The sequence below is a fragment of the Sphingobacterium sp. SYP-B4668 genome (assembly GCF_027627455.1).
Classification (GTDB): Bacteria; Bacteroidota; Bacteroidia; order Sphingobacteriales; family Sphingobacteriaceae; genus Sphingobacterium.
In genome coordinates, this window is sequence record NZ_CP115483.1 from 2,191,516 (window position 1) to 2,306,858 (window position 115,343).

The 115,343-nt window shown below is 41.1% G+C and carries 94 protein-coding genes and 3 tRNA genes (2 of these 97 only partly in view); 63 read left to right on the forward strand and 34 right to left on the reverse strand.

Annotated elements, in window-relative coordinates; genetic code table 11:
• The 17 genes from OQ289_RS09270 to OQ289_RS09350 form a co-directional block, all read left to right on the forward strand.
• On the forward strand, positions 1–676 hold the 3' portion of the coding sequence (locus OQ289_RS09270) for a succinylglutamate desuccinylase/aspartoacylase family protein (protein ID WP_270090445.1). The gene continues 245 nt to the left of window position 1, outside the view; only the last 676 of its 921 coding nucleotides appear in the window; the start codon falls outside the window, past its left edge; its stop codon occupies positions 674–676.
• The gene (locus OQ289_RS09275) at positions 666–1,487 is read left to right on the forward strand and encodes an SDR family NAD(P)-dependent oxidoreductase (protein ID WP_270090447.1); all 822 of its coding nucleotides are present in this window, start codon (positions 666–668) and stop codon (positions 1,485–1,487) included. Before OQ289_RS09270 ends, OQ289_RS09275 begins: the two co-directional genes overlap by 11 nt.
• 23 nt (positions 1,488–1,510) lie before the next feature.
• Positions 1,511–2,587, forward strand: coding sequence for a pyridoxal-phosphate dependent enzyme (locus tag OQ289_RS09280; protein ID WP_270090449.1), 1,077 nt, complete (start codon positions 1,511–1,513; stop codon positions 2,585–2,587).
• Positions 2,588–2,597: 10 nt separating this feature from the next.
• Entirely contained in the window at positions 2,598–2,975 is a 378-nt protein-coding gene (locus OQ289_RS09285; RefSeq protein WP_270090450.1) for a RidA family protein, read from the forward strand.
• A 4-nt stretch (positions 2,976–2,979) separates the two neighbouring features.
• Positions 2,980–4,458: a M81 family metallopeptidase gene (locus OQ289_RS09290; protein WP_270090451.1), complete on the forward strand. Its 1,479-nt coding sequence runs from the start codon at positions 2,980–2,982 to the stop codon at positions 4,456–4,458.
• Complete coding sequence (locus OQ289_RS09295; RefSeq protein ID WP_270090452.1) at positions 4,451–5,272, forward strand: SMP-30/gluconolactonase/LRE family protein; 822 nt, start codon at positions 4,451–4,453, stop codon at positions 5,270–5,272. The genes OQ289_RS09290 and OQ289_RS09295 overlap by 8 nt, the downstream gene beginning before the upstream one ends.
• 107 nt (positions 5,273–5,379) lie before the next feature.
• The gene (locus OQ289_RS09300) at positions 5,380–6,315 is read left to right on the forward strand and encodes an aldo/keto reductase (RefSeq protein ID WP_270090453.1); all 936 of its coding nucleotides are present in this window, start codon (positions 5,380–5,382) and stop codon (positions 6,313–6,315) included.
• Entirely contained in the window at positions 6,303–7,106 is an 804-nt protein-coding gene (locus OQ289_RS09305) for an SDR family NAD(P)-dependent oxidoreductase (RefSeq protein WP_270090454.1), read from the forward strand. The genes OQ289_RS09300 and OQ289_RS09305 overlap by 13 nt, the downstream gene beginning before the upstream one ends.
• A 21-nt stretch (positions 7,107–7,127) precedes the next feature.
• Positions 7,128–8,216, forward strand: a complete 1,089-nt coding sequence (locus tag OQ289_RS09310) for a hypothetical protein (RefSeq protein ID WP_270090455.1) — start codon at positions 7,128–7,130, stop codon at positions 8,214–8,216.
• 20 nt (positions 8,217–8,236) lie between these two features.
• Positions 8,237–9,538 (forward strand): aspartate aminotransferase family protein, encoded by a 1,302-nt coding sequence (locus OQ289_RS09315; RefSeq protein ID WP_270090456.1) that lies wholly within the window; start codon positions 8,237–8,239, stop codon positions 9,536–9,538.
• A 24-nt stretch (positions 9,539–9,562) separates the two neighbouring features.
• Positions 9,563–10,798, forward strand: a complete 1,236-nt coding sequence (locus OQ289_RS09320) for an MFS transporter (RefSeq protein WP_270090457.1) — start codon at positions 9,563–9,565, stop codon at positions 10,796–10,798.
• A gap of 486 nt (positions 10,799–11,284) precedes the next feature.
• On the forward strand, positions 11,285–14,461 hold the full coding sequence (locus tag OQ289_RS09325) for a SusC/RagA family TonB-linked outer membrane protein (protein WP_270090458.1): 3,177 nt from the start codon (positions 11,285–11,287) through the stop codon (positions 14,459–14,461).
• Positions 14,462–14,473: 12 nt separating this feature from the next.
• Positions 14,474–16,363, forward strand: a complete 1,890-nt coding sequence (locus OQ289_RS09330) for a RagB/SusD family nutrient uptake outer membrane protein (protein ID WP_270090459.1) — start codon at positions 14,474–14,476, stop codon at positions 16,361–16,363.
• Between the two features lie 32 nt (positions 16,364–16,395).
• Complete coding sequence (locus OQ289_RS09335) at positions 16,396–17,571, forward strand: DUF5000 domain-containing lipoprotein (protein ID WP_270090460.1); 1,176 nt, start codon at positions 16,396–16,398, stop codon at positions 17,569–17,571.
• 16 nt (positions 17,572–17,587) lie between these two features.
• Complete coding sequence (locus OQ289_RS09340) at positions 17,588–18,799, forward strand: DUF4998 domain-containing protein (protein ID WP_270090462.1); 1,212 nt, start codon at positions 17,588–17,590, stop codon at positions 18,797–18,799.
• A gap of 11 nt (positions 18,800–18,810) precedes the next feature.
• Positions 18,811–20,286, forward strand: a complete 1,476-nt coding sequence (locus tag OQ289_RS09345) for an exo-alpha-sialidase (RefSeq protein WP_270090463.1) — start codon at positions 18,811–18,813, stop codon at positions 20,284–20,286.
• Positions 20,287–20,320: 34 nt separating this feature from the next.
• The gene (locus OQ289_RS09350; RefSeq protein ID WP_270090464.1) at positions 20,321–21,412 is read left to right on the forward strand and encodes a sialidase family protein; all 1,092 of its coding nucleotides are present in this window, start codon (positions 20,321–20,323) and stop codon (positions 21,410–21,412) included.
• 1,118 nt (positions 21,413–22,530) lie between these two features.
• Here the strand turns inward: OQ289_RS09350 and nhaA are convergent.
• Both nhaA and OQ289_RS09360 read right to left on the reverse strand, forming a co-directional pair.
• Positions 22,531–23,709 carry a Na+/H+ antiporter NhaA gene (gene nhaA / locus OQ289_RS09355; protein ID WP_270090465.1) on the reverse strand — a complete coding sequence of 393 codons (1,179 nt, stop codon included), beginning with the start codon at positions 23,707–23,709 and terminating at the stop codon, positions 22,531–22,533.
• Between the two features lie 113 nt (positions 23,710–23,822).
• The gene (locus OQ289_RS09360) at positions 23,823–25,169 is read right to left on the reverse strand and encodes a sulfatase-like hydrolase/transferase (protein ID WP_270090466.1); all 1,347 of its coding nucleotides are present in this window, start codon (positions 25,167–25,169) and stop codon (positions 23,823–23,825) included.
• A gap of 182 nt (positions 25,170–25,351) precedes the next feature.
• Between OQ289_RS09360 and OQ289_RS09365 the strand changes: the two genes are divergently transcribed.
• Together OQ289_RS09365 and OQ289_RS09370 are read left to right on the forward strand one after the other, a co-directional pair.
• Positions 25,352–25,510 (forward strand): hypothetical protein, encoded by a 159-nt coding sequence (locus OQ289_RS09365; protein ID WP_270090467.1) that lies wholly within the window; start codon positions 25,352–25,354, stop codon positions 25,508–25,510.
• A gap of 147 nt (positions 25,511–25,657) precedes the next feature.
• Positions 25,658–27,247, forward strand: coding sequence for a M60 family metallopeptidase (locus OQ289_RS09370; protein WP_270090468.1), 1,590 nt, complete (start codon positions 25,658–25,660; stop codon positions 27,245–27,247).
• A 516-nt stretch (positions 27,248–27,763) separates the two neighbouring features.
• Here the strand turns inward: OQ289_RS09370 and OQ289_RS09375 are convergent.
• Positions 27,764–27,837 (reverse strand) — tRNA-Arg (locus OQ289_RS09375).
• 214 nt (positions 27,838–28,051) lie between these two features.
• Here OQ289_RS09375 and OQ289_RS09380 point away from each other — a divergent pair.
• The 3 genes from OQ289_RS09380 (at position 28,052) to OQ289_RS09390 (ending at position 29,644) form a co-directional block, all read left to right on the forward strand.
• Entirely contained in the window at positions 28,052–28,579 is a 528-nt protein-coding gene (locus tag OQ289_RS09380; protein WP_033564573.1) for a YceI family protein, read from the forward strand.
• 91 nt (positions 28,580–28,670) lie between these two features.
• A tRNA-Ser gene (locus OQ289_RS09385) sits at positions 28,671–28,755 on the forward strand.
• Positions 28,756–29,056: 301 nt separating this feature from the next.
• Entirely contained in the window at positions 29,057–29,644 is a 588-nt protein-coding gene (locus tag OQ289_RS09390) for a relaxase/mobilization nuclease domain-containing protein (protein WP_270090469.1), read from the forward strand.
• On the opposite strand, the gene OQ289_RS09395 is transcribed toward OQ289_RS09390, so the two are convergent.
• Entirely contained in the window at positions 29,601–31,859 is a 2,259-nt protein-coding gene (locus tag OQ289_RS09395) for an excinuclease ABC subunit UvrA (RefSeq protein ID WP_270090470.1), read from the reverse strand. The genes OQ289_RS09390 and OQ289_RS09395 overlap by 44 nt on opposite strands.
• Before the next feature lie 47 nt (positions 31,860–31,906).
• On the opposite strand from OQ289_RS09395, the gene OQ289_RS09400 reads away from it, so the two are divergent.
• The 4 genes from OQ289_RS09400 to OQ289_RS09415 all read left to right on the forward strand — a co-directional run bounded on the left by OQ289_RS09400 (position 31,907) and on the right by OQ289_RS09415 (position 35,274).
• Positions 31,907–32,329 carry a MarR family winged helix-turn-helix transcriptional regulator gene (locus tag OQ289_RS09400; RefSeq protein ID WP_270090472.1) on the forward strand — a complete coding sequence of 141 codons (423 nt, stop codon included), beginning with the start codon at positions 31,907–31,909 and terminating at the stop codon, positions 32,327–32,329.
• Between the two features lie 270 nt (positions 32,330–32,599).
• Complete coding sequence (locus OQ289_RS09405; RefSeq protein WP_270090473.1) at positions 32,600–33,244, forward strand: DNA alkylation repair protein; 645 nt, start codon at positions 32,600–32,602, stop codon at positions 33,242–33,244.
• A 389-nt stretch (positions 33,245–33,633) separates the two neighbouring features.
• Positions 33,634–34,128, forward strand: a complete 495-nt coding sequence (locus OQ289_RS09410; RefSeq protein WP_270090474.1) for a hypothetical protein — start codon at positions 33,634–33,636, stop codon at positions 34,126–34,128.
• 204 nt (positions 34,129–34,332) lie between these two features.
• A complete protein-coding gene (locus tag OQ289_RS09415) occupies positions 34,333–35,274 on the forward strand; it encodes a polysaccharide deacetylase family protein (RefSeq protein WP_270090475.1) in 942 nt (313 codons plus the stop codon).
• A gap of 70 nt (positions 35,275–35,344) precedes the next feature.
• On the opposite strand, the gene OQ289_RS09420 is transcribed toward OQ289_RS09415, so the two are convergent.
• On the reverse strand, positions 35,345–35,923 hold the full coding sequence (locus OQ289_RS09420) for a PhnA domain-containing protein (protein WP_270090476.1): 579 nt from the start codon (positions 35,921–35,923) through the stop codon (positions 35,345–35,347).
• 231 nt (positions 35,924–36,154) lie between these two features.
• On the opposite strand from OQ289_RS09420, the gene ypfJ reads away from it, so the two are divergent.
• On the forward strand, positions 36,155–37,024 hold the full coding sequence (gene ypfJ / locus OQ289_RS09425; RefSeq protein ID WP_270090478.1) for a KPN_02809 family neutral zinc metallopeptidase: 870 nt from the start codon (positions 36,155–36,157) through the stop codon (positions 37,022–37,024).
• A gap of 13 nt (positions 37,025–37,037) precedes the next feature.
• On the opposite strand, the gene OQ289_RS09430 is transcribed toward ypfJ, so the two are convergent.
• A complete protein-coding gene (locus OQ289_RS09430; protein ID WP_270090479.1) occupies positions 37,038–38,015 on the reverse strand; it encodes an acyl transferase in 978 nt (325 codons plus the stop codon).
• A 233-nt stretch (positions 38,016–38,248) separates the two neighbouring features.
• Between OQ289_RS09430 and OQ289_RS09435 the strand changes: the two genes are divergently transcribed.
• The 4 genes from OQ289_RS09435 to OQ289_RS09450 all read left to right on the forward strand — a co-directional run bounded on the left by OQ289_RS09435 (position 38,249) and on the right by OQ289_RS09450 (position 42,269).
• Positions 38,249–39,583 carry a cytochrome ubiquinol oxidase subunit I gene (locus OQ289_RS09435; RefSeq protein ID WP_270090480.1) on the forward strand — a complete coding sequence of 445 codons (1,335 nt, stop codon included), beginning with the start codon at positions 38,249–38,251 and terminating at the stop codon, positions 39,581–39,583.
• 4 nt (positions 39,584–39,587) lie between these two features.
• The gene (locus tag OQ289_RS09440) at positions 39,588–40,610 is read left to right on the forward strand and encodes a cytochrome d ubiquinol oxidase subunit II (RefSeq protein ID WP_270090481.1); all 1,023 of its coding nucleotides are present in this window, start codon (positions 39,588–39,590) and stop codon (positions 40,608–40,610) included.
• Positions 40,611–40,636: 26 nt separating this feature from the next.
• Positions 40,637–41,803, forward strand: a complete 1,167-nt coding sequence (locus OQ289_RS09445; RefSeq protein ID WP_270090482.1) for a serine hydrolase domain-containing protein — start codon at positions 40,637–40,639, stop codon at positions 41,801–41,803.
• Positions 41,804–42,002: 199 nt separating this feature from the next.
• A complete protein-coding gene (locus OQ289_RS09450) occupies positions 42,003–42,269 on the forward strand; it encodes a hypothetical protein (protein WP_270090483.1) in 267 nt (88 codons plus the stop codon).
• A gap of 125 nt (positions 42,270–42,394) precedes the next feature.
• Here the strand turns inward: OQ289_RS09450 and OQ289_RS09455 are convergent.
• A tRNA-Pro gene (locus OQ289_RS09455) sits at positions 42,395–42,471 on the reverse strand.
• A gap of 248 nt (positions 42,472–42,719) precedes the next feature.
• Positions 42,720–43,463, reverse strand: coding sequence for a 3-oxoacyl-[acyl-carrier-protein] reductase (gene fabG, locus OQ289_RS09460; protein WP_270090484.1), 744 nt, complete (start codon positions 43,461–43,463; stop codon positions 42,720–42,722).
• Positions 43,464–43,868: 405 nt separating this feature from the next.
• Here fabG and OQ289_RS09465 point away from each other — a divergent pair, with 405 nt between their 5' ends.
• From OQ289_RS09465 to OQ289_RS09475, 3 genes are all read left to right on the forward strand, one after another.
• Positions 43,869–45,374, forward strand: a complete 1,506-nt coding sequence (locus OQ289_RS09465; RefSeq protein ID WP_270090485.1) for a malate:quinone oxidoreductase — start codon at positions 43,869–43,871, stop codon at positions 45,372–45,374.
• Between the two features lie 212 nt (positions 45,375–45,586).
• Positions 45,587–46,216 (forward strand): nicotinamide riboside transporter PnuC, encoded by a 630-nt coding sequence (gene pnuC / locus OQ289_RS09470; protein ID WP_270090486.1) that lies wholly within the window; start codon positions 45,587–45,589, stop codon positions 46,214–46,216.
• Positions 46,209–47,291, forward strand: a complete 1,083-nt coding sequence (locus OQ289_RS09475) for an acyl-CoA dehydrogenase (RefSeq protein WP_270090487.1) — start codon at positions 46,209–46,211, stop codon at positions 47,289–47,291. The genes pnuC and OQ289_RS09475 overlap by 8 nt, the downstream gene beginning before the upstream one ends.
• A gap of 2 nt (positions 47,292–47,293) precedes the next feature.
• Here the strand turns inward: OQ289_RS09475 and OQ289_RS09480 are convergent, their stop codons facing one another.
• From OQ289_RS09480 to OQ289_RS09515, 8 genes are all read right to left on the reverse strand, one after another.
• Positions 47,294–48,196, reverse strand: coding sequence for a TIGR01777 family oxidoreductase (locus tag OQ289_RS09480; protein ID WP_270090488.1), 903 nt, complete (start codon positions 48,194–48,196; stop codon positions 47,294–47,296).
• Between the two features lie 42 nt (positions 48,197–48,238).
• Positions 48,239–49,021 (reverse strand): hypothetical protein, encoded by a 783-nt coding sequence (locus OQ289_RS09485; RefSeq protein WP_270090489.1) that lies wholly within the window; start codon positions 49,019–49,021, stop codon positions 48,239–48,241.
• Positions 49,022–49,075: 54 nt separating this feature from the next.
• Positions 49,076–50,074, reverse strand: coding sequence for an LLM class flavin-dependent oxidoreductase (locus OQ289_RS09490; protein WP_270090490.1), 999 nt, complete (start codon positions 50,072–50,074; stop codon positions 49,076–49,078).
• Between the two features lie 212 nt (positions 50,075–50,286).
• Complete coding sequence (locus OQ289_RS09495; protein ID WP_270090491.1) at positions 50,287–51,471, reverse strand: class I SAM-dependent methyltransferase; 1,185 nt, start codon at positions 51,469–51,471, stop codon at positions 50,287–50,289.
• The gene (locus OQ289_RS09500; protein WP_270090493.1) at positions 51,472–52,734 is read right to left on the reverse strand and encodes an aspartate kinase; all 1,263 of its coding nucleotides are present in this window, start codon (positions 52,732–52,734) and stop codon (positions 51,472–51,474) included.
• A gap of 9 nt (positions 52,735–52,743) precedes the next feature.
• Entirely contained in the window at positions 52,744–53,577 is an 834-nt protein-coding gene (locus OQ289_RS09505) for a DUF3298 and DUF4163 domain-containing protein (protein WP_270090494.1), read from the reverse strand.
• 11 nt (positions 53,578–53,588) lie between these two features.
• Positions 53,589–54,041, reverse strand: coding sequence for a GNAT family N-acetyltransferase (locus OQ289_RS09510; protein ID WP_270090495.1), 453 nt, complete (start codon positions 54,039–54,041; stop codon positions 53,589–53,591).
• A complete protein-coding gene (locus OQ289_RS09515; RefSeq protein ID WP_270090496.1) occupies positions 54,038–54,736 on the reverse strand; it encodes a YggS family pyridoxal phosphate-dependent enzyme in 699 nt (232 codons plus the stop codon). Before OQ289_RS09515 ends, OQ289_RS09510 begins: the two co-directional genes overlap by 4 nt.
• Positions 54,737–54,815: 79 nt before the next feature.
• On the opposite strand from OQ289_RS09515, the gene OQ289_RS09520 reads away from it, so the two are divergent.
• The 4 genes from OQ289_RS09520 (at position 54,816) to OQ289_RS09535 (ending at position 59,199) form a co-directional block, all read left to right on the forward strand.
• Positions 54,816–55,487, forward strand: a complete 672-nt coding sequence (locus tag OQ289_RS09520) for a DUF4296 domain-containing protein (RefSeq protein ID WP_270090497.1) — start codon at positions 54,816–54,818, stop codon at positions 55,485–55,487.
• Between the two features lie 49 nt (positions 55,488–55,536).
• Positions 55,537–57,912: an endonuclease MutS2 gene (locus OQ289_RS09525; protein WP_270090498.1), complete on the forward strand. Its 2,376-nt coding sequence runs from the start codon at positions 55,537–55,539 to the stop codon at positions 57,910–57,912.
• Between the two features lie 22 nt (positions 57,913–57,934).
• The gene (locus tag OQ289_RS09530) at positions 57,935–58,579 is read left to right on the forward strand and encodes an MgtC/SapB family protein (protein WP_270090500.1); all 645 of its coding nucleotides are present in this window, start codon (positions 57,935–57,937) and stop codon (positions 58,577–58,579) included.
• Positions 58,580–58,656: 77 nt separating this feature from the next.
• Positions 58,657–59,199 (forward strand): phosphatase PAP2 family protein, encoded by a 543-nt coding sequence (locus OQ289_RS09535; protein WP_270090501.1) that lies wholly within the window; start codon positions 58,657–58,659, stop codon positions 59,197–59,199.
• A 60-nt stretch (positions 59,200–59,259) separates the two neighbouring features.
• Here the strand turns inward: OQ289_RS09535 and OQ289_RS09540 are convergent, their stop codons facing one another.
• On the reverse strand, positions 59,260–60,252 hold the full coding sequence (locus OQ289_RS09540) for a WD40/YVTN/BNR-like repeat-containing protein (protein ID WP_270090502.1): 993 nt from the start codon (positions 60,250–60,252) through the stop codon (positions 59,260–59,262).
• 89 nt (positions 60,253–60,341) lie between these two features.
• The gene (locus OQ289_RS09545; protein WP_270090503.1) at positions 60,342–60,995 is read right to left on the reverse strand and encodes a YceH family protein; all 654 of its coding nucleotides are present in this window, start codon (positions 60,993–60,995) and stop codon (positions 60,342–60,344) included.
• Positions 60,996–61,196: 201 nt separating this feature from the next.
• Here OQ289_RS09545 and OQ289_RS09550 point away from each other — a divergent pair, with 201 nt between their 5' ends.
• The 3 genes from OQ289_RS09550 to OQ289_RS09560 are packed head-to-tail and all read left to right on the forward strand — an operon-like array spanning position 61,197 to position 64,275.
• Complete coding sequence (locus OQ289_RS09550; protein WP_270090504.1) at positions 61,197–62,102, forward strand: histone deacetylase family protein; 906 nt, start codon at positions 61,197–61,199, stop codon at positions 62,100–62,102.
• Between the two features lie 29 nt (positions 62,103–62,131).
• Entirely contained in the window at positions 62,132–63,190 is a 1,059-nt protein-coding gene (locus OQ289_RS09555; protein ID WP_270090505.1) for a nucleoid-associated protein, read from the forward strand.
• The gene (locus OQ289_RS09560) at positions 63,190–64,275 is read left to right on the forward strand and encodes a DUF3810 domain-containing protein (protein ID WP_270090506.1); all 1,086 of its coding nucleotides are present in this window, start codon (positions 63,190–63,192) and stop codon (positions 64,273–64,275) included. The genes OQ289_RS09555 and OQ289_RS09560 overlap by 1 nt, the downstream gene beginning before the upstream one ends.
• Before the next feature lie 56 nt (positions 64,276–64,331).
• Here OQ289_RS09560 and OQ289_RS09565 read toward each other — a convergent pair whose 3' ends face one another.
• Both OQ289_RS09565 and OQ289_RS09570 read right to left on the reverse strand, forming a co-directional pair.
• A complete protein-coding gene (locus OQ289_RS09565; RefSeq protein WP_033564600.1) occupies positions 64,332–64,781 on the reverse strand; it encodes a KTSC domain-containing protein in 450 nt (149 codons plus the stop codon).
• 162 nt (positions 64,782–64,943) lie between these two features.
• Positions 64,944–65,174 (reverse strand): VF530 family protein, encoded by a 231-nt coding sequence (locus tag OQ289_RS09570; RefSeq protein WP_270090507.1) that lies wholly within the window; start codon positions 65,172–65,174, stop codon positions 64,944–64,946.
• Between the two features lie 242 nt (positions 65,175–65,416).
• Here OQ289_RS09570 and OQ289_RS09575 point away from each other — a divergent pair, with 242 nt between their 5' ends.
• Positions 65,417–65,905: a hypothetical protein gene (locus tag OQ289_RS09575; protein ID WP_270090508.1), complete on the forward strand. Its 489-nt coding sequence runs from the start codon at positions 65,417–65,419 to the stop codon at positions 65,903–65,905.
• A gap of 276 nt (positions 65,906–66,181) precedes the next feature.
• On the opposite strand, the gene OQ289_RS09580 is transcribed toward OQ289_RS09575, so the two are convergent.
• Together OQ289_RS09580 and OQ289_RS09585 are read right to left on the reverse strand one after the other, a co-directional pair.
• Complete coding sequence (locus tag OQ289_RS09580; protein WP_270090509.1) at positions 66,182–66,673, reverse strand: SRPBCC family protein; 492 nt, start codon at positions 66,671–66,673, stop codon at positions 66,182–66,184.
• A 15-nt stretch (positions 66,674–66,688) separates the two neighbouring features.
• A complete protein-coding gene (locus tag OQ289_RS09585; RefSeq protein ID WP_270090510.1) occupies positions 66,689–66,967 on the reverse strand; it encodes a hypothetical protein in 279 nt (92 codons plus the stop codon).
• A 562-nt stretch (positions 66,968–67,529) separates the two neighbouring features.
• Here OQ289_RS09585 and OQ289_RS09590 point away from each other — a divergent pair.
• Positions 67,530–68,000 carry a hypothetical protein gene (locus OQ289_RS09590; protein ID WP_270090511.1) on the forward strand — a complete coding sequence of 157 codons (471 nt, stop codon included), beginning with the start codon at positions 67,530–67,532 and terminating at the stop codon, positions 67,998–68,000.
• Between the two features lie 3 nt (positions 68,001–68,003).
• Here the strand turns inward: OQ289_RS09590 and OQ289_RS09595 are convergent, their stop codons facing one another.
• Both OQ289_RS09595 and OQ289_RS09600 read right to left on the reverse strand, forming a co-directional pair.
• Complete coding sequence (locus OQ289_RS09595) at positions 68,004–68,429, reverse strand: hypothetical protein (RefSeq protein WP_270090512.1); 426 nt, start codon at positions 68,427–68,429, stop codon at positions 68,004–68,006.
• A gap of 13 nt (positions 68,430–68,442) precedes the next feature.
• Positions 68,443–69,288 (reverse strand): methyltransferase domain-containing protein, encoded by an 846-nt coding sequence (locus OQ289_RS09600; RefSeq protein ID WP_270090513.1) that lies wholly within the window; start codon positions 69,286–69,288, stop codon positions 68,443–68,445.
• Positions 69,289–69,462: 174 nt separating this feature from the next.
• On the opposite strand from OQ289_RS09600, the gene punC reads away from it, so the two are divergent.
• On the forward strand, positions 69,463–70,644 hold the full coding sequence (gene punC, locus OQ289_RS09605; protein WP_270090514.1) for a purine nucleoside transporter PunC: 1,182 nt from the start codon (positions 69,463–69,465) through the stop codon (positions 70,642–70,644).
• A 52-nt stretch (positions 70,645–70,696) separates the two neighbouring features.
• Here punC and OQ289_RS09610 read toward each other — a convergent pair whose 3' ends face one another.
• The 4 genes from OQ289_RS09610 to OQ289_RS09625 all read right to left on the reverse strand — a co-directional run bounded on the left by OQ289_RS09610 (position 70,697) and on the right by OQ289_RS09625 (position 76,656).
• On the reverse strand, positions 70,697–71,683 hold the full coding sequence (locus OQ289_RS09610) for a YeiH family protein (protein ID WP_270090515.1): 987 nt from the start codon (positions 71,681–71,683) through the stop codon (positions 70,697–70,699).
• A gap of 74 nt (positions 71,684–71,757) precedes the next feature.
• Positions 71,758–72,651 carry a LysR substrate-binding domain-containing protein gene (locus OQ289_RS09615; RefSeq protein WP_270090516.1) on the reverse strand — a complete coding sequence of 298 codons (894 nt, stop codon included), beginning with the start codon at positions 72,649–72,651 and terminating at the stop codon, positions 71,758–71,760.
• A 64-nt stretch (positions 72,652–72,715) separates the two neighbouring features.
• Positions 72,716–73,498, reverse strand: a complete 783-nt coding sequence (locus tag OQ289_RS09620; RefSeq protein ID WP_270090517.1) for a response regulator transcription factor — start codon at positions 73,496–73,498, stop codon at positions 72,716–72,718.
• On the reverse strand, positions 73,495–76,656 hold the full coding sequence (locus OQ289_RS09625; RefSeq protein ID WP_270090518.1) for a ligand-binding sensor domain-containing protein: 3,162 nt from the start codon (positions 76,654–76,656) through the stop codon (positions 73,495–73,497). Before OQ289_RS09625 ends, OQ289_RS09620 begins: the two co-directional genes overlap by 4 nt.
• 312 nt (positions 76,657–76,968) lie before the next feature.
• Here OQ289_RS09625 and OQ289_RS09630 point away from each other — a divergent pair, with 312 nt between their 5' ends.
• The 9 genes from OQ289_RS09630 (at position 76,969) to OQ289_RS09670 (ending at position 94,982) form a co-directional block, all read left to right on the forward strand.
• Positions 76,969–78,129: an aldose epimerase family protein gene (locus OQ289_RS09630; protein ID WP_270090519.1), complete on the forward strand. Its 1,161-nt coding sequence runs from the start codon at positions 76,969–76,971 to the stop codon at positions 78,127–78,129.
• A 398-nt stretch (positions 78,130–78,527) separates the two neighbouring features.
• Positions 78,528–80,576, forward strand: a complete 2,049-nt coding sequence (locus tag OQ289_RS09635) for a beta-L-arabinofuranosidase domain-containing protein (protein ID WP_270090520.1) — start codon at positions 78,528–78,530, stop codon at positions 80,574–80,576.
• A gap of 32 nt (positions 80,577–80,608) precedes the next feature.
• On the forward strand, positions 80,609–82,456 hold the full coding sequence (locus OQ289_RS09640; protein WP_270090521.1) for a glycoside hydrolase family 2 protein: 1,848 nt from the start codon (positions 80,609–80,611) through the stop codon (positions 82,454–82,456).
• A 108-nt stretch (positions 82,457–82,564) separates the two neighbouring features.
• Positions 82,565–85,036 carry a glutaminase family protein gene (locus OQ289_RS09645; protein WP_270090522.1) on the forward strand — a complete coding sequence of 824 codons (2,472 nt, stop codon included), beginning with the start codon at positions 82,565–82,567 and terminating at the stop codon, positions 85,034–85,036.
• Between the two features lie 122 nt (positions 85,037–85,158).
• Positions 85,159–86,211, forward strand: a complete 1,053-nt coding sequence (locus OQ289_RS09650; RefSeq protein WP_270090523.1) for an acyltransferase family protein — start codon at positions 85,159–85,161, stop codon at positions 86,209–86,211.
• Positions 86,212–87,218: 1,007 nt separating this feature from the next.
• On the forward strand, positions 87,219–88,676 hold the full coding sequence (locus OQ289_RS09655) for an IPT/TIG domain-containing protein (RefSeq protein WP_270090524.1): 1,458 nt from the start codon (positions 87,219–87,221) through the stop codon (positions 88,674–88,676).
• Positions 88,677–88,695: 19 nt separating this feature from the next.
• Positions 88,696–91,785: a SusC/RagA family TonB-linked outer membrane protein gene (locus tag OQ289_RS09660; RefSeq protein ID WP_270090525.1), complete on the forward strand. Its 3,090-nt coding sequence runs from the start codon at positions 88,696–88,698 to the stop codon at positions 91,783–91,785.
• An 11-nt stretch (positions 91,786–91,796) separates the two neighbouring features.
• Positions 91,797–93,851: a RagB/SusD family nutrient uptake outer membrane protein gene (locus OQ289_RS09665; protein WP_033564618.1), complete on the forward strand. Its 2,055-nt coding sequence runs from the start codon at positions 91,797–91,799 to the stop codon at positions 93,849–93,851.
• Positions 93,852–93,998: 147 nt separating this feature from the next.
• Positions 93,999–94,982: a DUF4973 domain-containing protein gene (locus OQ289_RS09670; protein WP_270090526.1), complete on the forward strand. Its 984-nt coding sequence runs from the start codon at positions 93,999–94,001 to the stop codon at positions 94,980–94,982.
• A gap of 229 nt (positions 94,983–95,211) precedes the next feature.
• Here OQ289_RS09670 and msrB read toward each other — a convergent pair whose 3' ends face one another.
• Positions 95,212–96,303, reverse strand: a complete 1,092-nt coding sequence (msrB, locus tag OQ289_RS09675; RefSeq protein ID WP_156142799.1) for a peptide-methionine (R)-S-oxide reductase MsrB — start codon at positions 96,301–96,303, stop codon at positions 95,212–95,214.
• Positions 96,304–96,772: 469 nt separating this feature from the next.
• Between msrB and OQ289_RS09680 the strand changes: the two genes are divergently transcribed.
• The 4 genes from OQ289_RS09680 to OQ289_RS09695 are packed head-to-tail and all read left to right on the forward strand — an operon-like array spanning position 96,773 to position 98,561.
• Complete coding sequence (locus tag OQ289_RS09680) at positions 96,773–97,093, forward strand: ArsR/SmtB family transcription factor (protein ID WP_033564620.1); 321 nt, start codon at positions 96,773–96,775, stop codon at positions 97,091–97,093.
• 9 nt (positions 97,094–97,102) lie between these two features.
• Positions 97,103–97,573, forward strand: coding sequence for an SRPBCC family protein (locus OQ289_RS09685; RefSeq protein ID WP_270090527.1), 471 nt, complete (start codon positions 97,103–97,105; stop codon positions 97,571–97,573).
• Entirely contained in the window at positions 97,570–97,980 is a 411-nt protein-coding gene (locus tag OQ289_RS09690; RefSeq protein ID WP_270090529.1) for a DoxX family protein, read from the forward strand. The genes OQ289_RS09685 and OQ289_RS09690 overlap by 4 nt, the downstream gene beginning before the upstream one ends.
• A gap of 20 nt (positions 97,981–98,000) precedes the next feature.
• Positions 98,001–98,561, forward strand: coding sequence for a DUF4256 domain-containing protein (locus OQ289_RS09695; protein WP_270090530.1), 561 nt, complete (start codon positions 98,001–98,003; stop codon positions 98,559–98,561).
• 134 nt (positions 98,562–98,695) lie between these two features.
• On the opposite strand, the gene OQ289_RS09700 is transcribed toward OQ289_RS09695, so the two are convergent.
• Together OQ289_RS09700 and OQ289_RS09705 are read right to left on the reverse strand one after the other, a co-directional pair.
• Positions 98,696–99,592, reverse strand: a complete 897-nt coding sequence (locus OQ289_RS09700) for a DUF6528 family protein (protein WP_270090531.1) — start codon at positions 99,590–99,592, stop codon at positions 98,696–98,698.
• Positions 99,593–99,721: 129 nt separating this feature from the next.
• Entirely contained in the window at positions 99,722–100,204 is a 483-nt protein-coding gene (locus tag OQ289_RS09705) for a very short patch repair endonuclease (RefSeq protein ID WP_270090532.1), read from the reverse strand.
• A 255-nt stretch (positions 100,205–100,459) separates the two neighbouring features.
• Between OQ289_RS09705 and dcm the strand changes: the two genes are divergently transcribed.
• Together dcm and OQ289_RS09715 are read left to right on the forward strand one after the other, a co-directional pair.
• Positions 100,460–101,710 carry a DNA (cytosine-5-)-methyltransferase gene (gene dcm / locus OQ289_RS09710; protein ID WP_270090533.1) on the forward strand — a complete coding sequence of 417 codons (1,251 nt, stop codon included), beginning with the start codon at positions 100,460–100,462 and terminating at the stop codon, positions 101,708–101,710.
• 29 nt (positions 101,711–101,739) lie between these two features.
• Complete coding sequence (locus tag OQ289_RS09715; protein ID WP_270090534.1) at positions 101,740–103,212, forward strand: MutH/Sau3AI family endonuclease; 1,473 nt, start codon at positions 101,740–101,742, stop codon at positions 103,210–103,212.
• Here the strand turns inward: OQ289_RS09715 and OQ289_RS09720 are convergent.
• The 3 genes from OQ289_RS09720 to OQ289_RS09730 all read right to left on the reverse strand — a co-directional run bounded on the left by OQ289_RS09720 (position 103,188) and on the right by OQ289_RS09730 (position 108,200).
• Positions 103,188–103,748, reverse strand: a complete 561-nt coding sequence (locus OQ289_RS09720; RefSeq protein ID WP_270090535.1) for a hypothetical protein — start codon at positions 103,746–103,748, stop codon at positions 103,188–103,190. The two genes, OQ289_RS09715 and OQ289_RS09720, sit on opposite strands and share 25 nt — an antisense overlap.
• 150 nt (positions 103,749–103,898) lie before the next feature.
• Positions 103,899–105,233 (reverse strand): GH1 family beta-glucosidase, encoded by a 1,335-nt coding sequence (locus OQ289_RS09725; protein WP_270090536.1) that lies wholly within the window; start codon positions 105,231–105,233, stop codon positions 103,899–103,901.
• Positions 105,234–105,542: 309 nt separating this feature from the next.
• A complete protein-coding gene (locus OQ289_RS09730; protein ID WP_270090538.1) occupies positions 105,543–108,200 on the reverse strand; it encodes an alpha-L-rhamnosidase in 2,658 nt (885 codons plus the stop codon).
• Positions 108,201–108,552: 352 nt separating this feature from the next.
• Here OQ289_RS09730 and OQ289_RS09735 point away from each other — a divergent pair, with 352 nt between their 5' ends.
• The 4 genes from OQ289_RS09735 to OQ289_RS09750 form a co-directional block, all read left to right on the forward strand.
• Positions 108,553–110,160: a DUF6377 domain-containing protein gene (locus OQ289_RS09735; RefSeq protein ID WP_270090539.1), complete on the forward strand. Its 1,608-nt coding sequence runs from the start codon at positions 108,553–108,555 to the stop codon at positions 110,158–110,160.
• A gap of 343 nt (positions 110,161–110,503) precedes the next feature.
• Positions 110,504–111,910, forward strand: a complete 1,407-nt coding sequence (locus OQ289_RS09740; protein ID WP_270090540.1) for an SGNH/GDSL hydrolase family protein — start codon at positions 110,504–110,506, stop codon at positions 111,908–111,910.
• Between the two features lie 10 nt (positions 111,911–111,920).
• On the forward strand, positions 111,921–114,461 hold the full coding sequence (locus OQ289_RS09745) for a glycoside hydrolase family 38 C-terminal domain-containing protein (RefSeq protein ID WP_270090541.1): 2,541 nt from the start codon (positions 111,921–111,923) through the stop codon (positions 114,459–114,461).
• Between the two features lie 17 nt (positions 114,462–114,478).
• Positions 114,479–115,343, forward strand: partial view of a GH92 family glycosyl hydrolase gene (locus OQ289_RS09750; RefSeq protein WP_270090542.1) — the start only. 1,487 nt of this gene lie beyond the right edge of the window; only the first 865 of its 2,352 coding nucleotides appear in the window; its start codon is at positions 114,479–114,481; its stop codon lies beyond the right edge, outside the window.

The following is a 115,343-nucleotide window of genomic DNA, read 5'->3' on the forward strand; positions in this document are numbered from 1 at the left end:
TCCCGGAAATAACGAAGGGTCGACAACGCTGCAGCAAGCAGCAGCAGTCTCTCTCCGTATTAGAGATTGCGACTACCTCATTGATTTGCATACCGGAGGACAGTTGTTCGATATTTTTCCTCTAGTAGGCTATATGCTTCATCCAGATAGTCAAATACTACAAGAGCAACGCGATATGGCTGCAGCATTCGGCCTACCTTTGGTTTGGGGGACAGACCCTCTACCCGACGGACGTACACTTTCAATTGCGAGAGATGCCCATGTTCCAGCGATATATGTAGAGTATGGAGGGCCTGGGCCCGTTCGAGAGAAAATCATTCAATCATATTACGAAGGGTGTGTCCGGGTATTGCATCATTTAGGAATGTTACTCGGTCATCTATCGTATGCTGCTGCCCCTCGCTATTTTGTAGAAGACGCTGCCCCACATAGTGGACATCTCCAAGGGAAAATGTTGTCTCCGCGAGCTGGGATTTTTACGCCAAAAGTGAAATCGGGAGATTGTGTAACCGTTGGTCAGGTATGGGGTACAGTATATGACCCCATTCAACATTTCGAAATGCAAATCTTGGCTGATCGGAACGGATTGGTGCTATTTGTTCGATGCGTACCAAAGGTAGGCTTAGGCGAGTCGTTAGGTGGAATATTGACAATTGAAACTAAAAATGGAAAATAAGGATAATCAGCGAGTAGCCCTTGTTACTGGGGCAGCGAACGGTATAGGAATGGCCATCGCTCAAAAATATACTGCCGAAGGCTATGCAGTAGCTTGGGTAGATAGGAACGTAGCGCCCATCCACAACTATCTGACCTTTCAAAGTGAAGCCAAAGCACGGTATTTGGTACTTGAGGGGGACCTAGCAGACATGGCTTTCTTGCAGTACGTCGTACAGGCGTGTATGGATAGGTGGGGACGTATAGACGTATTAGTGAATAATGCTGCCTGGCGAACTTCTGATACACTTACACATACTAGTTTAGAGGACTGGAATAGAACATTGGCAGTCAATGTTACGGCTCCGGCTTTCCTGTCCAAATTTACCGCACTAGCGCTCATATCACTTCAACAACATTGTGTGTTTATCAATATGTCCAGTATCATGGCTGATAACGTGGCCGGTTATGCCTCCGCATATGCTGTTTGTAAAGGAGCTATTGAAAGCTTGACATATGAGTTGGCGACCTTATATGGCCCTCATGGTTTCCGTGCACTCGCTATTAGACCTGGAAGCGTAGATACAACGCTAAGCAATGACTATGTAGATCCTCAAGGAGCCAATATAAGTACGGACATACGGGCTGAGATAGAAGGACGAACGCCGTTAGGACGATCGGCATCATCGGAGGAAATAGCCAATGCAGTTTTTTGGTTGACAACACCAGATGCTGGATTTATTACAGGTACTACGCTGACGATAGATGGCGGATTGGTTCACAATTTTAACTCATATGCGTTGAAAAAACGTCTTAAAGCGAATGAATTTTGAAAGGGATTTGGACTTATAAACATATGCTCCCAACCATATCGGAAGGGAGTCAGATCTCATTAGGAGAAGGAAATACTCCTTTGTTACGAGCTCGAAATATCGGTCGTCTGTTGGGATTAGAAAATCTGTATTTCAAACTGGAAAATCTAAATCCGACGGGTTCGTACAAGGATCGGTTTGCGGCAGTTGCAATATCAAATGTGCTGCAAATGTGCAAAGATACTGTCTTGGCGACGTCCAGTGGAAATACTGGAGCAGCGCTGGCTGCCTATGCTGCTGCTGCTGGGTTGTCCTGCAAAATAGCATTGGTAGATGGTGCGCCTTTTGGCAAACTGCAGCAGATGGGGGTATACGGTGCACAGCTGTACATGATAAAGGATTTTGGCCTGACCGACACGCGTACCTATGAAGTAATGGACTATCTAAAAAAGCTAGCGGTAAACACAAACAGTAGCCTAGAGATTAGTGCTTACCGATTTTCTCCAGTCGGTATGGAGGGAGTGCAGACTATTGCTTTCGAACTTGCTGAAGAGCTTCCCGGCATCAAACATGTATTCGTACCAGCGGGCGGCGGCGGTTTGTTTTTGTCGATGCAGCTTGGATTTTCCAAGTGGAGATTATATAATGATGAAAACATTCAACCTAAGCTCTATTGTGTTCAGCCCCAGGGTAATGATACCATTGCTTCGGTTCTGTCGCAGGAGCGGGTAGGTCTTGAGGCGCTATCGAAGAGCACAACAGAGATTAGTGGATTGCAGGTACCCTCGCTATTAGATGCACCGGCTATTGTCGCGGAATCTTTTTTTGGAAGTTGTTCAGGAGCACTAGTGCAAGATACAGATGTCTACGATTGTCAACGTTTACTTGCCGAAAAAGAAGGTATTTTTTGTGAACCTGCAGGTGCTGTGGCATTATCCGGTTTGAAGAGGGCGCTGACCCGAGGTGAGATAAAGACTCAAGATCCAGTGGTCTGTTTGGTAACTGGTAATGGTGCCAAGGATGTGAAAGCCTTAGATAGATTGTATAGCCCGTCAGATTGCCTATATCTGGAAAATATAGACGATACTAGTTTACATTTTGGAAAAATAAACGCTCAATAAATAGTATATTATGGAAAGAGAAATTATACACGGGGTTGGTATCCCCGATAGTCATTTACCGTTCTCGCCTGGAGTTAGGTGTGGACAGTTTATTTTTATTTCGGGACAGGCATCTGTAGACCTATCCGGTAATATCATCGTGGATACTTTCGAAGGCGAATGTCGCCGTTCCTTCGATAACCTAAAAAGCATAGTAGAGGCTGCCGGTGCACAAATGAAAGACGTAGTGCAGGTGCGCAATTATGTTGGAAATCAGGCCAATTTGGCAGTTTTCAATGATATTTACCGCGAATATTTCTCGACGCCTTATCCCGCTCGTACTACATTGATAGGATGTTTGGGAACATTGCTGAAGTTTGAAGTCGACGCAGTTGTATTGCTTCCTTAATCTCATGGCCAAACGCATAGCTATTGTTGGGATATACCACGAATCCAATACGTTCAGCAAACGTTCAACAAGTTGGGAAGATTTTGCAAACGGACATCTTTTTTACAATGAACATATACGGGAAGAGTACGCAACAGCTTTTCATGAGATTGGCGGGTTTATGGAGGGGATGCAAGGTGCGGATATTGAGTTGATTCCTGTTTTCTTTGCCGAAGCTACTCCTGGAGGGACCATCGGACAGCAAACTTATGAACGGTTGCGAGGTTCGTTGATGAGTGCGCTTCAACGGGTTCCATCAGTAGACGCTATCTATGCTGTAGCTCACGGTGCAGCCGTGAGCGAGCAAATACGAGATGTGGATGGCGATTGGTTGAAAGCTATCAGAGCATGGGCCGGACCACAAATGCCTATTGTTGCGAGTTTGGACCCCCATGCAAATGTCAGTATGGATATGGTAGGGGCCACAGATGTACTAGTTGCCTATGCTACGAACCCGCATCTTGACCAACGAGATACAGGACTTCGAGTGGCTGATATCCTCAAACGGATGCTTTTTGATGGACTTCAGCTTAAACAAGAATTGTTACAAATACCAGCTTCATTGAGCATAGAACAACAAGAGACCGCCGTTGAACCATGTCTCTCGCTATACCGCGAGGTGAGTGACCTTCTGTGTGATTCAGAAGAAATCGTGAGCCATAGCGTTATCCTTGGGTTTCCATATGCTGATGTATATGAGATGGGAACATCCTTGATATTAATTACGCAACTACATACTGATACTTTTGGACTTAAGCTTCGCCTGCGTGCCCTATTCGAGCATTATTATGATAGATTTATAGGGGCTCGTCTGGATATCGCCGAAATCTTGACAAATCATGGTCAATATCCTAAACCTGTCCTTTTGTTGGATATGGGCGATAACGTTGGTGGAGGCGCTTTAGGTAATAGCAGTTATTTGCTGGACGCATTAGAGGCGAGAGGTTTAACGAAGGCCTGTATCTGTATCGCTGACCCGGAGTTAGTGGAATACACCAAGATGTTCAAGCAGGATGAGGAATTCGATTTAGATCTTGGAAAATTGAATGAACACAGCCGTTCTCAACCCTATAGGGTTCATTGCGTTGAACGTAAAGCAGGTTTTTTTATGGAAGAAGCGCCACGACACGGTGGTCAGGTACGATATGACATGGGGCCAGTGGTCTTACTGAAGACTGTTATCGGAAACTTTATTTTGCTCACTACCTTACGTGTTCCACCTTTCAGTAGTAAACAGTTACGGGTATGCGATCTTGCGCTTGATGAATTGAACTGGATTGTAGCTAAAGGTGTGAATGCTCCTATTGCTGCTTATCGGGATATCTGTCCTATTTATTTCAAGGTACATACACCGGGAGAGTGCAATGCTGATGCTACCCAGTTTGAATATGTATTTCGTCGTAGACCAATGATACCATTTGAAAAAATCAACAAGTATGAGTGATTGGCCTGATTTAAATATGTATAGCAGTGATATCATGTTGACTACTGATTTTTATACAGAAGGCCCAGTAATAGGCAAACAGGGAGAAATCTATGTGACCAATATTTTAGGTGGACAGATACTACGTATAGACGACAGGTATACCATGGATGAGTGGGCTGTTTGTAAGAGTCCGAATGGTCAATTTATGTCGACGGGGGGCGATCATTTCGTGTGCAATACACTTGATGGGACGATTGAGCACTATGATTCAAAGGGTAATTTCGTGAAAACTTGGTTTAAAGGTAAATTGGACGACCATCTGGTGAAAGCGACAAATGACCTTTGGGTTAAGTCAGATGGTAGTATTTTTTTTACAGATTCGGTGCGTATTAATGGAGCGATAGGCTATATAACTCCTCAAGGGGAAGCCCAACTCATAAAAAACGGACTAGACTACCCAAATGGTATAGTCTACGATACCTTAAGGAATTTCTTGTACGTCGCCGAAAGCTATCAAAATAGAATATTAAAGGTTGATGTCAGCCGGACAGGAGCACCTGTTGAAGTGTTGGTGGATTTGCCAATCCACCCGTCTCGAAGAATGGTCGACAATCTACCCGATGGCCTAGCGATGGATGGCAACAGCCATCTGTTGATTGCCCATTACGGAATGGGGCTATTGCATAGATATGATTTAGCGTCTAGAACGTTGAGATCCTTCCATACGCAGATTCCCTTGACAAGCAACGTAGCCATTGGCGATGGTTGTATCGTCATCACTGGGGGAATGCAAGAACCCGGGCCGGGCAAAATAAGGATTTTAAAAAGATAAGATTGCGAGGTAAATAATATAGACATATGGGCAATCATTTGCCGGAGTTCTTATCGTGTGTAATGAGTTAATTTAAAAGTTTATGCAGCATAATAAAAAATAATAGAATGAAACAAACTACTATAGGATCTTATACTATTTCCCAGTTGACCTTGGGTACCGTGGCCTTAGGTATACCATATGGTGTTTTTGAACACCAGCTTCAGCCATCATTTAAGGATGCATTAGGTTTGTTGGACTGTGCTAAAGGGCTGGGTATCCATTGTTTCGACACTGCGCGTGAATATGGAGATGCCGAAATGGTATTGGGAAGATTTCAGCAAGAGGCGGCGTCTTTAAGCACTGTTGTCAGTAAATTTAAATTGTCGAAGGAAGCATTGTCAGATGTGCAAAAGGCTATGCAAGAAGCCCGCGCCAGTATCGCAGATAGTTTGCAAGCATTAGAAATGCAGAAGTTGCCGATATGTTTGTTTCACATGTCGTCTGAGTTTGACGTTAATCAGGTGAAGGCGATTATTCCACAAGTAATGAAAGGATTGATAGCGGAAGGAAAGATCGCCTATGCCGGTATTTCGGTAGACCACCCTCTAGAGATTGATTGTTTTCTGGAGGAGACTGTGTTTCAGGTTTTTCAGATTCCATTGAACGTTTTAGATCAGCGTCTACTACAGTCTCCAATTTGGAAAAAGGTTATTAAAACCAATAAAATAGTGTTTGCTAGGAGTGTATTTTTAAAGGGATTGCTGCTTCAGAATATCCAACAATTGACCGGCAACCTGAAAGAGGCGGAACCATACCTTATCCAGCTTGAAACCCTGGCTCGCGAAGCCGATATGTCGGTCAAGCAGTTTTGCATTTCCTATATACGCGATTTGAAAGGGGTATCCAGTCTAATCTTTGGTGCGGAGACAAAAAAACAAGTCGTTGAAAATGCAGAACTACTTAGCGGACCTTCTATTCCCGTAGGTCTCCGAAAAAAGGCCGAAGAATATTTTAACCAATTACCTGAATATATACTAACCCCAAGACTATGGAAAATTTAACCTTAGACCTATTTTCATTGAAGGGGCAAGTCGTGTTGATTACTGGAGGAACCGGTCTATTTGGTAAGCCCATGTCACGTGCACTGGCCGAATCTGGAGCTATTGTGGTTATAGCTTCGCGCGATTTTAAAGCTTGCCAACAGTATGCCGAGAGTCTGGTCGCCGAAGGGTGGCAGGCATGTGCCTATCCTTTGGATTTATTAGATGAGTCAAGTATAGCAAGTCTTGTGGATCAACTACTAGGTCAGTTTGGACGTATAGATGTCCTCATCAATAATGCCGTTTCTCGAGAAGGGTTTAAAACCTTGTCAGAGATTACCAAAGAAGAGTGGGAAGGAGCACAGCGAATAAATTCTACCGGCATGATGCTCTTGACACAGCGAGTATTGCGAGACATGGTGACCCGTCAGCGTGGGAATATTATCAACATAGGGTCTATACAATCGGTGGTAGGGCCTCATTTTCCTGTATATGGAGATACAGGCCTCACCAGCCCGATAAATTATACCTACGATAAATGGGGTATGGTAGGGTTTACCAAATGGATTGCCAACTATTATGGTCAATTTGGCATACGGTGCAATTGTCTAAGTCCAGGAGGCTACGGGCCAGGTATTGAAACCAATATTGGCGAAAATGCCTTTACTGCCAATTACAAAAAACTTACTCCTCTGCAGCGCTTTGCCAATGACGCCGATATCAAAGGACCTGTCGTATTCTTGGCATCTCCAGCATCGGCCTATATGACGGGACATAATTTAGTGGTAGATGGTGGATGGACCAGCTGGTAGATTGCAATAAGGAGGTTTATTATGAAAAAATACATTAAAATATGGATGCTGATGACTATGATTTTTCAAGAATCTGAGATTTTTGCTCAAAAAACAAATGAATGGAATGTAGAACAGATTCCCGTATTGCCAGATGTCCAAGGTTTTGCCGGCATGTATGCTGGGGTTATCGAAGGTATGTTGGTAGTAGCTGGCGGAGCCAACTTTCCAGATAAGATGCCTTGGGAAGGGGGTATCAAAACATGGTACAATACGATTTATACTTTAGATGAGGAAACAAAAAAGTGGCGCATGAGTGATGTTAGATTGCCTGATAGTCTGGCATACGGGGTATCTACATCTTATGACGGTAGTATTTTGATTGTTGGAGGAAGCAACAATTCCAACCAACCCGTTACTACCACTTGCCGTATCACTCTGGAGAAAGGCCAGTTGGCGATTAAGAAGTTGAGTCCTTTACCTATGGCATTGGTCAATATGTGTGGGACATTGGTCGGTGATTATCTTTTTGTTGCAGGAGGTAGTACCTCGTCTGATGGTTGGCCCACCACAGGCTTTTTTGTTTATGATATCCGATTGGATTACTGGAAGCAGTTGGCCGATATCCCGGGACCAGCACGTATCAATGCAGTAAGCGCAAGCGCAGCCGGTGTATTCTATTTGTTTTCAGGAATACAGCTAGATCGTATTGAATCCGGGATAAAGCGTACGATCCTTACCGACGCCTATAGCTATACCCCTCAAATTGTCAATGGTGTCATTAACGGGGGTAAATGGAAGCGATTGGCCGATATGCCCCGGGGAATGGCAGCTGGACCTAGCCCGGCAGCAACAAGTAGAAATGATAAGCACATCCTAATATTCGGAGGGCTAGACGACAAGACTGCTCAACATGCAGATCCTCGTACCCATCCAGGTTTTTTGCCTGATCTGCTACAATACGATGTTGCCAAAGACACTTGGCACTTTTGTGGAACATTACCTAAAAAAGAAATGCGCCTCACACTTCCGTCTGTAACAAAAAATGGAAAATACCTGCTTATAAATGGCGAGATAGGTCCTGGCGTACGTACCAATACTACAATAGTGATAGACATCAATGCGCAATAATATTTAACAATAGAATAGACATGAACCAATACAATGAATCAAAGAAGTGGTTGGATAGAGCATCGAATGTTCTAGCAGGAGGAGTATCTTCCGAATTTCGTAAATACAATCATCCCCATGCGCTTTTCTACAAAGAAGGGCGAGGCACTACAATCGTAGACATGGATGGTAACCAGTACCTAGATTTCACCCTAAGCCAAGGACCTTTGATTTTGGGTCATTCGCACCCTGAGGTATTAGAGGCCGTACATACATATTCCAAAGAAGGCCAACTCTATGCTGGTCAGCATACCCAAGAAGTTGAACTTGCCGAAAAGCTTTGTGAACTTATTCCATCCGCGGAGTTGGTAAGATTTTGCTTGGATGGTTCCGAGGCTGTACAGACTGCATTTAGAGTTGCACGGGCAAAGACTGGTAGACGTAAATTTTTACGTTTCGAGGGCCATTATCACGGTTGGTTAGACAATGTCGCTTGGGGAATTTCGACACCAAGCATGGCTGATTTGCAAAGTTATGAGAATCCAGTATGTTTTCCGTGGTCATCGGGTATAGCCGAGACAAGTAGATCCGAATTCATCATTATACCTTGGAATGATCTGGCTTTATTGGAAGCCACTGTCCAAGAACATCATGAGCAATTGGCGGCCATTATTACGGAGCCGGTGATGTGCAATAGCGGTTGTATTCCGCCGACCGAAGGATTCTTAGCTGGGCTACGGTCTATTTGCGATCGATATGGGATTGCCTTGGTTTTTGATGAAGTTATTACGGGATTCAGACTAGGTTTAGGTGGTGCACAGACTTATTATGGGATTACTCCCGATCTTTCTATTTTCGCCAAGGCCATGGGGAGCGGTTACCCTATCAGTGCAATAGTAGGCAAATCATCTTGGATGGATGCAGTGGCCAACTCGCGAGTGATACATGCCGGTACTATGAATTCTGGAAACCCGACAGTCGCGGCCTCCTTAGCCACGGTGAAGGTTTTACAAAGAGAACAACCCTATAAACGGATGTTCGCATTGGGCCAACGATTGATGAAGGGCTTAGAGAATGCAGCTATCCAAACAGGTCAAAATCTAGTTGTCAGCGGCTTGGGACCTATGTTCAATACTTCCTTCAGTGATGCAGGGAAGGCTACCCATTATCGTGATACCCTAAAAAGTGATAAAGCCAAGCTTAACGCATTTATAGTGGGTATGCAAGATAAGGGCATTCGAATAATTGGACGTGGCTTATGGTATATTAGCGCTGTCCATACAGAAGAAGAAATTGACAGAGCAATCGCTGTCGCAACACAAGTGCTACAGGAATTGAAATAAACCGTAACTTAATCCATTAATCTCATGACAATTCGTTCGATCAGTAAATTCAGACCTTGGCTTATCGTTGGCCTCTTATTTATAATAGCATTGCTCAATTACATCGATAGGACCATGATTACAACCATGAGAAGTTCTATTGTCGGCTCTATTCCTATGAGTGACGCGGAGTTTGGATTACTTACCGCTGTATTTTTGTGGGTGTATGGTATCTTTAGCCCTTTTGCTGGCTTCTTAGCCGATCGGTATAGCAAGAGTCGAGTCATTCTATTTAGTTTGTTTGTATGGTCTTTAGTCACCTGGATGACTTCATTTGCCACGAGTTTCCATGAGCTGTTGCTGACACGCGCTTTGATGGGGATTAGTGAAGCTTGTTATATCCCTGCTGCACTCTCCTTAATTATGGATTATCATAAGGGGCCTACTCGTTCTATGGCTACGGGTATTCATATGGCAGGTATAATGGCGGGACAAAGTTTAGGCTTTTTGGGCGGCTGGTTGGCCGAAGACCATTCTTGGAACTATGCTTTTACCGTGTTCGGTATCTTTGGAATTTGCTACTCCATCATCTTGATATTTTTGCTAAAGGATGCCCCTAAATCTCACGATAAAGTGACGGAAATAGTAGCAGAAAAAGTTAAATTTGGACTATCATTAAAGGTGCTTTTTAGTAACAGATCGTACCTTTTTATTGTCCTCTTTTTTGCATTGATTAGTGTTGTATCTTGGCTTATTGTTGGTTGGTTGCCGACTTATTTTCAGGAGAAATTCCATCTTTCCCAGACGCAGGCAGGAATTTATTCCACAGGATACGTATTTACGGCCGCTATTGTGGGCGTGTTGGTTGGAGGTGCGCTCACAGATATGTGGAGTCGACAAAATAAGAAGGCGCGGATATGGGTTCCCTTTATCGGACTATGTTTGGCTGCGCCCGCTATTTTTATCGCAAATTATTCTTCACTGTTAGCCGTATCATTGGTTTGTTTTATTCTTTATACTTTTGTGAAATCGTTTACCGATACCAACACAATGCCTATCTTGAGTTTAGTTGTTGATGGTCGCTATCGCGCAACAGGATACGGCGTGCTAAATTTTTGCGGAACTTTAGTTGGAGGTATAGGATTATACTTTGGCGGAGCACTGCGAGACGCAGATATTAATTTAGATGTCATCTTTCAATTTGCATCGCTTCTCATCATATTAGCTGCACTGTGTATGTTAATGGTCAAACCTAGTCCTAATCTTCTGGCTGAAAAATAATTGCCATGAGTCTATCGCGTTTTTTGAGAATGTGGAATAACTTTGAGCGCGCGAGTATCTCTTAAAAAGGAAGTCTTCGTTTTAGAAAATACGAAATTTAAAACCTTCATTTATGATTCTTCTTATCTCTCTATGCTTTTAAAGAGTTCTGTTTCTTTTGTTTAAGCATAGGGAGGTAGGAAGTTTTCGTCGTGTAAATATTTCTATAGTTTCTTCAATTTTAGCCTTTAATCTTATCCATTCTACGTTCTTCGAATATTTAAGAATGGAATACTGCTTTAGCGATAGCGCAAATGTATGGTTCCAGCAGTAATATTAAATATGTCATACATTTTTAATATTTATTTGTTTTTTCAAAACTTGAATACTATATTTGTTATTATAAATAAGTAGGACATATATAAGCAAATTCCTTATTTGTATTTTTAATGCAAAGAATTACCAATTAATCTTAACCAATACGAATACCAATTAATCTAAATTAATATGAATAAATCTACTAAAGCTTTTTGCTGTTGGATGGATTTATGGAAGTACACTGTGACAGTAGGTTTGATAACGCTATTTGTTGTATATTCCACAGCCATGCCAAGGGAACTTACTGTGTTGGAAGCGCCTGGTCTACAGGAGTTAACTATTGTAGGACGTGTGACAGACAGTTTGGGGGCTGCAGTCGCCGGAGTTTCTGTTGTTTTGAAGGAGGATAATAAAATCAGTACTTCAACTGATGAGCGGGGAATGTATGTTATTAAAGTCCCAAATCATCAATCGACTTTAATTTTTTCTTTTATTGGATTTCAATCACAGGAGCAGGTTGTTGCCACTCGGAAGGAGATTGACATTGTTTTAAACAAATCCGAATCGGAGATTGATGAGGTTGTTGTTGTTGCATTTGGGTCACAGCGAAAGAAAGAATTAGTTGGAGCAATGACCACAATCAATCCCTCTGAATTAAAAGTTCCCTCGAGTAATTTAACAACTGCATTGGCCGGACGTCTCGCCGGACTAGTTGCCTATCAACGTAGCGGCGAACCAGGACAAGATAACGCAGAGTTTTTCATTCGTGGCGTTACCACATTTGGTTATGCTTCTAGTCCATTGATATTAATTGATGGGGTTGAGATGAGGTCGGAGGATTTGGCTAGGCTGCAACCTGATGATATTGCGAGTTTTTCCATTATGAAGGACGCTTCGGCGACTGCACTATATGGCGCACGAGGAGCAAATGGAGTCATCTTGGTAAATACCAAGGAAGGTAAAGAAGGTAAGGCACAAGTGTCCGTTAGGCACGAGCAATCTGTTTCTACCGCCACAAAAAATGTGGAGTTATCCGATCCTATTGCTTACATGAAATTGCATAATGAGGCAGTTTTAACAAGGGACCCCTTAGGTATTTTGCCCTATAGTCAAGAGAGAATTGAAAGTACTGCGAAGGGATTATACCCGGTCGCTTATCCAGTGACCGACTGGCAATCTCTATTATTCAATGATTTTGCAAGAAATGATCGTACGAACTTTAATGTAAGCGGGGGTGGAAAAGTAGCTCGTTATTATATCGCCGCTACCTATAATAGGGATAAGGGGATTTTGAATGTTGATGAACGAAATAATTTCAATAGCAATATTGACCTTAAGAAATATCTCTTACGCTCGAACATCAATATCAATATCACAAATACCACCGAAGCCATCGTACGATTGCATGGCACTTTCGATGACTATACCGGACCTATAGAAGGCGCCACCTCCTTATTTGGTAAGGTGATGCGAACCAATCCAGTGTTGTTCCCAGCTTACTATGAGCCAGATTCAAAGCACAAAGATGTTACCCACATCCTGTTTGGAAATTATGGAACAGGTGGCTACCTCAATCCGTACGCTGATTTGATGCGTGGTTATAAAGATTATTCCAAATCGTTGATGATGGCTCAATTTGAACTAAAGCAAGACTTAGGTTTTATTATAGAAGGATTAAAAGCGAGAGGGTTGTTTAGTACCAATCGTTATTCTTACTTTGACGTGCAGCGTTATTATAAACCTTTTTACTATAGTTTGGGTGGTTATGATAAGCTTACCAATGAATACACCCTAACGGCGATTAACCCGGAAAGTGGACAGGAACACTTGGATTATGCAGAAGGAGGTAAGGAAATAAGTACCAACACTTACTCAGAAGCGGCATTGAATTACGACCGAAAATTTGCTGAGAACCATAACATCAGCAGTTTGTTGGTTTTCATCATGCGCAACTCTCTAGTTGGAAATGCGGGCTCGCTTCAAAAATCATTGGCCTATAGAAATATGGGTTTATCTGGTCGTATGAGCTATTCCTACAAAGATAGGTACTTTGTGGAAGGAAACTTTGGTTACAATGGTTCCGAACGCTTTGACAAAAGCCATCGGTATGGTTTCTTCCCTTCTATTGGTGGAGGATGGGTGGTTTCTTCTGAACCATTCTGGACCGAAGGAATGCAACGGTTGGTTTCTCTACTCAAGGTGAGAGGAACCTATGGACTAGTAGGTAATGATGCAATTGGTAGTGCTGATGATCGTTTCTATTACCTCTCACAGATGAACATGAACAATTCTAGTCGAGGGTATACATTTGGCTATGATTTTCAGCAAACGAAAAATGGAATTTCCGTTTCAAGATACGAAAATCCGAACATTACTTGGGAAACAGCGACCAAGTCCAACCTAGGTTTCGAGATGAAATTCCTAAATGGTTTCACATTGAACGCAGATTTTTATAAAGAACATCGAACCAACATTTTATTAAGTAGAAGCCATGTTCCCGCCACTTTGGGTTTGCAGGTAACACCTAAAGCAAATTTGGGAGAAATGAAGAATAGGGGTATAGATGCTTCATTGGATTTTAGCAAGACCTTAGCCAATGGCTGGTGGATGTCCGCCAGAGCGAATTTCACCTATGCCCAGAGTGAGTTGGTTGTGGTTTCTGAACCCGATTATCGCGATACTCCATGGAAATCAATGGTGGGACATTCTTATGGACAAAAATGGGGCTACGTGGCCGAACGATTATTTGTAGACGAATACGAAGTGAAGAATTCACCTTATCAAGGAGCTGAGGTGATGGCGGGAGATATAAAATACAAAGACATCAACAATGATGGAAAGATTAATGAGTTGGACCAAGTACCGATAGGCTTCCCAACCATTCCGCAAGTTATTTACGGTTTTGGTATTTCTACAGGATATAAATCCTTTGACTTCTCTTGTTTCTTTCAAGGTTTAGGAAGGGAATCCTTCTGGATTAATGCGGAAGCTACAGCACCATTTATAGGCTTGAATGGGAATAACTTATTGAAGCACTATGAGGAAAGTCATTGGTCCGAATCCAACCGGGATCTTTACGCCCTATGGCCGAGATTATCAAACAAGGAGAACGCGAATAACTTCGCTACAAGTACGTGGTTTATGCGTGATGGCTCCTTTTTACGATTGAAATCTGTGGAATTGGGATACACCCTTCCTCAAAAACTCACTAACCGGGTGGGGATAACCAAAGCTCGATTTTATTTAAGCGGAACTAATTTATTAACCTTTAGTTCCTTCAAGCTATGGGATCCAGAGATGGCGGGAAATGGATTGGGATATCCTGTACAGCGCGTGGGAAATGCAGGCATTCAAGTTTTATTTTAAAGCAAACTTACGATGAGAAAGAACATATTTACGACAGTACTTTTAATGGGATTTTTAGGGTTCCAATCGTGTGACAAATATTTGGATATTGTACCGGACAATGTGGCTACACTAGACTACGCATTTAAAGATAGGGTACGAGCTGAACAATACCTTTATACTTGCTATTCCTATATGCCTAGGCATGGGTTGCCGCAATACCCCGGTCAGTTTGATGATTTTACTTGGACACATGGTGGGGTAGATTGGCTGCCGCAATATGGCTATTTCATCCTGCGGGATGGAAATAATGTGACGTCACCAATGTTGGATTATTGGACTGGTCAAGGCGGAGCTACTCATTTGTGGCAGGCCATCAGAGACTGTAATATTTTTATAGAGAATGTCGATAAAGTAAGAGATTTGGAGGATTTTGAAAAGAAAAGATGGGCCGCAGAAGCTAAGTTCCTAAAGGCTTATTATCATTTTTTCCTAATGCAAATGTATGGACCTATACCAATTGTGGATGAGAATCTGTTTGTGGACGTTGGTCCTGATGAAGTCGCCGTCACTCGTAGGCCAATTGATGAAGCAGTGGACTACATCGTGAAAACTTTGGATGAGGCGGCTCTGGATTTACCAAACAAGATTGAAGTGGAAGTTTCGGAATTGGGCCGTATTACCGCCCCGATAGTCAAATCTATCAAAGCAAAGGTATTGGTTACAGCTGCAAGTGCTCTTTTTAATGGAAATACCGATTATCAAAGCCTCGCGAATAAAGATGGAGTGATTCTTTTCAATCAGGTTTATGATCCAAAGAAATGGCAAAGGGCAGCAGTTGCCTGTAAGGAAGCCATTGATCTTTGTCATGAAGCTGGTATTAAACTGTATACCTATAGCAATCCTTCACTAGGCTTATCTGAAACTTCTAGACTGGTGTTATCCACAAGTAGGGTAGTGAGTGATAAGTGGAATGTAGAGCGTATCTGGGGGAGTGGGCAATACGGAAACAGCAGGATTTTGGAAGAATACACCTTACCACCTTTGGATCCCAATCACACTTCCTTTGCTAGATCAGTGATGGTACCAACGTTAAAGGCTATCGAAGTATTTTACTCTGATAAGGGCGTGCCTATTTCTGAGGACAACACCTATGACTATGCCAATAGGTATGAAGTCGCCAACACCGGGGAAAATTATAAATACCTGATGCAATCGAATGTGCAAACGGCAAAGCTACACCTGAATAGGGAGCCTCGATTTTATGGGAGTGTTGCAGTAGATGGAGGCTGGTGGTTTGGTTTGGGCAGGTTTAACGAGAATCAGCAATGGCCTGTGAATGTTCGCTTCGGTCAGCAATCGGGTCGCGCGAGTATTGAACGCTTTTCAGTTACTTCCTTTTTTATTAAAAAGCTTTCCAACTTCGAATCGGCTTATAATGCGAAAGATTACTTAGACAAACGTTGGGATTTTCCGATTTTTCGCTTAGCAGACCTTTATCTTTTATATGCTGAAGCGCTGAATGAAATGCTTGATACACCTAATGAAGAAGTTTATGAATACCTGAACTTGATCCGTCACAGAGCTGGTCTGCAAGATCTTCAAACTTCTTGGACCAATTACTCCAAATTCCCGGATAAGTTCCAAAATAAGGCAGGTATGCGGGAGATTATTCGTACCGAGCGAAATATAGAATTGGCATTCGAAGGACACCGCTTCTGGGACCTCAGACGTTGGAAAACAGCGATAGAGAATTTCAACCAACCTGTTCGGGGTTGGAGCATAGAAGAGAAGGAAGTTCCTAATTTCTATATGGTTAGAACTGTGTTCAATGCCAACTATAACCTCAGAGATGTTTTCTGGCCAATTCGACAAAGTGAGTTGTCGACAAACCGAAGTTTGATCCAAAACCTGGGATGGTAACAGGCATTTACAATTATTTTAATTCTAGTAAGATGAAAAGTTATTTAATATTCATGTTGTTGATCTTAATGATTTTCCAAGCCTGTGGCGAATCGGAAATCGGACAATATCCGCTGGATGGAGATGCGCCAGGGCCAGTATCCAACATTTTCGTTGACAATCAGAAAGGGGCTGCGGTAATTTCCTACGATATTCCCAATGATGATGATCTATTGTATGTTAAGGCAGTCTATAAATTGGACAATGGCCAAGAAGTGCAACAAAAAACCTCTGCTTACGCCAATAGCATTCGAGTGGAAGGATTAGGTCAATCGAAAGAGCAGACTATCCAACTGTATACAGGGGATCGAAGCAAGAATGAGTCGAAGCCTATTTCTGTTGTAATTCATCCAGCCGATGCACCTATTTACGATGTGTTCAGTTCCTTGAAAATCAACAATGATTTTGGAGGAATCCGTTTGGAGTGGGACAACCCAACCAAATCCGATGTCGTGCTCACGATATTAAAGGCAGATGGAGGCAATGAATTAGTAGAGGTCGATCATTTTTATACCAATACTAAAGTAGGGAAAGGGAATGTTCGAGGGTATGCAGCAGAAGAGCAAATGTTTGCGGTATATGTTCGCGATAGATGGCAAAACCATAGTGATACACTCATTGCCAGTTATCTTCCGTTGCATGAAGTAAGGTTGGATAAGAGCAAGTTTACGAAGTGGAATCCACCTGGGATTCCTTATCAAGACTTAGCAAATCAAGGTTGGACAATACAGAAACTATGGGATAATAGTAAGGAAAATCCCGGCTTTAGTATGCCCACTTCTGCTAGGATACCCAATGATTTCACTTTTGATTTAGGTCAGTGGGCTACCTTAAGCCGATTTAAAATATATCATCGAGCCAGTAGTGCACAGCTATATACAGGCGCCAATATCAAACGATTCGAGGTTTGGGGTTCTGAGCACAACAATGTCAACGAGGACTTTAATACCTGGGTGAAATTGGGCGAGTATGAATCTAAGAAACCAAGCGGTTTGCCCTTGGGACAGGTGTCCGAAGAGGATATGGATTATGCCTTTATCAAAGGGGAGGATTTTCAAGTTGAGTCTAGTCCTCGGGTTAGGTATTTACGATTTATGGTCCACGAAACCTGGGGAGGGACCAGTTATGTACAAATTATGGAGGTGGATTTTTACGGGGATATTAAGTAATAAAAAAATAGAAATTATGAAGTCATTATATAAATTTTCCTACATATCAATCTTGATTTTAATGGGGGGAATAGGTTTAGGAGCGTGCTCTAAGATGAATGATCTACATGATGTTTATCTAAAAAAAGGCGAACAAATATACGTTGGACAACCAGATTCCGTAAAAGCTTATTCTGGCGATGGAAGAGTACTGATTAAATATTGGAACTCAGACCCGAAATCGAAAAAAATCACGATTTATTGGAATACTCGGCATGATTCCGTTTTGTTGGATATCCCAGCAAAGGACAGGAAGGATGCAGTAGAGGTGTGGATTGACAACCTGGAGGAAAAGAATTATTCGTTTGAACTAATCACCATGAATGCAAATTTTCAGCACCGTTCGATACCTTTGGAAATCAACACCAAGATTTTTGGAGTTAATTTTCAAGAGTCAATCCAGAATCGGAAGCTGAATTATTTGATTCGGGAAGCGATGGATGCACCTTTGCAAATCGGTTGGTTCGGTGCTGTTGAAAATAGTATCGGTCTGAACTTGGTTTATACCAATACCGCAAATCGTCTCGTGGATACTATCGTCGCTGCAGACCAATCTTTAACGGAATTAAAAGACTATAAAAATAATCTCAAATATAGAACCATTTTTATACCGAATGAAAATGTGGTGGACAGTTTTTATACCGAATTTAAAGATATTTCGCCTCAGGTCGAATCTCCGATATCAAAAAGCAGTTTTTCCAAATGGAATCCGAACGGGATTCCTTATGGGGATGCTGGGGCGACCTATGATATTACTAAACTATGGAATGGTCACCCAGATCAATTTTTTGTGTTCCCGATGCCGGCAGGTTTGCCGCATAGCTTTACCTTTGATATAGGCGTGGAGAAAAAACTCTCTCGAATTAGGCATTGGCAAAGGTTGACAACCTCCGTCGTTTATGCACAACAGAATTCTAGAAGATTTGAGATTTGGGGTAGTGCCTCTCCGGAGGTCACAGCAGATTTTAGCGGCTGGATTCGTCTGGGAACATTTGAGGTAATTAAACCTTCGGGATCGGGTTCAGTCTCCGCTGCAGATTTAGCCTATGCTAGCAAAGGAGAGGATTTTAAACTAGATCCGAATGCGCCTCCAGTTAGATACATCCGTTATGTGGTCTTATCAACCTGGAATGCGAACCCAACACACGGTGCGGTGGGAGAAGTGACTTTCTTTCAATTTGAACAATAAATCTAAAAATAATGAGATCTAATCTAATCAAAGCTGGTTTGTTGACCATTGGACTAGTATGTTCGATGACCAATCAAGCGTGCAGTAAAAAAATAAATCAGGTTATTACGGAAAATAATCAAGCAAAAGTGACAAGTCTATTACCCAACAGGGGGTACCCAGGACAAACCATGACAATTGTAGGGACATCTTTTGGAAGCGACGCTGAAAAAGTCAAGGTGGATTTTGGTGGAATAGTACTCAAACCTACTTCGGTGACAGATAAAGCAATTCAAGTGCTTATCCCAGAATTCAAAGGTCAATCTGACTTGGAGGTTTTGGTTTCAATCGATGGGAAACCATTGAACAAACAAAAATTTGAATACAAAGAGCGTGAAGGGGTTAGTCCATCGAGTGGAGGAACAAGGGTGACGAACTCCGGGCATCTAGTATCTAGTGAGATGTCAGAAATTCGGAAAGTCAGAGGTTATGGTCCCTTTGTTGCTCTAAAAGATGGTGGTATTTTCACGGTGCCTGAAGGGAGTGTTGATGCTTATATTAGTAGAGATGAGGGAGTTAATTGGGTCGGTGTGCCCGTGCTTTCAGCTGAGAGTTTTTCAATGTGGACCCCTACGGTCACCGTTGCCTTGGATGGAACCATCGTGGTTGCGTTCAGTAATGGAAAGGAATTGAAACCCTTGAAATGGAATAAAACGACCCATTCCTATGATCCGAACGCCGCCCTGCCGACTTATACCGTCAGGAGTACCGATGGAGGCAGAACATGGGAAAAGCCAGTTAAATTGCATTCGGAATGGACAGGAATGATTCGCGATATCGTTACCCTGAAAAATGGAGCAATTGTTGTCTCTACTATGAAAATGCTCAATAATCCAGGTCGACACACGGTTTTGACTTATACTTCCAAAGATCAAGGGAAAACCTGGGCTGCTAGTAATATCCTGGATCAATCAGGAGCCGCAGGGGATCATGCCGGATATATGGAGGCCACCCTTAAGGAATTGAAAGATGGACGCTTGTGGATGCTAATCCGTACCAATTTTGATTATTTGTATGAAACGTTTTCCTCGGATGATGGTAAAACATGGTCTGATCCTCAAAAAACATCTATTGAAGCGAGCTCATCACCTCCTGCGTTCAAAAGATTGGCCAGTGGTCGTTTAGTGCTGGTTTGGAATAGATTGTATCCTGAAGGTAAGACAGACTATTTTAGATTAGGTGGAGATTCCAACTTAGTGGAGAGGCCTACCATCTGGCATAGGGATGAATTATCGATTATGTTCTCAGATGATGAGGGAAAAACTTGGTCAAGGCCGAAAGTCATTGCAAAAAATCACTTACATGCTCCGTCAACTCTTGCAAATGCTTGGGACAGCACAAAATGGTTATCCTATCCACATTTATTTGAGTTAAAGCCAGGTGTTATTTGGTTAACAACAGGCCACGGTGGTCTAAAAATTGAGTTTAATGAAAATGATTACTTGTAAAATTTTAAATGTCAAAATATTGAAAGATTTAAATATGAAAACAAAAAAAATAAATTTATTGCTATTACTTTTTCTTTTTGGAGCCTTTCAAGCTCATGGACAGGAAATATCAAAAGAGACTTTGGTCTTAAAGTTAGCACCTTCTGCAGGAAATCCTCGAAACAGTGAAGGAGACTTCGTTCAACTGAAAAATGGAAATATTCTATTTGTTTACAGTCGATATTTTGGAACCTCAGATAGTGATCATGGAACAGCAGTTTTAGCCGCTAGATACTCGGACAATCAAGGAAAGACTTGGTCCAAGGAAGATCGGACAATTGTGAAGCAGGATGGAAAGATGAATGTGATGTCAGTTTCATTATTGAGATTAAGAGACAAGCGAATTGCCTTATTTTATTTAAGAAAGAATTCGGTGACAGATTGTATACCTATGGTTCGTTATTCTAGTGATGAGGGAGAGACTTGGTCAGAAGCTATACAAGTGGTTCAAGATAAGGCTGGTTATTTTGTCTTAAATAATAATCGGGTTATCCAGTTAAAGAATGGCCGCTTAATTATGGCGGTTGCTTTGCACCATACACCGAATGGCGTTTGGCAAGGCAAGGCAGATTTATATGCATATTATTCTGATGATAGTGGACAGACTTGGAAATCTAGCAAACAGGTTCCGAATGCTACCGATATTATCACCCAGGAACCTGGATTAGTAGAATTAAATGGGGATAGGTTAATGATGTTTATCCGAGCAAGCGGGGGGAAGCAACAGCTTTCTTATTCTGAAGATAAAGGGATGACATGGTCGGCTATTGAAGCGAGCAGTATAGTCTCACCTTTATCGCCTGCCAGTATTGCTAGAATTCCAAAAACTGGAGATTTACTATTGGTATGGAACAATAGTACAAAAGGGAGGACCCCGTTGACATCAGCCATTTCAAAAGATGAGGGAAAAACATGGGAGAACATCAAGGTGATAGAATCCGATCCGGATGGATGGTATTGTTATATCGCTATTCACTTTTTGAAGAAAAATGTTTTGCTAAGTTATTGTGCGGGTAGTCAGAAAGACAACAGTTACTTAAATATTACCGATGTAAGAAACATTGATTTGAAATGGTTTTACAAATAGTAAATGAGTAAAAGTATTCGACCAAACCTAATTATTTATTGAGTGGAAGCCTGGAGATGTGCGGTTAATTGTTCTTGGAATCTATACTGGTATTATTCATGTTTTTTCCTCCAAACCAATTGCCGACCATCTTCATCCTCGCAATTAAACTTTACACATTTCAAGATTAAACTATAGCATTCTTTTATGATAAGCCTAGATACTTAATTACCTATCTTGATTTTGGTTTCTTTTGATTAACACTTTGCTCTGTGTATACAAAAGTCATTGTGCGGAATACAAAATATTAGGTTAATAAATACTGTGTGCTAGGTGAATATTATTATTTCTTCAAAGCATCAGCAAATTCCCGTGAAGCCGGAGGCTGGAATAGCCTAAATGTTTTCATGCTCATAAATACGTCTTTGATTGCTGCCGGACTGATAATCCATTCTTGATCAAAAGTATTAGCATGTACTTAGCTTCAAATATATTGTATGTAAGCGTCCCATAATCTAGTTTACTATATCGATTTTGGTCATAGATAAGATTTTTCGAATATAGCTCTATCGTAAGACCTAATCCTGCAGAGGAAGTCCAAGCATTCAACAAGATTTATCCCATTTTTTAATGTGGAATACTTAATGGGATTACTACAAATAAGAAATATTTCATTAAGCTCTTCTTGTGATCAAGTCAAGTATTAAACCAGCCTTTACATAGCCTTACCTTAGCCAATTGCTATGTAAAGGCTGTACTAAGGCTAGTTTAAAAGTTGCTTAAGGTAGAAGTTGTGCCTAATTAAATGTTGATTTGTTTTAGATTAAAAATCTAATGATTTGAAGCTGTGATAATTCTAAATGATGGATTTAATGGCCCTCTTCGAGATAAATTCGACAGCGCATTTTTGAAGGCTTACAAGTGGTCAGGTGTTCGTTAGTGTAAAGTACTAAAGGCTTATGTGGTGGGGTCATCACATAATGGGCCATATGGAAACAATTTTGTGTGCTTGACGTTAAGCACACAAAAAGGGATGGAAGCTTAGAATCTGTGAACCTCACTCTAGATTTGATTAAGGTGAGGCTCACAACGTATGAAATTATCATGCAACCTCTCTGTATCCTATAGAATAAGGTATGCTAGTTGTTGATTTTTTGCTTTTTGCTTGCTGTAGATAGTAATATATATCCCATCAATCCGGAAAGTAAGGAGCCAATCAGTACGGCAAACTTTGCTTCTTCAATCATCAATTCGTTGTCAAAAGAGAGGATGGAAATAAAGATAGACATGGTAAATCCTATCCCAGCGAGGAGTCCCACACCTACTATGTGTGACCAATTTGCTCCTTCAGGGAGTGTGCTTATTTTCAATTTAGTAGAAATGAAGCAAGTGGTCAAAATACCTAGACTCTTGCCGACGATAAGCCCAGCAATAATACCAATTCCAAGGGTCGAGGTCAGTCCGGCAATCATATCTTGATGTATGGTGATATTGGTATTGGCCAATGCAAATAAGGGAATAATTAGAAAATTGACAGGTCTAGTTAAGGCATGTTCCAATTTTTCAAGTGGTGATTCCTTTGCATCGGGAGTGGTAGGAAGGGTCATCGCCACCAATACACCAGCGATAGTGGCATGTATGCCGGAGTGGTGAATGAAATACCAGATAAAAACACCAGGTATCAGATAGGCCCAGATGTTTTTGACCCCAAGTTTGTTAAGCGCCAATAAGGCTAAGAAAATACCTAAGGCGTACATCAAATAGGTGAAGTGTAAATCACCAGAATAGAAAATGGCAATTACTAAGATGGCCAATAGATCATCCACAATGGCTAGTGCCGCGAGGAAAATCTTTAAGCTCGCAGGGACTTTGTTGCCCAACATGGTGATTACCGCCAACGCAAATGCAATATCGGTGGCCATTGGGATACCCCAACCATGATGGCTATCGGTACCTTGGTTGATGACGGCATAAATCGCAGCAGGTAGAATTGCGCCACCTATAGCAGCGAGGATGGGTAATAAGGCTTTTTTTGGAGAGGAGAGTTCGCCTTCGACCAGTTCTCTTTTGATTTCAAGACCTACTAATAGAAAGAAAATCGCCATGAGACCATCGTTAATCCAAAGCAAAATCGGATAGCGAAGTTGTATCGCCTCACTTTCATAGCCTATCTGGTGGTTGAGAAAGCCAGATAGATAGCCCGCAAGCGGTGAGTTAGCTACTAGGAGTGAAATGATGACACAGCTGAATAAGATAATCCCGCCAGCGGTACTCGACTTTAAAAATTGCTTAAAAACAGTTAGATTAATAAGATTCATACCTCAAATCTACGGTTTTCAGTTCAAACTTCCCTTCTAAATCTGGGCGAATCGCTCAGATTTAGAAGGGAAGTAAAATGTTGGTCAGAGGTTTTGAAAGGAAAAACTATTTTTTAGTTTTCGTAATTATCGTGTCGGGCGTCGAAGGCATCAAATAGTTTTTTGAGTTCGGATGCTATCTCTGGATACTCCTCAATGACGTTGGTTCGTTCACTTGGATCGTAGGCTACATTGAAGAGTTCTCGAGCTGCTTCATAGGACTTTCCAGAATTGTTATTAATACCAGCAGGTAATTCGCGATACTTCCAACTGTCTTTTCTGACAGCCTCCACTTTTCCGTGATTCACTAAATAAATGGGCCTATGATGGTAGGTCTTGGGGTCTACTTGGCCAGTTAGCAAGGTAGCGATAGATTGTCCATCCAATGTTCTTTTTGCAGGGAGCGTGGCCCCTGTCCATTCTGCCAAAGTCGGGAGCACGTCTACGTTGCTGATGGGTGTACGGATTACAGACGGTGCAAGGTGGCCTTTCCAATACATAATAAAAGGTACACGAACGCCTCCTTCATAGGTTTGTGCTTTGGAACCCCGGAACATGCCCGCTGTGCCCACATGCCAGTTTTTGGTAATACCATCCTGGCTCATGCGTACGGGGTACTCGATCCAAGGGCCATTGTCACTTGAGAATACAAAAATGGTATTATCAGCTAATCCTCTCTTTTCGAGGGCCTGCCACATAATCTGGAGCTGATGGTCGAGGTCTTCGAGGACAGCCCCCAATGGCCCTGCAAAATGCAGCTCTTTCATGCGGTTGGACACAGCAGCGGTACCAACAGGGAGGTGTGGCATGTTATGGGCATAGTAAAGAAAGAATGGCTTCTCTTGTTTCTGATCGGCGATAAAATGGAGGACTTCATCGGTATAGATGCGGCTCAATGTCGAATCGGGAGGACGGCTGACAACGGGAGTCTGATTCCTGAATATTTTGATGGTGGTGTCGGTCTTGACATATGGGTCACGATAGTCATGGCTGTACATCATGCCATAGAAATAATCGAATCCTTGTGCATTTGGGTGATATTCACGACGATCACCGAGGTGCCACTTACCTATCAATGCCGTTCGATATCCACGGTCTTTTAATATTTCGGCGAGGGTTACCTCTTGGGGTGGAAGTCCATTGCTGGCTCCAGGGCCAATGGGGTCAGGGAGGTTGTAGCGGGAGGCGTATCTCCCTGTTAATAAGGAGGCTCTCGAAGGGGTGCACGAAGGACTAGTGACGACATAGTCGGTAGCGCGGATGCCTTGGGCTGCCATACGGTCCAAGAATGGTGTTGAGATGCTGGGATTGCCGTAGCAGCTCAAATCTGAATAGCCGAGATCGTCTGTTAGGACAAAAATGATGTTAGGTGAATGCTGCGCGTGTCCCAAAGTGGCCATGAAGCAGCCTAGTATTATCATAATAGGTTTAAAGCTCATAGGTTTAAAATTAGTAATTTATTGTGGAACGGTATAAAGATATATCAATATACTGGGGTGCTGGGTAGTGTCATAATCATTTAATGTAAACTTAATCCGGTGAGACTACTTTCAAGGGATAGGCCGTCTTACCTTTATCGATATATTATGATAAAGGGAGGTTTATGAAATTACTGGAACATACACTGCGACTATTAGGAAGTTTTACAGATAATCAATCGACATCGGGTGTTTTTTTTGGCTCTCTGCATATGACATTGATATTGACTTTCTTGATACTATGTGCACTGGCATACCGAATCTTGATTTATTTAGCAGGGTAATTGTTGAAAAATTAGTCAACCGATTGCAATACGGTGCTATCGCTGTTTATCCAGAATAATGGTATTTATATCGCTACAATATTACATATCATCCAAAGGGATAATGGTTTATTGCATTATTTTAGAAGCAAAAACTTACTCATAATTATGAAAAAATCAATTTGCTTATTTCTTCTTATTGCTGGTGGGCTTTCGTTTTCGGGGGCACAGTCAGCACGTGAACTAAGGGAAACCTACCAGGAGCTTGATGTGTTTGAGGATGCCTTGGCTACCACATTAAAAAAAGGCATAAAAAAGAGCGACCTCACGAAAATAAAGAATGACAAGATACGTACTGTAGCCGAGCAATTGCTGAGGAACGAGTACAGTACGGAGTACCGAGTTGCGGAATACCCGGCAATATTGTCTCCTACTGTACTAGGCGAGCAGCTTTCTATTGGTGACGGATACAGTAAGTATGAAAATATTACAGGGGTGTATTTGCCGCTAGGGAAGCAGTTAGTACTGGTAGATGGTGCCGATAAAGATAAGGTTGTGAAATTGATGGTCCCAAATTGGGAGCGAAGGGCGCCCGAGGGCTTAGATCCAACGAAAGACCCAAAAGGTTGGGGTATAGAAAAGCAAGAGTTTGATTTGCGCAACGGTGTGAATCTCGTTGACGTGAAAAATTTTTCCGGCCTAGCATATATTGCTTATTTCTCAGATAGACCCGAAAACGAGGCGCCTATCAAGGTGCATTTCATGGGGGCGGCCGTAAATGGTTATTTTGATATTAAAAAGAATACAGATCAGGACTGGAACAAACTGGTAGATGAAGCTGTGTATCCTGTAATCGACGCCATAGGGGAGCATATACAGATTGCATATCCAGTGGAGGCAATTAAAAAGTACGCATATGGTAAAGGTGTGGAGCTGATCAGTAATTACGATTCTTTGGTCTATAGACAACATCGTATCCTAGGATTAATAAGGCACAATCGAGTGCCGAAAAATAAAATCCTATCGCGGGTCAACTACAATTATTATATGTTCAGGGATGGTGATGGGGTGGCCTACATGGGAGCAAAGCCGGGGTATGCCATGGCTATGGTGGTGGATCCGGCCAGCGTTATAAAAGGTGATCCCTGTTGGGGATTTAGCCATGAGGTAGGGCATGTGCACCAAACTCGGCCTTACTTGAGCTGGGGCGGCCTAGGTGAGGTGAGCAATAATATATTTTCATTGTATGTCACGACTTCCTTTGGAAACAAGAGTCGGCTGTCGGAGCAGAAAAACTATGAAAAAGCTCGTCAAAGCATCTATGGTAAAGGAATAAGCTATTTGCAGGATCCGGATGTCTTTAATCGATTAGTCCCATTTTGGCAACTGCAGCTTTATTTTTCTGGAAAAGGGCACAATCCAAACTTCTATCCTGATCTTTTTGAAAAATTTCGTCAACAAGCTGCTCAGGAAGCGGGACAGAATAGAAGAGCGCGTCGTGGTAATTATATGGATAGAGGACAGAATCCTGCGGTATACCAATTGAATTTTGTTAAAACGGTATGTGAAATAGGAAAAGTTGATTTGACGGAGTTCTTCGACAAATATGGATTCTTTTACGTTGGCACGTTGGAATACGACGACTATGGTAAGTTCAAATATGAAATGACGGAGGAGATGGTACTTGAATGTAAAACAGCTATCCGTCAGATGAATCTACCTAAACCAGCAAACGATTTGTCTTTATTGGAGGATTAATGGGTAATTTTTGCTTGAACAGTATAAATAGGTGATTATTTCTTTTTTTTTGATATAAATCTCGAATGTATAAGTGCATTCGAGATTTTTTTATAGAAATTAAATGATTTTTAAGGGGTTTGTGTATTTTTTTTATAATAAAAAAGACTCTCAAGCGGGGAGAATGAGAGCCTTTTAATAACCAATTATAAATTATGATTTGAGGAGCTGTAAATATAGTGATGAATTTTTTAAATACAAGTGTTTTTTGATTTATTTTTTGTTTTTTTTCTTGTTTTTTTTGATTTTACGTCTATTTGTTTTTGTTTTTTTATTAAAAAAATGTGATTTATGTATTATTTTGTGTTTTTTGTCTTATTTGTGTTTTTTTTATGAGTTTATATATTGATTTTATGATTTTTTACTTAGTTTTTTGATTTTGTATATGAAATTTTCGATTTTGAGAAAAAATAATCGGTTATATGTGGCATATGAACAAAAAACCCTACTTATTTTTGAAATAAGTAGGGTTTTAAGTACGCCCATCAGGATTCGAACCTGAGACCGTCGGTTTAGAAAACCGATGCTCTATCCAGCTGAGCTATGAGCGCATGCCTTTCGGTGATGCAAAAGTACTTAAATCCATTATACTTCCAAAAAAAAAGTAGTTTTTTTTAGAACACTTTGAGTAATTCATTGTTTGTCAAGTGTATTGATTTTAAGTCCTACGGGGCATAATTGGCGAATTAGAGAAGATATGACATAGAATAAACAAATATATATGTTATAACATGTATATTTGTATTGAAAATTAAATTAAAAAGTATGGCAACAACATGGAATTTGGACAAAGCTCATAGCGAGCTTGAATTTAAAGTAAAACACATGATGATCTCGAATGTGAGAGGTCTTTTTGAAAATTTTGATGTATCGATTGATGGGGGAGATAACGGTTTTGAAAATGCAACCGTATTAGCCTCGATCGAGACTAGTTCGATCAATACCAAAAACGGACAGCGTGATGAGCATTTGAAGAGCGCTGACTTTTTTGATGCAGCGACTTATCCCGAAATTAAGTTTGTGTCTACGAGCATTACGAAAAAATCTGAAGGGGAATATGACGTTATCGGTGATTTGACGATTAAGGACACAACGAAGTCGATTGCCTTGAATGTGGAGTATGGAGGTGATGCCGTAGATCCTTGGGGCAATAAAAAAGCTGGATTTACCTTTTCAGGAAAAATAAATAGAAGTGATTTTGGTTTGACTTGGAACGCAGCTCTGGAGACTGGCGGGGTCATGGTGAGTGAGGAGGTGAAATTGAGTGGAGATATTCAGTTTTCAAAAAGCTAATAATCAGCTCAGTTGCGTCCTGAGCTTGATTTATTGCGATAAAATGTGAAATTTTATTTGTGAGCATAGATAAAATTTGTACTTTTGTCGCGGAGAGCTGGCAGAGTGGTCGAATGCGGCGGTCTTGAAAACCGTTAACTGTCACAGGTTCGGGGGTTCGAATCCCTCGCTCTCCGCATCCTAACAAGGAGAAAGTATCAAAACCCTACAAATTTAACGATTTGTAGGGTTTTCTGTTTATAGACCAATCCCGTTTTTTCAATACTTCTCGATTTCAGCGAGACCCTAGCGAGACCCTAAAATTTAGTCATCTAGAGTCTCGCTAAAATGAACTTCAAGAATCAGCATCAAATGGTCAACACAAGACCATAAACTGAACATCTTGTCGATTCCTCAGGGCGGATTTTTCTAAACCCCTGTTTAGAGCAAGTTGTCTTTTGAGCTGCTCGGAATAAATCCGCACTTGCCAATATCCGAATGGAAAAGATGGTATGGCACATTTCATTGGACCCTGACCCAGAAGAAAAGATTAGCGATGAACAGTTTGTCGAAATGGCACAGAAACATATAGAGGATATGTACAACGGCAATCAACCGTGTGTCGTATTCAAACATGCGGACATTGATCGGACACATATACACATTGTTTCGACCTGCGTAGGCATTGACGGCAAGAAAATGCCCGATGGTTACGACTACCCATGCTCAATGGTGGTCTGTCGGGATTTGGACAAAGCAAACACCCCTTTTAAAGCATCATTTTTCAGGAAAAAAGCAAGGATTGCCCGACTGCAAAAATCTAGGGAAATTCAAAGAGAAGATGAAAACCAACCCGAGTCCAAGATATCGGTCGGCCCTGTTTCTAGTAGGAGCACGATAGACAACCAAGCGACTAAAGATTTTTTTGAATTTATTTCAACGGAACATTTATCCAGTTCTGAGTTGGGAATGTTCAGCCTGTTGCCCCCAAGTATAAGGCGAGGATTACGAGGAAGAACAAAAATAGGAGGTTGTAAAATAGCTAATCTCCCTTACACAGATGTTGCCTTAGATATTCTGCGGTAATTGAAACATTATCTTCCAATAAGTCACAAACCGTTCCGGTAAACAATACATTTCCGCCGTATTTACCTGCACCAGGCCCAACATCTATTATCCAATCCGCTTGTGCAATCACATCAAGATTATGTTCTATGACAATTAAAGTATTATTATTTTCAACTAAATTATTTATAAAATCCAATAGTTTTTCAGTATCGCTTGGATGTAACCCCGTGCTTGGTTCGTCAAGGACAATTATTTTATTGGAGTGCTTCAATTCTCTTGTCAATTTAAGGCGTTGTCTTTCCCCTCCCGAAAAACTGTCTAACCGTTGTCCCAAGGTAAGATAGCCTAAACCCAATTTGAGCAACATATCAAAGGGTTTGTTATATAGGTTATCGGGAAAAAAACCAATAGCTTCTTCTACGGTCATATCCATTACATCTACAATATTTTTGCAGCCATAATGATACTTTAAGACCTTTGGCTGAAACCCACTGCCTCCGCAAACTTCGCAGGGTTGCTCTATATCATCCATAAATGCCAAATCAATTTTTTCAACGCCAATTCCTTTACAGTTTTTACAAGCCCCCTCACTATTTCTACTAAAAAGTTTATCGGACACGTTGTTTGCCATCGAAAACCGTTTTCTTATGTCATCCGACAAGTTTAGATACGTAATCAGATTGGAGCGTATGCTCACGGCCGATAAAGACTGGTCAATAATGGTTATATCCTTATAGAATTTAGGCAGCACCTTGTTAATCAATGTACTCTTGCCCGACCCAGCAACCCCTGTAACTATGGTCATTACGTTTTTGGGAATTTTCACATTGACATCTTTAAGATTATACAGATTAGCGTTTTCAATTTCTAAATATCCTTTTGCACTTCTTGGTTCTTTGCTTATAGTAGGTGTTTTTGCGAAGTATAAACCTGTTTTCCCTTTTGATTTTTTTAATCCATCAAATATACCTTGATAGACAATTTCCCCACCTTTCTTTCCTGATAGTGGCCCCATATCAATGACCCAATCGGCAATTTTAATCAAATCGGGGTCGTGTTCAACAATTAATACGGTATTTCCCTTATCCCTTATTTGTTGAATGATTGAAGAAATATTTTGTAAATCCTTTGGATGAAGTCCGATACTCGGCTCATCAAAAATATAGAGCAAATCTGTTAGGTTGTTCCCTAGGCTTCTTACCATTTTTATTCTTTGACTTTCTCCCCCCGACAGGGTGTCAGTTCTTCTGTCCAATGTCAGATATTGTAACCCTATGTTTACGATACTTTGAAGTTTTTTTTTGAGTTCAGCAAGGATTACATCAGAAGTTTTGGATTGTAGAGAACTAACAAAGTCTAAAAGTTCTTCTATTGAAAGTGCTGTGCAATCAGCAATACTTTTACCGCCTATTTTGCAGGACAAAATATTTTCACTCAATCTTTTTCCATTACATACTGGACAGGGGCTTGTTGCAATAATATTTTTTAAAGCCTCTTTACGGATAGTGTTCTCCTTTGATTGTTTCTTTAGAAATGCTTTCTCAATTCGAGGGATTATACCTTCATATTTTACAGTCTTCCCCCAGTCTTTATCGGGATTCTTCGGTTTGTGTTCTGAAGCATTCAAAAGCAAATCCCATTCATCGGCGGTATAATCTCCTAACTTTTTATCATTGTCAAAGTAGCCGGACATCGTATATCTCAATAAACGGTAACCACCGGATTGGAAAGTCGGAAATATAATTGCACCCTCATTCAAAGACCGTTGTTTGTCTATAAGGGTGTCAACTTTAACCGTCTGCACAAAACCAAGCCCCTCACATTTTTTGCACATTCCCAAAGGATTGTTGAAAGAAAATGTATTGGAATATCCCACAAATGGCTTACCCATTCGGGAAAAAAGCAATCTTAAAGAAGCGTACACATCGGTTACTGTTCCAACGGTTGACCTTGCATTTCCTCCCAATCTTTTTTGGTTTATAATGACTGGAACATTCAGATTATTGATTTTATCCACATCCGTCACGCCTATGTGTTGCAGACGGTTTCTGATAAAACTGCTTTGCGTTTCATTGAATTGCCTCTGAGCTTCAGCTCCTATCGTTTCAAAAACTAAAGACGATTTTCCTGAACCGGAAACACCAGTAAATACAGTAATTTGATTTTTTGGTATCTGTACAGAAATATTCTTTAGATTATTTTGTCTTGCATTCTCTATAATAATATTAGCCATATTCATTAACTTTGGTAATATTTAACAAAGTTAACTAATTTTGAAGCATGAACAAAAGCGAACAAAAATTCTATAATTTATTTACGGAGTTACAGTGCTTTATATTGACGAATATGAGCAAGGGAGAGGTTAACGGGGTTACCGCTACCCACTACAATATTATTGAATACATTTATCGACACGATAAATGTACCGGAAAACAGGTCGCAAAGGCTTTTAACATCAGTCCCCCTGCAATTTCAAGACAACTTAAATTCTTGATTGAAAATAATCTCATAGCACATGAGCAATCTTCAGTAGACCGTAGAATTTTCAATTTAAGTGCGACGGATAATGGAAAATTCATTGTTGATAATTCCGAAAATTTTAGAGAACGTGTTGCAAAAAGAGTTTCTAAAACCTTGACGAAAGATGATTTAAAAAATCTAACTGAATTGCTTCATAAGGTGTTGGCAGAGATAACGCGATAGAATGAAATCTTTATGCAAGAATTTTACAACGAAAGGCTGAACAAATTGGAAACGGTAATCTACGGTTTGGAGATTGAGACAAACTAGTAGAAATGGCATCTTCATTAAGTCATATTATCTTAGAACTAGTCAGGAGTAGGAAAAGCTATATTTGGATTTAGTGATACCTTTTATATATCTTCAAAAATCAGTTGAAATATTTGTCTAATTTTGTGTTGTTGTAAAAATAAGGTGAGCAAAAAATCCGTGAATTTTTAATCTAAGACAACTGTGGAATTATCATTGAGAGCAAAAGATATAATAGCACAAATAAACGAAGGGACGACCAAGCTGGGTGACTTACGGAAGGTTGCGAATGACATAAAAAAAGATCACGAATTAGCGCTGGAGCTTTGGTCAACGGGGCAATTTTTACCCAGGCAGTTGGCAATTTTGATTATGGACAGCAAACAACTTTCGCAACAACTCATCGATAAATTAGATTGCAATATTGAGCAACATGATGAAAATGAGCGACTTAAATTAGCGGATTGGTTAATGGCAAACCAACTTTCCAAAGACAAAAGGACTATTTCGTTAATGGAAACATGGGAGGATAGTCAATCGTCATTGCAGAGACGGATTTTTTGGTATTATCAAGCTCGTCTACGGTGGGTTGGACAAACGCCGCCACCCAACAGCGAAGAATTGCTTTTCAAAATCGAAACACGTATCGGAAAGGAAGTGCCGGAAGTACAATGGGCAATGAATTTTACAGCAGCTCAAATCGGAGTTTATGAGGAAAAATATCGTTCGAGGTGCATTGCTCTTGGTGAACGTACAGGGTTATATAAGGATGAAATAGTCGCTAAAAATTGTACTCCTAGCTATTTGCCGAAATTTATAGCTATACAAGTGAATAAGTTGAATAGATAAAAAAGAGTACAACGTGGTCGTACTCCGTTGTCTTGTGACATTGTAGACTTATTCTATCCACCTATTTGTAATTCGGTATTTTCCTTTTCTAACGTAATATTTCGTTTAACGGTCGCCATGGCACCAAGCATTTGAGGGTTTACATACGATCACGATGTTACGAAATCAGTATCGTGCAACTCAGGCTCTTTTTCTCCCATAATATCCCGCCATTCGCTTAGGTCGTAGGGATGCAGATTGTGGGTTAAATACTTATTGAATAGAGAAAAAAATAAAAGGCAGATTGTCAATGTATTATCATTTATCTTCCGTAGTCGGTTAAGCCTTTTGCTCCATAAGGAAGTCATACCACCAAGAACACTATTAAAAAAAGAAATTGGGAGGGTACTATGAAAAAATTACTTTACATCACGATGCTTCTTGGGGGAATGTTATACCTTAATCCGACGAGAGCGCAAGTAAGTGTTAACATCAATATTGGGAGTCAACCGTTATGGGGGCCAGTGGGGTATGATTATGCCCGGTTCTACTACATGCCGGAGATGGACGTGTACTACGATGTGGTCCATCGTCGCTATACATACTACCATGGTCGGAAATGGGTGACAAGAGCGAGTTTGCCTAGTCGATACAGGCACTATGATATGTACCGAACCTACAAAGTGGTCATCAATGATAGAGATCCTTGGCACAGGCATTCACATTATCATAAACAATATCACCGTCACCGGTCGAATTATTCTCAAGTGGTCTTGAGGGATGGCAGAGGTCGATATGATAGGGACGACAAGCATTATAAAAAGGGGCGCGACGGCTACCATAAGCATGATCGGCGAGATAAAGGTCATAAGCATCGTGGCAGACACGGAAGGGATGATGATTGATGCTTAGTTTTTTTTGTGTAGAGGAGGAGCTATAAAGCTCCTCTTTTTTTGAGCTAGACATAGCGTTATGTATGAGATGAATTGGTGGAATTTGTATGATTTTTGTTCTCTGAAATTTTTTTTCTTGTGAATGGTATAAGACGTGTTTAATATGTTACTTTTGCAAAAGTTTTAATAGAGCTCAATACAAAAAAATAATTCATCATGCGATTTTTTGGAAATGTAGGGTTGGGATTGGCATTGTCGGTGCTGATTTTCGGTACTCAATCCTGTGGTAATGATCAAACGTCTTCAAAGCGAACTACTGAAATACAAGATACCTCTATCAAGATCGATCGTGGTGTGAAGGTAAAAGAGAATGAAGAGCCTGCACGGAAGGATACGGCGGTGATGAAAGACACAGTGGTGCAGCACGTTGAAAAGCCAGCTCCAAAGGAGAGCAAAGCACAGCGAGATTCTATCAATACGCGCTTGGATAGCCTCCCTAAGCATATCTATTTAACATTTGACGATGGACCTTTGATTGGAAGTTCGGCAATAGACTCGATAGCCAAAGCGAAGAATATAAAAATAAACGTTTTCTTGATTGGCAAGCATGCCAATATGAGCAAGCGCCTAAAAAAGGATTACCTCCGGTATTACAACAACCCGTTGGTTGACGCTTACAATCACAGTTACACGCATGCGAACAACAAATTCAACGTGTTCTATAGTAATCCAGATCATGCCTTTTCTGATTTTGAAAAAAATGAACAGGATTTGGCACTTAAATACAAAATCGTGCGTCTTCCTGGGCGGAATATTTGGTACTTCAATGACAGAAGACGGGTGGATTTGCAGAGCGGTGCTAGTACGGCGGATTTGTTATTTGCCAATGGCTACAAAGTAATGGGATGGGATGTAGAGTGGAAAATACATGGCCTTACGGGACAACCTGTGCAGTCGGTCAACGAAATCTATCAACGGATGAAGAATAGGTTGCGGAAAAAGGATTCATTCACGGCAAACAATGTTGTACTGTTGATGCATGATGATATGTTCCAAAATAAAAAGGGGCAGAAGCTGCTGTCTGATCTCATTGATAGTCTACAGGCACATTCAAACTATCACTTTGAACACATGCGCGATTATCCCGTAAAATATTAAAGTGATATCCAACACAAAAAAGCCGTTCCCAAATAGGAACGGCTTTTTTGTGTTGGATAGATGGGTTTCGTTAGCCTTTACGAAGATATTTTGTGAGAATGACAATGGTCTGCCCTTCCACTTTACCTTCTATTTGATCGGTATTATCGTGTACTAATTTGATGTTCTTGACAACGGTTCCCAACTTGGCGCTCAAAGTTGAGCCTTTAACGTCCAATGTCTTGGTCAGCACGACTGTGTCGCCTTCATACAACCTGGTGCCGTTGGAGTCCTGATGGAACTGCACTAGGGCATCCATTTCATGGTCTCCGGTTTTCTTGGCCCACTCCAACGTGTCGTCATCCAAGTAGAGAATATCTAGATTGTCAGCAGCCCAACCTTCATTGCGGAGTCTGCTTAACATCCGCCATGCCATGACCTGTACGGGGATATGTTCCGACCACATGGTTTCGGATAAAATCTTCCAATGATCGGCATCGATTTGTTCGGTTTTCTCGATTTGAGCTAGGCAGGTATTGCATACCAAGATGCTGTTCTCCAAATTGGCGTTGGAGGTTGGCGGAACTTCATAAACATTTAGATTCTCCGTAAGATTGCATAATTCACACTTGTTACCCGATCTTTCGATAAGTTGTTGTTGTAAGCTCATTTTTATCTGTTTTTTCTCTTCGTTATTGTTGGCTACCAGGATTGCTGTAAGCAGAACTCCCCTTAAAAATAGGGAGTAGTGTTGTCCTCATGTAGTCCATTTCTAGTCTATAGGCCCTAAAATTAACCAATTTTAGGAGATTAGCGAATTTAATTCCTAGATAAGGGATTGGAGATGATATAAGTGGCAGAGATTTTGTAATATTGGTATAACTTTTAATCCTGACTAATTATGAAATGGCAAGGCGGTCGTCAAAGTGACAATTTCGAAGACAAAAGAGGTATGTCCGGCGGACAGAAATTTACTTTAGGTGGCATCGGTGGTGTCATTGTATTGATTATTGGTTTTATGCTAGGCGGTGACCCCGCACAATTGTTGCAGCAGGTACAGGATGCAAATATAGGGGGGACCCAAATGCAACAGGGAGAAATCGAACTTTCACCTGAAGAAGCGAAATTGACAGATTTTTCTAAGACGGTATTGGCTAGCACAGAGGATGTTTGGAACAAAGTGTTTGCGGACAATGGGCTGACCTATCAGGTGGCGGTACTAACGGTGTATCGCGGTGGGGTAGAAACACAAGGCTGTGGTATAGGTAAAGCTGCCTATGGTCCATTCTATTGCCCGGGCGACCAGAAAGTCTATTTGGATTTGAGTTTTAATGATGAATTGCAGCAAAAATTTGGGGCAAAGGGCGAATTTGCCTTGGCATATGTAATCGCCCATGAGGTGGGACATCATATCCAGAATCTATTAGGGACACTTGGTAAAACGAATCGTTTGCGTGAGCAAATGAGCGAAAAAGAGTATAATAAAATCAGCATCATGACTGAATTGCAAGCGGATTTTTATGCGGGAGTATGGGCACATCATGTAAATGCACTTTCGGATGTCAAGATTGACTATGACGATATTTTAGACGGTATGCGGGCGGCAGAAGCGGTGGGTGATGACAAGCTTCAAGAACAAGCGCAGGGATATGCAGTACCTGAATCTTTTACGCATGGCACCTCAGAGCAGCGTGCCAAATGGTTTAAAAAGGGATATGAAACAGGTGATATGAAAGCGGGTGATACCTTTTCCGACAGTAGTCTGCGCTAGATAGCTTCCGTATTTATTGTACCAATAGATTACATCCGCGAATGTCGCTTTGGTCGAATCGGCCTAGGACTTCAAATGATCCATCCGGGTATATTTTCCCTAAATCCTGTGTAGCAATGAAGGAACAGGAATAGATATTGGCCAGGTCGATAACGTTGATGGCCCCGGTCTTGGCATCTGTCAAAAGAGAAAGTGGATCATTGGTATCCCTGACAAGTATCTTTAACCAGTTGGGACATTTAAATATTCCATTGCCTGTGGAATATCCTTGTGAAAGTAATTCGGTCATACCATATTCGGAATGAATGCTAGGCACATGGAAGGCTTTACACAATATTTCATGCACTTCCTCTCTTATCATATCTTTACGTTTACCTTTCATACCTCCTGTTTCCATAATAATCAAGGAAGGAAAATCGACTTTATATTGTTCGGCAAAGTCCAGTAGCGCATAGGTAACGCCAAAGAGTACGGTTTTTGTTTTTTCGGCACTCAGTTTTGCTAAGGTATTTGCCAGGTCCTGATGGTTATATAAAAAATAGCCGGACGCTGGTTGGCGGCTCTGCTTAATCAAGTCATCGACCATATAGATGAGCGAAGAGCCAGATCGCTCTAAATAGGATGGGAGTAAGGCGAGTATTGCGATATCTGCTGGATTGCCGTAGAAAGCTTCAAAGGCCTTTCTGAATGATGTCTCGTAGATGGCAATGTTTGCAACTTCATGTTTGCTGGTGATCATCCCTGTAGTGCCCGAACTAGAGAATGTCACTTGAGGGACACGACCAGATGCAAAGATGCGCTGGGATTTGAAGAGTTCAATAGGAAGGAAGGGAATCTGGGTGTAGTGTTTCACATGTTGAGGATCCACACCTATATATTGAACATAATATCGATAGATTTCGCAATTCGTAATCTGGTAGTGAAAGGTCTGTAAACAGCAATCATTGAATTCAATATCGTCCTGTATGTTAAATATAGCGTGTGTATCCATGTGTATATCTGAATGACAAAATTAGACAAACTTTCGTTTTTCTGAAAGTGTATATGTTTAAATGCAATCGAGTACTTTAAACAAGCTCGATTGGTGGTGGAGCAAACATGGTGCAGGCAGACTGGAAGGGGGGGAGGAGAAGCCGTCTAGTTTTGTGAATTGTTTGAAATATATTCCTTTAATCGGAAATACCTTCGTACTTTTAGGGTGAAGTACTCATTAATCTCTCTACTATGGATGACTTTATTGCTGCTCGCTCGCAGATGGCCATGTCCCTAGGCTTTCACATTATCTTTGCTTGTGTTGGTATGGTGATGCCTTTTTTTATGTCTATTGCCCATTATATTTATTTGAAAACCGGAAATGAAATCTATAAAGGGCTTACAAAGGCCTGGAGTAGGGGCGTTGCTATCCTGTTTGCTACGGGGGCGGTATCGGGTACGATGTTGTCTTTTGAGCTTGGTTTGTTATGGCCGGGATTCATGAAGCATGCTGGTCCTATTTTTGGAATGCCATTCTCTTTGGAGGGAACGGCATTTTTCATAGAGGCTATTGCATTAGGGTTCTTCTTATATGGATGGGATCGATTCCATAAATGGTTTCACTGGGGGACTGGATTGGTGGTGGGAGTCAGTGGGATTGCTTCGGGGATACTGGTGGTCGCTGCCAATGCTTGGATGAACAGTCCGTCCGGATTTGACTATGTGAATGGCGAGTATCTGAATATCGACCCTATAGCGGCGATGTTCAACGACGCTTGGTTTTCCCAGGCGCTGCACATGACATTGGCGGCTTTTGTTTCAACGGGATTTGCGGTTGCAGGTGTGCATGCACTAATGATTATTAAAGGTAAGAACGTGGCTTTTCATAAGGCAGCCTTCAAGATAGCGGCAATAGCCGCGTGTATCTCGGCATTGTTGCAACCGATTAGTGGAGATATCTCTGCCAAAGACGTTGGCAAACGTCAGCCTGCTAAGCTTGCGGCTATGGAGGCGCACTTTGATACAGAGGCAAATGCTGCTTTTTTGATAGGTGGGATACCCGATGAAGAGACGGGAACGGTTAAGTACGGCCTGAAGGTTCCCGGTGTTCTTAATTTCTTGGTACATGGAGACTTGACGACTCCTGTGACTGGGCTTCATGATATTCCGAGGGATGAATGGCCTCCAGTGGCTATTACACACTATGCCTTTCAGATTATGATTGGATTGGGTATGCTGTTAATGGGCCTTTCTATCGTCTATTTTATAGCCCTGTTCAAAAAGAAATCCTGGTTGGAGAGTCGCTGGCTGATGCGTCTTTTTGTCATCGCCATACCGATGGGCTATATCGCCCTCGAGGCAGGATGGATAGTCACAGAAGTCGGTCGTCAGCCCTGGATTATCTACGGGATCATGCGTACCATTGATGCGGTGACTCCTATGCCCGGAATCGTGTACTCGTTTTATGTATTTACGGGGGTATTTATCTCGCTATCCCTAGCTGTGGTTTACTTATTGTATCGTCAAATTACGATGGTAGGCCATCTTTATGATCCAACGGACCCTCATTTCAAACTTAAAAAGTAAGACTATGTTATATGTTGTTATTGCGTATCTATGGGCTGCAATCTGCTTGTACCTCATTCTGGGAGGTGCAGATTTTGGTGCCGGTATTGTCGAGCTTGTGACCAAACGATCTGCACGTCCACGTGTTAGGAGCATCATGTATAAAGCGATAGGACCTGTGTGGGAGGCCAACCACATGTGGTTGATCATTGCTATCGTTATTCTTTTTGTTGGTTTTCCAGAAATATATACGACTATGTCAACGTATATGCACCTTCCTCTACTAATGATGTTGATGGGAATTATTGCTAGAGGTACGGCTTTTGCTTTTCGTAATTATGATGCCGTGGATGATGCGATGCAAGGTGTTTATTTTCGAATATTTACTGTATCGAGCTTGATTACACCGTTCTTTCTAGGTATTATCGCAGCAGCTACGGTATCGGGACGTATTGACGTCGAAGCTGCTGATTTCTATACCGCCTATGTGGGCAGTTGGTTTAACTGGTTTGGGGTGGCTGTCGGATTTTTTACGGTAGCGATATGTGGCTATTTGGCTTCCATATTTGCAATCGGGCAGATTGCGAATATGGAAGAGCAAATCCTGATGGTGCGCTTGGCCAAGTTGTTTGTATTCGTAGTGATGGCCTGTGGTCTAAGTGTTTTTGTAGCCGCCCACTACTCGCATATCCCGTTACTGGATTGGGTACTCGGAGATATTTGGGGGCAGTTGGCCATTGTATTGGCATCACTTTCGGTGATTTGGCTGTTTGTGGCGTTTAAAAAGAAATCGATTGCCGCCATGCGGATACTTGCTGGATTTCAGGTGGTCATGATCCTATTTGCGGCGACATATCAACATTACCCCGATTTGATATTGTTGAAGAATGGGGCCCATTTGTCGCTCATCGATCATTCTGGAGCCGAAGCTGCCATCAATTCGCTGGGCTGGGCACTGTTGATCGGTAGTGTTTTTATACTTCCAACACTTTTTTATTTGATTTACTCCTTCAGTAGAAACAGGACATCCCTTTCGGATGCTTCCTGATATACGGATTAATATTTACATAGAAGATGTCACAAATTCAACCGGTCAATAGGTATCTGTTTATACTAGTAAAAAGTATATGTGCAATGGTGGTGATGGGGATGATTTCGGGCCAGGCTTTTAGTCAGGAGGGAACGACGGCATTAAAATCCTTTGTCGCTGCTGAATATCCAGATAAAAATGGTCCTGGGGTGGCCGTGCTAGTAGCAACGGGACAGACTGTGGGCCACTATGCCAATAGTGGTCTGGCGGATCTCGAACGAAAGACTTCTATTTCATCGCAATCTCAATTTAGGATGGCGTCAGTTAGTAAACAATTCACTGCTCGTGCCATCTTTCAATTGATGGAGGAAGGGAAGCTATCGTCCATCACAGCGATTGGCGATCTCTTTGATGGTCTGCCAAAGGCAATCCAACGCATTACGGTGGGACAATTGCTACAGCATACTTCTGGAATATGGGACTATGAAACCCTAATGCCAAAAGGTCAATCCGAACAGCTGCTGGACAGTGATATCTTGGCTATCATCAGAGGAAAGGAGGAGACTTATTTTAGACCTGGACAGCAATTTCGATATAGCAATACGGGATATTGTTTATTAGCGCTGATTGTAGAGCGTATTGCAGGACAATCTTATCCGACCTATGTCGAACAATCTATGTTTAAGCGAGCGGGACTGGTCAACGCATGTGTCTTTGCCCCTAAGCGAGTTATCCCGAATCGAGTATTTGGATATCATCCTCGTGAGGGCAAATATGTATTTGCCGATCAAAGCCTCACCAGTGCGACTAAAGGGGATGGCGGGGTTTACATATCTACGGAAGAATTTGCGAAATGGTTGGATTCGTGTGTGATAGCATCCTCAAAGAATAAATCTTACCTAGATGCCATTTTGGCTAACAAAGTATGGGTGAGGGATGGAATATACTACAGTATGGGATGGTTTTTGAGTTGGGATAGTGTGGGAGGGATGTGCCTTTTTCATTCGGGAGAGACTACAGGCTTTCGCAATATCGTGTACGTGGTGCCTGAAGCTAAAATCAAATTGCTGGTATTCAGCAATAGAGATGACGAGCAGATAGGAGCATTTTTTGAAAAACTTATGGCCACTGAACAAATTACAGTAGGGAAATCATTGTCGCCATATAGCCATTTGTTCGAATGGTTGAGCCATGTATACTCGGGAGATTAAATAACCTCACATGGGGCTGTCAGGGAGACTTAGGTTATGCCTGGAAGCACACATTTGGTAGAAGAGAGGAGGGGAAAAGTCTGAAATGCATGCAGGTCAGCACATTGAAAAGGAGTTGGCTTGTGAGATTGATGAGGAAAATATGGATGCGAAATAGAGCGATGAAAAAAATAAATGAGGATTTGAATATATTAGCGACATGAAGACAAAAATAGAACGAATACATGTATTATTGACTGTTCCAAGATCAATCGTGGATGCGGCGGAATATCCATATTTTCATGAGCGTGGGCTTTCAATGGAGGATTCCGTGAAAGAACAGGAAGTGAAGAATGGTATCGATGCCAGCTTTGATGGGTTTGAAATATTGAGTGCCACCGAACAACTTGAACATGTTGCGCCAATACCGGATGAAGATACCGTTACTGCAAAACTGTATTATTATGTGACAACAGTACAAAAATAGAGCTGGACCGTCTGAATATGTAGGCTGGAGATGAGTTGAAAAAGAATTTTTATGGGGTTAATTGAATCCTTTTTGTTGCCGTTGTGAACATAAAATGGATACAATCAATACGGTGTGGGTTTAAATGGTCGGGATGGCCGGATTTGAACCGACGACCTCCAGCACCCCATGCTGGCGCGATACCGGGCTACGCTACATCCCGAAGAGGAAGTACAAATAAAGGAAAGCTTCTACAGAAAAGCAAATTTATATGAAAAATGTTGTAGTCCGCATATTTGTACAAGGTCGTGGTCGATTTTTTTGTGCAACTATCGCTTCTTAAAAAAATACGATAATGTGGTGTAAGCGATTGGAAATGGGGGGCAACTTGATAGCGATTTGGAAAAAAAGCAGGTCCTTATCTAGTAAAGAGGAGGACCTGCTTGTATACATAGTCGTCTGAGCGGCTGACTACAGCATTCCGCCGTCTACTGGTATTACTTGGCCAGTGATGTAAGCTGAAAGATCGGAAGCCAAGAAGAGACAAGCATTGGCAACGTCCTCTGCTTCTCCAGCACGCTTAAGAGGAATTCCAGCTTCCCAGCCTGCCACCACTTTAGGGTCTAAAACTTCTGTCATCTCGGTCCGAATGAAACCCGGAGCGACCACATTGGCTCTTATATTTCTGGAGCCTAATTCTTTTGCAACAGATTTTGAGAAGCCAATGATGCCCGATTTGGAAGCTGCATAATTGGCTTGGCCAGCATTACCTTGTACGCCCACTACAGATGACATATTGATAAAGGATCCCTTGCGGTTTTTCATCATTATTTTGGAGGCCGCTTTGGTAACGTTGAATACAGATTTAAGGTTGACGTTGATAACATCGTCCCAATTCTCCTCAGTCATACGCATCAAAAGTCCGTCTTTGGTAATTCCCGCATTGTTGACCACAATATCAATAGTGCCGAAGTCATTAACAATATCATTGATCAGTTGTTCAGCTTCTGCAAATTTAGAAGCGTCGGAACGATAACCTTTTACAGTTGTGCCGAAAGCTTGTAGCTCTTGTTCAAGTGCTTGACCTTTCTCCACGGAAGATAGGTAGGTGAAAGCAACATTTGCACCATTTTGCGCAAATACTTCTGCTATTTTTCGTCCTATACCTTTGGATGCTCCCGTGACTAGAGCTGTTTTTCCTTCCAATAATTTCATCTATATTCTTTTAAAAGGGTTGACGAGACGGACCTTGACTTATTTCGGTCGGGCTCATATGTGATTTATTTGTTGCTAAATGTGATTGTCAGAATCGATTCTTCTCTATGCTTAAGTAAAGTTAAGACTAGGATGATATCGCTCCTACATCCGTATCCTAAAGTTGTAAATTTACAGATTGACCACAAAAGTGTTAAAAATCCTTGTATATTACCAATTTTTGCCCTAAGAAAGTTTACAATATTATGGGAAGTGTCGTAGATATGCTCCTGAATATTTGTCGGTTGTCATTCTCAAAAAAGAAAAGGGCCGTTTTTGATAAAAATGTAGATTAATGAAAGAAATTTGACAAAAGCATTGGTAATAAATCAAATTGTATAGTAAATTTGCAACAATCACAAAGACATGGGTAAAAGCAAAAAGAATTACGAAGACGTTGACGTCGTATTAATAGGCGCAGGAATTATGAGCGCTACTTTGGGTACATTGATAAATGAATTAAACCCACATGTTAAGATTGAGATGTTCGAGCGGTTGGATTTGGTCGCGGCGGAGAGTTCGGATGCTTGGAATAATGCCGGTACAGGTCACTCTGCATTATGTGAACTTAACTATACACCTCAGAAGGCGGACGGAAGTGTCGATATTAAGAAAGCAATCAGCATTGCTGAATCATTTGAGATTTCGAAACAATTTTGGACTTATCTTGTCGAAAAGGAGATTGTAAGAGATCCGGCTAACTTTATCAAAAGCATCCCTCACATGAGCTGTGTCTTTGGAGAGGAAAATGTCAATTTTCTCAAAACACGCTTCACGACAATGACAGAAAATACACTATTCAAAGGGATGGAGTATTCTGAAGACAAAGAGGTGCTTCAAAATTGGGTTCCGTTGGTAATGGAGGGAAGGGATGAAAACGAGAAAATTGCCGCTACGAAGATGGATATCGGAACCGATGTGAATTTTGGGGCGTTGACACGTGATTTGATCGATCACTTGGTTAAAAAGGATAATTTTGCTTTATGCTTAGAGCATGAGGTGAAAGACATAGAACGTGAGGATGATGGTAGGTGGGAGATAGAAGTCAAAGACCTTAATACAGGTAAAAAGAGAGATTTAAAAGCCAAATTTGTATTTATTGGTGCTGGGGGGCATTCCCTACTCTTACTAGAAAAATCTGGAATCCCCGAGGCCAAAGGTTACGGTGGCTTCCCCGTAGGCGGGCAATGGTTGCGTTGTACAAATGAGGAAGTGATTGCGAGACATCATGCAAAGGTGTATGGTAAAGCTTCTGTAGGCGCTCCTCCAATGTCGGTGCCGCATTTGGATACTCGTTATATTGACGGAAAACAAGCACTTTTATTCGGACCATATGCAGGCTTCTCTACCAAATTCTTGAAAAAGGGCTCATTTTTTGATTTACCAGCGTCTATCAAACTTAGCAATATCCGTCCAATGCTTGCAGCAGGATGGGATAACATGGACTTGACGAAATATCTAATTACAGAAGTCATGAAAAGTCCTAAAGACAAATTGGAGTCACTTAAAGAGTATATGCCGAATGCTAAACAGGAGGATTGGGAATTGGAGATTGCCGGGCAGCGGGTACAAGTGATAAAGAAGGACAAGAAGCACGGTGGCGTATTGGAATTCGGAACGGAAGTTGTCGCTAGTTCGGACGGTTCGTTAGCTGCTCTTTTGGGTGCTTCCCCGGGAGCGTCGACTTCTGTTAAAATTATGGTGGAGCTGTTGAAAAAATGCTTCCCCGAACGTGCAAAGACAGATGGATACCGGACGAAGTTAAGAGAAATGATCCCAACATGGGGGAAAGCTCTTGCCGATGACCCTGTTTTATGTGATGCTACTCGTCGTCGTACACATACGGCTTTGAAATTGGATTACACCAAATAAAAAAAAATACTTATGGGGTGCTGAAGGTGGTAGTTGCATAACTGTTGCCGCAAAACAGGCTGAGATTATACCCAATACCCAAGCTTTCCAAACCCGGAAGCTTGGGTATATACCTGATCCGGATAATGCCGGCGTAGGGATTTTAATTTCGAAATATATTGTTTTAAATAGCCGAATCCATAGGTGTGTATTTTTAGATATACTCCTTAGATATGGAAATGATTGCCTTATGGAAAGATCTCTATCAACAGATTGTCCAAACTTCTTTTTTACAATGGCTAGGGGTGACCGCGGGAGTTACCCAAGTCATGCTGTCCAAGAATAATAAAGTATCCAATTACTTATTCGGAATCGTCAGTATCGTGGCGACCATGATTGTCCTGTATGAGGCTAAGCTCTATGCAGAGATTGCATTGAATATGTATTATCTGGTGATGAGCATATACGGTTGGTGGTATTGGACGGCAAATAGGACAGCCTCGCAGAAGGCAATCAGCAGCTGCACACAGCAGGATTGGATGGTTGTGCTCGCTATTGTGGCAATTGCATTTGCTACTTTCTATTGCGTCTTGACGCATCTAACTGATTCTGACGTTCCAGTATGGGATGCTTGGGTGTCGGCTACAGCTTGGGCGGGTATGTGGTTATTGGCCAAACGAAAGATTGAGAATTGGATTCTCTTAAATATATCGAATTTGTTTGCCATTCCCTTGTATTATCATAAGGGGTTGTTGTTGTACGCGATATTGACATCCTATTTGTTTATAATTGCTTTCTTGGGATATTTCAACTGGAGAAGACTGATGAATATTAAAACAAAACTCGGTTATGCTAATGAATAAAATAGATAAAGATATAGTAGAGAGTAATGTATTTATATCTATTGAAAAACAATGTCTTACGGATGAGCAATTAACTTTATCTTATCGTAGAAAATGGTTTAAGCTTTGGGTGCCTAAAGAATTGGGCGGTGAAGAGTTGACATTGATAGAAGGTGTAAGATTTTTAGAGAACTTGGCCTATTTGGACGGCAGTCTAGGCTGGACAGTGACTTTGTGTGCGGGAGCAAATCTATTCGTGGGGTTTATTGATAGGGAGAAGGGAGACGAAGTCTTTAAAGACGAGCGTGTGTGCTTAGGAGGGAGCGGTATGCTTAATGGGCAGGCGACAATTGTGGAGGGTGGATATTTAGTAAGTGGACAGTGGAGGTATGCCACAGGGGCACTTCATCTTACCCATTTCACGGCTAATGTCCAAGTGTTTGATGCCAATGGACCGCTAGTGGATGGAGTGGACAACCCTGTGTACATCACTATATTCGTGGACAGTAAGGAAGTTCATATAATAAAGGATTGGTGTACATTTGGTCTTGAAAGTACAGCTAGTCATAGCTTTATGATGGATAATGTATTCGTGCCCCAGAACCAAATATATAGCCTTCGTCCGGATTGTGCTACACGCAAGGAAATACTCTACCAGTATCCTTTTATGCCTTTTGCGGAGGTTACACTGCTAGCCAACTATATGGGTATGTTTAGTCGGTTCCTAGATTTGGTGACAAATATATTCCATAAGAAGGCATCGTCGGCAAAGTGGCAAGCTACCTATGGTGATTATCTAATGCAACTATCGAGTGGAGTAATGACCGATTTTCAAAAGATGCGAGAAGAGGTGTATACCGATATAGCCCTCTCTTGGGATAACCTTCTGAAAGGGGTGGACAATAAGGATGTATATACTCGGATTGCCAAGAATAGTCGACGGATGGTCTCTTTTATCAAAAACAAAGTAATTGCTCTCTATCCATTTTGTGGGATAATGGCCGCACAGCGTGACCATATTTTAAATATTGTCTTTCGGAACTTATTTACGGCGACACAGCATAGTTTGCTGCTCGCTGAGGACAGTGACGAGTAAAGCTAAGAGAGGATATCGTGTAGTGCGTCATCTAGTACCGGGAATTTGAATCGGTAACCCAACTGCATAATCTTGGAGTTGGAGATGCGTGATCCGTTTAGGATCATATCTGCCTGCTGGCCTAGCGCAAGCTTGATGACGGGAGCCGGAACAGCGGGTAATACGACCTTTTTGTGAAGATGCTTTGCTAAGCGATGGGTGAATTGTCTATTGGTGATATGTTCTGAAGCAGCAGCGTTGACAGCACCTATAACGGAGGGCTGCCGTAAGGCGTATTCGAAGATGTGTATAAGGTCATCGATATGGATCCAAGGGAAATACTGCTGGCCACTACCTAATACGGGATTGGCGTAGTACTTGGATAGTTTAATCAATAAAGGGAGTGAGCCCCCATCATGGGCTAGGACGATAGAGGTTCGGATCTTGACTACGCGGTCCGCGACTTTGGTTGAATTAAATAAGTCCGCCTTAGCCTCCCAATCCTTGGTCAGATTGGCAAGGAAATCATCTCCAGGAGGGTCTTGTTCGTGAAAGATGTGTTTGGAAGTCGTCATTCCGTAATATCCCATTGCTGATCCTGAAATAAAGGTTTTGATGCGTTGGCCTAGCGATTGCAAAGTATCCAGCAGGAGTTGGGAAGCATCTATTCGACTACTTCGTAACAGTTGCTTCTGTTTGTCGGTCCATCGCTTATCAAAGATACTTGCTCCAGATAAATGGATGATGTGATTTACATTGGCAAAGGCATTTCTATCCACTTCGCCAGATGCAATATCCCACTTGAATTCACCATCTCTCTTGACATGACGTGTCAGGTAACGCAACTCATATTGTGCTTTTAATATTTTTGATAGATTGTTTGCTATGAATCCGTTAGCACCAGTTATAAGAATTATTTCTTTCATTGTGATAGTTGTTTTTCGAATGCCTCTGCTAGCGGATAGTCGCTAGCAATCAAATTGCCTACTTGCTTCGTACATCTGATCATACCCTGTGGATGACAAGAACACCAAAGTTCGCTCTTCTTCATAGTCACGAGGTACGGAAAAAACAAAATCCAATTTGCCATCTCTGTCTAGGTCTCCTACAAATGTAATCTTCATGAATGTATCATTAAACTGAGATTGGTCAATCAAGACGGCTACAGGTGCACCATTGATACTTAAATGGAGCTTGTAGTCTGTAATCGAGGAAGGAGAGCTTGATTCTGCGGATAACTTGCCTTCGGCTTGCAATTGATAATTTATTTCTTCAAAGGTATAAGTAAGGGGGTGGTTGGGTAAGACCTCGTCCTTAGGGATTTTCAGAGAGTTGACTTCGCCGGCATTTAAGCTGGGGATTTGAAAGTAAAGCAATGAATTATGGTTGGAGATGATAGCCTCGGATTTCATGGCCGCACATTCATCAAAGCCTTGTACAATGTTGTAGTCCGGAGCTGCCAATTGAAATTTTCCATCTACAGCTCTAAGGTCTAGCCAGCCCTGTTTAAATTCCATTTTGCCCACCTCTTCATCGGATACTCTATAGGTTCCCAGAAGAAAGGTTTGTCCTTCTATTGGTGACTTGGTATTGGTTGCCAGGACAGACTTGTCTACAGGAGTGGTCTCTCCAGCGTTATCCATCACAGCTTGTAGTGGCAAGGAATCTGCGCTAGCAGTTGCCTTGTTGCCATTGGGTTGACAGCTGTATAGTAGTGTAGAGATACCGATAAGGGCAACATATTTGTACATAAAAAGCTATTATTAATCTTCATAAAGATAACAAATAATAGCTTTTAGAGTTTGCTAAGCTATATTATTTATAGCATGTGCGAGTATTTCATATGATTTCAAGCGTTTGTCGTCGTCGTATATATACGATGTGGTCATGATTTCATCGAGGTTGTATTGTCTGGCAAAATCTGCCAAGTCTTCGGTTAGCTTGGCTTGGTCCCCAACAAAGGTGCAGGAGACCATGCTTTGTACGGCTTGCTCGATTTCTGTAATACCTGCATAGATTGTCTGTTCAGTAGGTGGGGAAAGGGGGCGCCTGGTGTTGGTGATGATTCCAGCAAACATATTGTACAAGCTGGAAGATAGATATTGGGCTTCTTCAGTCGTATCGGCTCCCACTACGTTGACACAGGCCAAGGAATAGGGCTGTTGCAATTGGGCCGAAGGCTTAAAGTTGTTTTGATAGATTTCTAGCGCATTGCGAAGCATCGCTGGTGCAAAGTGTGACGCAAAGGCATAGGGAAGACCGAGTTCAGCGGCTAGATAAGCGCTATCAGTGCTGGAGCCCAAAATCCAAAGGGGGACTTCTAACCCTTCAGCAGGGAAGGCTCTGACCTTGGAACTATAATTGTCTTGGCTGAAATACTGTTGTAAGGCTTTGACATCATCTGCAAAGTAAAATTGGGTATTGATGTTGTTTCGACGCAGGGCCATGGCAGTTGATTGATCTGTGCCCGGAGCACGACCAAGTCCTAAATCTATACGTCCAGGATACAAGGTTTCTAACGTGCCAAATTGTTCGGCAACCACAAGTGGAGCATGGTTGGGAAGCATGATGCCACCAGACCCTACGCGTAGGGTAGAAGTATGCTCGGCAACATGGCTAATTAGGACAACCGTTGCTGAGCAGGCAATATACTCCATATTATGATGCTCGGCGAGCCACAACCGCTCATAGCCTAATTTTTCAATGTGTTGTGCGGCTGTGAGTACCCGCTGTATAGCTTCTCTAGGATTTCCACCTTTCTTTACCGGTGCCAGCTCCAAAGCAGATAATTTGATTTTGTTCATCTATTATGTTATTATTTGTTTTATCCTATATCGATTCCTCTGGATACATCCGCCAGCTTTAGCCGTATGTATCATAGACCAATCCTTAACCTCTTTATTTTTCTTTACCATGCGAATCAATCCCCTGATTACAGGATGACAAGAAGCCCATCGGGTGCTCGAGATTTAAATATACGGCTCTGAATAGAGAGATTTGTAATGGGAATGTAGGATTAGTATATGCGGGATGCAGATATTACAATATTATTATTGTTGAGGTCTTGTGTGAAGAAGAGAAAAAGATCTCCTCCGTCTTTTATCTTGAATTTTTTACGGATAGCCTCTGGTTTTTCTCCTGAATTTTTGACGACAATATTGGCTTGGGCGGGATAGTCTGATTTTTTAAAATCGGCGTATCGCTGGCATTCCAGTATTTGAAATACTCTTCCTGGGAATGATGGTGCCAATTCTGCAGAGGTATAAAGGTGAGTGTGTTGATGGAGCTTACCTAATGTGTACCGGGCACCTAAGCTCTTAAAAGCGCCAGCTTTTGTGATGCAGACGTCCGGATCGTACAAATAGTTGAGTGGGATACTGTAGCTATTGGTTGTATTACGTTCTTCATCGTATGAGAAGATGAAGTGTTGCTCAAGGTCTTGAAATAATCTGATGCAGTGGATATGGACTGGACCGCTATAATCGCGCTCCTGTACAAAGAGTAGCTCTTTGCAGTCATTGTCTACACTGATGACATACACAGCTTTGACGAAGGCTAATGAAGATAGTGCATGGCTGATGTCGAGCAAAGGAGCAATTTTGCTGATAACAAGTCTGGATTTTTCAAAAAACAGAGATTGGAGGGACACAATGTTGGGCTCACAATCCGCCAGTAGGAACACTTTTTTACTGTTGACCCTACGAGAAGGGTCGACGTAAATCACATCTACGACCTCATTCTCTTGGTCTCGGAGGTACTGGACGCCATCTGTTGCTAAGCAGGTAATATTGAAGGTGTGTAGAGCCTCAAAATTGTGTTTAACGATGAGAGAAAGTTTCCTGTTGAGTTCGCAATGTGTGACTTGATGGGCTACACGGGAAAAAAAATAATCATCCACACCGAATCCACCTGTCAAATCAACGACCCGCGACCCATGCGGAATCAGCTTGCTCTTGAATGAAGCTGTTCTTTCGGAGGAACACTGTTCGAGGTTGATTTTGTCAGGAAAGTAAATGTTGTCGGTCGTATACCAAGTGGGAAGCTTATGGATGGCACGCTGCTTCCCATCAATCTGATTGGCTAACTCCGCACTAGTGATACCTTCTATTGGGCTCTTTTTTAAGGCAATACCCGTGGGCGGGACATGAATATTGTCCTGAATAAATTGTTGAACTTCTCTCTTTAATATATTGTTGTTCAATTATTTATTTTTAACGAGCATTTGACAGGTATAGCTATCTTTGAGCTCTTTGATGATTTCTTTGTTGACCAAGACGCGGTCTATGGTCTCTTGATTATAGTATCGAATGGTAATCAATTCGAGTCCAGATTCTACCGTCACTTTATAGCGTTTTTCCAGCTCTTCCAATACCGCTGCAATGTTGTCACCTGTCTGGTCGACGGCAACCGAAAATTGAATCGCACTGTTGTGCATCATATTGATTTTGATACGATGCTGGTGAAATAGGTTGAAGATATGGCTCAAGTTGTCTTCCACAATAAATGAAAAATCACGGGGCAATATATTGATAAAAACCTGATTGACCTTAAAAATGAAGGATGGTACAGGTAATGTCTGGTTAGTGCTTTTGATCTGGGTCCCTTTTTGGTCGGGATTTAGAAAAGAACGGACATTCAAGGTGATTTTTTTGTTTTGCAGCGGTTTGATTGTTTTCGGATGGATGACCGTGGCGCCATAGTAGGTCAACTCGATTGCGTCGGTATAGGAAAGCTCAGGGATGAGTTGGGTTTTTTCAAACCACTTAGGGTCTGCATTCAGTACACCGGGTACGTCTTTCCAAATGGTAACGGACTCTGCATTGAGACAAGAGGCAAATATAGCTGCCGAATAATCTGAGCCTTCTCGACCTAAGGTTGTTGTAAAGTTTTCCGACGTAGATCCAATGAATCCTTGGCTGATAAGCACGTAGTCGTCAAGTAAGATAGGTAGTTCGGCACGGATTTTCTCCTCGGTCTTCTCCCAGTCTACTTTGCCTTCTCGGTAAGTATTGTCTGTAAATATAAAATCCCGAGCATCTATCCATCGAGAGGATACACCGACCGAAGCGGCATAGGCGGCGATGATTTTGGATGAAAGTAGCTCTCCCAGTGATACGATTTGGTCATATAGGTAATCATACCCATCTTGGGGGGACTCTTCTAGAATCCATTCGATTTCTACGAACGAATTGGCAATGTCGTCAAAGATTGGATTAAATCGGTCTTCAAAAAGCTGCTCCAAAATAGAAAAATGACTTTTTTTGACTTCGTTGAGTAGCTCAAAGGGGTCGCCAGATTGTTTGAAAAATGTGTTAGTGAGCTTTTCTAAAAAATCTGTAGTCTTGCCAATTGCCGATACAACGACGAGTAAGGGTTCGTCTTGATATTTCGCAATGATTGAGGCCACATTCTTAATACTTTCCGCATCTCTTACTGAAGCTCCCCCGAATTTGAATACTTGCATTTATGATAACTATGTTTTGGGTTGATTGCTAATTATACGCTGGACATACACCTTACCTGAATCGGTAAGTAAATGCTCAATGGCTTCATAAGGTATGCGTAGGGAGGTACTTCCTTCTGCATACGATTTGATTTCATAAGGATTGTAGTAAAAGAGTAGATTATTCCGTTCCAATCCAAAGTTTTCAGCGAGTGCATATTGTCCATTTTCAAAGAAATACTTTCCGTCCAGTCGTTCGTGATTACCTAAGCGTTCCATTTTTCGGAAGTATTTTTCTGCAATTTTAATAAATTCTTTTTGTTTTTCTCTACTCACGAGGTCGTTGAACACGATTTTTTTGTCGTTTACCAAATCAAAATTTGCAATCAATTTGACATGGTTTCCATGGGCGCCACCGCTGAAGTCATCAATCTCTGTTGCTATGCTCAGCAGGCTAGGGCGATTGACCAGGATATTGGTCCTGATTTCCCTGAACCAGGCCGTATGGTAGGTGGGATCCGATGAGTCTTCGACAAATTCATTAAAACCGGACAGAAAACTATCTGCCGCTTGCTGTATACTGTCTTCACCATCAATAAGAATCGATGACCGAAGTAATTGATTAATTTTCTTGTTCTCAAAGTCGGGATAGGAAGCATAGAAATAGGTGGTATCTATACCATGCTCGCTATCTAGGAAATAAGGACTATTTTTAAAAAAATCGACAACTTTGTAGGGGAGGGTATCACGAGATGTCTGATGCGCCTCATGTTTACTACTATTGGGATTCGATTGGCAACTATAGGCTACAATCGTCATCCATATCCCCAATACCGCTGCATATTTGGATTTTTCTAACACCATAATCCTCTTCACTAATGATTCACGGTTACATTGATCCATTCTGAATCAAATGTAGCTCCATATTTTTTGTAGAATTCAATGGCAGGGGTATTCCAATCCAAGACCTGCCACATCATACCAGAATAACCCTGTGATTGGCTGTATCGTATCGTTTCGTCTAACAATTGCTTTCCAATACCTGTTCCTCGCATTTTTTCGGTGACGATTAAGTCTTCGAGGTATAACCGCCGACCTTTCCAGGTTGAATAGCGGATGTAAAATAACGACATTCCGATGATGAAGCCGTCTACCTCTGCCACGAAAGCAGCCCATACAGGTGAAGGCCCAAAACCAGCTAGCTCAAACTCAGCCAAGCTTACAGTCACCTCATTCGGAGCTTTTTCGAAGAGGGCAAGCTCACGGATTAAATCCATCATTTGGATACAATCTGTCTTTTGGGCTTTTCGGATGAGGACTTCTTTCATTGGTTTTGGTCTGTTTTAAAATGTTTGATGATACGTTTTCCAAATACGGTACTTCCCAGACGAATCATGGTGCTTCCATTTTCAATAGCTAGTTTGTAATCTGAAGACATACCCATGGAAAGGGTGTCGAAAGTATCTACTTTTCGAAAAAAACTTGCCTTAATGCCATCAAAAAGCATTTTCAATTCGTAGAACTCTTCTTTGACCTCTTTTTCATTCTCAGTATTTGTCGCAATACCCATTAAACCTCTGATGCGAATATTATCTAAAGTCAGGAATTCTTCATCTCTAAGCAATTCCACTAGTTCAATATGGTCTAAGCCAAATTTTGTAGATTCCTCCGCAATATACACTTGTAAAAGACAGTCGATTACACGGTTGTGCTTAATGGCATGTTTATTTATTTCTTTTAATAATTTGATAGAATCTACTGATTCTATCATGGAGATGAAAGGGGCAATGTACTTGACTTTATTCGTCTGAAGGTGACCAACCAAATGCCATTGGATATCTTTTGGAAGCTGTTCGTATTTGTCCGTAAGTTCCTGCACCATATTCTCGCCAAATACACGTTGCCCAGCATTGTAGGCCTCTAAAATATCTTCTACGGGTTTGGTTTTGGAGATGGCGACTAATGTGATACCTAGTGGTTCGATCTCTTGATTTATTTTCTCAATGTTGACTGCAATACTCATATATGTACAAATCTAGGATATAAAATTTCGAAAAGCACCATATTCAGTGCCTTTTTGTAAATTTGTACAAAATTACGAAATGCAACGTTCAATACTCTGTATATTTTTAGTGTTTTTTCTATTGTCTTCATGCAGCGATGGGATCCCAAAAGGTGTTTTGTCGAAGGCAAAGATGACGGATGTTCTGGTGGAAGTACATCTAATTGATGGCTATCTGAATACCTTAAATGTAGATAGTGCGCGCAAGGTGTTGGGAGGCTATTACGAGCAAACTTTCGAAGCCTTCGATACGGACTCAGCTACCTTCAATAAGAGTATGAAATTCTATGCAGAAGATCCTTTATTGATGACAGATGTGTATAGTAAGGTCAATGATCGGTTAGTAAAGCTAGAGAAGGATTATAATCGGTTGGATTCCATTCGGAATGTGATTGTGCAGGATAGCCTAACTCGTGTGAACCGATTGATTATGCAGGCGCAAAAATCCAAAGATTTGATTTTGAATGTGAAGAAGGATAGTACCACAATGGATTACAAGTCGTTTGCCACCTATTTCTTGAGTGATGCAGGACTGGGCACGCTCGCCGAACGTATTCTTTATATTCCGACACCCGCACCAGCGTTGACACCAACCCCCGTACCGTCGACACAACCAGCAGAAGCAGTACGTCGAGAAGAAGTAAAAGAGGATACGAGCAGCGTAAAAATAATACCGACCGACGGGCGGCGTTTCAAGCCTGTCATACGATAATTGCGCGTTTGAACTTTGTAAACCGTTGATTAAATGATTAATATTTGAAATGATTTACCCCCAAAATGCAAGTGATAAACTCGGCTTTGCTGAGATTAAGCTATATATAAAACAAAAGTGTCTAAGTGAACCGGGACGTGAAATGGTGGATAAAATCCAGCCACAGGTCAAACTGGAGCAAATAGATCGTTTCTTACGGCAAACGAACGAATTTAAGGATATATTGGAGAATGATGCTCCTTTACCGGTGGATCATTTATATCCAATCAGGCCACTTGCAGAAAAGGCAAGGGTAGAGGGAGCTTTTTTGGCAGAGGAGGAATTCTATCGCGTGTTGTTGTCTTTACGTACAGTCTACGCTGTAATCCGATATTTTAATGAGCGAGAGGGCTTGTATCCTAATTTAGAAATCTTATTTGAACATCTGCCGATTGAAAATAAAATCGTAAAGGATATTGAGGTGGTGATAGATGAGCGTGGTAAAATGAAAAATAACGCGTCGAGGCTCTTGTTGGATCTAAGCCAACAGATTTTAAAAGCTGAGCAAGAAGCGCATAAACGCATCGACATCATTTTTAAACAGGCGCAGAATAGTGGCTGGACTGCTGATGGTAATCTGACCATCCGGGACGGACGCCTTGTCATTCCTATTCTGGCGGAAAACAAAAGGAAACTAAAAGGGCTTATCCACGATGAATCTGCGACAGGGCAAACAGCTTTTATTGAGCCAGAAGAAGTTTTTCACTTAAATAATAAGATTAGGGATTTAGAGTTTGAAAGAAGACGCGAAGTGATTCGTATCTTGGTGGAATTGACGACGATGTTAAGACCGCATATTCCGTTGCTGTTGTCCTATCACAGCTTACTGAGTAAACTAGATTTTGTTCGAGCAAAGGCTTTATTTGCGATAGATGTTGAAGCGGAGATGCCAGAATTGTCAAAAGAGGCGGAGATTTCACTTCACAATGCTCGGCACCCTTTATTGTTTTTGCATTCCAAAAAGGAGCAACATACGGTAGTACCGCTCAATATTAACATTAATGCAGATGAGCGGGTGATTGTTGTTTCGGGACCTAATGCAGGCGGAAAGTCTGTTTGTATGAAAACAGTTGGTCTTCTGCAGCTGATGGTACAATCGGGCTTGTTGATTCCAGCTGAGGCTACTTCAAAAGTTGGAGTATTCAAACAAATTTTTGCCGATATTGGAGACGATCAATCTATTGAGAGCGATTTGAGTACCTATAGTGCACATCTTTCTAAAATGAAATATTTTACAGAGTTTGCAAATGCGCGTACATTGATTTTGATAGATGAGTTTGGAACAGGTACCGACCCGCTCTTTGGTGGACCTATGGCAGAAGCGGTACTGGAAACGCTAAATAAAAAACATGTGAGGGGAGTAGTGACGACACACTATTCGAATCTAAAAGTATTTGCGAGTCATACAGAAGGTCTTGAGAATGCATCTATGCTATTTGATAATGAGGCGATGAGGCCGATGTATATCTTGCAAGTGGGTAAGCCGGGGAGTTCATATGCTTTTGAAATTGCTCACAAGATAGGTCTTCGAAAGGATATCCTAGAACTGGCCAAACAGAAAATAGGGACGCAGCAGAAAAAAGTAGATACGCTCTTGGTCGATCTGGAAAGGGATAAGAAGGAAGTTTTGGATACGAAAGTTGCCATCGGTAAGCGTGAGCGCGAATTAATCTCGCTTAAGGCCGAATATGAAGAATTGCAGACCTATCTTGATGAGAACAAGAAGCAGATATTACGGAAGGCCAAAGATGAGGCGCAACAGATTTTAAAAGATGCGAATAAGCTCGTTGAGAATACAATTGCCGACATTAAGTCTGTAAAGGCAGATAAAGAGAAAACAAAAGAGATCCGCGGTAAATTGACACAGGCTGCAGATGCGCATCGTGTGAAGCCGATCAAACAAGCTGCTCCAATAGTAGCAACTGGAGCTGAAGAGCTTGTCATTGAGGTGGGAGATTGGGTACGGATTATAGATTCGGGTAATGAAGCGGAAGTAATAGAAGTCGCTAAAAACAATAACCTCATCTTGGCACTAGGTGACTTAAGAACTGTGGTGAAGCGAGCAAAAGTGGTTAAGCTGAGAAGCAAGGAAAAGTCGAAGGCCATTAAGAAGAGTAGTGGTCATACGCCATCTGGTGCCGATTTTAGTCCCGAGGTGGATGTGCGTGGTATGCGCACGGAGGATGCCCTTCAAAAGTTGGAGGCAATTTTGGATCGTGCAGTGATGATCGGGTATCCGAACTTGAAAATCGTGCATGGTAAAGGTGACGGAATTTTACGTAAATTCATCCGCGAATACTTACGTAAATACAGCCATGTATCTCGGTTTGAAGATGAACATGCGGATAGAGGGGGAGACGGTATTACATACGCTTACATTGATTAATAATAATTATTAAGAGATCACTATGTTTCTTGAATTCTTTGATGATGAACGTGTTCAGGCCGTATTCGTGTCCATTATTTGTGGCTGCGTAATTGGGTTTGAAAGAGAGTATCGTAATAAGTCGGCTGGCTTTAGGACAGTCGTATTGATTTGTTTTGGATCTACCGTATTTACAATGGTATCCATGTTAGGCGAAAATTCGGACGATCGTATAGCGGCTAATATTGTTACCGGTATTGGCTTTTTGGGGGCAGGGGTTATATTCAAAGGAAAGGTGTCCGTACTGGGGTTGACTACAGCTGCAGTAATTTGGTCTATGGCTGCCATCGGCATGGTAATAGGTACGGGAGAGTTTGTGCTGGCCTTTTTTCTGACTGCTTGCATGTTTATCATTCTTGCATTTTTTCATAAGATTGAGCGGGTCTTGTCGAGTTTCTTTTTTACCAAGACTATCTACATCACCTTCCAAGATATTGGTCTCCACCATCTGAAGGATTTTGAAGAGTTGCTCTTGGAACGAAAAGTTACCGTAGCCAGAAAAGGACTCGAAAAACGAGGGAATCATTTGATGGTGGTGTATGATATTTCGGGTAGACGAAAGCACATACAGGCTGTAAATGAGAAGATTGTCAGTTTAGATTACGTATACGAATTTACATATAGTTAAGATTTATCGATATGAGCGTAAAGAATAGATGTTTGACAGTTTATTGTTTTATTTTGTTTCTATTATGCGGTAGTTCTATGACTGCAAAGGGGCAGGAGGTAGCGGGAAGCACTGTTGATATCCGTATTCTCGAGTCCATAGCCGAGCATCGGAGCCCAGGTCAGACAACGACGTTCAGGATCCTGTCGGATACGCATAACTATATGCAGATTGCTATTCCTGCGGGATTATTTGTGGCAGGTGCTATCAATGGAGATAAGCAGATGCGTCAGAATGCAGGATATATTTTTAGTAGCACGGCGGTCACAGCTCTTGTGAATATTGGTCTCAAACAGATTTTTAAAAGATCTCGTCCCTTTAAGAAATATCCGGAATTTGTGGCCCTAGCTGCTCCGAGTTCATATTCGTTCCCATCGGGACATACCTCAGCTGCATTTAGTACGGCTACGGCTTTGTCCCGTGCCTATCCTAAATGGTATGTCATCGCACCGGCGATGCTGTGGGCTGGAAGCGTGGGATATTCCCGAATGTATTTGGGTGTGCATTATCCTACAGATGTAGCGGCTGGCGCTGTATTGGGGACAGGAGCGGCCTTGGGTATGGGGTTTATGAAGAAATAACGTCTTTTAACGGCCTCCAAAGGAATAGCCAATGACTCCATTGGCTATTCCTTTGTTTGTTTATCTTAGCTGCAGCTTGGCAATACTGCCTTTGCTTCCCGTTAGGTAGATGGCGTTTCCTTTTTTTGCTTTTTGGATAACATTGAAGCTACTGGTATCGATATTGGTCCAATGCTGTCCGCCATCATTGGAGATATCTGTGCCAGACGTTCCGGTGGTCAATATTGTGTCAGCTGACACATAAATCACGCTTGATTTAAAGCCATGGACAGATGTTGCAGGTGATTGCCATGAGCGTCCAGCATCGGTGGTCAACAGTACATTGTTAGTGTGTATTTGGTCCTGTAGGTAGTCGCCTCCGACTGCAATTCCCGTCTTTTCATTCCAAAAATCAATGGAAAAAACACCAGTAGATGGCTTGCCTTGGACAATGGGGCATGCTGATCGAGTCCAATTCTGACCATAGTCATCAGAGTAGTATACGTGGGATACTGTTCCACCAGTTGCTATCCATACTTGACCGTTGTTCATGGTTTTGACGGTAGTCCCACTCGCTGCAAAACTAGCTTCGCCCACGGCCATTTGATAGGTTTGGTTTGCCGAGATGTTCTGCCAGGACATACCACCATCTTGTGTCTTCAAAATTTGTAGAGCATGATGAATGGGGTCACCATATACAATGCCGTTTTGATCGTCCCAGAATGATAGGCCATCTAGAAAAATGTCAGGATGATCATTGGTGTACACTGCAGACCAGTTCTTGCCTGCATCAAGGGTCTGCAGTATAATGGCAGGGGAGCCTACGCTCATGACAATGGCGCGTTGCTCGTCAAAAGCTTCAATATCACGAAAATCGTACTTCTCATAACCTGTAGGGTTGATCCATGCCCATGTTTTTCCTGCATCTTCAGAGCGACCTACAGTACCGTTGCTACCGCTGACCCATAAAACGCTATCGGATACTATTGAAAGGCCTCTAAAGCTACTGTTGATGCCGGTAACAAGTGGTGTAATGGTCTGCGCAAAAAGAAACTGAGGCGCAAGAACCCACATGAAAAGAAATTTTTTAATCGACATTGTATTTCGGTTAGCTTGTCTCTCCCGCAAATTCACTAAAGTTGTTTTGGAACGCCATTTCTCGACTATCTGAGTTCCTGCATAAGGCTGTCAAACTCAGCCCGGAGCTGGACTAACTGCTCTTCAAGGGTAGCCACTCTACTCTCTAGTTCCTGCACTCTGCTACCGCTATTTCCTTCATTGGAGCTAGGGGTGTCATAATCCTCTTCGTTGACTTCGCCCAAAAGGTGCACATAGCGTACTTCCTTTTGTCCAGGACGCTTGCCTAATTGCTTTGTATAGACAATTTCGCCCTCGCTGAGCCTGTTCAAATGGTCTTGTACATCTTCCAAGCCTTCAAACTCGTGCAGACGTCCGGAGTTGCTGTTGATTTCGCCAGGAGTCAATGGGCCCCTGAGGATAAGTAGGCAGAGTATAGCCAAATCGGAAGGTATAAGTGGAAATTGGATTGCCAGATTGTGCTTGTATTTGGTGACCCTACTGCCACCACCTACAACTGTGGATATCAATCCCCTCTTTTTTAGAGCATCTAATGCTTCTATGACAGTAGATTCGCTGTAATTAACGACTGGTTTTCGGGATGTTTTTTGATTACAGGCAGTCTGTAATCCGTTGAGGGTCATAGGGTAGTATTCTGGTGTGGTCTTGGATTTTTCCAACAAGGAGCCCAATACCCTTAATTCTTCGGCGGATAATTGTGGTAAAGATTTATGTTCCATAGAAGTAAGTCAAATAATATAATTGTTTAATTGTAAACATAGATAAAATGCTTTAAATTCACGAATAGCAGTAAAAAAAAGCAATGGTTAGTTTGCTTGGATGACAGAATTGGATGGAAAATTTGTGAACAATGACTGGAATTATCATATTTCGTGCCATTACAATTTTGTATATTCGTCATCTGATATAAATAGGATCATTTGTTAAAAATTGCTTTCCATACGGCATATGTTCACCCGGTTAAAGAGGGACATCGTTTTCCAATGAGTAAATACGAGCTGATTCCATTGCAATTGCTTCGCGAAGGTTTGGTTGGTTCTGCTAATTTTTTTGAACCTGAGCTTGTTAGTCGCGAGATAGCTTGCCTTGCGCATGATTCGCAATACGTAGATCATCTGTGGAATCTAACCTTGGATGCTGGAATGGTGCGTCGGATTGGATTTCCATTGTCTGTGGAGCTTGTAAATCGTGAACGATATATACTGGATGGGACAATACAAGCTGCAAAGTTTGCCCAACAGTATGGTGTAGCATTTAATGTAGCTGGAGGTACACATCACGCGGGGTACGATTATGGAGAAGGTTTTTGCCTACTCAATGATCAAGCCGTTGCTGCGGCATACCTTCTTGAACTAGGACTTGCTAAGAAGGTGCTGATTATTGACCTTGATGTGCATCAAGGGAATGGTACGGCACATATCTTTCGTGACAATCCCGCTGTATTTACGTTTTCCATGCACGGTGATAAGAATTTTCCTTTTATCAAGGAGCACTCTGATTGGGATATTCCCTTAAAAGATGGCTTGACAGATTCGGAGTATCTTGCTGTCCTGAAAGATGCTTTAGGGAGACTGTTTGAAGATTTGGGACCTGATTTTGTATTTTACCAGGCCGGAGTTGATGTGTTGGAGACGGATAAGTTAGGGAAGTTAAAGTTGAGCGCGGACGCTTGTAAGGAGCGGGATGCATTGATACTTCGCGCTTGTCAGACTCGATACATACCTTTGCAAATCAGTATGGGCGGAGGGTACTCTACACATATTAAAGATATCGTAAATGCGCATGTGGAGACATTTAGATTCGCTATCGATATCTATAATCTTTAATTCGTAAGAATAATATACTAATATATACTATGTTTTTTCACCAAGACGCTACTTTTGAAAACCTGTCCATACACCGTGTGGGCAACAAGTCCCAAGACGAGTTTTACATCTTGTCGGATGAACCTGTCAACTTGGGAGAAGATGAGGTGATGCCTCCGCTTTTGAAACAGTACTTTTTATCACCATTTTCTAAACTAAATGAAGTCTACCGATTTTATCATCCGAATGAGGATTTGGAGTTGAATGAAATTTATCATTTTACGAAGCAGTTTTTTGATGATAAGCTTTCGTTTCACGAGTTATCGCAGCAAGTGAGTAAACACCTCTATGAGGTGTCGGGGCATCCGAAGATTAAGGCGGGCGAGGTGTATGTAGTCCATCTAACGGACGTACAGATGGAAGGCGAAGACCACCAAGCGATCGGGATATTCAAGTCGGAGAATAAGGAAACGTATTTGAAAGTATATCCTGAGCAGGGGGCTTTTAAGTTGGAATACGAACAAGAGGCCATCAATATCAATAAGCTGGACAAAGGAGTGCTCATCATCGATACAGAGGGAGAAGAAGGGTATAAGGTATTGGTGATTGATCAAACGAATAAGACCCAGGAGGCGGTGTATTGGAAAGATGAGTTTTTGCAGTTGCGAATCCGCAATGACAGTTTTAACCAGACTGGAAATTATTTGAAAGTCTACAAAAACTTTGTCAACGAAAAGCTTGATGAATCTTTTGAAATGGAAAAGGCAGATAAAATCGATTTGCTCAACCGCTCGATGAATTATTTCAAGGAAAAGGAAACGTTTGTACAAGAAGAATTTGAAGAAGAGGTGTTGAGCAACCCACAAGCCATTTCTTTGTTCCAAGACTATCGTGGTGCATTGGAAAATGAGTTTGAGACACCTTTTCAGAGTAACTTTGACATTGCAAATAAAGCGGTGAAGAAAATGGAGGCATCTTATAAGACTGTTTTGAAATTGGATAAGAATTTTCATATCTATATCCACGGCAAACGCGAATATTTGGAGAAGGGATTCGATGAAGAAAAGGGAATGAACTATTATAAGATCTATTTCGAAAACGAAAGCTAATGAGATTACGACTGCGGGCATCTTGGATCTTATTTGTTTCACTGTTATTTATAATAGCGGTGCTTTCTTTCCTTAAAGGGAGTCCAGAATGGGTTGAATCCGTGTTTTCGCAGTCGTGGTACCCGCTTTTCAATAGTGTTCAGAAGCTGCTATTCGGATATATTCCGTTCAGTATAGGTGATTTACTATACGGAGGTATCATCGCTGTATTGCTATGGTTGATTTTTGTGCTAGTCAGGTCCTTGCTGCATAAAAAGCGACGACGAGCGCTCCAATTCGGATTTCATCTTTTGAATGCTGTATTGGCTCTTTATGCTTTTTTTTATATCAGTTGGGGACTGAACTATTATCGACAGCCTCTTGCGGTGAATGCTGATATCGAGTTGACAAATCCTAGACTGGCTGACTATTTGGTGATTCTGGAAAGGATGGTGGATAGCGTAAATACATTAAGGACACAGACAGATCCTGTGAGATGGAAGGATAAGGGAAGTCGGATAGCTCAAGACATGATGCAATGGGTGCAACAAGATACTACATTTGAAAACTTTCTGTCTCGATCCAACGTGGTTGCCAAATCACCTTTGAACAGTACATTTGTGTCGTATGTTGGCGTATCGGGCTATTTCAATCCCTTTTCTCATGAGACACAGATCAATGACATTATGCCCGCTGTTTCCAAGCCATTTACCTATATACACGAGTTGGCACACCAACAGGGAGTGGGTTTCGAAGATGAAGCCAATTTTATCGCCTTTGTACGGTTGAAAAGACATCCTGAGGTGTTTTATCGCTATTCGGCTTATTTGCAAACAGTGAGTTATTTGATAATGGAGCTTTATCGAATAGATCAGAATCTATATCATATTTACAGGAATCGACTTTCAGCCGCTGTCTTAAGTGATTTGAAAGAAGAACGTTTGTTTTGGGCGGAGTATGTAGGCTGGATGAATCGGTTGACGTCTCTGTTTTACAATGAATATCTCCAGCACAACAACCAGGCGGAAGGAATGGACCGATATAATCGGATGGTTCGACTTGTACTTGCCTATGAATTGAAGATAGGCAAGTGCAAATCACGATAGAACTGTTGTTGATGTATAAAGTATTCTTTTATAGGGTATTAGATCTCCACTATTTGTTATGCAGGTTCCGATGTTTTCAATACATTTCTGTATGGGTAGGAATGGAAGATATGTCTTCTTGCAAAACGTCCTGGTGAGTCAGCATTGATAAATTTGATATAGTCATTTTTAGCGACCCCAAAATATTCGTATTTGCTTCCGTCTTGAAAAGTAATTTCCAATACTTGTGATTTCCAGTCAAAGTCTTGGATGGCAGAATTAGCGATAGTCTCTTTATAGATAGGCAATTGTTGCTCCAACATCTCCGAGCAGATGCTTACTAAGAAATGGTACGCTTCAATCATTTCTGTACTTTTGGCCTCCGCAGCTAATCTTCCTTCTTCGTCATTTACAAATTTATCTGGATGACACTCTTTCATGATTGTACGGTAGGTCGATTTCAATGTTTTGAGATCGACAGATTTATCTACATTCAAAAGTTTTCGGTAGTCTGCAATTTTTTTCATGGCCGCAAAGGTAGGTATTATAAAATATAATCCACTATCTCTGATTTTATTAGATAATGTTTTTTCAGAAGAATAGATTGATGTTGACCATTTTTACGAAAATGGTATTAGGGCCGGGCAAGGATATTGTTGCAGCTTCATGCAGACGGAATGGAGTAATCTCTAACGTGATTTTTTCGATACAATTCTTATATATAGGTCTTCAACTTTCTGACGGGCCCAAGGAGTCTTCCTTAAAAAAGTAAGAGAAGACTTTACACTGGGATTATTATAGAAGCATTTAATAGGAATCTTCTGCGCGAGTTGGTCCCAGCCTTGGTAGTATTCTACCAAGTATTCAATGATGGTATCTAGTCTTTTTCCGTGAAGAGGATTGTTTGCTTGTTCTCCCATGGTGTAAATGTAACAAAAAATCAAATGTGGGTACGCATATGGAGTAAGGTAGATTTCAGATTTGTGTGCACTAGTCAGATGGAGGATATCTGTGTGCTACTTAACTTTCCTGCCCCGAGCTAAATTAACTTGATTGCTCGTTGTGAGGTATATCAATCTTATGAATAATATGGATTTACTTCGGTATGGCAAGCAGCGGGAGGAATGAAAAAAAATAGTGATTTTGTTCGTATCTTTGCTGTATGAAGAAAATGTACAATGATGTAGTCGAATTGCTGCCAGAAATGATTCGCTGCTTCAATAACCATTTGATGTTTGATTTGTTGGAGGAAGGAGACATCGTCTCTTTTATGCCTTTTGAAGATAAAGAAGTGGCAACCGTTTTTGTAGCGCAGACGAATAAGCTATTGGCGGATTATTTTGAGGTGGATGATGAGCTCTGTTACGCAGAAGATAGCTATCAAGATAAGGAAGATAATCCTATTTTCTTTTGGCAGGATTATTTAAATTGTTTTTTCACATTGAGACTTGTGGATGAGGAAGATCCAGACGAAAATTTGAAGGGCACGAGCTATGGTATATATGAGGTGGTCGGAATTGCGTATATAGACGAGGTCAATAAGCGTCTTAAACAAAGGCGTTTGAATGGAATTCGATTGGAATATAAAGTGAAGCCTACACCAATGGACAGAAACAAGCATTGGAATAGGACTTATGATAAGGATTTTTAAGTATTGCTTGTGAGTGCTACAGTATTTTGATTTTATGAAAAGTTGTCCATAATTAATATGGACAACTTTTTTTATTTTGGAATATTGCTAGCTCTTAGTCAAGTTTGACCCAATCTGTCTGTTGGGTATGGAGGTATGGGAGTAAAAGGACAACAAGAAGGCAAGTGTAGGTTGTTTTTAAGATACTCATGGACACTGAAAATGCTTGGTAGATTTATAGAAAGATAGCGAAATAGTTCCATTAGCATGTTGTCTTAATAGTTGATTATGTGTGGGTTATTCGGTGTCGGAAAGGGGGGGCAAGAACTGTTCCCATTGATGTCCTTCGGCTATGACCTTGATTGCCGAATTTCTCTTTTTCAGAAAGTTAGACATGTAGGTGGTCAGGAAAAGATTTTCAGCAAGAAATCCTAATATTCCAAGGGGCGCTTTAAATGTGAATATGTCAATCATGTTGGTGCCAGTCTGTTCTTCTTCAAACAGATGGATGTGCTCCATGGAGGCAAAGGCGCCTTTTAACATCTTGTCTGCAAACATGTGAGGTTTGTGAAATGCGGTAATGCGTACGCTTAGCTGTTGATAAATACCAAAGTGTTTAGCTCTCCAAGTAACGGTTTCACCCAGTTGGATCAGTCCGGAGGTACGTCCAGCAATAGCTCTTTCATGGGTTTGTTGGGTAGAGGACTGATGTAGGTCAATGCTTCGTGCAAGATCGAATACACGGTCTCGGGGTGCATGGATGAATGTTTCGAGTCGGATGGTGGGCATTTCTTGTGAATAATGTTAAGGATTGGGACTGTCGAATTCTTCGATATCATGATATCCGAAAATTTCGATGTCGGGATGTTCCAGTACGAGTTTTTTTGATTTTTTCCAGTGTAAGGAAGCGGAGTGCGTCGTCTTCAGCTCTTGCTTTGGCCGTTTTTGTACATCCAAAGTTCCAATCCTCGTATCGATTAGCATCAGCTTGTCACCTTCCTGAATCAACAAGCTGTGTCTACATACATTGTCATTAATGGCGGAAATAATCCGAGCGCAATTTAAATGATATATACTACTCATAGCTCCTGATATCTTATGTCGGCAAGTTGATTATTTTTTTTGTCATAAGCTAAAAAAATAATCAACAATCGTAATAGAAAAGTCATTTCTGTCGCAATTAGAAGCACGCTCGCGAAGTGAGGGTGCTGATAATAAACAGCTATGTTGCTTGTGTTTTTTCCTGGAGGTATGGATACTACCTTATTACAGCAAACAACTGACAATCGAATTACTGTATAGGGCGGTTATTTTTAGTTGTTTATGAAGTTTTGGTGTATGTCGTCTGCTCGGATTTGAACATGAATGCATTCGAATTCTAACGTCCATCCAGTTGCTATGGGTGACGTGGGTATAGAGAGATGTGTTCCATATTTGTTGAAATCATTTAAGTTTGGCTATTTTTGGAGGAATGTTGCGAGCAGTCCCTATTCATGTGGAATAAGTGCTGGCAATAGAAGTGTTTTTAGGCAATAACTGTATTGGAAATAAGCTGAATGATATGTATGTCCATAAATTAATTAACCTGGCAGGGCTAACTTTGATGTGCTTGGCGTGTCACCAACCTGAAGTCAAACAGCCTGTCGTGGAAACAGAATTAAATGAATCGGAAGGTCAGCAGTATGCGAAAACTGATGAGATGAAATCAGCCGCAAAACAATGGATTTTGGAACACTATGACTTTGCGGACCATTCTTATGATAATCCTTTATATTCTGATCGGTATAAGGCTTATTTGAGAGCGGGGAATGACGCAGTGATGGGAGAGGGGGCCACTGAAGAGTCTTATCATGTATTTGTGAAGAAGTATAGTGCTCATTATACTATTAATAATGGACAGTACGATCGAGGTGGCTTCGATCCTCCAATTGTTAAAATCATATCTTGTGATTGGAAAAGCGCAGTACGAGATACTAATTATTTTGAGGTAAAGGTACAGTCTATGGGGGTAGATTCTCTACATCTTAAAGCGGAGAATGAATTTTACAATGTTTCGTTGCGCTTGGTTTCTGATGGGAAAACGTTTAAGATTGACGAGATTCTTTATCACGAGTAATTGCTACCCATTGGTGGGTTTTCTTTTGTTTTTCAGCCAATTGAATATGGCGCTGTATAAGGCAGCAGTTAGGACGACGCATAATAGTATCCGTACATCAATAAGGGCATCCCTGGCATCTGATAAAAACGTTTTGAAGTCACTACTATCATGACCGTCATTAAGCGTGTTTATAGTGAGCAATATCAAGGAATAACAAGCAATAGATGTCAATATGAAATAAGCAAATATAGTGTTGAATATAGGGTGTCTATTGGAGAGGTATGCTAGGAAGTAGCTCCAAAATAGAAAGGCCAATATCCCGATAGGGCTAACGCCGATGAGGAAGAGTCCGAAATAGCCTGAATTGTCAGGTAAGGCTACAAAGGAAGTGATTAAAGCGAGTAACGTGGTACACGCGGACATGGTAAGTACTTGAATAAATCTCATCGGTAAATATGTGTTAGATATGCCCTCTTACATCATTCATCTTTAGCGTCATGGATTGTGCATCTGTACGGATCCATTGATTGTACTCTTCTATAGCTTGAAGGCGATCGGTATCCGCAATATAGCCTTCTTCTACCATTTGCTTGGAAGCTGCTACTTTAGACCATATACCCAAATTGAAATCAAATGCTGGATTGTCTTTTGTGTAATGCAGGTCGGCATTTAATGTTTCAATCTGTAGGAAGCCTGCTTCTTGAAGCATGTGTGCCAATTCGTCTGCAATCTTATTATTCATACCTGCATCACTGCGCCATTTTAAGAAGGTTTCGTAAAAGACCTGCATGCTAATCGGAGGGGAAGGACTCCACTTGATAGCGCTATGGTTGTAATCTAGGATGGATATCATTCCGCCAGGTTTGAGCATAGATTTTATTTTGAGAAGTGCTGCGGGCACCTCGCTAATCCACTGAAGGGTTCGGGCGGATACAATTAAGTCGAATTTAGTGGTTGGGTCATATTGGAAAAGGTCGATATGCTCCAATTGCAGATTTGGGATGTCAGCGTATGATGCGCGGCCGCTTTGGATAAACATCGGAGTGTTGTCTATCCCTATCACACTTCCAGTACGACCAACAAGCTTGGCCATTTCCTTGGTGAGAGCCCCGGTACCACAGCCAATATCTAGTATATCCATACCTTTTTGTATAAGGGAGGGAAGTGTTCTATAGTCTTGTTCCAAAGTTCTATGATCAAAGATTTTGTCTGATTGCTGATGCTCTCTATTGATGGCTTTGCTCTCGGGATGTGCTGTTGGTTCCATATCTAATTCAGCGATTGTTGGTGCTCTAAAATAGTACATTTTTTGTATTTAGCGCAATAACTTTTTTTGGAAATAGAGCGATAAGATAGAGCATAGCCGTGTAGCTCTCTTTTTGGTAAGATGCACAATATTAGGAACTTGTTTTGTAAGCTGGATGTGACAGGTTGTTCTCCGTTCAATTTGCTACCTTTGTCCGTGAAAAGTGTTTAAGATATGTTGGAGAAAAAAGGTAATAATTCATTGTTTCTGGTGTATTTGGTGGGGTTGAGCATCATCGGTTTTTTAGCGACGGATATGTACCTGCCAGCGTTTGACAGCATGCGTCTGGATTTGTCAACGGACAAAAGCAGTATAAGTGCGAGTCTAAGTTTGTTTTTGGCGGGATATGCACTTGCGCAGTTGATGTGGGGGCCTATTTCGGATCGTCTAGGTAAACCAAAGACTGTCTTGATTGGATTAGTCATCTTCACATTAGCTTCACTGAGTATATACTTTACACATAGCGTAGCTCTTTTATTGGTTCTCCGTCTTATCCAAGCGGTGGGTGTTTGTGCGGCTGCTGTGAGTTGGCAAGGTATGGTCGTAGAACGCTATCCACCTCATCAAACCAATAAAATATTTGCTACGATAATGCCTTTAGTAGCTCTGTCTCCGGCATTGGCGCCTTTGATAGGTGTGTATTTATTAGACCATTTAGGATGGCGATCTATCTTTGTGACCTTGGCTATTTTGGCTGTATTGCTTTTGATTTACACCTTAAAGTTGGTCGGGAATAAGACAGCATCGACAGCATTAATTGAAAAGAGGGATATCACTCAGGCTCCATCGACATATCTATCCTTATTTGGCTCACGCCTTTATATTGGGAATGTCTTAATCTATGCATTTTGTTCGGGTTCGTTTTTTGCATGGCTTACAGGGTCTCCTTTTTTTCTTAAAGAATTAGGATACGACGAAAGCCAAATTGGTCTTAGCTTTATTCCGCAAACTATTGCATTTATGATAGGTGGATATGGCTATAGGTCATTGTCCAATCGAGTAGACGGTAGCAAATTGATTCCCGTATTGCTCACCTTGTATTCGATATCGCTTTTGTCCATTTATATCGTCAGCGTCACCATGGTGCCCACTTTGACCATATTGTTGATTCCATTTTGCATGATGGCCTTGGCTAACGGGGCTTGTTACCCCATCGTGGTAGCACGGGCGTTGAGTATATTTCCGCAAAGTCTGGGTAAAGCGGCCGCCTTACAAAATACCATACAGTTGGGGGTTTGTTTTTTGTCGAGCGCGGTAGTTTCCCTTTTTTCGTCCCATGCACTTTTGGCAACTTCTGTAGTGATGGCCGCTACTATACCATTTGTATTTGTGGCCTACAGAATGACGCGTTCATAGCATAAGGTGAAGATTTAAAGTAGAATACAAGTGTTTCGGAAATAAGAGCTAGCTATACCATGGCGATGATTGCTGCTAATGCCATAGCCGAAATCGTACACCAGAGTATGACTCCCTGTAGCATTGGCCTGATTCCGATACGCTTGAGTTTGTTGATGGATAGGCCGCAGCCAATCAAGAATAGGCTTAAAGTCATTCCAACTTTTGAGACGTTTACTAAGTAAGGAGTAATCTGATGAATCAAAGTAAAATAGCTATTGGCTATCATTGCCAGTATAAACAAAGCTATAAAGTATGGGAATTTGATTTTCGATTTGTCAGATTTGAATAGGTATAATGAGACAATAGCCAATGGAATGATCCACAATGCCCTTGCCAATTTTACGGTAGTGGCGACTTCAAGAGCTTGGTTCCCATATTTATTGGCGGCTCCGATGACCGAGCTGGTGTCATGTATAGCGATAGCGCACCAAAGTCCAAATTGTGTTTGCGAAAGATCGAATGCGTGCCCTATGCTTGGAAATACAAACAGTGCTACTGCGTTGAGAATGAATATGACACCTAAGGATATGGAAGCTTGATGCTCCTTTGCTTTGATTACGGGTGAGATTGCTGCGATGGCGCTACCACCACATATCGCTGTGCCCGTCGTAATGAGATAAGATGTTTTCTTTTCTACTTTTAAAAAATAGCCTAGTATAATTCCCAAAGATAGGGTCGCCAAAATAGAAGCGAGCGCAAAAATAAACCCACTTTTACCCGCCATCCATGCACTTTCAACATTCATCCCGAAACCTAAGCCTACAACGGACGCTTGCAACAGAAGATGTACAATCTTATTGTTTAGATGAAGGTAGGGGTGACCAACAAATTGTGCAACACAAAATCCCAGCAGTAATGCCATTGCTGGGGATACCAAAGTGGATAGGCAGGAGAGAGCGAGTATAATAAATATGATTTCTCGGAAGGTGATATTTTTACCGAGTAGTTTGTTCCAAAATGTTGATAGGGTATTTTTTGTTCTTAACTCTTGTTCCATCTCTCTTTTGCTATTGTTGGAACAAAATTGAGGATAAATAGACCACCATTTATATCACTATTCCTAATATAGGATTACCTGAAGTTATAGGTGATGGCATATTTCATGAACAATTCTGCTAATCCACTGATACCTCCATGAGGATGTATGATTTGAAAAATTCGTTTAATATCCAATTCTTTTACGTCGATAATTGAGAAATCTTTGTAGCGAAGCTCTTTTAATATGGCGTGGACGGATAGGAAAGCCATACACTTGGAATTGGGTAGATATGCTTTGATGCTTTCGGGGCTGTTCATTTGCATTTCAACAGATAAGTCCGATAGTCTCATTCCTGCTTTTTTAAGTTCATAAGCGATATACTCCAATGTCCCAGAGCCTGGTTCACGTAAGAGTAAGGGGATTTCTGTCAATTCTTCTAGGGTTAGTAACGTTTTTTGAGCCTTTGGGTGGCTGGTGGAAGCGACCAAGACAATTTCGTCATCGATAAAATGAGTATATTTAAAGGCAGTATTTTTTGATTTTCCTTCGATGATTCCCAAGTCAATGGTCCCGTTGTCAAGATCGGATTCGATACGCTCGGTATTTCCAGTAGTCAGTGAGATTTTTATATCCTTATATTTATTATGGAATGCCGCTAATATAGGTGGGAGGATGTACTGAGCCACCGTTGTGCTGGCCCCCACTCTCAATATGCCGTCGTGATGCTGGGTGAAGCTATTTATCTCAAATTCCATATCCCGATAGATATCAAATATACGCTCGGTATATATTAATAATATCTTGCCCGCTTCTGAAAGTGTGATTTTACTACCTCTTCGCTCAAATAATTGAATCTTATAATGACCCTCTATTTCGTGTATATGTTTGGTGACAGCGGGTTGGCTTATAAACAACTCTTCTGCAGCTTTTGTGAAATTAAGCCGTTTAGCAACGGTATTGAACACTTTTAATCGGAAATCAAACATTCTTATTTCGTTTTCTTAATGTAAGCTGATGGATATAGTACCTATTTTGAGCAGTAGAAATTCGCTAGTCTCCAGAGGCAATACTCTTCTGGTTTTCCTGAAACTGGGAAGGGCTGAGTCCAAACTGCTTCTGGAAGTTCTTCGAGAAATGGGTAGCTGAGCTATATCCGAGTAGATCAGATATCTCATAGATTTTGTACTTACGTTGTGTCAATAATTCTGCCGCTTTTCGTAACCGCGTTAGATTGATTAGTTCATTGGGTGAGAGGCTGGAAACAACGTTTATTTTGCGGTACAATGTAGGTCTGCTGATGCAAAGTATATCTGCCATACGATCAACATTGAATTTAGGGTCATCGAGGTGTTCTAAAATGATTTCATCTACTTTTTTTAAAAATTCTTGATCGCTTTGATTCTGTCCGATACTTTGTATCTGTGACAAGGGATTGTTGATGAAAAAAGTCTTGACCTTGAGTCTGTTCTTTAGTAGGCTAGCGATCTGCGCTTTTAGAAATGCAGGAGAGAACGGTTTTTCGATGTAAGCGTCTGCCCCAAATTCGAGACCTTGTATCTTTGATTCAATACTATTTTTGGCCGTTAATAAGATGACGGGAATATGGGCGTATGAAATATTCTCTTTGATATGATGGCACAGTTCGTAACCGTTCATCTCAGGCATCATGACATCGCTGATAATCAAATCATAATTTTCAGACTCTAGTAATTGCATCGCCTCTATACCATTGTTGGTAGTTTGTATCTGATACTCCTCTTGTAGATCATCTGCGATAAATTCAAGTAGCTCTTGATGATCATCTACTAATAGTAAACTAGCTTTTGCTTTCATAGTTTTGGTTTTGAACTTTGGTTAATTGGCAATGTTAATACAAATATATTATAAAGAGGCGAAGAGGCTTGGTAAATCAACGTGCCTTGAAGTTTTAACACCAAGGATTTGGTTAATGCAAGGCCTAAGCCGCTTCCAGGAATATTTTTGTTATATCTCAATCTGTTAAAGGGTTCAAAAATACGTTGCTGCTCCTCTTCAGGGATTAACTGTCCATCATTTATTATTGTCATCACAAATATATCTTCGGTTTTATTTCTTTTTAAATGTACTTCAATATGTTGTTCGGAGTATTTTAATGCATTGTTCAATAGGTTGTAACATATTTTTTCAAACGCGTCGAGATCGATTAGGGCAACAATGTCTTCTTGGATATTACAGATCAATTCTTTTTCCTTTGCCGCGAGTGTCACCGTAAAATTGTTGATGATTTCTTTAAGGGCATGACTGACGTTCTGGGATTCGAAATGCAACTTAAACCCCTCAGCTTCAACTTTTCTAAAGTCTAGCAACTGATTACTCAGGGTAATCAATTTGTCGGTATTGTTTTGCATGGTGTTGAGCAGTTTGTCAATAGATTGGTTCCGCTCTACTTTTTCCATAAGCTTTTCCAATGGTGCTTTTATCAAAGACAGAGGCGTACGGATTTCATGGGCGACATCCGTAAAGAAATCTATTTTAGAGCGGTATAGCTCTTGCTCACGTAGATTTTGGATAGTCAGTAAGTGTTGTCGATTTCGTTGTTTGGCTTTTTCATTAAAATGATGTACAATGAAGACAATCAACCCCAATAAAACCATACCGTAAAATAAAAATGCACTTGCACTGGCCCATATTGGTGGGAGAATTTTAATCTTTAAGCTTCTGAATTGAGGAATGGTCACGCCGTTAGGATCTTCGGCCTTTACTATAAAGGTGTATTCTCCGGGTGCTAGTTTGGTGAAATAGGCACGTTGGCTTCCACGTATGGTATTCCATTTCTCTTCTAGCCCCTCCATTTTGTAACTGTAAGTAATGGATTGCGGAGCTTGATAATGAAGCGCAGCAAAATCTAAACTGAACGAGGATTCATCATGTTCCAATCTGATCTCATCGGTAAATAGAATCGACTTTGTCAAAATTTTAGATTCGCTTCTTTGATTTACCTCTTCATTATTGACATACAGATTTGTAATAAAAATGGGAATGGTACTATTGTACGTAACATTGTTAAGTCTTTCGGGATTGAATCGAATCAATCCATTGATCGTGCCAAAGTAAAGATTTCCCGTGTCGTCGTCAAAGGAAGAATTGTAGTTGAATTGTAAGGATGGGAGCCCAGACTCCATATCGAAGGTACGCAATTTGTGTGAGAATAAATGGTACCTAACTAGTCCTTTAGAAGTACTGACCCATAAGTTATTTTGCCTATCCTCTAGGATAGCAAGGACAACATTACTGGGTAGTCCTTTCTTTGTATCAATATTTTCAAATCCGGATTTTTCGGAATACTTCATCGATATTCCTCCTTCGGTGGCTATCCAAAGCTGTTTTTGAGAGTCTTCGAAAAGACTGTTAATCCTGTTATTAGGCAAGGAGTGCTCATCTCGAGAATTATGTGTGAAATGTTTAAAATACTTGGTGTTTGAGTTGTAGCAAAATAGACCATCTCTCCCCGTACCCACCCATATATTGCCCTTATGGTCTTCTATTAGTGTCGTGTAAAAAATGTGAGTAGGCACATCTTTGACGATGTTAAATTCTAGGGTTTTGACGTCAAATCGATAAAGTCCGTTTGTTGAAGTAGCGAGCAGTTCTCCAGAACGGGTTTGGTATATATGGAGGATAAAATTACTTTCCAAATCAGAGGTTATGTAGCTATTTCTATCCAAATGTTTGACGACTTGTTGTTTCTTTATGTCGAAAATGTCTAAACCATTTACAAATGGACCCACTAATATTTTGTCTCCTATTGGAAGTAGACCGTGGATATTGTTGTCGGCGAGTCCACTGTTTTGGGTATTAAAGTTGCTGATTTTATTGCTACGTGTATCCCATTTGGCAAGTCCCCCATTTTCAGTTCCTATCCAGATGTTGCCATCTTGGTCCTTTTTAATTTCACGTACCGCCGATCCTTGTAAACCGAATGCGTTATCCCGAGGTATAACCTTTTCTATAATGCTGTTGTGACTATGGTAATAATTCAAGCCACCAAAATAGGTGCCTAGCCATACGCCACCATCTCTATCTAGCAACACGTTGTAAACAGCATTGTCCGAAATTCCCCAAGGGTCGTCTTTTTCCTTTTTTATGTTAATAAAGGTTTGTTTTTTTATGTGATATATAAATAGACCTGATTCGGTTGCAAACCAATACTCCTGGTCGTTGGGTTGTTGGATGTCTCGAACATATAGGAATTGTTTTACTTGGGATTGTCCGAGTAAAGGAGTCAAGGTGTTGCTTTGGAAGCTAAAGATGAATACACCAGCTTTAGAGGTGCCTATAAGAAGATCGCCATTTTTATTTTCGAATATTTTTTGGATACTAAACCAATCATGGTTCCCATATTGAACGGTTAGATCTAGAAATAAGGAAACCGTATTGGAATCAGTGACACGATATACCCTGCCTTCGGGGGTACCAAAATAAATGTGCCCAGTTCGGGTCGTACCTACAGCGGTGATGTATAGGTCCGGTTTCGTTATTTGGTGGGTTTCTTTGTTTATGAGATGATGGTAATAGAGCATGCCTTTTGAAACAAACCATATCCGATTTTTATTGTCGGTTGTGATGATGGGGACTTCCGTATTTCGAAAGGCCTCATCTAAGATGTTGAATTCTTCAAGTGCGGGATTGTAGGAGTAGATGCCTTGATCAGTGCCGACCCACATGCATTTTTTATCATCCTCTACTAGTGAGATGATTACATTGCTTCCTAAGCTTCCTTTTTGCTTGGGAGCGGATGTGAATTGTTTAAAAGTATTGCCGTCAAATCGATTCAATCCATCTTTGGTGCCGAACCACAAGAATCCATAACTATCCTGCATACTACAGATGACAGCATTGTTGGATAACCCCTCGTCAATTTGATAGTGATTGAAGTAATAGGGTTGAGCTTGAGCAGGAAGATGCAGGCATGAAAATATAAGGTATAAGAGGAAAAATCTAGAAATTGACATGATTATTTGGTTATTGATACAAAACAGCGAAATATTGATACAATTTTGTGGATTAATATTTCAAAAAAACAGGATTTTAGCCATGGGTTTTGTAGCATTTAAAATTAAAGAAAAATATAAGAGCTGCATACTAATTTTGATTTTTTTTGTTTCATGAGCGTAATTGGCTAATTTGTATACAAGAAATAATCAATAATATTTCCAATTGAAGCATATTGTAGCGCAAGAAACAATTTGATTGTAAGGAGCTTTATAAAACTAACGCATATAAACAATCGATCTGTCAGTTGATGGGTCAAAAATAAATTATTTATGATAAACAGATTCAGACTTATAGGGATAATGGGTGTTATTGGCATCTTGGTAGCTTGTCAGCAGCCAGGAACTCCCAAGAGCCAGTATGACACTTCAACAAGTGTAAAAATGGACAGTGCGACATTTGCGGGAAAAGTGGATGGGAAGGACGTTCATTTATATGAATTGAAGAACAAAAATGGGGTACAAGCCTATTTTACAAATTTTGGCGCGCGGATAGTTGGTCTATGGGTCCCTGATAAGGACGGCAATTTGTGTGATGTTGTATTGGGTTTTACAAAGGCTGCAGATTACCACAATCCCAAAGAACCGTATTTCGGTACCATCGTGGGACCGTTCGGCAACCGGATTGCCAAAGGAACTTTCAAATTGGACGGGCAAACCTATAATCTTCCGATAAACAATGGTGTTAATACACTACATGGAGGTTTCAAAGGTGTGCATTTTGCTAATTGGTCTGTAAAGTCCAGTGACGAATCTTCCATTACATTTGCCTATACACTCGCTGATAAAGCAGAGGGTTTTCCAGGCAATATTGCCATGGAGGTTACCTATACGTTGAATGATCAAAATGAGTTGATGATATCCTATCAAGCACAATCAGATAAAAAGACGGTCATCAATTTGACTAATCATGCATATTTCAATTTGAATGGTGAGGGAAGCGGAACGATTTTAGATCACCAAATGCAAATATTTGCCGATCGATTTACACCGGTGGATAGTACATTGATTCCAACAGGAGAACTAAAACAAGTGCAGGGTAGCGCCTTCGATTTTACATCGGTAAAAACTATTGGTCAGGATATTAATGCAGATGACCAGCAGCTTACCTACGGAAAGGGGTACGATCACAATTTTGTGCTGAGTAAACAAACAGAAGGAGAGTGGTACAAGGCTGCCCATGTAGTGGGGGATAAATCAGGAATCGTCATGGATATACTGACACAGGAGCCAGGTATTCAGTTTTATAGTGGTAATTTTATGAATGAGCTGGTGCAGTTGAAAAATGGAACAAAAGACTCCTTCCGGACAGGTTTTTGTTTGGAACCGCAACATTTTCCAGATTCACCAAACCAGCCCAGCTTTCCATCTACGGAGCTAAATCCTGGACAGGTCTATCAAACCAAATCCCTGTATAGATTCTCAGTAAAATAGGACATATTATCAACGGTAGGTTGAGGAAGGTGCAATTTTGTAACTAGAAATTGCATTTTTTTCTAAAAAGAGCGGCATTTGAAGAATAGTACGGCAAATCTAGCTACAACAAAGGGTGGTATTGACTCGCGAGTTGAAGTATTGAAAGAATTGATGTAATTGTATACAGTTACTGTTTTTACAATACTTTGGATTGATTCAAAAGAACAGATTATTGAGATAATTCGACAGGTTTGTAAGGTGTACATACCTTATTTTTGGGTAATCAATTATAGCATTATATTCCCTTATAGATATAACGAGATTATAGAAATCTTTCAAGTCTATGAAAAGATATCAATTGTCATCGGGAAATAGGCTCTACTCAATCAGAGTTTCAATAAACACACCGTAAAAAAATGAAGATAAAAAAAATTGGATTATTAGTAAGTTTTGTGGTTTTGTGGTCTTCTAGCCATGCCCAAATAGGGAGCGTAACGGGAGTAGATCAACTCCCTATGGATTCCAAAAGTTCAAATTATATCAACAATAGGCTTCCATTGAAGCAAAATGCATTGATAAAATTGCCTGTGGGAAGTATTGTACCACATGGTTGGCTTGGTCAATACTTAACATTACAAAAAGAAGGATTGACGGGACACCTAGGTGAAATCAGTGCTTGGCTTTCGAAGAAAAACAATGCGTGGCTCAGTTCGGACGGAAAGGGAGACTACGGTTGGGAGGAAGTCCCTTATTGGCTGAAAGGTTACGCCAATATGGGGTATATCCTTAAGGATCCGAAAATTATTGAAGAGTCCAAAGTCTGGTTGGAAGGCGCAATTCGGAGCCAACGACCAGATGGTTATTTTGGTCCGCTAATTCTACGACACAATAAGCCTGATCTCTGGGGTAATATGATTATGCTCTGGTGCTTACAATCTTACTATGAATACAGTTCTGATGCGCGAGTGCTAGATCTGATGACTAAATATTTCAAATGGCAATTGAACTTGCCAGATAGTTTCTTCTTAAAGGATTATTGGGAAAATAGCCGAGGTGGAGATAATCTTCTATCCGTATATTGGCTTTACAACCGTACCAAAGGTAATGAGTGGTTGATGGAATTAGCAGACAAAATCCATCGTAACACAGCTAATTGGAGGCAAACCGACGATTTGCCGAATTGGCACAACGTAAATGTTGCACAGTGCTTTCGGGAGCCTGCTACTTATTACTTGAAAAGCCATGTTGCTGCCGATTTGAAAGCTACTTATGACAATTTTCACTACGTGCGACAGGTTTTTGGTCAGGTGCCAGGGGGGATGTTTGGTGCCGATGAAAATGCTAGACCCGGATATACAGATCCAAGACAAGGAGTAGAAACTTGTGGAATGGTAGAGCAGATGGCTTCAAATGAAATATTACTTGGTATTACTGGAGATCCATTTTGGGCCGATCATGCCGAAGAGGTGGCCTTTAATACTTATCCTGCTGCAGTGACTGCTGACTTTAGGGCTTTACGCTACATCACAAGTCCGAATATGAGCATCAGTGATAGCCACAACCACGCACCAGGTATTGACAACAGTGGCCCATTTTTAATGATGAATCCTTTTAGTTCGCGTTGTTGCCAACACAACCACAGTCAAGGATGGCCTTATTATGCTGAGCACTTATATATGGGCACTAATGACAATGGGATTGCGGCAGTCTTGTATGCAGCGTCACAGGCGACTATACAAGTAGGCGATAATCAGACGGTCGGAATTGAACAGATAACCAACTATCCTTTTGAAGAGACTGTCTCGTTTAAGATATCAATGTCTTCCAATAGCGTAGATTTTCCACTTTACTTACGTGTCCCAGCTTGGACCAAAGGATACGAGCTCAAGATCAACGGAAAAGTGGTAGAGGTGGCTACTCCGAGTAAGTATATCAAGATTGCACGGAAGTGGAAAGATGGCGACAGAGTAGAATTGAGTATGCCCATGACGATAGAACTAAAGCAATGGACAGCTAACAGCAATTCAGTGAGTATCAATAGAGGTCCGTTAACCTACGCACTGAAAATCAAAGAAAACTATGTACAACAAAGTAGTAAAACCTCTGCTATTGGAGATTCCAAATGGCAGGAATCTGCGGATCCAGATAAATGGCCTTCTTTTGAGATTCTTCCCGCTAGTGAATGGAATTACGGATTACTGCAAGATCAATTGCGTGATGTCAGTAAATTGAAAGTTGTCAAACGCGAATGGCCTAAGGATTCATTTCCTTTTGAAGCCAATGCTGTCCCAATCTCCATTATTGCAAAAGCAAAGAAAATCGACGGATGGAGTATTGATGAACATGGGTTGACAGGCTTTTTACCAGTTAGCCCCATAGAGAGTAAAGAAGCCATAACTGAGGTCGAGCTGATTCCAATGGGGGCAGCACGATTAAGGATATCGGCATTTCCAGTAGTAAAATAAAATTGACAAATATACTAAAGACTAAAGCTTTTATGATGATGAAGAAAACCCTATTAGTTGCCAGCTTACTGATGGCTACACAACTGAATTTTGCACAGGACTGGAAACCAGCCGGTACGCGTATTTTGACATCTTGGGGGGAGAATGTGAATGTAAAAAAACCGCATGCAGAGTATCCAAGACCCCAATTGATCCGAACTGATAATTGGCAAAATCTAAATGGATTATGGAAATATGCGATCACAAGTGCCGCTACGTCCGAAATTCCCAACCAGTGGGATGGTGACATTTTAGTCCCTTTTGCAGTCGAATCAGCCTTGTCGGGCGTGGGAAAAGAAGTGGGCAAAGATAAGGCATTGTGGTACAACAATACCATTACCTTGGATAAAGCCGTAAATAAAAACAAAGTGCTTCTGCATTTTGGTGCTGTAGATTGGCAGTGTGATGTATTTGTCAATAATAAATTGGTCGGAAGACATGAAGGGGGGTTCGATCCGTTTTCAATGGATATCTCCGCTTTCTTGAAGAAGGGTAATAAGCAGGATGTAGCTATCCGAGTATGGGACCCAACTGATGATGGTCCCCAGCCGCGAGGTAAACAAATAAAGAATCCTCATGGTATATGGTATACACCTGTGACCGGTATATGGCAGACGGTGTGGGTTGAAAGTGTCCCGCAGACATATATTGCGAGTACAAAGCACACGCCGCAATTGGATAAAGGCAGCTTATCTTTTGAGGCTATGATTGAAGAAGGTCAAGCTGGCGATCAGATAAAAGTGAGAGCTTTGGACGGTAATAAGGTTATACAGGAGCAATCTGGTGAACCTAACAGTTCCTTTGAAATTTCTGTACCTGCAGCACAAGCTTGGTCTCCTACCAATCCAAAGTTGTATGATTTGGAGATTCAATTGATTCGCAAGGGAAAAGTAATCGATCAAGTGAAAAGCTATTTTGCTATGCGTAAAATCTCTATGCAAAAAGATCAGCAGGGAATCCAACGGTTGATGCTGAACAACGAATTTGTATTTCAATATGGACCGTTGGATCAGGGGTGGTGGCCAGATGGTCTTCATACGGCACCTTCGGATGAAGCTTTGAAATATGATATCATCAAAACTAAAGATATGGGTTTCAATATGATACGTAAGCATATTAAGGTTGAGCCAGCCCGTTGGTACCGTCACTGCGATAGTATTGGCATGTTGGTGTGGCAAGATATGCCTAGTGGAGATTTAGGTGGAAATCACTGGGATATGCAACCCGGTAAGATATCGGCGGGCAACCGTGATAAGGAACGTTCTGCAGTATCAGAAGGTTATTACAGAAAAGAATGGAAAGCTATAATGGAAGTCTTGCATAACTTTCCAAGTATCGTGATGTGGGTGCCGTTCAATGAAGCTTGGGGACAATTTAAGACTAAGGAAATTACCGAATGGACGATTGCAAAGGACCCTTCCCGACTTGTAAATAGCGCTAGTGGAGGCAACTTTATGGAGACGGGACACATTCTGGATATTCACAACTACCCTGATGCTGCGATGCCCGACCCATCTTTGTTTGGTGCGCATCAAGTATTGGCGCTTGGCGAATTTGGAGGTCTAGGTCTCCCTGTTGAAGGACACTCTTGGCAACAAAAAGATAATTGGGGATACCAAAGCTTTAAAAATAGTACAGAATTACTAGATCGCTATAAGAAACTCATACACGATCTGAATCGATTGATACCAATGGGACTATCGGCAGCAGTGTATACACAAACTACGGATGTGGAAGTTGAAACTAATGGGTTGATGACGTATGATCGAAAAGTGATGAAGATGTCTGAAAAGGAGTTAAACAACTTACATCAACCGCTCTATAAGGTCCCAGTAAAATAGAGTTGAAGAATCCGTGTTTTCTTGCTGCTAGATTGGCAAGAAAGCACGGATTCTCTATCATGGTTAATAATACCATTTCTCAATAGTTTCCATTTTTTATAATTTATAATGAACTTAAAATTCTTAGTAGCTGTAGCCGTTTTTTGTCAATCGTTTTCACTTTATGGGCAGGAAAGACCGTATAAAAATGATTTGCGGGCTCCAGCATTCCCGTTGGTCACTATCGATCCGAACACCAGTGCATGGTCATATAGTAATGAATTGTACGGTGATGCAGTGCGCCATTGGTCGGGCAAATCCTTTCCTTTGTTGGGTGTTATCAAAGTTGATGGCAAGTCCTACCGTTTTTTAGGAAAGGAAGAAGTCGAATTAGAACCTATTGCGAAAGTGGGCGTACATGAACGTTGGAGTGCCCCGTATACTGAGCGAGAACCTTCTGCTGACTGGACTAAATTGTCATTTGATGATTCGGAGTGGAGCTCAGGAGTTGCACCTTTCGGTACAAAAGACAAAGAACCGAATGTGAATACAGATTGGCAACAATCCAAAATCTGGATCCGCAGAGCTGTGGACCTGAATGAAGATCTTGTCGGTAAATCTGTCTATCTGGAATTTACGCATGATGACGATGCCATTATATACGTAAATGGGATTGAAGTCGCTAATACAGGTAATGCGACTGGTAAGGCCTCCCGTGTGAAGCTTTCGGCAGACGTGGTCAAGACCTTAAAAAAGGGAAAGAATATTATTGCTGGCTATTGCTATAATAGAGTAGCTAATGGATTTTTTGATTTTGGTTTGTTCTTGGAGAAAGAGGGGACCACACATTTTGAACAGGTTGCTAAGCAGGAGTCGGTTGATGTTCAAGCAACGCAGACGCATTATAGTTTCGACTGTGGAGCCGTGCGATTAAAGGTTACGTTTAGTGCACCTATGTTTTTGGACAATCTGGAGTTGACTTCTAGACCGGTTAATTACATGAGCTATCAAGTGGAATCGAAGGATGGTAAGAAACACCAAATCCAATTATATTTGGAAGCTGCGCCAAATTGGGCCTTAAACTCTCCCCTTCAGGATGCAGAAAGTAGTACATTTAAGAATGGCGCTCTTCGGTTTGTGAAGACAGGAAGTAAGAGCCAACAGATTTTAGGAAGTAAGGGGGATGATATTCGCATTGATTGGGGTTATTTTTACATGGCATCTAACCAACAAAATACACAGGCTATGGTGGGGAACAGCCACCAATTGAGGAGAAATTTCTTAACAGGGCAGAAGGGGACAACTTCAACCAGTACAGGTAGACAATTGGCACTGATTCAAACTTTTGATGTGTCCAGAACTTACCAAGATAAGGTACTTCTGGGGTATGATGATATCTATTCTATTCAATATTTTGGTGACAATCTACGTCCGTATTGGAATGAAAAAGGGAATAGCTCAATCGAAAAACAATTTGAACTGGCCCATAAGGAATATGCACAATTGTTAAAAGCCTGTGATCGTTTCGATGCGGAGCTGATGCAAAAAGCAATAGCGGTAGGCGGGACGGAATACGCTTCTTTATGTGCGTTGGCTTATAGGCAGGCGATTGCAGCTCACAAATTGGTAAAAGCGCCGAACGGCGACCTATTATTGCTGTCCAAAGAAAATGATAGTAACGGCTCAATCGGTACGGTGGATGTAACTTACCCTTCGGCACCTTTGTTTTTGTATTATAATCCGGAGTTGGCAAAGGCATTGATGAATTTTATCTTTTACTATAGTGAGAGTAATAAGTGGACTAAGCCTTTTGCCGCGCATGACGTAGGTACATACCCGCTAGCTAATGGACAGACGTATGGAGGTGATATGCCAGTGGAGGAATCTGGTAATATGCTTATTTTGACGTATGCTGTTGCGAAAACGGAAGGCAACGCTGACTATGCCAAGAAGCATTGGAAAGTATTGACCACATGGGCGGACTACTTAGTGGATAAGGGATTAGATCCCGAAAATCAATTGTGTACGGATGACTTTGCGGGACACTTTGCCCACAATGCGAACTTGTCGATTAAAGCAATTCTGGGAATTGCCTCCTACGGTTATCTAGCCGAGATGCAGGGGGATACGCAAACAGGTGGAAGGTATATAGCTAAGGCAAGAGAGATGGCTAAAAAGTGGAAAGAAATGGCAAAGGATGGCGATCACTACAAATTAACGTTTGATAAATCTGGTACTTGGAGCCAGAAGTATAATATGGTATGGGACAAATTGTTGAAGATGAAAATCTTTGATGAGGATATTCGAAGTACTGAAATCGCCTATTATCTGACTAAGCAAAATATCTATGGCCTACCTTTGGATAATCGTCAACCCTATACCAAGACGGACTGGATAACTTGGACAGCAACAATGGCTGATGATAAGCAAACTTTCGAACGCTTTATCTCTCCAGTATATCGTTTTATGAATGAGACTGTTGACCGCGTGCCGATGTCCGATTGGACATTCACGGATAGACCCAAGCGATCGGGATTTAAAGCAAGATCTGTAGTAGGGGGATATTTCATCAAAATGTTGGAGTCAAAATTAGAAAAATAGTCTATTTAAAATGTGAAGGCCTTCTACGGAGACGTGAAGGCCTTTTTTATACTATGGATAACTAAGGCATTTATCCATTCACTAATACGATTCTCTTTAAAAGTACACTTACCTATAGATATATGATCAACCAATCCAAAAAGCATTTCGAAATGTTAGATGGGCTAAGGGGTATTGCTGCAATTGCGGTGGTGCTCTTTCATTTTATGGAAATTGCTACTCCAGATTACAGTGATAGTTTTATCCCACGTAGTTACTTGGCTGTTGATTTTTTTTTCTGTTTGTCGGGATTTGTCATTGCTTATGCTTATGATGATAGAATCTCCCGTATAGGAATTTCTAAATTTTTAAAGTTAAGATTAATCCGATTACACCCATTGGTGGTTTTGGGAACCTCTATTGGGCTATTGGCTTTTGTATACGACCCGTTTAGTGATCTTACAAAATCATTTAGTCCTCTACAAAAGATAGGAATGTTTCTAAGTGGAATTACCCTAATCCCTTATCCAATCGTACCTCAGCGTTATTTTAATTTGTTTCATTTGAATCCGCCAACTTGGACACTGTTGTGGGAATATATTGGCAATGCCCTCTATGCAATCGTACTTATTCGGATATCTAAAAAAGTTCTTTGGATTTTAGTTGGTATTGGCGCTATTTTACTATGTGCCGTATCTTTACATGCAGGTTATTTGGCGGTAGGCTTTGGGGGTCATGATTTTTTGTCTGGAGGAATTCGACTGTGGTTTTCCTTTTTGATGGGAATTTTGATCTTTCGATCTCGATGGATGTTGCCCAATATGATGTCATTTACTGTTTTTGCCTGTCTATTATCACTTGTGTTTTTTGTACCATATTCAGTAGCTTACGGAAAGTTTATCGATCCAATAATTGTTGTTTTCTATTTCCCACTTCTCGTTGCTCTAGGGAATGGCAATCGCCTCTTGCAGGGAAATAGAATTTGTCGTTTTTTGGGTGATATCTCGTACCCACTTTATATTATTCATTATCCCGCCATATGGATTTTTATGAGCTATGTGGAGAAATTTAAGCCTGGGATGTTGGAAATGACAGCTATAATCGTAGTAGGTACATTCTTACTCCTGGGATTATCTTATCTTGTGCTACGCAAAATTGACGAACCTGTCCGAAAGTACTTCCGGGACCGGCTTTAACATATAGGGTTTCCGCCACTAGTTCTATACATCTATTGAGACATATACCCCTGTTTCTTTAGAACAATATGTAGAGTGTAGACTGTACTCAATTTTTTTCCTTTCTCTTTTCTTTACAACCTATTTTTTTTAGGTTGGAAAATACGGCCCAATCTTACTGCCGTATATCATGAAATCCCATATATACATCTCAATTTTTTAAATTTTCGTTAATCATATGCTGTACACTTGGATTGTACGTATTTCCTGATGTTTCAATAATTCTCTTGGGTTGGGCCCAGAAAGGGGGGCTGTAAGATGTCTTAGCGGAAATATATTGGTGAATCGCTTTTATGGTGCTTATTATGATACGAATACGCATACGATTGAGATAATTCGATAGTATCGATTTTTTTACAATTCTTAATTTTGATTAATCAATTATAGAATTAGACCGTTAGATACACAAGTAGATTTTAGATACTTTGACAGCGATTTTGCAACGAACAATCTAGCATGCTCCGCAAATCTCTAAAAATTTAAGTCGATAAGAACTGGAATTTTACAGAAAAAGCATGTTATATCACGAATAGTTTGGGTGGTATGAATTGTACAAATTGTTGAATGGAAACCTAAAGTAATAGCCGCTACAAATCACGAAGATTTCGGTAAGCCGTACTCTCGAATTTTTTAACCAAAAAGCTAATACCATTTAGCTTAAATATAAATAATCAATTATGACAATGTTAGTACGAAACTTTTCTTTGATAAGGGTACTGTCTAATCGTTCAAATGCGGATACCGGGCAAAAAGAGCAATTATTAGTCACGCCGCCGTGATTTGAGATTTAGATCGTATGCTGAATTTTCAGAATCTACGAAATGCATATACCGCTTATTCGAGCGTAATATGGGGGTACTGTATGAAATAGTATCTGCTAAAAACTAATCGACAATTAATGAGCGAGGATAATGTCACGCTACATTATAAATACACCAACTAGAACACGCTAACCAGAAATTATAATTATGAAAACTACACATGTGGTAAAAAGCAATAATGGCTTCCTGCGTAGAATATTGTGGGCCTTTGTTGCACTTAGTTTAGGCTTTGTAGGGTGCAAGGATGACAGTCAGCAAGTCGCTGATGCCTTACCTTTTGACCCCTCGAAACCAGTCGTCGTGTCTGATTTCAAACCCAAAGCGGGAGGAATGGGGCAACGCTTAGTGATTTATGGCCAAAATTTTGGGAATGATCTCGCAAAAGTGTCGGTATCTATAGGAGGAAAAGAGGCGAAAGTCATCAATGTGGAAGGGGAATCCTTGTACTGTTTGGTACCGAGGCAAGCTTTCGGTGGAAATATAGAGGTGCGTGTCGGAGGCCAAGATAAAGTAGTGGTAGGTAAAGCCGAACAACTTTTTGACTATCAACGTAAAATGGTGGTATCGACTATCATCGGGTATCGGAATGCTAGAGGTGACGAGCCTTGGAAAGACGGAAAATTTAAAGATCCGGATGAGACAAAGATGGCGAGCGGATTTTGGGAACCCTCTTTCCTGAAATTTGACCCAGTCAACCCAAAGCACTTGTGGATGACATTTGATAATAATAATGGGCTCTATCTAATCAATTTTGCAGATAGTACGGTAACTAAGAAGCGTTCTGACTTTGACCGTCCGCGGAGTATCGACTTTACGCTTGATAGTAAATACATGATCATTGCAGAAGATCGTGGCGGAGAAAATGACCGAGCTACGTATCGCTTATCGAGAGATCGAAATTGGCAAGATAGAGAAATCCTGACTACATATAGGCAGTGTAATGGTGCATCCGTCCATCCAGTGAATGGTGAAATGTACTTCAATAGCTACGAAAAAGGACAGTTTTTTCGCTTTGATTTAAACAAGTATTTTAATGAAGGGCTTGGTGTCAAGGATTATGAGACTTTGTTCGTGGTGCATGATCCGCAATGGGAATATAAAATCATGATACATCCTACCGGAAACTACGCCTACATCGTGGTCATCAACCAACATTATATCCTCCGGGTAGATTATAATTGGGACAAGAAGCAGTTCAATCAGCCATACTTGGTCTGTGGCCAACTTAAAGGAGCGGGTTATGAAGATGCAGTAGGTTCATCCGCTCGTCTGCGGAATCCATATCAGGGGGTCTTCGTGAAGAATCCTACATATGTGGCTGCAGGTAAGACGGATGAATATGATTTTTATTTTACTGATCAACAGAATCATGCTATTCGCGTACTGTCTCCTGACGGGAGTGTGAATACTTTTGCTGGAAGAGGGAGCTCGAGTATCAACGCAAACCCATACGGCTATGTTGACGGTGATTTACGGCAAGAAGCACGGTTTGATCGACCATCGGGCATAGCCTATAATGAGGCAGAAGGCGCATTTTATATTGGAGACCAATCGAATCGTCGCATCCGCAAGATTGCTTTTGAAGAAATGGATGAAAATAAATAACGCACAATCAGTGATTTTCATGATGAAAAGAATTTTAATAATATGTATGTTGCTTCTCGGTGCGACTTTTAGCGCACTGGCGCAAGAGATTGTCGAAGTAACAGGTGTCGTAACCGATGCCCAAAAGGAACCACTAGTTGGGGTTAGTATTTTTGTGACCGATGCACCAGGTTTAGGTACTGTTACTGACAATAATGGTAGATATAAAATTAAGATAGAGCAATACAAGAAATTGACTTTCTCCTATCTAGGGTATGAAAAGCAAGAAATACTTATAAAAGATGGTGTTACGGTCAACGTCACACTACAGAAATCAGAAATGAGCGTGTTGGACGAGGTTGTGGTGACGGGAACAGGTACTCAAAAGAGGCTGACCGTGACCGGAGCAGTGACCACCGTAAATGTAAATGATCTGAAATCCAACCCGACTTCGAGCTTGTCTAATGCCTTGGCCGGAAATGTTCCGGGTATAATGGCAATGATGCAATCAGGCCAACCTGGGAAAAATATCTCGGAATTCTGGATTCGCGGAATTTCGACGTTTGGGGGTGGTACTGGAGCATTGGTATTGGTCGATAACATAGAGCGTGATATCAATGAAATCAATATTGAGGATATAGAATCGTTTTCTGTACTGAAAGATGCCGCTGTTACAGCTATTTATGGGTCTAGAGGAGCAAATGGAGTTATTCTCATCACGAGCAAAAGAGGTAAAGAGGGGAAGATTGACATTAATTTCAAAGATGAAACTATTTACAATACTCGAACGATTACGCCGGAATTCGAAGATGGGGTGACGTATGCAAGGTTGTTAAATGAATCGCGGGTCACTCGCAATCAGGCTCCCATCTATCAAGATGAAGAACTGGAAATCTTGAGATTGGGTTTAGACCCAGATTTGTATCCCAACGTGAATTGGCAGGATCTCTTGCTTAAAGATGGTGCAATGACCTATAGGGCCAATCTCAATATGAGTGGCGGTGGGGCAACAGCTCGTTATTTCGCTTCTGGCAGCTATGTAGAAGAAGGAGGGATGTATAAGATTGATGAAACGTTAAGGAATGATTACAATACAAATGCAAACTATAAACGTTGGAACTATCGCCTCAACACAGATTTTAACATTACCAAAACAACTGTGGCAAAACTGGGTATTGCAGGTGCTCTGGGTAAGCGTAATAGCCCAGGATTAGGTGATGAAGATTTTTGGGGGGTGTTGTTCGGATATTCACCTATTCGTACCCCAATTATGTATTCGAATGGCTATGTTCCTGCCATTGGGATCGGAAACCAAACCAATCCTTGGGTGGTGGCTACACAAACTGGATTTAACGAACATTGGACAAATAATATACAAACCAATATATCCATCGAGCAAAACTTTGATTTTATTACAAAGGGACTTCGTGCTAGAGGAATCTTTGGATTTGATACAAATAATAAGAGCAATATACATCGTCGTAAATGGCCAGAGCAATGGCGAGCTGAGCGAGCTCGGGATGAAAACGGAAACCTCATATTTACACATGTATCCGATCCTAGCGAATTGTATCAATACAGCACGGCGGAAGGTGAAAGACGAGAGTTTTTGGATTTGATGTTCAATTATGACCGAAGTATCGGTAATCATAACGTAGGGGGAGTGGCTAGATTCACACGTGATGCGCTGGTCAAAACGGTAAATGTTGGTGACGATATCAAAAACGGTTTGTCCCGACGAAATCAGGCTTTGGCTGGACGGGTGACCTACAATTGGAAAAATCGTTATTTTACAGATTTTAACTTCGGATATACGGGTTCTGAGAACTTCTCTTTGGGACAGCAATATGGCTTTTTCCCTGCATTCTCAGCAGCTTGGAATGTGGCAGAGGAGTCGATAGTCAAAGAGAACGTCCTGTGGATGAATATGTTTAAAATCCGCTACTCTTGGGGCAAGGTGGGTAATGATCAGCTGAAAATTGGTAATGATTTGGAACGCTTTCCTTACCTCTATGCGATTGGAAGTGGAGGTGGCTATCAGTGGGCAGACTATGGATTTAATAGATCTTACGATGGGATGAGGTTTACTCAGGTAGCTTCTCCATATGTAACTTGGGAGATGGCTACCAAGCAGAATTTAGGTTTTGATATTGCGCTTTTTCACGATAAGGTTATTGCTAATTTGGATTTCTTTAATGAGGAGCGGACAGGGATTTATATGGAGCGGAGATTTTTACCTGAGATTGTGGGGTTGGAAAGCACTCCTAGAGCCAATGTCGGCGCTGTGAGATCTCGAGGTTTTGATGGACGCTTTGAGTACAAACAAAAAATTGGGGAGGTAAATCTTACCGCTAGAAGTAATATCACTTATAGTAAGAACACTATTATGGAAAGGGATGAAGAGAATAATGTCTATGGTTATCAGAATGAAAGAGGATTTCGTGTAGATCAAGCCAAGGGTTTAGTTGCTTTAGGCCTATTCAAAGATTATGACGATATCCGTAATAGTCCAACTCAAACTTTTGGCAACTACCAACCTGGAGATATTAAATATAAGGATGTGAATGGTGATGGTGTAATCAATGATGGAGATCGGGTACCTATTGGTGCGACCAGACGACCAAACCTTATTTATGGAATAGGGGCTTCTGCTAGTTGGAAGGGGTTGGATGTAAATATCCATTTGCAAGGGGCAGGCAAATCTACTTTTTTCACATATGGAAAGACGGTGTATGCGTTCAGTGAAGGAGAGTGGGGACAAGTAATGAAGGGGGTAATGGGCGAAAATCGTTGGATATCTGCTGAAATCTCTGGAGATCCAGCAACGGAGAATCCTAATGCTTCTTATCCGCGCTTGAGTTTTGGTCCAAATCCTAATAATTTTAGGGAATCTACATTTTGGCTACGAAATGGTCAATATCTCCGTCTCAAAACAGTAGATATTGGCTACTCGATTCCGAAACATTTAGCTAATAGAATCAAAACCAACAACATTCGAGTATTTTTTGTTGGGAGTAATTTGCTAACCTGGTCAAAATTCAAGCTTTGGGACCCAGAACTCGCGAGTCCAAGAGGCGAGGACTACCCGTTGCCTAAATCCTTTACATTGGGCTTAAGTATTAACCTATAAATCGAACAAAGATGCAAAAGAAAATATATTTCGTGGTCTTACTTGTGCTTTGCACCCACATCATTACTTCCTGTAAAAAAGATTACTTGAAGTCGGACCAATTTTTTAAAGATCGAATAACGATTGAGAAAGTATTCAAAAGCAAGGTTTATACCGAACAATGGCTAGCGCATGTATATGAAGAGTTTAAGGGCATCAATGCTGATGTGGCGAGTAAGGGCCTTACTCCACATAATTTTGCGGACGATATGTACTATGGTGATCGGGATAAGGATTATGATCCTTCGAAAAACGAACTCTCCTACAACATGTTCAAAATGGGACTTTACACCGAGAATGATAAGCAAGGTACTTGGACACAATGCTACAGGGGGATTCGTAATGCAACGACATTCATTCAGAATGTGTACATGAATGTAGAAATGAGTCCAGTAGAAATTGAAGACTACAGAGGGCAAGCGCGTTTTGCAAGGGCTTACTTATATTGGCAATTGCTTCGGAAGTATGGCCCCATTCCACTGTTGCCAGACGAAGGGATTGACTATACCGAAAGCTATGACAATATCGCTACCGCGCGTAGTACTTATGAAGAGTGTGCAACCTATATCAGCAATGAAATGTTGCAAGCCGCCAAAGAAATGCAAAAATTAGGCATGAATCGAGGGCAGGATGGCTCCGCTCGTCCCACTTGTGGAGCAGCGTTGGCTACTCGGGCCAAAGTTTTGCTATATGCTGCAAGTCCGCTTGCCAACGGAAATACGTCCAACTTTGCCACAAGACTAGTCGATGATTCAGGTAAGCGCTTGCTTTCTGCCGATTATCAAGAGGAGAAATGGGCCAAAGCTGCCGCAGCTGCTAGGGATGTCATTGAGCTTGGTGTGTATCAACTTTATTGGGTTCCAATCCAGGAAACCGGTCAAGATGCTACGGTAATACCACCAAAGGATAATAACTTTTCAGAAAAGAGTTGGCCAGCTGGTTGGGCAAATATTGATCCGGCTAAGTCTTACGCACAGGTTTTTGATGGTACATTGCAAGCGTCGGGAAATCCAGAGCTGATATTTACTAGAGGTAACAATCAGCAAGGAGAAGGGATAGATGCGATGGTCATCCACCAACTACCGCGATCGGCTACAGGCTGGAATACACATGGGCTTACCCAAAAGTTAGTCGATGCTTATTATATGAACGATGGAAGGGATGCGCCGGGAAAAGACAACGAAATCGGTCGTGGCAATGGCACCGAACGGGTGAAAGGTTACGTAAGCAAAGAAGACTTTGATGCAGGTAAATACAAGCCGCTTAGAGAAGGCGTATCTCTGCAATATGCAAATCGTGAGCCTCGTTTTTATGCTTCAGTAGCTTATAATGGCAGTTTTTGGACACTCTTAAATGAAACTCAGGAACGAAATCGTAATCAACAGGTATTCTATTATCGGGATGACAATCGAGGTAATGGCTTTAATTCGTCCAACGCGTATTGGTTACGTACTGGGTTTGGTGTTAAGAAGTTCGTACACCCAAGCGATACCTATGAAGGAGGAAGCGCTGCACGTGTAATTCCAAAAGCCGAGCCTGCTATTCGTTATGCAGACATTCTGCTTGCGTATGCCGAAGCGCTGAATGAACTTGACGGATCTTACAATATCCCTTCATGGCGTGATGGAAGTTACGCTATCAGTCGAAATATCAGTGAGATGCAAAGAGGTATTCATCCTATTCGTATTCGAGGGGGAGTACCTGATTATCCTACTACGGTATACAGCAGTAAAACGGAGCTACGTAAATCCTTAAAGCGCGAACGCTTTATTGAGTTGATGGGGGAAGGGCAACGCTATTATGACTTGCGCCGCTGGATGGATGCCCCGGTAGAAGAGGCATTGCCTGTCTATGGATGTAATGTGCTGATGAACGGAAAGGAACGTGATCTTTTTCATCAACCGGTGGCGGTATGGGCGCTCAAAACTACTTTTGCAGATAAGATGTGGTTTTGGCCAATCAGTCATAATGAGCTTAAACGAAATAAACGTTTGACACAAAATCCAGGATGGACGTATAACGATTAAATAGCGAAACTTGGATTCAAGACGGCTTCAACAATCTCAATAAATGAGTGCAAAAAAACGGATTCATTAAAGCGCTTGGGCGTAATGTAGTTAGCGCAGCGCGAATATCTTAATGAATAAATAAAAATGAACAAAAACTATATTCCAATGAAAAAAACATATATACAGCTCTGGCTGCTTTCATTGCTACTCATCTGTGGTGGATGTAATGATGAGTGGAAAGACGAACAGTTTGAAAATTTTATTTCATTTAAAGCCCCATTGGGAAGCGAGGGGGTATCGAATATTTATGTTCGATACAAGAGCGATCAAAAGACCTCTTTTCAGCTACCACTAATCGTTAGTGGATCTGCTATAAATGATAAAAATATGAGTGTCCATATTGGTATAGATTCTGATACGTTGAGTGTTTTGAACTTCGAACGATTCCAAAATCGAGAAGATTTTTACTACAGAAAGCTTAATGACCAATATTTCTCCATGCCTAGTACCGTTGAAGTGAAAGCCGGAGAGAATACGGCTTTAATGACGATAGATTTTACACTTAAAGATATTGACATGGTGGATAAGTGGGTACTACCGCTGGCAATTAAGGAAGATGCTTCTTATAATTACATAGCTAACCCCCGCAAGCACTACAGAAAGGCGCTCTTGCGGATTAATCCGTTCAATGATTATTCGGGGACATACAGTGGAACGGCTCTCAAAACAAGTATGGAAGGTTACGAAAATGAAACACCCATTGTTAAAAGTGAAATCAAAAGTTATGTGGTAAACGAGAATACCATTTTTTTCTACGCGGGAAACATAGACGAAGAGCGGCAAGATCGTCGCAATTACAAAATCTACGCAACTTTTAACGCAACAGGGGGAGTCAGCTTCCGTGCTGACAATCCCAGTATTAAGTTTAACGTGAATAAGGATGCCAGTTACACCATCTCCGAACAGATGGATGCTGTACGTCCATATCTACTTCGTCGGTATATATCGATCAATAACATCGATTATAAATTTACAGATTACACAATGGTCCCTAATGTTGATATCAACTATAAGGTGACTGGGTCGCTAACGTTACAGCGGCGCTTAAATACCGAAATTCCTGACGAGGATCAGTCTATAGAATGGTAAAAGTGAAAATGAGTGTGTTCACTTATAAAAGCTAGTTTATTGAGTTAAGTTTATAGGTTGGAAGTGCGGAGCGTGAAGCTTCGCATTTCTTTTTGAGCAAGTTCAGGGAACTTGTTGTTTTATTCAACTTGCTTTATCTATACCGTGAGGATTATAAAGGACAAAAACGAAAGGTTAAGAATTCAATATTCTTAACCTTTCGTTTTTGGAAAATGTAACGGATAGATCTTTATTCCTTGTCTAATAAAGGCAAGTATTTCTCATATCCTTGTTTTTTCATATCTTCTTTTGGAACAAATTTTAAAGATGCACTATTGATACAGTATCGCAATCCACCTTTATCAGCAGGTCCGTCATCGAATACATGTCCTAGGTGTGCATCTCCTGCTTTGCTGCGTACTTCAGTACGTATCATGCCATGCGTCTTATCTACCTTTTCTTCTATGATGTCTTGATTGATTGGTTTTGAGAAGCTTGGCCATCCACAACCAGAATCAAATTTGTCTGTAGATACAAAAAGAGGTTCACCGGTGGTAATATCTACATAAATGCCTTCTCTAAACTCGGCATCGTATTCATTTTGAAAGGGGCGTTCTGTAGCGCCCTTTTGCGTCACTTCGTATTGTAGAGGCGTGAGTTTGGCTTTTAACGTAGTATCATCTGGTTTGGTATATTCAGATACTGGTGCGGGGTTAGCATTTTTAGCATATTCGAATAGATTTGGTGGAATATGACAGTAGCCTCCTGGATTCTTATCGAGGTAGTCTTGATGATAATCTTCGGCAGAATAGTAATTCTTAAGCGGTAAATTTTCAATAGCTATAGGGGCAGAATAATGCTTGGCTAAATCGCTCAATTTTTGTGTGATGAGAGGTGCATCTTCATCATTCTTATAATAAATTCCGGTTCTGTATTGTGTACCCACATCATTACCCTGGCGATTCACACTCGTGGGTTCTATCGTTTTGAAGTAGAAGTCAATTAGTTTTCCCAATTCCAGTACTTGCGGGTCATATATGACTTTAACGGTCTCTGTGTAGCCTGTGTTTTTATAGGAGACATCTTCATATGTTGGATTTGGCGTATTCCCATTAGCATAACCAACTTCAGTGGCTAGTACTCCTCTGATTTGTTTAAAGAAATGCTCTGTCCCCCAGAAACATCCCCCAGCAAAATAAATCTCTTTACCATTTTTCATACTTTCTTCTTTTTTTTGTGTTTGTTTTTCCGTGACAGAATTACTTGTAAAAATGTGTGAATTTGCGGCAACAACAACTGCAGCTCCCAATAGCACACAAATCGCAATCATTGTAGTTTTCATTTTCATTCTATTTGTTGATGAGTATTTATTAACATAAGTCCAAAAATCAGAAACAGGAAGCCCTCGAGTATAAGGACATCCGTAACTGGCACCTCATCTACTATTTACCAAACACTATGCATGGTCAATAGAAAGCCGGGCGTAAAAACAAAGATACCAATCATTCCTCACGCCGCATATTTGGTCAACGTCATTTTTTATATTGACAATAGGCCAACTTTTTGTCTTGTTCAATACAGGGTTTTATAAATATAATAATAGCTAACAGTTTGTATGTTAATGATTAATGATGGCTTGGTTGTGGTAATTTCATGATGTCGTTTTTCCGGAACGTGTAGACTTGGTTTTCCTTAAGGTAAGATTTAGCTCTTTTTGTATGTTTATTTAAGTTGAACTGCTTCAAGAAAGTTGAAAAAAAATTTGCGTAGCTAGGTGGCTACGTTTATATTTGTAGTCAAATGACTACGTAATGAATCTAAGAAGAGATGTATTCCAAGCGATTGCCGACCCAACCAGACGCACCATATTGTTGCTTTTGACATCTCAGTCTATGACGGCCGGGGCAATTGCCGCAAATTTTGATTCGGCTAGACCGACGGTATCCAAACATCTCCAGATTTTAACGGAATGTGAATTGATTGAAAAAGATCCACAGGGACGTGAGATCTACTACCAACTGAACCCTAAAAAAATAAAGGAAATTGCTGACTTTATCGAACCTTTTCGCCAAATGTGGGAGGACCGATTCAATAAGTTGGAAACTTTGATGCAGCAATATAAAACCAAATAAACCAATTGTATGGAGCAAAAAACTAAAGTAAAAGCTGAATCAGGAAAGCAAGAAATACTGATTATTCGCGAATTTGAACTACCAGTAGAGCTGCTTTTTAAAGCATATACAGAATCCGAACTCGTGGAGCAATGGATGGGGAATAAGGTGTTGAAGATGGATAGTAGGCCTCATGGTAGTTACGAATTTGAGACAAGAGATCGAGCTGGCAATGTGCTGTTTCGAGCTAATGGAGTCATTCATGAGTTCGTGCCGAATCAGAAGATTACACGTACTTTTGAAATGGAAAATACACCTTTTCCGGTCCAACTTGAATTTTTAGAATTCACCAAAATTACGACTGATCGATGTCAATTGACCATACATGTCATTTACAAAACGGTCAACGACAGGGATCAGTTATTACAAATGCCATTTGCTGCTGGCATAAATATGGCACACGACCTTCTTGAGAAAATTATGAACCAAACGAACATATGATGAATACAGGTATTGCTGAGCCTAAGGGCTCTACGAAAACAGAAAAAATATTATATTGGGTTTTTACTGCTTGGTTAGCATTGGGAATGCTCTCTACGGGCATTGTACAGTTTATTGGTACAGAGGAGGAGGTCGCTTCTTTTGACCATCTGGGGTATCCAAGTTATTTATTGATTATATTGGCAATATGGAAGATTCTGGGGGTGATGGCAGTTCTTATGCCAAGACTCCCACTACTTAAAGAGTGGGCATATGCTGGATTTTTCTTTGTTAGTTCGGGCGCGACTATTTCGCATGTTGTTCTAGGGGACGGCCTGTCAGATGTCTTTCCTTCGATATTGCTTCTAGCGCTTACGATTATATCTTGGTACCTAAGGCCTGCGAGTAGAAGAATGAAAACTTCCTAATTTATCTAATACCTATAGAAATGAAAAAATTTGACATACCACCACAACGGATTGAAGAGCTTTTCCATATTTTGAAAAAGCGATTTGAAAAAAACATGGATCGTCACGAGGGAATTGTATGGAATGATGTTCAGCATAAACTGGAAAATAATCCCGATAAGCTTTGGTCGCTTAATGAAATGGAAGAAACTGGTGGCGAACCGGACATTATTGGTTATGATACAAAGACTGGTGAACACATCATTTGCGATTGCGCGATAGAAAGCCCTAAAGGACGTAGAAGTATTTGTTACGATCATGAGGCTTTAGAATCTAGGAAAGAGCATAAACCTAAGAATAGCGCTGTGGCGATGGCCGACGAGATGGGGATTGAAATGTTGAATGAAGAGCAATACCATGAATTGCAAAAGCTAGGGAAATTTGACACAAAAACTTCGAGTTGGATTCTCACGCCTTCAAATGTAAGAAGTCTTGGTGGCGCTATTTTTGGCGATTGGCGTTTTGGGCGTGTTTTTATCTATCACAATGGTGCGGAGTCATATTATGCCGCTAGGGGCTTTAGAGGGCTATTGCGGGTGTAGCTTTAATGGCTTTGCTCCCTTCCAAGATTGAATTGGAAAGTATGATAATCTGAGCTTCAATTACAAAAGTAAATGGAGCTCATCAGTGTACATGTGTATTTTTATTAATAAAATACGATGTTGAGCTTTCTTTTTTAAAGAGCTATTCTCACTTTATAAAGTTTTATATCTGGGACGTTTATTGTTTTTGTGGGATTGTCCATATAGATATGGTGGGTCCACCAACTTTCTTCAGCAATGGTATATATCAATTGTTGAGTTTTCGGGGATACATTTGCAGATTTTATATTGTGTTTGTCCTTGAGCGGTTCGAAAGGTGTAAACTTTTGTTTCTCTAGATCAAAGCTGAAAACCCCATGATGTGTAGATATCAAAAAAGTGGAAGCGTTTATTTGAGAAAGATCGTGTCCACCGACATCGGGAAGTGCCCATGAATTCTCCAGCGTTAAAATGGGTTGGTCGGTGTACCAATTCTTTAGGGAATAGGCTTTTAATAAAAGATAACCCAATACATATAGTTGCTGGTCTTTTGTATTCCAAACCACGCCATGTCCCGAATAGAGCGTGTCCTTGTATATTACCTTTTCAGGTTTTAATAAATCATATACTTCAAGGCTATTGCCCGCTTTGTGTGTTGAGTTGGCTACTGCGATACGATTACCAGGAAGTAAATCCACTGAATGTGCCATAGGTGTCTTGGCGTAGAATTCGACTTTACGTTTAGCGATGTCCAATAGTATGGTCGCTCCTCCAGAAGAGGTGAGCAAAAGCTTGGAATTATTAACTACAGGCTTGCACTCATCCAAAGGAATGAGTAGCTTTTGATACTCCTCAGGAAGATTCGTAGCTTCAGAAACTGACCAACTCCAAACGATTTCCGTATGTGTATCACTTGATTTTTTTGGATCTACAACGATAACTTTATCCTCTCCGCAAGCGACTAGGTGCCCTTTGGGAAGCTTGCTAATATTTTGCGATATAGCGCTAGATGCGATATGTAAAAGTATAACCAGTGATAGGTAATGCTTCATGATTGGTTTCATTTGTTCGAATTGCTATTTTTAAGGTAAGTTAATACTTATAAAGAGTTCTTTCAAAACATTAAAAAAGATTTTATTACTGGGCGCGGATTTTTTAGGAGGTATCTTTACGTCGTACTTTTATTTATATAGTCTTCTGGTCTCCAAAAAAAGATCAATTTGATTGGTGACCTTGGGTAGGTTTTTCAAGATATCTTGTGACCAAAATCGAAATACGGTATACCCCATATCTCTTAATGACTGGTTTACCTTCACGTCTTTTTGTATGTTACGTTCGATTTTGGGAATCCAGAATAGACGGTTGGACTTTATTTGCTCGCGACGATTTTTCCAATCGAATCCGTGCCAGAATTCACCATCTACGAATATGGCTAGCTTGTATTTTTTGATGGCAATATCGGGTCGGCCGGGAAGCTTGTTGTCATGTATTCTAAATCGTATATGCTTAGCCCATAGTGCACGCCGAAGCACCATCTCGGGTTTGGAATGCTTTCCTTTTATTTTAGACATGAGGTAGCTACGAGCAGGAGAAGTGTAAAATCCTGCAGATTCTTCAAATCGCGGTACTTTTATTCGGTCGTTATCAGCATCATATGTGGACATACTGCAAATATAACAAATGGGGGCGCGATTCGTTTTTATTGGAATTACTTTTCCCAGATTATGAAATTGCTAATTGTATTAGTGTGTTGCCAAGTTGTATTTACGTTTGTACCACTGATGAAGGGGGGGTGACAAAAACTGTCGTTAGACATTTGAAGTAGCATACGGATTATGAATAAGTTAGATTTTTGAACAATTTTAATCAATTCCATTAGTTGACTATTTAGAACTATAACATTACTTTTGTTAGATTATATGGCAAAAAAAATTAAGGTAATTGAACTCTTTGCAGGAGTTGGTGGTTTTCATTTGGGCTTGACCCAGGCATCTAGTAAATACGAGGTGGTATGGAGCAACCAGTGGGAGCCAGCGACCAAAAGTCAACCTGCGTCTGATATTTATAGGGCCCGTTTTCCAGAGACCGCACATTCCAATAGTGATATTGCAGCAGTTATTGAAGAAGATTTTGAATCTATACCTGATCATGATTTGTTAGTAGGAGGATTTCCGTGCCAAGATTATTCCGTAGCTAGTACATTAAAAAGGTCGGGTGGTATTGAGGGTAAAAAAGGTGTGCTTTGGTGGTCTATACACGATATATTGAGGCTTAAGAAAGAGAACAGACCCAAATATCTTTTCTTGGAAAATGTAGATCGTTTGATTAAGTCTCCTGCCAAACAACGAGGACGCGATTTTGCTATTATGTTGGCTTCATTATCTGATTTAGGATATGCGGTCGAATGGCGTATTATCAACGCTGCGGAGTATGGCTTGCCGCAACGTCGTAGACGTATCTTTATCATGGCCTATCATGAAAGCTCAACCCTGTACAAGGAGCTGACGAATACTGATAGCCAGAAATGGATTAAAGAAGATGGTGTGCTGGCCGATGCGTTTCCGGTAGGAGTCGACAGTGGTATATCTCGCAGATTTGATATCTCGGGAACATTGGACTATGTGACTGCATATTTCAATAAAGATAAGGGGATCGCTGAAAGCGCATTCGAAAATACGGGTGTAATGATCAATAGGGAGGTATATACAATTAAGACTGTGCCGGACTATACGGGGGCGTATACCCAATTGAAAGATATTTTGATTAATGAGCATGACGTGCCTGAAAATTATTTTATCAATGCGGCCGATTTAGATAAGTGGACCTATTTGAAGGGCGCTAAAAGTGAACTACGTGTGAATAAGGCGGCAGGATTTGAGTACAATTATTCAGAGGGGCCCATGATATTCCCCGATGCTCTCGATAAGCCTTCCCGAACTATCATCACAGGTGAGGGAGGAACAGCCCCCTCGCGATTTAAGCATGTAATACAGACAGCTTCGGGTAGATTGAGAAGATTGACACCTTTAGAGTTGGAGCGGTTAAACATGTTTCCTGATGATCACACCAAAGAGGCTCCAGATGTAAAGCGTGCCTTCTTCATGGGAAATGCCCTGGTGGTTGGCATTATTGAACGAATTGGTAAAGCATTAATAAAAAGGGTTTCGTAAGAAGCCTTTTTTTATTATCTTAAATATATATGAAAACCTCTAGCCATATACCAGCTCCATTACCTTATGATAAACAGGATAAGGAGTCGATATTGCGGTATGCGCAGAAACTGATTGGGAAATCGCTCCGTGAAGAATTGGACATAGACGACGGCTCTGCACTACAGCGTATGGGCAAAGGTCGATTCGGGAATATGGTAGAAGAGCTGTATTTCAAATATAGTCCCAACTCGGCAGCCTATGCAGACTTTCCAGAAGCTGGTCTAGAACTAAAGACCACACCGTTGAAACAAATTGGAAAGGGACTGTCATCCAAGGAACGTCTGGTATTCAATATCATTAACTATATGGAAGAATATAAGGCAACTTTTGCGACTAGTTCGTTTTGGATTAAAAACAAGGAACTTCTGTTGCTCTTCTATTTGCATGATGGTGAACAAATCCCTTTAGACTATTGTTTCAAAATTGTTCGATTATGGCGGTTTCCGGTTGAGGATCTCAAGATTATCATCGATGACTGGAATACTATTGTTAATAAGATACGGGAAGGACGAGCCCACGAACTGTCAGAAGGAGACACCTTGTATTTGGGTGCCTGTACCAAGGGGGCAAGCAAAAATAGTATGCGTGAGCAGCCTTTTTCTTCTGTACGGGCTATGCAACGGGCTTTTTCCTTAAAATCCAAATACTTGAATTTTATAATCGAGCAGTCTTTCAGAAATGTTTCACATATTATAGATGAAAACGAGTATGAATATGTATTGAGGGAAGATAAGCAAACTCATCCGGAATATTCTAGATTTCGTGACCCGGGGCTACAGGAAGTGGAATCCGCTGTTAAATCCGTAGATCAATATAGACCGGGTCAGACTTTTGAAGAATTGGTGCAAGAACGGTTTGACGCCTACCTAGGCTGGTCGGATCAGGAGTTAATGGCCCATTTCGATTTGCAAATAATCCCCTCAGCCAAAAATCGTTATAAGGTGATTTGTAACCGTATTCTGGGAGTAAAGGGGAAGCGTATCGCGGAGTTCGAAAAGGCGGATGTAGAGATGAAGACAATTGTGTTGGACTACAATGGTGCGTTGAGGGAGAGTATGTCATTTCAACAGATTAAATATAAGGACATCGTTGATGAACAGTGGTCGGATTCTTATTTTTATCACGTATTGTCGAAACGCTTTTTCTTTGTCGTTTTTCAAAAAGATGCGGTTGGCGAGCCCTGTCTCCTGAAGGTCTTCTTTTGGACTATGCCTACTGCGGATCTGCAGGTAGCAAAGCTATTTTGGGAGGATACCAAGACTAAGATTATTCGGGATGATTTCGAAAATTTTATCAAGATAGCAGATCGAAGGATTTGCCACGTCCGACCCAAAGGGCGTGATGCCAATGATTTGATGGAAACGGCCTCTGGTCGTTGGGAAAAGAAAAAGGCTTACTGGCTAAATAGTGGGTATATAAAGAAAATCGTTACGGATCAAAATATAGCTTCCAGATTATAAAAGATAGGGGACCTCCAGCCCTTCGGAAGTGTTAATAAATCTGGCTTGTCCATGCCATGGTTATTGGTCCTTCTCACAATATCTTCTATCTCGTAGTAGCCCATTTTTGCCAAAATCGCTTCATAATATCTTTGAAAAGGAAGTTTTCTCCCTTGGTATCTAGGCATAGGATAATTGAGGTCTTCTTGCAATGTCAGCCAAAAGATAAGCTCCTTTAGACGATTTGTAGTTGTGCAGTTCAAGCCTTTGGCAAAGAGGCATTCCAAAAAATTGATACACTCTTCAAAATTTTCCAAATTGGTCCGTTTATATATGGCCCTTACGATGTCGGCATGCATATATGCCTTTGCGGTGTGCATGCTATCGGTTTGATACCACACTTTATAGTCTCCATTGGCTTTGTAACCGGGGTATTCAATAGTGATAGGTTTGTAGTCCAAAGTCGCCTTTATGTTTTTATAACTATCTTTATACTTTTCTCGGTGCCTATGGGTCTTTTCAATCATAAATGCATAGGCTTGCTCATAGGTCATCATTGTCTTCCATTATTTTAATTAAACACGTCGGGTCAGTATGTATTGACGAAAGGATTAGCATCTATTCTCCAATGGCTAAAATACCTAATTGTTGCTGTTTTTGCAATTGGATTCTAAGGAGAAGTACAGGTTTGTTTTTGGAACTCACCGTTACTTTAGAAAGTCGGCATACCATTTTCCTGAAGATTTGACAATACGTTTTTGAGTTTGGAAATCGACGTGAACCAATCCAAACCGAGGCTCATAACCTTCAGCCCATTCAAAGTTATCTAAGAATGTCCATATAAAGTAACCCTTTACATCAACTCCCTCTAACTTAGCTCTATGTACCTGTTGAATAATTTGTTGCAGGTATTGTAGTCGTCTAGAATCCTCCACGCCACCATTTTCTACTTTATCTGGGAAGGCGGCACCATTCTCGGTGACGAGGATGGGCGGGATATTTGGATATGCAGCAAATTTTTTCAGCACATGGTACATAGAAGCTGGGTAGACTTCCCAATTCATGGCTGTCATTTCTACCTTACGTTGCTTCGCCGTCACTATTTTAGCTCTAAGAAACGGAACGAATAGGGCATGTTTGATGATTTCTCGCGTATAATTTTGTATACCGATAAAGTCCATGTTAAAGCTTAACTCCTTTTCATCGTTAGGCTTCATGTACTTCTCGATACGTTTTAATGCCTTAATTTCATCGGTCGGATAGCCCATTCCTAGTAGAGGTTCAATAAATAACCGATTGAGGAGTACATCTGCTTTCTTTGCTGCAATGATATCTTTTTCACGATTTGTAAATGGTTCTACATGGGAGCAGGAAAAAGTTGTACCGACGATACTGTTGTTTCGCAGTGATTTAATTATCCGAGCTCCTTCAGCTTGTGATAATGCTGCGTGATGTGCTGCTGCTAAGAAATAGTCTATGCCCCTTTTTCCTGGAGCGTGTACCCCAAAGAAGTAACCAGCAGCGCTAAATACCGTTGGTTCGTTTAGGACCATCCAGTGATTGACTCGATCTCCAAAATTGGTTACACAGATGGCCACATATTGGCTAAACCAATCCTTGATGTCTCGGTTTGTCCAGCCTCCTTTTTGTTCAAGGTTGTGCGGTAGGTCCCAATGATATAGTGTTACCCAAGGTGTGATGCCCAATTCAAGTGACAGATTGATAAGTCTATTATAGAAATCTATACCCGATTGGTTTACCTCACCTATACCGTTCGGAAGTATACGGCTCCAGGCAATGGAAAACCTATAATTGCGAATATTTAAGCTGTGCATCAACTGCAGGTCATCGATGTAGCGATTGTAGAAGTCACAGGCAATATCCCCTTTATGGTTTTGAAATATTTTATTCCGCTTCTGTACAAATATATCCCAGATAGACGGACCTTTCCCATCTAGATCATGAGCGCCTTCGATTTGATATGCTGCAGTCGATACTCCCCAAATAAAATCCTTGCCAAAGGCATCTTTCGTTAAAAGCATCTATGATATGGGTTTGTCATTAAGTTAGGCAGTAATATACGATTTCTAACTTATGTATTTAATTTTTATGAGATCTTAGTGGTGAATAGAATGAACTGAATTGTATCAAAAATAGGCGGAATACCATCCTTTGGAAGAATTTAGCGAGTGTTTTCATAATCGAAATGTATTAAATTGTCTCATACATTTATTATACACTTTAAATCTACGCAGTTGTTGTATCTTCTATGTTAATCGTATATTAAATTTTACTACTCGAGCTGCTTGGTATTGACGGTCGATCGCTCCATTTCATACAGATACTGGAGATTAGGGAAGTCTCTCCAGTACGAGGGTGTGTTTACCGTTCATTAGCTCCAATGTTTGTTTACTTTCCGCGCGCTTTCTGTTCCACATAACTATTTGGGTGTTTTCGGGAGCGATAAAGGTTGCGCTGCTGCCAACAGGTAGTTGTATGTCTAGGAGTAATTGACGGTCTCTGATTGACCAATCCACCACGATTTTTCCGTAAGGGCTATCTATGTGAGATTTGACCCACGTGATTCCGTTAGGGATTTGTGGCTTGATTGTCATATGCTGATAGCCGGGACGGTTTTCGTCCGGGCGGATTCCAGCCACCACTTGGTAAAACCAGGTACCAACGCCATTATAGCAATTGTGTATACGGCTTCTTTCCCCGCTCCAATATTCCCAAGTTGTAGTTGCACCGTTGTCTATCATATGAAGATAACCCGGATAGTCCCGTTTTTTCAGCATGTTGTACATGAAGTCTGGTACATCATTTTCTATCGCCCATTGCGTCAATATAGGTACCCCTACAAGTCCTACAGCAATATGGTCATTGTGCCTTTCTTTCGTTAGGGCAAGAAGCTTGGCTTTAACTACCGCTACCAGCTCAGGAGGTGTTACTCCCGTGAGCATAGGATAGCTCATGTCCAATTGGGAGCCAGTTGCATAAGTGTTGTCGGATGGATTGAAGAATGTTTTATGTAGAAGGGTATTGAGCCTGCTTCTACGGGTTGCAAAAGCCGTTGCATCCTTGGTTTGGCCTAATACTGTTGCAATCTTTTCTAGGGTTGCAAAACACTCACTTATAAAACAGTTGTTGACCAAGTCGACCGATATTTGGTTCCCTGCGTCCACTCCAATTGGGGCTAGCCAATCTCCCAAAAACCAATCTCGGTATTTGGTATCGGGCCAGCGCTTTAACAAACCATCAACCGTATATTTATCTACATATCCTACCCAAGATTTCATCTCTTCATAGTACTTTGTTATCAGTCTAGCGTCACCATAATTGACATGGGTACGCCATGGTGCCATTACAAAAAAGCCACACCAATACGGACCACCGCCGCCCGCTCCGGGATTAGGAGCTACATGGGGGAGGCTGCCTTCCTCGCGCATAGCATCTGACCACGCCTGCACCCAATTGGCGAATAGGGGCGATGCACCATACATCGTTTGGAATGTATTTGTAGAAGAGTTGCCATCACCTCCATAACCGGCCCGTTCCAAATGTGGGCAATCAACCTGATAGCCGCTAAAGCTAATGTTACGCATGGTATATTGAATCATATCGTGAATCGCATTCAAGTCCGTATCTGAGCAGGCGAAAGAGGAGCCGTTTTGAAAGTTGGTGTGTATCAAATGGGCTTTTACATCCTTCAGATGGGGGGCAATCGCTAAATTGGTAATACGTACGTATTGAAAGGCGTGATGATTGAATTTATTTTGAAAGATTTCTTTTGGGGTTCCGGTTGCGATGTAAATATCGCGCTGTCCTTGATCCGCAAAGTTACCGTCTTTATCCAAGTGATCTGAATATTCAAGCTGGAGCTCTTGTTTATGTCGTAGCCCATTGAATTCCACTTCGAGCCAACCATTTGTTGCTTTTCCCATATCAATTAACCAGACACTATCTTGGAGTCGTTTGATGTTTTTAGCGGTAAGAGTTTGGGTGATACGATTGGGCTCTACCATCTGTGGACTTGCCTGATGAAGCGGAATATCCACCTCTTCAACGGGCAGCCATATACGATTATCCATACTTTTATTGGTCAATGTAGAGGGGTTGAGATTGGCATCAATGCGTTCGCCTCCGAAGGATAATGCGCGCCATGTGCCGCTGTCACTATATCCTGTAGGAGATCCTTTCCAAGAAGAGTCTGTGTGTAAGATAGTATGCCATTCTTTGTTTCGAAATACATCTATCTGGGCACGCACGACTGCTCCATTAAATTTAACATCAAAACCTGTGGTTGGTTTAAACCATCCTGTGCCTAGCCACATCACAATAACATTGTTACCAGTCCTTAGGTAGTTCGTGATATCATAGGTATTGATCAAGGATCTTTTATCAAGATGCGAGACCGCAGGTGCCAATACATCTGCAGTTACTTTTTTGCCATTGATGTAAAGCTCAAAATAACCTAAGGCATTGACATGGATTAATGTCGTTTCTACTTTGGAAAGCTGAAATTTTTTCTGTACCAATGGACTTTGTACCTCCTGTAAACCGATGAATGCCCCTTGCAATTTGTCGTCTCCGATTATTCCAATGCCGAAGCGCTGGATGGTACTCCATTCAGAAATTTGATTTTTTTCATTCCAGATACGTACTCGCCAATAAGAATGCATCCTAGATGTGAGTGGATGACCTCTATAAGAAACGAGCACAGAGGATGAGGATTTAGTCTTTCCTGAGTCCCATCTATCTGCTAGATTCTTATCCGCCAAGGCCGTACTGTCTGATGCAACCTGTATTTGGTAGAAGGCTTGCTGCGTATTTCCATCCGTATGTGTTATTTTCCAACTTAGATGAGGCTGTGTGTTGTCAATGGCAAGAGGATTGATTAGATTTTCACATCGTAAATCAACAACTGCGATAGTTGTTTTCTTGCGTCCACTCGTCAAGCCAAGGATACAAAAGATTAGGAAGGCGGATGCGTAAAGCTTATTGTTCATTAGGTTTAAATTTAGAACGTTATTTCTTGGATTAGACACAAATCTATCGTTGCAGAAGGGATGTTCCTATCGTCTCATACTCTTTGGTAGATCATTATTCGATGGTAAGTCTGTAAATCTTTTTTAATCAATTTGTTGTAGATTATGTCTGAGACTTAATTGGTAAGTGGATTGGAAGGGACAAATTGGATAAGCATTCGTTCTTTAGTGCTATAAGGCAATCATTATTGCTGTTGTCCGGTATGTAGCAACTACCCCTTGGTTTTTACAATGCGTAGATTAGGCCGAGTGCATTATGGATATATTTTGTAGATTTGCGCACAACCATATTTATAGACCAGTGAGGGGAACCATGAGAAGAACACTACTAGCCATATTTTGTCTTGTTTTTTCCTGCCATGCTGTCTACGCTTCTAAAGCTATTGATTCTTTATTGAAGGTGTTGGACAAGACCATTGCAGATCGCGAAGCATTTACCTTAAACAAGGAAATGCGCATAGATGCTATAAAGAAGAAATTGAAAAAGCAGGGTTTCCTGGATGATCAATATCGACTTAACGGTGATATCATTTCTGAATACCAATCGTTTAAATGTGATTCGGCATTGGTTTATATTGAGCGGAATGTGCAAATAGCCAGTGCTTTGAAAAGCGATAATTATCTTTCGGAAAGTAAATTGCGATTTGCTTTTGTCGCTTCAATGTCCGGCCTGTTTACCCAAGCCGCGGAAATCTTTGATACGATTGATTATGACACTCTACCTCATCATCTCAAGGTCTTATATTGGTGGAGCCATATACGCTACAATGAAAACCTCATTAAGTATAGTGATAGTCCTAAATACAGAGCTAAATATGAGTTAGAAAACAAAAAATCAAGAGATTTGCTAATGGCATTACTAGATTCCAAAAGTGAAATGTATCTCAAAGAAAAAGCCTTTAAGCTAAAGGGAGACGGTGATTATTCAACATCCGCCCAAATCCAGGAACAGCTCTTTATCGGAGAAGAGCCCAATTCACACGGCTATGCCATGAGTGCAATGGGATTGGCGATGGTACATCGAGAGTTGAACAACCCTGAGTTAGAGGAGAAATACCTGATTTTGGCTGCTATCACCGACACTCGACTTGCCGTGAAGGAAAATGAATCCTTACTCACCTTGGCAATACATCTTTATGATAAGAATGATGTAAGCAGAGCGTACAACTATGTGCGAGCGGCTTTAGATGATGCTAATTTCTATAACTCTCGATTTCGTAACGCAGTCATAGCACGAACACAACCGATCATAGAAGCTACCTATCTAGCAAAGATAGAGCATCAACGTAAAAATTTGCATCTATATGCAATAACAGTTAGCATATTTGCTTTTGTATTGATTTTATCGCTATATTTTCTATATCGACAGAATAAAATCGTATCTACGTCCAGAAAGAAGCTTAGTCGTACGAATGATCAATTGACAGCGGTCAATCAACGTTTGGATGAAGCCAATCTTATTCGGGAAAAGTATATTGGATATTATATTAACCAATGTGCTGTATATCTGGACAAGCTCGATGAGTATCGGAGGAATATCAATCGCAAGATTAAATCTGGTCAACTGGCAGGATTGCAGGAGATTAGTTCGTCGACGACTACATTGGATAGGGATGCACAGGAATTATATCAGGATTTTGATCGAACGTTCTTAGAGGTCTATCCAACTTTTGTAGATGAACTCAATTTATTGCTTCGAGAAGAGGAACGTTTTAAATTGAACAAAGGGCAGTTGAATACAGAGTTGCGGATTTTTGCCTTGATTCGTTTGGGAATAACGGACGTTAATCAAATAGCCACATTTTTGCGCTATTCTTTGCAGACGATCTATAATTACAAGAGCAAGATGAAAGGTAAAGCACTGGTCGATAGTGATCATTTTGAGGAAAAAGTAAAGAAAATAGGTATGTTTGTCGCCTGATTGTTTTCTACTCCATTTACTAATTTGGCTTTTCTATTTAATTGTAAGTGTCTTATTGTCTTTTAGTTGTATTATTTTTTTGGATAAAATAGTTTACCAGAACGCCTACCTGTGCATACAGGTAGGCGTTTTGCTTTATAGATTTGCTTTCGCTTGTTCTACCTGGGTGATGACTGATCACATCTCGTCGATTAGCAAATAACCATTTTATAAATTATAGATCATCAACATGATATTCTCTAGGCTTTTGTGGTATCCCTAATGGGGGCAGTAAACGAGTAGCACCTTACGACTGAAAACCAATCAATCTGCTAATGACAGATTATGAAATAATTATATACATATGAAAAAAAACTATTCAACTTTTTGCTGTTATATCATCAGTTTCTTTGTTTTATTTTTTAACGGGGCGTTGGGCTATGGTCAACAGGTAAGTCCTTTTAAGCAGGGCGATCGCGTCGTATTCCTAGGCAACAGTATCACCGATGGTGGTCATTATCATTCTTACATTTGGCTATATTATATGACTCGTTTTCCAAAAATGGATGTCATGTTTCTGAATGCAGGTATCGGTGGCGATAAGGCTAGTGATATGGTGAAGAGGTTGGATGGTGACGTATTCAGTAAACGGCCAACTGTACTAGTCGGTACTTTTGGTATGAATGACTCTGGATATTTCGAATATAATGGACCAGATGCCGATAAATTTGCCGATGAAAAAGTAAAAGAGTCATTTGATGCCTTCAAGCAAATGGAAGCTCGCTTTAAAGGGCTCGCCGGTACCCGGATTGTTTTAGTAGGCAGTTCACCGTATGATGAAACGGCACAGATTGAAGGCAATGTACCTTTCAAAAATAAGAATAAGGCCATGTTGCGTATCGTCGATTTTCAAAAGCAATCTGCCACAGTCAATAAATGGGAATTTTTTGACTTCAACACATCGATGACAGCATTAAATAAGCAATTTCAACAACAGGAGCCTAGCTTTACCTTGTGTGGTAGCGATCGTATCCACCCAGACAATGACGGACATATGGTGATGGCCTACCTTTTCCTAAAGGCACAGGGCTGGGGAGGGAAAAAAGTGGCTGGGATGACTGTAGATGCCGAAAGTAAACGTGCGACAAAAGTAGAAAATTGCCAGCTATCCAATATTAAAAAAACAGCGACGGGTATCAGCTTTGATTATTTAGCTGAAGCCTTACCGTATCCCATGGATACGGTCGCACGTGGTTGGGGTAGTAAGAAAAGCCAGTTTATGGCGACCAAAGTAATCCCATTTATTAATGAGATGAATCAAGAATTACTTGTTGTCAATGGATTGCAAGGTGTGCATGAACTATTAATAGACGGTGAGAAAGTCGGGAATTGGTCAGCTGAAGAATATGCGAAGGGTATCAATCTGGCTACCCTCGACAAGACCCCGCAATATCAGCAAGCCTTACGTATTATGTATCTCAATGAAGAACGTTGGGAGATCGAAAGACGTTTTCGGGACTATGCTTGGATTCAATATAATTTCTTTCAGCCTAAGGGGTTGTTGGACGCCAACAATAGAAAATCGATTGAAATTCTGGACCAGCATAAAGAAAAAGATGGTTGGTTGAATGCCAAACGTGATCTTTACAGCAAAGCGATGTTTCCAGAAGTAAGGCAAGCATGGCAAGGCGAGATGGATTTGTTACTGGATATCATCAAAGATACAAGTACCCCAAAGAAACGTAAAATTACATTAGTGAAAAGCAACTAGTTGTTACGGAATGAAAAGGTACATTTTGATATTTGGTTTTTACTTGTTTTGGATAAATACCCAGGCACAGCAAGCCTATTTCGTGGACGGTTACCACGGAGGCATATACGGTCATTATCCTTTGTGGGTGACACAGTTCATGGTGGACAAACTCGCCCAGCATCCAGAGTGGAAGCTTGGATTGGAAATAGAGCCAGAGACTTGGGATACCGTAAGAGTCAAATCCCCAGCAGCGTATGCCAGTTTTAGTAAGCTAGTGCTAGATAGGAGAATAGAATTTACTAATCCAACTTATGCTCAGCCATATGGATATAACATTTCAGGGGAAAGTTTGATTCGGCAATTTGAATACGGGATTAAGCGTTTGCACCGACATTTTCCGGGATTGACCTTCACTACCTATGCCGTTGAAGAGCCTTGTTTTACAAGTAGCTTGCCACAGTTATTGAAACAATTTGGCTTTCGATATGCTGTTCTTAAATCACCAAACACCTGTTGGGGAGGTTACGCACGTGCCTATGGAGGACAATTGGTTAATTGGATTGGACCCGATGGTACTTCTATTCTCACCGTACCACGCTATCAAAGCGAAGCCCTCGAAGAAAATTCAACATGGCAAACCACGGCTTGGAACAATTCGGTTGCCTTTCTGCAATCCAGTTATGCCAGCGGTATCACCAAGCCAGTAGGAATGTGTTATCAAGATGCTGGGTGGAAGAATGGACCTTGGTTGGGCTACGGTAATAATATCAAGAATAAATCTATATATGTGACCTGGAGAGAATACTTCGAGGAGATTTCTGACGGGAGTACACAGGATGATTGGCGACTTTCGCAAGAGGACTTTCTTGTCAACTTGATGTGGGGTAGTCAGGCATTACAACGTATTGGACAACAGGTGCGTACTGCTGAAAATAGCATTGTGATGGGGGAGAAACTGAGTGCAATGGCCAACATTGCCAATCAGTACGTTCCAGCTGAACAGCAATTTTCTCAAGCTTGGGAGAGTCTAATGATGGCTCAGCATCACGACTCTTGGATAGTACCTTATAATCAGCTCAACAGCCGACAAAACTGGATAGAGGCGATAAAAAATTGGACGGATAGTACCAATACACTTGTTAAATCTCTCCAGGACGATGCTATTGGTAGCTTTAATGTAGTAACCAACGCCAATGAAGAAGATGTGCAATACATCCGTGTATACAATACCCTGCCTGAAGAGCGTACAGAAGCAGTATCTGTGCAACTGCCTGCCTTATCTGCGACCCACAACTTGGTTGTATCCAATAGTAAGGGCGAACATCTCCCTCATGTAATACGTCAAGAGGAGGAGCATATGGTGTTGACCTTTCGTCCTACGGTACCTTCGTTTGGGTTTGCAAGCTATGTCATACAACAAGGTAAACAGTCTGCACCCGTCGTCGAAGCGGTGTCCTTTGATGCTGTTGGGAACTGTATCATCGAAAATGAGAACTACAGAATTGTCCTTGATAAGAGTAGAGGCGGATCAATACACAGCCTTATTGCAAAAAAGCTTGATAATAAGGAATTTGCTATTCGTGATGGAAGTTATGTCTTAGGAGAGCTATCTGGATTTTTCTACGAAACTCATCAATTTCAATCCTCCAAAGAAAGCCCGGCTACATTCAAAGTCTTGGCCGACAACGGGATGATTGTCAAAGTAGAGATTACTGGAAATATCGCATCGCACCCGTATACACAAGTGATTACACTCGAAGCAGGAGAGCCTCGTATAGATTTTGACCTTACCATTGACTGGAAAAATAATGTCGGCATAGGCGAATATAAACAAGGAGCTGACTGGACTGAAAATAGAAGAGCATATACCAACGATCGTTATAAATTGAAAGTTATGTTTCCTAATAGTCTTGAAAGGACGAAGCTATTTAAAAATGCACCATTTGATGTATGTGAAAGCAGATTAGATAGTACCTTTTTTAGTCAATGGGATCGAATCGAGCACAATATTATTCTCAATTGGGTGGATCTTTTGGAGGGGGGCGAGACCTATGGGTTGGCTTTATTTTCAGACCATACCACATCATATGGTCATGGGCCAGACCAACCTTTAAGTCTTACGGCGCAATATTCGGGGATTGGATTATGGGGAATGGATTATAAAATCGATGGCCCATCAAGGATTAAGTATGCACTTTTTCCACATCGTGGAAAGTGGGATGACGCCAATATTTCGGCACATAGCAATCGTTGGAATGAACCGTTGGTCGCGGTCCTTCAAGCGGAAATCCCTTTGATAGATTGCTCCTATGTAAAGGTAGAACAGCCAGGTTTGGAGATTAGTACCATGAAAGTTACCGACAACGATATTTTACTACGTCTTTACAATGCTGCTGGAGATTCCGGACCGCAGAAGATAAGTCTCGGTTTTTTGGCAAGGTCAATAACAGAAGTCTTGCTCAACGGAGAGGAGCAACAGCGGTTAGCGACCAACGAAGATTTAACCGGTACGGGCTTCAAATTTCAACTCCCTCGTCATGGGATAAAGACATTCTTGATTAAGAAATAGCTATTAACTTAAAGCAAATGCTAAACAAAATTATATTATATACGTTACCCTCCCTTGTCTTGTTTTTGGGCTCGTGCGCAGTCAAGAGCAACCGAGATAATTTCCAACCTAGCACCTATGTAAATCCATTTATTGGAGCGAGTACTAGTGTAGGGGCTGCAGAGGTATATCACGGTTTAGGAAAGACTTTTCCTGGGGCTGCGACTCCTTTTGGTATGGTGCAAGTTAGCCCCAATACGATTACTGGCGGTGATAATAGTCCTGGTTATAGCCATGAACATCGGACAATAGAAGGATTTGCTTTTACCCAAATGAGTGGAGTGGGATGGTTTGGAGATTTGGGAAATTTTTTGGTAATGCCCACCACTGGTGAATTAAAGATTATAGCGGGTAAAGAAGACGGTAGTATCGAGGGTTATCGATCCTCGTACAATAAAGAGACAGAGCATGCAGAAGCAGGTTACTACGCGGTAGAGTTATTGGATTACGATGTTAAGGTAGAAGCCACTGCTGCTGCGCACAGCGGCATGTTGAAATTTACATATCCGGAAAACAAATCGTCCCGTATCCAGATTGACCTTGCGCGTAGAGTGGGCGGAACGTCCACAGAACAGTACGTGACTAAGATAGATTCGCATACCATCAAAGGCTGGATGAAATGTACACCAGACGGTGGAGGATGGGGCAATGGCGACGGCAAAGCGAATTATACGATTTATTTTTATGCTCGTTTTAGTAAACCTTTAGATCGTTACGGATTTTGGCGCGCTGATATTCCTGATGATTGGGTTCGGAAACGTGATGAAGTGGTGAGTATCCCCTATTTAAAACGAGTTGAACAAGCCGAAGTACAAAGAGAAGGAACAACGCAACAGGGTAAAC

Excerpts from the sequence above, each read along its gene's own strand:
- OQ289_RS09275 (WP_270090447.1), top strand. The coding sequence starts at position 666 with ATGGAAAATAAGGATAATCAGCGAGTAGCCCTTGTTACTGGGGCAGCG.
- OQ289_RS09280 (WP_270090449.1), top strand. The coding sequence starts at position 1,511 with ATGCTCCCAACCATATCGGAAGGGAGTCAGATCTCATTAGGAGAAGGA.
- OQ289_RS09285 (WP_270090450.1), top strand. The coding sequence starts at position 2,598 with ATGGAAAGAGAAATTATACACGGGGTTGGTATCCCCGATAGTCATTTA.
- OQ289_RS09290 (WP_270090451.1), top strand. The coding sequence starts at position 2,980 with ATGGCCAAACGCATAGCTATTGTTGGGATATACCACGAATCCAATACG.
- OQ289_RS09295 (WP_270090452.1), top strand. The coding sequence starts at position 4,451 with ATGAGTGATTGGCCTGATTTAAATATGTATAGCAGTGATATCATGTTG.
- OQ289_RS09300 (WP_270090453.1), top strand. The coding sequence starts at position 5,380 with ATGAAACAAACTACTATAGGATCTTATACTATTTCCCAGTTGACCTTG.
- OQ289_RS09305 (WP_270090454.1), top strand. The coding sequence starts at position 6,303 with ATGGAAAATTTAACCTTAGACCTATTTTCATTGAAGGGGCAAGTCGTG.
- OQ289_RS09310 (WP_270090455.1), top strand. The coding sequence starts at position 7,128 with ATGAAAAAATACATTAAAATATGGATGCTGATGACTATGATTTTTCAA.
- OQ289_RS09315 (WP_270090456.1), top strand. The coding sequence starts at position 8,237 with ATGAACCAATACAATGAATCAAAGAAGTGGTTGGATAGAGCATCGAAT.
- OQ289_RS09320 (WP_270090457.1), top strand. The coding sequence starts at position 9,563 with ATGACAATTCGTTCGATCAGTAAATTCAGACCTTGGCTTATCGTTGGC.
- OQ289_RS09325 (WP_270090458.1), top strand. The coding sequence starts at position 11,285 with ATGAATAAATCTACTAAAGCTTTTTGCTGTTGGATGGATTTATGGAAG.
- OQ289_RS09330 (WP_270090459.1), top strand. The coding sequence starts at position 14,474 with ATGAGAAAGAACATATTTACGACAGTACTTTTAATGGGATTTTTAGGG.
- OQ289_RS09335 (WP_270090460.1), top strand. The coding sequence starts at position 16,396 with ATGAAAAGTTATTTAATATTCATGTTGTTGATCTTAATGATTTTCCAA.
- OQ289_RS09340 (WP_270090462.1), top strand. The coding sequence starts at position 17,588 with ATGAAGTCATTATATAAATTTTCCTACATATCAATCTTGATTTTAATG.
- OQ289_RS09345 (WP_270090463.1), top strand. The coding sequence starts at position 18,811 with ATGAGATCTAATCTAATCAAAGCTGGTTTGTTGACCATTGGACTAGTA.
- OQ289_RS09350 (WP_270090464.1), top strand. The coding sequence starts at position 20,321 with ATGAAAACAAAAAAAATAAATTTATTGCTATTACTTTTTCTTTTTGGA.
- nhaA (WP_270090465.1), bottom strand. The coding sequence starts at position 23,709 with ATGAATCTTATTAATCTAACTGTTTTTAAGCAATTTTTAAAGTCGAGT.
- OQ289_RS09360 (WP_270090466.1), bottom strand. The coding sequence starts at position 25,169 with ATGATAATACTAGGCTGCTTCATGGCCACTTTGGGACACGCGCAGCAT.
- OQ289_RS09365 (WP_270090467.1), top strand. The coding sequence starts at position 25,352 with ATGAAATTACTGGAACATACACTGCGACTATTAGGAAGTTTTACAGAT.
- OQ289_RS09370 (WP_270090468.1), top strand. The coding sequence starts at position 25,658 with ATGAAAAAATCAATTTGCTTATTTCTTCTTATTGCTGGTGGGCTTTCG.
- OQ289_RS09380 (WP_033564573.1), top strand. The coding sequence starts at position 28,052 with ATGGCAACAACATGGAATTTGGACAAAGCTCATAGCGAGCTTGAATTT.
- OQ289_RS09390 (WP_270090469.1), top strand. The coding sequence starts at position 29,057 with ATGGAAAAGATGGTATGGCACATTTCATTGGACCCTGACCCAGAAGAA.
- OQ289_RS09395 (WP_270090470.1), bottom strand. The coding sequence starts at position 31,859 with ATGGCTAATATTATTATAGAGAATGCAAGACAAAATAATCTAAAGAAT.
- OQ289_RS09400 (WP_270090472.1), top strand. The coding sequence starts at position 31,907 with ATGAACAAAAGCGAACAAAAATTCTATAATTTATTTACGGAGTTACAG.
- OQ289_RS09410 (WP_270090474.1), top strand. The coding sequence starts at position 33,634 with ATGAAAAAATTACTTTACATCACGATGCTTCTTGGGGGAATGTTATAC.
- OQ289_RS09415 (WP_270090475.1), top strand. The coding sequence starts at position 34,333 with ATGCGATTTTTTGGAAATGTAGGGTTGGGATTGGCATTGTCGGTGCTG.
- OQ289_RS09420 (WP_270090476.1), bottom strand. The coding sequence starts at position 35,923 with ATGAGCTTACAACAACAACTTATCGAAAGATCGGGTAACAAGTGTGAA.
- ypfJ (WP_270090478.1), top strand. The coding sequence starts at position 36,155 with ATGAAATGGCAAGGCGGTCGTCAAAGTGACAATTTCGAAGACAAAAGA.
- OQ289_RS09430 (WP_270090479.1), bottom strand. The coding sequence starts at position 38,015 with ATGGATACACACGCTATATTTAACATACAGGACGATATTGAATTCAAT.
- OQ289_RS09435 (WP_270090480.1), top strand. The coding sequence starts at position 38,249 with ATGGATGACTTTATTGCTGCTCGCTCGCAGATGGCCATGTCCCTAGGC.
- OQ289_RS09440 (WP_270090481.1), top strand. The coding sequence starts at position 39,588 with ATGTTATATGTTGTTATTGCGTATCTATGGGCTGCAATCTGCTTGTAC.
- OQ289_RS09445 (WP_270090482.1), top strand. The coding sequence starts at position 40,637 with ATGTCACAAATTCAACCGGTCAATAGGTATCTGTTTATACTAGTAAAA.
- OQ289_RS09450 (WP_270090483.1), top strand. The coding sequence starts at position 42,003 with ATGAAGACAAAAATAGAACGAATACATGTATTATTGACTGTTCCAAGA.
- fabG (WP_270090484.1), bottom strand. The coding sequence starts at position 43,463 with ATGAAATTATTGGAAGGAAAAACAGCTCTAGTCACGGGAGCATCCAAA.
- OQ289_RS09465 (WP_270090485.1), top strand. The coding sequence starts at position 43,869 with ATGGGTAAAAGCAAAAAGAATTACGAAGACGTTGACGTCGTATTAATA.
- pnuC (WP_270090486.1), top strand. The coding sequence starts at position 45,587 with ATGGAAATGATTGCCTTATGGAAAGATCTCTATCAACAGATTGTCCAA.
- OQ289_RS09475 (WP_270090487.1), top strand. The coding sequence starts at position 46,209 with ATGAATAAAATAGATAAAGATATAGTAGAGAGTAATGTATTTATATCT.
- OQ289_RS09480 (WP_270090488.1), bottom strand. The coding sequence starts at position 48,196 with ATGAAAGAAATAATTCTTATAACTGGTGCTAACGGATTCATAGCAAAC.
- OQ289_RS09485 (WP_270090489.1), bottom strand. The coding sequence starts at position 49,021 with ATGTACAAATATGTTGCCCTTATCGGTATCTCTACACTACTATACAGC.
- OQ289_RS09490 (WP_270090490.1), bottom strand. The coding sequence starts at position 50,074 with ATGAACAAAATCAAATTATCTGCTTTGGAGCTGGCACCGGTAAAGAAA.
- OQ289_RS09500 (WP_270090493.1), bottom strand. The coding sequence starts at position 52,734 with ATGCAAGTATTCAAATTCGGGGGAGCTTCAGTAAGAGATGCGGAAAGT.
- OQ289_RS09505 (WP_270090494.1), bottom strand. The coding sequence starts at position 53,577 with ATGGTGTTAGAAAAATCCAAATATGCAGCGGTATTGGGGATATGGATG.
- OQ289_RS09510 (WP_270090495.1), bottom strand. The coding sequence starts at position 54,041 with ATGAAAGAAGTCCTCATCCGAAAAGCCCAAAAGACAGATTGTATCCAA.
- OQ289_RS09515 (WP_270090496.1), bottom strand. The coding sequence starts at position 54,736 with ATGAGTATTGCAGTCAACATTGAGAAAATAAATCAAGAGATCGAACCA.
- OQ289_RS09520 (WP_270090497.1), top strand. The coding sequence starts at position 54,816 with ATGCAACGTTCAATACTCTGTATATTTTTAGTGTTTTTTCTATTGTCT.
- OQ289_RS09525 (WP_270090498.1), top strand. The coding sequence starts at position 55,537 with ATGATTTACCCCCAAAATGCAAGTGATAAACTCGGCTTTGCTGAGATT.
- OQ289_RS09530 (WP_270090500.1), top strand. The coding sequence starts at position 57,935 with ATGTTTCTTGAATTCTTTGATGATGAACGTGTTCAGGCCGTATTCGTG.
- OQ289_RS09535 (WP_270090501.1), top strand. The coding sequence starts at position 58,657 with ATGACTGCAAAGGGGCAGGAGGTAGCGGGAAGCACTGTTGATATCCGT.
- OQ289_RS09540 (WP_270090502.1), bottom strand. The coding sequence starts at position 60,252 with ATGTGGGTTCTTGCGCCTCAGTTTCTTTTTGCGCAGACCATTACACCA.
- OQ289_RS09545 (WP_270090503.1), bottom strand. The coding sequence starts at position 60,995 with ATGGAACATAAATCTTTACCACAATTATCCGCCGAAGAATTAAGGGTA.
- OQ289_RS09555 (WP_270090505.1), top strand. The coding sequence starts at position 62,132 with ATGTTTTTTCACCAAGACGCTACTTTTGAAAACCTGTCCATACACCGT.
- OQ289_RS09560 (WP_270090506.1), top strand. The coding sequence starts at position 63,190 with ATGAGATTACGACTGCGGGCATCTTGGATCTTATTTGTTTCACTGTTA.
- OQ289_RS09565 (WP_033564600.1), bottom strand. The coding sequence starts at position 64,781 with ATGAAAAAAATTGCAGACTACCGAAAACTTTTGAATGTAGATAAATCT.
- OQ289_RS09570 (WP_270090507.1), bottom strand. The coding sequence starts at position 65,174 with ATGGGAGAACAAGCAAACAATCCTCTTCACGGAAAAAGACTAGATACC.
- OQ289_RS09575 (WP_270090508.1), top strand. The coding sequence starts at position 65,417 with ATGAAGAAAATGTACAATGATGTAGTCGAATTGCTGCCAGAAATGATT.
- OQ289_RS09580 (WP_270090509.1), bottom strand. The coding sequence starts at position 66,673 with ATGCCCACCATCCGACTCGAAACATTCATCCATGCACCCCGAGACCGT.
- OQ289_RS09585 (WP_270090510.1), bottom strand. The coding sequence starts at position 66,967 with ATGAGTAGTATATATCATTTAAATTGCGCTCGGATTATTTCCGCCATT.
- OQ289_RS09595 (WP_270090512.1), bottom strand. The coding sequence starts at position 68,429 with ATGAGATTTATTCAAGTACTTACCATGTCCGCGTGTACCACGTTACTC.
- OQ289_RS09600 (WP_270090513.1), bottom strand. The coding sequence starts at position 69,288 with ATGTACTATTTTAGAGCACCAACAATCGCTGAATTAGATATGGAACCA.
- punC (WP_270090514.1), top strand. The coding sequence starts at position 69,463 with ATGTTGGAGAAAAAAGGTAATAATTCATTGTTTCTGGTGTATTTGGTG.
- OQ289_RS09610 (WP_270090515.1), bottom strand. The coding sequence starts at position 71,683 with ATGGAACAAGAGTTAAGAACAAAAAATACCCTATCAACATTTTGGAAC.
- OQ289_RS09615 (WP_270090516.1), bottom strand. The coding sequence starts at position 72,651 with ATGTTTGATTTCCGATTAAAAGTGTTCAATACCGTTGCTAAACGGCTT.
- OQ289_RS09620 (WP_270090517.1), bottom strand. The coding sequence starts at position 73,498 with ATGAAAGCAAAAGCTAGTTTACTATTAGTAGATGATCATCAAGAGCTA.
- OQ289_RS09625 (WP_270090518.1), bottom strand. The coding sequence starts at position 76,656 with ATGTCAATTTCTAGATTTTTCCTCTTATACCTTATATTTTCATGCCTG.
- OQ289_RS09630 (WP_270090519.1), top strand. The coding sequence starts at position 76,969 with ATGATAAACAGATTCAGACTTATAGGGATAATGGGTGTTATTGGCATC.
- OQ289_RS09635 (WP_270090520.1), top strand. The coding sequence starts at position 78,528 with ATGAAGATAAAAAAAATTGGATTATTAGTAAGTTTTGTGGTTTTGTGG.
- OQ289_RS09640 (WP_270090521.1), top strand. The coding sequence starts at position 80,609 with ATGATGATGAAGAAAACCCTATTAGTTGCCAGCTTACTGATGGCTACA.
- OQ289_RS09645 (WP_270090522.1), top strand. The coding sequence starts at position 82,565 with ATGAACTTAAAATTCTTAGTAGCTGTAGCCGTTTTTTGTCAATCGTTT.
- OQ289_RS09650 (WP_270090523.1), top strand. The coding sequence starts at position 85,159 with ATGATCAACCAATCCAAAAAGCATTTCGAAATGTTAGATGGGCTAAGG.
- OQ289_RS09655 (WP_270090524.1), top strand. The coding sequence starts at position 87,219 with ATGAAAACTACACATGTGGTAAAAAGCAATAATGGCTTCCTGCGTAGA.
- OQ289_RS09660 (WP_270090525.1), top strand. The coding sequence starts at position 88,696 with ATGATGAAAAGAATTTTAATAATATGTATGTTGCTTCTCGGTGCGACT.
- OQ289_RS09665 (WP_033564618.1), top strand. The coding sequence starts at position 91,797 with ATGCAAAAGAAAATATATTTCGTGGTCTTACTTGTGCTTTGCACCCAC.
- OQ289_RS09670 (WP_270090526.1), top strand. The coding sequence starts at position 93,999 with ATGAAAAAAACATATATACAGCTCTGGCTGCTTTCATTGCTACTCATC.
- msrB (WP_156142799.1), bottom strand. The coding sequence starts at position 96,303 with ATGAAAACTACAATGATTGCGATTTGTGTGCTATTGGGAGCTGCAGTT.
- OQ289_RS09680 (WP_033564620.1), top strand. The coding sequence starts at position 96,773 with ATGAATCTAAGAAGAGATGTATTCCAAGCGATTGCCGACCCAACCAGA.
- OQ289_RS09685 (WP_270090527.1), top strand. The coding sequence starts at position 97,103 with ATGGAGCAAAAAACTAAAGTAAAAGCTGAATCAGGAAAGCAAGAAATA.
- OQ289_RS09690 (WP_270090529.1), top strand. The coding sequence starts at position 97,570 with ATGATGAATACAGGTATTGCTGAGCCTAAGGGCTCTACGAAAACAGAA.
- OQ289_RS09695 (WP_270090530.1), top strand. The coding sequence starts at position 98,001 with ATGAAAAAATTTGACATACCACCACAACGGATTGAAGAGCTTTTCCAT.
- OQ289_RS09700 (WP_270090531.1), bottom strand. The coding sequence starts at position 99,592 with ATGAAGCATTACCTATCACTGGTTATACTTTTACATATCGCATCTAGC.
- OQ289_RS09705 (WP_270090532.1), bottom strand. The coding sequence starts at position 100,204 with ATGTCCACATATGATGCTGATAACGACCGAATAAAAGTACCGCGATTT.
- dcm (WP_270090533.1), top strand. The coding sequence starts at position 100,460 with ATGGCAAAAAAAATTAAGGTAATTGAACTCTTTGCAGGAGTTGGTGGT.
- OQ289_RS09715 (WP_270090534.1), top strand. The coding sequence starts at position 101,740 with ATGAAAACCTCTAGCCATATACCAGCTCCATTACCTTATGATAAACAG.
- OQ289_RS09720 (WP_270090535.1), bottom strand. The coding sequence starts at position 103,748 with ATGATGACCTATGAGCAAGCCTATGCATTTATGATTGAAAAGACCCAT.
- OQ289_RS09725 (WP_270090536.1), bottom strand. The coding sequence starts at position 105,233 with ATGCTTTTAACGAAAGATGCCTTTGGCAAGGATTTTATTTGGGGAGTA.
- OQ289_RS09730 (WP_270090538.1), bottom strand. The coding sequence starts at position 108,200 with ATGAACAATAAGCTTTACGCATCCGCCTTCCTAATCTTTTGTATCCTT.
- OQ289_RS09735 (WP_270090539.1), top strand. The coding sequence starts at position 108,553 with ATGAGAAGAACACTACTAGCCATATTTTGTCTTGTTTTTTCCTGCCAT.
- OQ289_RS09740 (WP_270090540.1), top strand. The coding sequence starts at position 110,504 with ATGAAAAAAAACTATTCAACTTTTTGCTGTTATATCATCAGTTTCTTT.
- OQ289_RS09745 (WP_270090541.1), top strand. The coding sequence starts at position 111,921 with ATGAAAAGGTACATTTTGATATTTGGTTTTTACTTGTTTTGGATAAAT.